We start from the raw sequence: 114220 nt of genomic DNA on the forward strand, positions 1-114220 counted from the left end.
CGACGGCGCTCAGCTTGTCACCCAGGAATAGGGGGCCGTTCGCCTTCAAGTGCCGATCGATTACATCGAGGTAGGCGCCGGCGCGCTTCTCCGCGCCGTTCCTGACGATCTCGCTCGCAGCAGCATCGGCGCCCGCGAGGCGGTCGGGGTATTGCCAGATCATAAGCTCTTCCTGTAGCGAGTTCGTCAGGAAGGTGATCCACTGGTAGAACTTCGCACGTTCCGGCGTACCGACCTTGGGCGCAAGGCCTGCCTCCGGATGTTGATCGACCAGGTGGAGAACAATCGCGGCGGCCTCGAACATCACGAGTTCGCCGTCGACCAGGGTGGGAATGCGCCCGTTCGGATTGATTTTCAGATAATGTTCCGATTTCTGGGTATTGTTGGCGCGGTCCACGAGTACGAGCTCGTACTCGTGGCCGATTTCTTCGAGCACCATATGTGGCGCTGCGTTGGCGTTGCTGGGGAAGTAGTGAAGTTGGTACATCGTATGTCTCCGGAACTGTGCGTCCATGAACGGAAAATTAGAAGTCACATCGATTGGCCACAACGAGGGAGGTCCGTCGATGTCGGCCAAAGGTCCGTCGATGTTGGCCAGCGCGGTGCTGGACGCACGAATACAGAAGAATCGGTGGCTTGCGCCGTGTTCGGCATTCGCCAACCGATCGTACGACATGTCCGCCTTACCGCTTCGGCATCACGCCTGGCGCGGTTTGGGGCCAGCTTGCGATCGTAGCTTCGTCCACGTTGAGATGCTGCGCCACGAGTTTCGGCGGCGTGTGCGCGAGCCAGTTGGAGAGAGAGACTTCCTCGTAGTGCGGCGCGCGAAAGACGCCGATGAACTGTAGATCGGTGTCGCCGACATTCTCGACATAATGGCCGAGGTTACGCCGGACATAGCCAATGTCGCCGGCATTGAAGTCCATCGTCAGCGCGTTCGGGCCGGTATCGAACACGGTCATGCGCGCCTTGCCCCTGAGATAATACTGCCACTCGTCCGCATTGGGGTGCCAATGCATTTCCCTTATGCCGCCGGGTCGAACCGTGACCAGCGCGGCGGCCACCGCGGTTGAAACCTTGAAGTTGCTGCTGTCGGCGACCTGGATGCTTCCTGTATCGGACGATTTGAACGGCAGGGATGATCCGAGCGGGAAGATGAAGGGATGCGTGGCGACGGGCGCGTCCTTCTGAATTGCGGCGCGATCGCGGGCAAGGTCGCCGGGCACGGTGCCCTGGAAAATCCAGAAATTGTGCAGCGGGATCTTTGCGAATGCGTCTGCCGGAACGCCGAAGTTCTTGGCCAGTATCTCGGGCGGCGTGTGGGCGAACCAGTCCGACACAAGCAACGTGTTGAACTCGTCGGCATGCCCGTCGTCAAAACAGATGACGAATTCGCATCCATCCGGGCCCAAGCCCTGCAGTGAATGCGGCGCGCCCGGCGGGAAGTACCAGAGGTCGCCCTCCTTGATGTCTGCGACATAGGGACGCCCGTACGCATCGAGCACCGTCACGCGGCAAATGCCGTAAGTCATGATGGCCCACTCGGCGGCCTGGTGCCAATGCAACTCGCGGATGCCGCCCGCTGTCAGGCGCATGTTGACGCCCGAGATCTCCTTGGAAATGGCAAAATCGGCAACCGTGACCTGTCGCGCCCATCCTCCATTCTGGATTCGCTTCGGAGCGTTGTTGAAGGAGGCCCACGGTGTCGGCATGCCGCCGACATCGGTCGCCGGGGGAGATTGCGCTGAAGGAAATTGATTGCCAAGAGCCTCACTCTGCGGGCCCGGGTCGCGGAGATTTCCCGGACCCTTCGCGTTGAGGGCGCCCTGGGGCGGCTCGTCCGGATTTCCGAAGGATCCGGCCTTCGCTGCGGACACCGTCATGGCTGCGCCCATGGCCGAGGCCGCCAGCACGTTTCGTCTCGAAATCATGATCGTATCTCCAAGCGGATGCACTGCAGAGCCGTCAATAGCGGTCTCTCTCCGTGGAGTTAGGAAAGCGCCGATATGAGCCAATCCAGAGAGGACGTCAGCTTTTCCAGAACGCACTGCGGCGTCTTCGTGATCGCACCTTCCGGGCAGTCGCGCTGGCACGATCCGGCATTCTCGAAAGAAAGTTCGCGGCTGGAATTGCAACTGCTCTGCATCGGTACCTGCAGAGGTTCTCGCGATGTCGGAACGAAAAGAAATTCATCCCTATCATCATCCGGCCGGTGGTTGGGGTGCGCTCAAGGCCCTTAGCGAACATCTGATCGAACAGCGGATTCCGATTAAGGGGGCGAACACGCTCCGATGCATGAACCAGCCCGAAGGGTTCGACTGTCCCGGCTGCGCCTGGCCTGATCCGAAGCACACCTCGGCATTCGAGTTCTGCGAGAACGGTGCGAAGGCTGTGGCGTGGGAAGCGACCGCCAAGCGTTGCACGCCCGAGTTCCTGGCAGAACACTCGGTGGCCGAACTCGCCACCTGGAGTGACTATGATCTTGAGATGGCCGGCCGTCTCACGCATCCGATGGCCTATGATGGAGCAACGGACCGCTATCTCCCGGTGAGCTGGAGCAAGGCGTTCTCGATCATCGGTCGGCATCTGAAGGCAATGCCCGACCCGAACATGGCGGAGTTCTACACTTCCGGCCGCACCTCGAACGAAGCCGCCTTTCTGTATCAGCTTTTCGTGCGGGAATACGGCACCAACAATTTCCCCGATTGCTCGAACATGTGTCACGAGGCGACGAGCGTCGGCTTGCCGCAATCCATCGGCGTGGGCAAGGGCACGGTCCTGCTGGAGGACTTCGACAAGGCAGACTGCATCTTCATCTTTGGTCAGAACCCCGGCACCAACAGCCCGCGCATGATGACCAACTTGCGCGACGCGGCCCGGCGCGGTGCTTCGATCATCTCGTTCAATCCGTTTCGTGAACGCGCCCTGGTACGGTTTCAGGCGCCGCAGAGCCCGATCGAGATGGCGACGTTGAGCTCGACTCAGATCAGCTCACGCCTTTACCAGCTGCGAGTCGGCGGTGACGTCGCCGTGATCAAGGGCCTCATGAAGGTTCTGGTCGATGAAGACGCAGCGGCGAGGGCTAGGGGCGAGCCAGCCGTCCTGGACTGGGATTTCATCCATGACCATACCAATGGCCTCGATCAACTGGTAAGTGACCTGAGGGCGACGCAATGGACCGATATCGAGCGTTACTCGGGGCTTAGCCGCGAGGACATCGAATATGCCGCGCAGGCCTACATGAAAGCCGAGCGCGCGATTGTTGTCTACGGGATGGGCATCACCCAGCATCGGCGCGGCGCCCAGAACGTTCAGCAATTGGCGAATCTCGCTCTTCTTCGCGGCCACATCGGCCGTGAAGGCGCAGGCATCTGCCCGGTTCGTGGCCATTCGAACGTGCAGGGAGATCGTACGGTCGGCATCACCGAGGCACCGTCCGGCGAATTTCTCGACCGGCTGGAATCCTGCTTTGGTTTCAAGGCGCCTCGTGCGCACGGTCACAACGTCGTCACGGCGCTTGAAGCGATGATACGCGGTGACGCCAAGGTGTTTATCGCGATGGGTGGCAACTTTGCCGCCGCCATTCCGGATTGGCAGCTGACGCAAGATGCGCTCAGGCGACTCGATCTCACGGTCCACATCTCGACCAAACTCAACCGCAGTCACTTGGTCCACGGGCGCGATGCCCTGATCCTGCCCTGCCTCGGCCGCACGGAGATAGACATCCAGGCGACCGGGCCGCAATCCATTACCGTGGAGGATTCCATGTCGATGGTGCACGCGTCGGCCGGCCGCAACCAGCCCGCGTCCGAGCACCTTCTCAGCGAGCCCGCGATCGTTGCCGGCATGGCCCGGGCGACCCTCGGGCGGTCCTCCGTCGTCGATTGGGACGGTTTCGTCGCCGACTACGATCGCATTCGCGAGGCTATCGAGGCCGTATTGCCGATATTCGAGGCCTACAACGCACGAATTCGCGTACCCGGCGGTTTCCATCTTGTCTCGACCGCGCGCGAGCGCGTTTGGGTGACGTCCAGCGGCAAGGCGAATTTTCTGGTCTTCGATGGCCTCGGCGAAGATCCGAACGACGACCATCCGGAGACGCTCTGGCTGAGCACGATTCGCAGCCATGATCAGTACAATACCACGCTCTATTCGCTGTCCGATCGCTACCGGGGCGTCTATGGCCAGCGCGACATCGTGTTCCTCAATCAGTTCGAGATGGAGAAGCGCGGTCTTGCAGACGGCGATCGCATTGACCTGGTGACCGCGTCGACGGACGGACTGGAACGGAGGGTGCGCAACTTCCGCGTGGTCGGATACTCGTTTCCGAACGGTTGCTGCGCGGCCTACTACCCGGAGACCAATCCGCTGGTGCCGCTCTATGCGCACGATCCCATCAGCTTCACGCCGTCGTCCAAGGGCATCCCGGTTCGGATCGAGCGCACCGGCGCCAACGTCACGGACGAGTCCTTGCATCAGGACCAGAGCGACCGGAGGAGTTGAAACAGATGAAGCCGAGCGCGGGCGTCACCATCGGCATGGCTGCGGCCGTGTCGATTGTGGTCACCCCCGACATGACGATCGGGCATTTCGTTCCGGGCATGCCGCAGGTCTATGCGACCCCGATGATGATCCTGCACATGGAAATGGCCGCTGGCCTCGCGGTCGCAGCCGCCCTGCCGCCTGGTTACGTCAGCGTCGGCATGTCGGTCGATATCCGGCATCTGGCGGCCACGCCGATCGGCGGTCGCGTACGCGCGTTTGCGTGTGTCAAAAGCGTCGACGCAAAGAGCCTGCTTTTCGAGATCGAGGCGTGGAATGACCTCGGAAGGATCGGTGCCGGCATCCATCGCCGGGGGATCGTGAATGTCCTCGAGTTCGAGAAACGGTTCGGCGTTCACAAGGCCGTTGCCTGACTCAGCGCATTGCCCGACCGCAAAGCGGCCATCCCACAGGGCAAGCAGCCTCGACATCGACGGCCTCGCTTCACGCGGCCGTCGACCAGTCCAGATCGGAAGATCGGGAAGTGCCGTCACAGGATCTCTGTGGCAGCCTGCTCGAGCTCGGATTGCGGGAGCATATGATTGCCGACGCGCCAACTCCGGGGAGTGCATCCCGTGAATCGCTTGAAGACGGTCGTAAAGTGGGCCTGGGTCTGAAAGCCAACTGTGAGCGCGATCTCCATGATCGGCGTTGTGCTGTCCTTCATCAACTCCGTGGCTCGCCGAATGCGCCGCTGCAGCAGGAATTCGTGCGGGCGCAAGCCTGTCGCCGCGCGGAACTGAGAGGCGAAGTGCATGCGGCTGAGTCCCGCGACCGCAGCCAGATCACGCGAGGTCATCTTCGACGATATGCTGGCATCGATATAGTCGACGACGCGCTTGAGCCGCCATTTCTGCAACCTCTGGATATGGCGGCCGCGAACGGAGGCCTGATCAATCCCGGTCGGTCGCTCCGCGGCAGGTCGTAGACCAAACTGCCTGACCGCGATCGCGAGCCGAAGCGCTTCCATGCACTGACGATCATTGTTGTGCGTAGCGACCTTCAGGGCCTTAAACAGCGACTGAACGACTTCATCTCCGGACTCTATCTCGGCGGGGGCTGACGGCTGGGCCGACGGGCGCCCCCTTTCAATGGAAGCCGGATGTCCATTCTCGCTCCTGCTTGGGGCAGCATGCGCGAACAATTGCCGAAGGGGGTCGTGGATCTGGACGGACATCTTGAGTCGCTCCGGGATGAAAATGCTGTCAGGTCTTCACGATGTGGCGAGATGCCGTCAATTCGGCGCGAGCTCGGCAATCTCGACGCCGGTCGACGGCGTCAAGTTGGCGGCGGCCGGCAGCACATGACGCAGGGAGAAGATTTCCTGATCCTGCCTGCTCACCGTCTTCCTTGCGAGCTGCCGAAGTTCGTCGTTGCGGCCGTACTTGATCTCCGCACGCGCCAAGTCGATCGTGCCCTGATGATGAGGGACCATCACATTGACGAAATCGCGGTCGATGTCGTCGGTCAGCGTCATGAGCATGCTGCGGTTCATGTTGCTCATCGCGAGATCGATATCGAACAGAAACTGCTGCTCGTCCCGAGCCTTCACCGTACGGGCCTCAGAGCCTTGCTTCGGATCCTGCGCGAGGGCGAATGAGGTCGCCATGACCGACAGGCTGGTTGCCAGCGAGATAGCGCGTCTGCGCACGAATCCGCGGGAGAACAAGGGCACATCGAACTCCATGGCAAGCTAATGTGATCGGTGTCACGCAGACGAGTGCGTGTTGCTGTTCTGAAGATGTCAGGGGGGATCGATCAGCTCAATTAAAAATGGTTTTAAGGTTCGGCGAGCGAGATGCGTGCCGGCTAAACCCGAATTCAGATTTCTTAAGTCCAATTTAGTGGTCGCTCCATCCACGGTCTTCCTACAGTTGAGGTGCCGGACCCAACGTAGGAGCAGTCAATGCAGGCTCAAAAGGCCACCGCCAATGTCACCGGAGTGTCAGCTCTGCAATCGGTTGGTATTCTCGCCTATTCCGCAGCTATCAAACGTTTCGATCTGCTCGAGCGCGGCCGCGAGCAGCAGCTTGCGCAGCGCTGGCAGGAGTGGCGGGACAAAAGCGCGACCGACGAACTGATTACGAGCCATCTTCGCCTCGCCGCCAAGGTGGCACGGGGCTACAAAGGATACGGTCTTCCGATCGCCGACCTGATCGCGGAAGCCAATCTTGGACTCGTGATTGCAGCCTCTCGTTTCGAACCTGGACGCGGCGCGCGGTTTTCGAGCTACGCCATGTGGTGGATCAAGGCGACCGTCCACGAATACATCTTGCGCTCATGGTCCCTGGTCAAGATCGGCACGACGGCCGCGCAGAAGAAGCTCTTCTTCAGGCTGCGCGGCGAAATGAGGAAGCTCGCGGGCGATACGGCGGTACTGACGCCGGAACTTGCGCAACTCATCGCCAACAAGCTCGATGTAGCCGCCGGCGACGTGATCGAGATGGATAGCCGGCTCAGTGGTGATCTGTCCCTGAGTAGCCGTATCGGCGACGGCGAGCGGTCGACGGAATGGGAAGCCACGCTCGTCGATGACGCCCCGGGTGCAGAAGAGATCGTCGCGGAGCACGACGAGACAACCCGCAGGTCAGCGGCGCTGCGCGCCGCGCTGGACGTCTTGACCGAGCGCGAGCGGCGCGTGTTCGAGGCGAGACGGCTCGCGGAGCCCCCGTTGACCCTGGAGCAGCTCGGTTGCGAACTGTCGATCTCGAGCGAGCGGGTGCGGCAGATCGAGACGTCCGCATTCGCGAAGGTCAAGCGCGCGACGATACAGGGCACCAGGGTGGGCAGCGACGGAATGGCTGCGTGAGGTGTACGCGCATCGAGCCTGTGCTCTGATCTGCACGGGCTCGCTGCGAAGTGAACCGGAAGCCATCTCCGATCACGGCTGCGCGAAGCCTGACCAAAAGGTGAAGCGGCGCGATGGCTTTGTCATTTCCTGTTGGAGCGACTGAATTCCAACTTGATTGCGGCGGCTGGCCGATCGTCGCGATGCCTCGCCGAGCGTACTGAAACGGCGGGTGCACAGGGGTCTCGAATGGGAATCGTTCGATTTGCACTGAGGTTTCCGCACACCTTCTACGTGGTAGCGGCTCTGATCCTGTTTTTGGGTGGTGCCGCGCTGTGGTCGATGCCGACGGATATCTTCCCGGAGATACGGATTCCCGTCGTGACTGTCATCTGGCAGTACACCGGGCTGTCGACCCCGGAGATGGAGCAGCGCGTCAGCACGTATAGCCAGTATTCCATCAGTGCCAACGTCAACGGCATCAAGAACATGGAGTCCCAGACTCTTAACGGTCTATCGGTGCAGAAGATCTATTTCCAGCCCGACGTCAATCTCGACCTGGCCATCGCGCAGATCGTTTCCGCAACCAACTCCATTCGTGCGTTGATGCCGCCTGGCATCCAGCCGCCGATCGTCGTGCAGTTCAATGCGTCGAGCGTTCCTGTGCTGCAGCTCAGCCTGAATTCGGACAATCTCAACGAGCAGCAACTCTATGACTTCGGCATCTATCGTGTCCGGCAGCAGCTTGCGCCCGTTCCCGGTGTCACCTTGCCCACGCCCGCCGGCGGAAAGTACCGCCAGATCATGGTGGATATCGATCCCGACAAGCTCCTGTCCCGAGGCCTGACGCCGCTCGATATCGTCAACGCGGTCAACACCCAGAATCTTACGCTGCCCTCCGGCACCGCGAAGATGGGAGACATGCAGTACACGGTACGCACCAACGCGACGCCGGCGACCATCGACGATCTCAACAAGATTCCGGTCAAGTTCACGAACGGCGCCACCATCATGTTGAAGGACGTCGCCCAGGTGCGCGACGGTGCGATGGTGCAGCAGAACATCGTCCGCGAGGACGATCGCCGCTCGGTCCTTCTCAGCATCATCAAGAATGGCAATGCCTCGACGCTGGCAGTCGTCAACGGCGTGAAGAAGGCGCTGACCGCCGTTCGCGCTGCCGCGCCTCCCGGACTCAAGATCACGGAACTATTCGACCAATCGGTCTTCGTGACGAGTTCGGTGAATGGCGTGCTCCGGGAAGGGGCGATCGCGGCGGGGTTGACCGCCATGATGATCCTCCTGTTCCTGGGCTCGTGGCGCTCGACCCTGGTGGTGATGATTTCGATTCCGCTAGCGATCCTGTCGTCGCTTGTCGTACTCTACTTTCTTGGGGAAACGCTGAACACGATGACGCTGGGCGGCCTCGCCCTGGCGGTCGGCATCCTGGTCGACGATTCGACCGTCACGATCGAGAACACCCATCGGCTGTGGACAGAGGAGGGGATGTCGCTCGCGGATGCGACCTTGCACGGAGCGGCCGAGATCGCGGTGCCCACACTGGTGTCCACCCTTGCCATCAGCTGTGTGTTCACGTCGGTGGTGTTCCTCGAGGGGCCAGCCAAATACCTGTTTACGCCGCTGGGACTCGCCGTCGTATTTGCGATGCTTGCGTCTTACGGATTGTCGCGAACGCTGACACCGATCACGATTGGGCTGCTGCTGAAGGGCGAGCGCCGGCATGTCCACGGCGAGGTCCCGGCCGGACTGTTCTCGCGCCTGTCCGGCGCCTTCGAACGCAGCTTCGAGCGGTTGCGTGAGAGCTATTCCCGGCTTCTCGGGGTACTGCTTCGACGCCGCGCCGTCGTGCCGATTGTTGCGATCCTGATGCTCGGCCTGGGCGCGGTGATGCTGAGCCTCGTGGGAAGGGATTTCTTCCCGTTAATTGACGGAGGCCAGATCCAGCTCCATGTCCGCGCGCCGGCGGGTACCCGGATCGAGAGCACTGAAGCCATATTCCAGAAGGTCGAGGACAAGATCCGCGAAGTCATTCCCGAGAAGGATCGCTCGCTCATCGTGGACAATATCGGGCTGCCCGCGCGGGCGTATAATTTGGCCTTCGCTGACGGCTCGACCATCGGCATCAATGATGGTGTCATCCTGGTCTCGCTCCGGGACGGCCACAAGCCGACAGCGGAGTATATCAAGAAGCTGCGTCAGGTCTTGCCGGCGTCGTTCCCGGAGGACACTTTCTATTTTCAGGCCGCCGACATCGTCACGCAGATCCTGAACTTTGGACTGCCGGCGCAGATCGACGTTCGAACCGTCGGCTATGGAGCCGACAATCTGGCGGTTGCCAAGAAGCTCCAGAAGCGGTTGGCCGCGATCCCAGGTGTCGTCGACGCCCATCTCCAGCAGGAGATCGACGGTCCGGATTTCTATGCGGATATCGACAGGACCCGTGCCGCCCAGCTCGGGTTGAACGCCAGCACGGTTGCGACCAACATCAATGTCAGCCTCAGCTCGTCGGTGCAGGTCTCGCCGAATTTCTGGACCGATCTGAGCTCCGGCATTCCCTACTATCTCGCCGTGCAGACGCCGGAATACAAGATCGGCTCGCTTAGTGCGCTGGCCAATACGCCCGTGTCCACGTCTGTGGCCGCGAGTGGCCAGACGGTGCCTGGCATGCTCAGCAACATCGCGACCTTCAAGCGCGACACGGTGCCGACCAATGCCAACCAGAGCAACGTCCAGCCGGTCTACGAGGTCTATGCGAGCGTGCAGGGCCGCGATCTTGGTGGCGTGGCAGCCGATATCGGCAAGGTCACCGCCGATCTTCAAAAGCAACTCAAGCCCGGCAATTCCATCCAGGTCCTGGGCCAGATCCAGAGCATGAACGACTCGTTCCGGGATCTCGGTATCGGCCTCGTGTTCGCGGCCGTGTTCGTCTATCTGCTGATGGTCGTCAACTACCAGAGCTTTGGCGAGCCCTTCGTGGTCATTCTGGCGTTGCCCGCAACGCTGTGCGGCATCGTGACCATGCTGTTCATCACCGGGACCACGCTCAATGTCCCGTCGCTGATGGGCGCGATCATGTCCGTCGGCGTCGCATCGGCGAACTCCATCCTGCTGGTGACGTTTGCGCGCGAGCAGCAGCTGAAGGGCCATTCCGCCCTAGAGGCGGCATTGAGCGCCGGACGCACCCGTATTCGGCCGGTGCTGATGACAGCCGCCGCGATGGTGGTCGGCATGATCCCGATGGCCATCGGCGGTGCTGGCGAGGAGCAGAACGCAGCACTCGCCCGCGCCGTGATCGGCGGACTGCTGTTTGCAACTCCGACGACCCTGCTTATCGTCCCCTATCTGTTTGCCATGCTGCGCAAGGGCAATGACGGAAAGCCGCAGCATGGCGTGTTCGAGGAAACGCAGGCATGACTGAGATAGATGTGCGGCCCGATCGGCCGTTCCACGACCTCGATCTTCCGGACGATGCGGATAGGCCTTTGCTGCGGGCCGAGGGCCGGCACAAGCGGCGGTCCGGAGCAGCCGTGTTCGGGTCAGCGGCGCTGCTCTTGCTTGCCGGAGGGCTCGCTGTGGGTGGCTGGCGCCACTATGAGGCCGATCGCGCGCTGGCCGCGACGTCCGAACAAGCGCGGATGCTTGTGCCGGAAGTCCGCGTCGCGACCGTCCGCGCCAGTGACAGCAAGATAGACGTCACCTTGCCGGCGACAACGGCAGCCTTCGAAGCTGCCAACATATTTGCCAGGACCAGCGGCTACATCGAAAAGCGCTACGTCGATATCGGCGATCGTGTGAAGGCAGGAGCGTTGCTGGCCGAGATCGTCGCGCCCGAGCTGGATCACCAGATCGCGCAGGCCCAGGCCACCCTGGCGCAGACCCAGGGAACTCTTCAGCAGACGCAGGCGAGCCGTGAACTCGCCGAGGTCACCAACGCGCGCGACAGCGGTCTCGTCAAGCAGGGATGGCTGACCGCCCAGCAGGGCGACAATGACCGTCTGACACTGCGCGCACAGCAGGCGGCCGAGGCCGTGGCGAAGTCGAACATCGCTGCTCAGCAAGCTCAGATCAAGGTTCTGGAACAGGACAAGGCCTATCAGCGCGTAGTGGCTCCATTCGACGGCGTGATCACCCAGCGCAGTATCGACAATGGCAGCCTCGTGCAGGCCGGTTCGACATTCATGTTCACGTTGATGCATGCGAATGTCATCCGCACGCAGGTGTTTGTGCCGCAGGACGAGGCGGTCGGAGTTCAGCCGGGCGTCGATGCGGTCGTCCGGATCCCGGAGCTGCCAGGCCGGGCGTTTCCGGGAAAGGTCACGCGGATCGCCACCGCGTTGCAGCCCGGGAGCCGTACGTTGCTGACGGAGATCGACGTTCCCAATCCGGATGGCGCGCTTCAGCCGGGCATCTATTGCACCATCGAGCTGTACATTCCGCGCAAGACGCCGTCGATGATCGTACCGGCCGACGCCGTTGTCTTCGATGAGAACGGCCTGCATGTTGCGGTCGTGGAAAATGGCGTCGTTCACATGCAGAAGATCTCGATCGCACGCGATCTCGGCACGCAGGTCGAGGTGCACGATGGCGTCAAGCCGGGCGATCAGGTGATCCTCAACCCGATGCTGAGCCTGACGGAGGGTAACCGGGTTTCTGCCCACCGGCCGCAGACGAGCTAACTCGCGGCCAAACCCGACGAGGCGCCGATCGACAGCACAGAGTGCTGGATCGCAGCCTCATATTCAAGTCCGCGAGGATGCTTCCGCGACCCGTCAATGTTGACCGCCGGGTGTATCGGGCGCGAGTGCCGCCGTATTCAATGTCAGCGAGGCACTGCGTGCCTTGGCTCCCCCTGGTTCGCCGGATTAAAGAATCGTAAGCGGCTCACAGCTCATTGAGCGCCTGTGAGCAAGTCTTGCATTCGCCTCCGCTGCATCGATCCGCACCTCCCTCATAGGGCAACACGTTCGTTGCATTTGAATGGAGAAGGTTGATGACGATGTTGAAGATCTTGTCGGCGGGACTGATCGCGACCGCGATGTTCACGACGGCCGCCAGTGCACGCGAGACTTACGCGAACCAACGGCACATCACGGAGCGCGCTCATCACGCGAGTGTCTTTCCGTTTGCAGAACCTTTCGGCGCCTATACCGCAGCGCCCTCGGAGCAGCCGGGCGGCATTTGCGACCACGGTGACAATCCGCAGATTTGCTGAGGGGCAGACCAAGGAGGCGCGGCGGCATAAGCCGGCTGCGCAGTCACCGGCGATGCGAGCGTCTCCTGCCCGCCTCCATATGTTTAGGTCGCGCCCGATTCTCGTCCTCGAGGATGAGATATTACCCGCCAAAATCCTGGAATGCTTGACTCACTCCGCGCGATCCGTGCCGGCGCAGCGTTCCGGACGGCGCCAGCGAGCCCCGACCACTGTGCTCCAGTCGACCGAGTAGTCGAGGATTGCAAGAATTGTGCTTAGCAGCCAGTAGGCGGGGATGCGCCCGCCGTCGCAGCAGTGCCGCTGGTGAGGGGACTAGCCGGAGCCGGATTAGCGAGGTCCATCGAGATGCTTTCCGGACACGCGCTCGTGTTCGGGGTGGGCATTACGCTCGGCGCGGGGCTGATGCTGGTGTCGGCGGTGTCGGCGTCGATCGCCGGCGGTTGAATGGTGCCGGGGGCAGGGGTCGACGGGATATCAGGCGTTGACGCCGGCAAAGCCGCAGCATTGGTCAGGGTGCTTCCAGGTGCCGACGTGCACGAGCTTCCGGGAGTGGAGCTGCCGAGTGCGGGCGCCGGCGCCACAGTGCCTGTCGTGCTGCCAGTGAACGTGCCGACGATGGTCACGGGCATGGCCGCCGGCAGGCTTGTAACGGTCATCGGCGCAGCCAGCCCCGACATGCCAGTGATGGTCCCCATTGCGCCCATCGGGCTTGTTGCACTCATCGGCACGGTGGGACTCGCAGAAACGCCGCTGCTCGTGGCGGTGACGCTCTCCACCGATGGCGAAAGCTCCACCGCGTTCGGCGCGCAATTGACGCTCGTTCCTGGAAGTGTCGGGTCTAGCGCCAGTGGGGGCGAAGCCAGCGTGGTTGCCGGCGCACCTGGAATGGTCGCGGCCGAGAAAAGGCTCGTGAACGGGCTTGGCCCTGCCAGCGGGGACGACACAATCGCGCCCGGTGTTGTCGGAATGGCCATGGCGGTCGTTCCCATGGTCGAGACTTGCGCTAGGCAGCCGTTGCCGCTCAGCAGGAGGGCGGCTGTCGCGGAGATGAGCGTACGCATTTAAATCCCAGACGTCCGATTGTCGAGATCAGACGTAAGTACTAGGGCCGGTAGATCCAATTCACGTTCGAGAGCGGAGATTGATGGCTCCAAGCAGTCGGGTGCCGACAGCGCCCGTGACGCGGGATACACGTTAAGTTCAGTAACTTCGCACGAACTCTCGATCAGAGATTTTCAATTCGCCGTCATGGTCCTTGCCGGAGCGCGTCTACCGCCTAGTCTTATCCAGGACGATCCAATCGTCGGGATGCGCTTCCGAAAGAGCTGCTGTTTGCGAAGGTGCTGCATGCAACGAATTCCATTCATACTGATCTGCATGGTGGTCTCGGTGTGGTCGGCGCCGGGTTATGCGGTGCCGGTTGTCCCCCTGATCCACCAATGAGTGCCGAGAGGATCGCTCAGCTTCCGTCCGGAATCAGGAGGATTGTTTTGTCCAGATGCGGCGCCGATGCTGAGGCTGGACACTACTTCGCGACATACGACGACAACTCAAACGTCGTTCGGCTCGACTACTCGCTCCTCCAGTGTCCGAATGCCCCTGGACATTGCGCAGGCTCCAGCTGTGTGCAGACGTTTGTTCGCCACGCTGGCCAGTATGTGCTGTCCAAGCCCAGCGGCACCACTTTCCACGACCGCGTCCGCGACGTGATCTGCGGTTGCGGCTCCCTTCGCGGGTCTACCTGACAGGGCAGTCAGGATCGGCTGCTGTCGAAAGGTAACTGTGAGGGGAATCTCAAGGCCGAGCTGGAAATCCGTCATTTGTACGGGGAGCTCGATCACCTGCTGTCCGAGAAAATTTGCGACGGCTGGCCGAGAGACAGCAAACCCAAATCGAGTGGCTACGCAGGATCGCGAATGACCCAGGATCTGATGCAGGAACTTCGAATAGCAAACAGGGTGCGCCGCAGGTTGCGGCAGCACCCCGTATGACGCTTCGCGACGCCCTGCGCTCAGCGGTATCTCGGCCCGATATGGACGTTGCGGCCTGCGAACACGGGAGCCGCGCCGCCGGCGCGCTCGAGGCCCATCCTGCCTGCCGGCGTCACGGCACCGCCGTTCAGGACGTCCCGGTTCGGATACATCGACGCATACGTCGCAGGCTCCTGGTCCGCGAAGGACCACGCCGCAAATGCGGATGGGATTGACGCCGTCGAGATCAACGCCGCAGCAATCAGTGTCTTGAACACAGTCATCATCATTCTCCATTGTCTCATTCGTGCGGAGAATTCGCGGCTCGCGATCACTGCTGCTCTCCTGCTAGTGTTTCCCGAACTGAATGTTCTTGATGTGTCTGATGTAGGCATTTCCGCTGGCGACCGTGCATCGTCGCAGATCACTCCTCCGAGAAGACGAAATACGCTTGGAGCTGTGAACACGCCGATGTCGAATCTGTATTCTTTGTCATGATCGCTCTCGCCATCGTGCTCGGCGCCACACGTGCCTGACGCCTAGTTCGAGTTCAGGTCACCTCAACGCCGGGAGTATGAATCATGAGGCTGTTGTCCCTGCTTTGCTTCGCACTTTGTCTCGTCCTCTCCACCACCACAGCATTCGCCCGTGGCGGCATGGGATCGATGGGATCGCACATGTCGATGGGTGGCGGCGCACTCGGCACGAGCGCTGCGACGCCGGGAACGAATTCCCTGGGCACTGCGCTGCCCTCATCCGGTACAGTCGGTCATGCCATGAAAGGCCCGCTGCTCGGTACGAACGCCGCCGTCGACAAGGAGGATGCGCGGGTTGAAAAGATGCTGGAGGGGTCGATCTGTCGCGGATGTTGAACCCGTGCATGTCGCCAGGCCAAATGATGATACCCGCTGGGAGCCGCATTCGCCGCGCTTGGCATCGGACTCAGCGGCGTCCTGGTTGCAATCGTCGTACCGCTCGTAGAGTAGCTTTGGAAGTCATGAAATCGATCGTTCGCGCCACCCGAACCGGTGCCGGCAAAGTGATACGCCGCGCCACTGCCTGGATTGGGATGACGAACGGCACGTCCTACCTCCAGGAGGTGAGCAATTGGAGAAAAGTTCGACGCGTTCTCTCTTGACTGCTGGCTTTCTGATTTCGCTGACCGCCTGTGCAAACGCGGCTCCCATCCATGGTACGCACACACGGCATCGGGCCGTGGCTCATCATGGGCCGGTCGTGTCACAGGGTGACTTCGTCATCCCGAGGGGAGCCTATGCAGGCCCTCGACCGCCGATCTACTACAACGATACGCCCAGCTATAACGATCCGTCCAAGTTCGGTGGCCAATCGCTCGGGATGGACCCGTAGAGCCCGGCCGTTCGCCGGTTATGCCGCGCGCGATGCTGAAGATGATTTGGAGCGATTCAATGCGCTGTCTGCTGGTGCTCGGTCTCTTGCTGGCGTCGTGTGCGACCGCGTCTGCGACGACGCACGATCCATTGCGTCCGGCTGCACGTCTGCACGTGCAGAGACATCGACTGCTAAATCCGAGTGCAGTACCGCCTGTCGGGCCGCGGTTCGCCGTCCCTGGCTGGAGCAATGAAGACACCGAGCGCTGACTGGACAACGCCAGTTCGTCCTGGTCGCAGGCCTGACGTTAGTTCGTTCCCTTTGTGCTGGCCAGATAATCGACGATCGCGGGCACGTCGCCTTCGTCGATGGGCGCTCTGTAAGCCTTGATCATCCTGTGGACCTCGGAATCCCAAGCGGACCTGGAGAGAGCAGGTTGGTTCAGCACCATGTCTGCGGAGTGACAGGCCAGACAGTTGTTGTTGATGGCGTCCGCGCTGGATCCGCCCGGAAATAGGGCATCGCCCGGTGGAAGCTCGACGTTCGTCGATGTGATCGCCGGAGCGGGCTGAACCTGGGCGGAGGCGGGCGTCAGAAGGGCAGCGAATGAGGTGCCGAGAGCAATGATGACGTGTCGCATGAAATTGCTCCTAAACGGCGGTGACATGGGCCGTCTCCACGGCATTGAGCATGAAGCCGCTGTTGTTCCAGTTCGGCGTTGCGGGCTGGACGTCGCCGCTCAGGCTCGTGCAGCGGATCGTGAGTGAATGATGGCCTTTCACCAATTGGGGAATATTCACCTGCCAGCGGCGAAAGCTGTACTTGCCGTGATCCTCGCCCAGTGTTGCGGGTTGCCAGATCTGACCGTCATCCATTGAAAGCTCGACCTTGGCGACGCTCGTGTCTCCTCCGAAGGCAATCCCGCGGATCGCCGCGCTGGCACCAGCCGGAAGCGACGCACCTTCCGTAACATTGGTGAAGAAGGATCGCGGCACCATCCGGCTGATGGGAACCATTTTCACGCCGGTCTGGCCAGGCGTGATGTTGGCGTGCGGCGTGTCCGGGATGGTGTACGCGGTCGCCATCCAGTAGTTGTCGTCCGCGCGATCGAGGACCTCGATCTCGCTGAGCATCTTGACCCAATAGGTCGAGTACCATCCCGGCACGATCAGACGCAGCGGAAAGCCGTTCAGCAGCGGCAGCTGCTCGCCGTTCATCGCGAAGGCAATCATGACTTCGCCGTCACGCGCGTGATCGATGTCGAGCGATTTCTCGAAATCGGGGGCTTCGGGCACCACGGGCTCGTCCAGTCCGTTGAAGCGGACCTGCACCGCGCCTTGCTTGACGCCCGCACGATCCAGGACATCCTTGAGCCGGACTCCCGTCCATCGCGCGTTGCCCATGGCGCCGTGCGCCCACTGCGCGCCGGGGACACGAGGCGAAAAGAACCCGCGCGAATTGCCCGAGCATTGATTGACGGCGGCGAGCTCCACGCGAGGCATCTTGAGGAGATCGCTGAGCGACAACGACAGAACTTGATTGACGTGGCCGTGCACGGCGAGCCTAAAGGCCTCCGCGTCTACCGATGTCGGGATCACAGCCCAGTGCCAGCGCACATAGAACTGGTCGTTTGGTGTGAACACGCCACGATCGAACACTTCCATCGGCGTTTCCAGCAGCGGTGGCCGGGTGCGCTGCAGGATCATGGGTCCCTTCTGCGGGAAGTCATGCGTCACGGGCCGTTTGCGTGGATCGCTGGCGATCGGCAGATCGACCGACTGGTCAGCCCAGGCCGACGAGGTGGCGAGCGCAATGCCCGCTACTCCGATGGTCCGGAGCACGGCACGGCGGGACAGGGCTTGAAAAGTTGCATCGTTGCGATGTGGCATCAGAAGCTCCTGTTGAAACGAGGCGTACGCCGGCGGCAGGTCGGATCATCCGAGGATCAAATCCGCGAAGGGGTCTTCGACCTGCTGCCGGGGTTGCGCCTGGTGGTTGCCCGGCAAATGCCGGTTCGTGAGTCGAAAGTGTTCCTGCAGGTGAATGGCATTCCTGTTGCCCGGAACATGCGTCGGGCTGCTGGCATGTGCGAATGATGCACCGGGCATCGAAGTAGTGGCCAACAAGGAAATCGCAAGAAAAGTGCGACGTGAATCGATCATCGTGAGTCTCCATCTCGATGTTTCCGGCAATCGGAGTGTCCGACGTTGCCGCTTCCTAAAGAAGTAGATCGCGACGCGGCCGCGATCCAACGAGATGATCAGATCGTTCTGATCGCTGGCCGCGATCGAATGAAGGAGTTTGCCGCGAGCCAGCAGTGGCAAGGCTAGTACCAGCCAGGCATCAGTTCAATGGTCGCGGCATGGGAATTGGGCGGGGGCGCAGGCCTGCCTACGGGGCACCGCCCGCGATGCTGGACATCAACGCGGCTTCGGCCTTGCTCACATGCCGCTCCTTGTGGCGCAAAGCGTAGAACGAACGCTTCGCCATTTCGCCTTCCAACTGGAATAGCCGCTTTGCCGCGATCGCGTTTTCGACCACCAGATCGGAGATGGCCGCGGCGCAGCGGCCCGTCTCGACGGCCGTTCGAATGGCCTCGTTCGAAGCGAGCTCGAGCTGCACCTTGAGATCGGAAAGGCGTACTCCGCGCTTCTTCAGGGCTCGTTCGAACATGGCACGCGTTCCGGAACCCGGCTCGCGAAGAATCCATGGTGTCGCCGCGATCCAGTCCTGAGGGAGCTTTCTCTGGTTCGCCAAAGGGTGTTGTGAGCCCACGACGGCGACCAGCGCATCGCCGTCGACGCGGCGGGCCGACAGAGCGGCGTCGTCGATGTCGCCTTCGATGAAGCCGAGATCCGCCATGCCTTCGCGCACGTCGGTCGCGACATGTTCGGTGTTGGCAATCTTCACGTCAAGTTCGATGCCGGGATAGGTCGCCTGGAAAGCCAATAGCCGCGCGGGCAGCCAATAGCTGCCGACCGTCTGGCTTGCGGCGATTACAAGCTTTCCGGCCTTGAGTCCGGCGAAGTCCCGCAGAACCTGCTCGGCCGCATGGGCGCGGGCCAGCACGGCGCGGGCTTCTCCGAGAAACGAGCGGCCGATATGCGTGAGCACGATGCCGCGACCGACCCGATCGAATAACTTGACGCCATAACGGCCTTCGAGCGCGGCGATCGCCGCGCTCGTGGCTGATTGGGTCAGATTCAGTTCGCGGGCGGCCTGTGTCACGTGCTGCTTGTCGGCGACCGCGGCGAAGATCCGGAGCTGTTCGAGCGTCATGGTCACCCCATGAATTTGATGAGAGCCAGGCTGAAAGTTGCAATGAACAGGAAGGCAAGCGCGCCCAATATAGCCGGACGCAGGCCCTGCGCGTAGAGTTTCGAGATATCGGTCTCAAGGCCCATGGCGGCGAGAGCTATCGTGAGCAGGAAGGTGGACAGGGTGATCGTGGCGTCCCTCATTCCCGCCGGAATGGTCACGACACTGTTGACGGCAGTCACCGCGACAAAGCCGATTGCGAACCAGGGCAGGGGTGCCCTTGCCAACCTGCCGGGCGTGCCTCGGGCCGCAAGCCGGGGCCCGACGCTCAGGGCCAGCACCACAGGCGCAAGCAGCATGACTCGCGCAAGCTTGGCGACCGTGGCAATTTCGCCCGCGCGCTGGCTGTTCTGAAAAGAAGCGGCGGCCACCTGCGCGATCTCATGGATGGATGCCCCGCTCCAGAGGCCATAGGCCGCGCCATCGAGATGCAGAAGATGCGGCAGCACAGGATAGACGAACATTGCGATCGAGCCGAAGATCGTGACGCAGGCAATCGCGTAAGCGACGTCCTCGTCGGACGCTCCGGTGACGCTGTTGGTCGCGACAACGGCCGAAGCACCGCAGATCGAGGTGCCCGCGGCGATCAGTTCGGTGAGCTTTCGGTCGACGCCCAAGGCGCGGCCGGTTGCGAGGGTAAAAGCGAAGGTGGCAACGAGCGTGCCGACGACGATCAAGAGCCCCCTTGCACCCACGGCTGCAAGCTGGGTCAGCGTGATCTGAAAGCCGAGGAGAACGATCGCGGCCCGAAGCAGACGGCGCATGCTGAAAGCAATCCCCGGGGCGGCGAAGGACGGCGTGCCGACCAGATTGCGCATGGATATCCCGATCGCGATGGCGAGGATCATGGGGCTGAACGTGGCAATCCCCGGGACGCCGTGAAGCAATTTGGCGACGAGAGCGATAGCTCCTGCCAGCGCCACCCCGGGGATGACGGCGCGGGCTGATTTCACACGCGATACGATGGTCTCGCGGATGACGGGTTTGACTGGAGAAGTGCGGAAGTCGATGGCAGCGGTCATTGGCGTTACTCCGGGTTACGCCAAAACTGGTTTGCGGTGATGAATTTATCCAACAGATTGATATTTAAGTTATGATCGATAAAATCGATCAATTATCGCTGGGGCGTATTCCTTGGGCGGGACGCTAACGCGTCTGTGATTGGGCCGAAGATCGTGCCTTAGTCATTGTTGCCATTGGCTTTTTTGAAGGCCATCTGCCCGCGGCCGAAGAACCTTTGCGGCCGTTTGGAATAGAACGCGTGCCGCTCCGTCAAACTCCCATGCGATCAACATGGGAGTTCAGGATGCACCAGCAGTCGCTCAGATTCATTGCAACACTCGCGAGCAGGTGTCGTTTCCGAAGACCAGGGCTTGCCACGATCCTGTTGGGTGGGCGGGTCCTGATTGCTTGCGCGATCCCGCCGCTCGCGTTCGCGCACGAGGCCCATCCGGCCGATCCTCCGGCAGGGTTGACCGCCGAGGAATCCGCGTTCCTGAAAGAGAACGACGCGGCGATGACCAAGATGATGAATGACATGGCGGCGAAGCCCAGCGGCGATATCGATCGCGACTTCGTTGCCATGATGAAACCGCATCATCAGGGCGCCATCGACATGGCCGTAATCGAGCTGCGCTACGGCAAGAACGAGCAGCTTCGGCGGATCGCGCAGGAAATCATCGTCGACCAGATGCAGGAGATCGCCGCGATGAAGCTCGCAATCGGCGAGCCGGCGACCGACACGACGCCCGCGCCGACGCAACCGCAGGCTCCCCCTGCCGCACACGATCACCATCATTCGGGCATGCAGATGGACATGTCCTCCGGAATGAAACACTAGGAGCGAAACATGAAAACGTGGAAAACTGTCTTCCTGGCGGCAACGATGCTCGCAACCGGGTCCACTGCGTGGGCCGGGCAAGCGCCCGGCGCGCTGTCCTCGCCTGACATTCCGATCAGCCATCACGACCGGATTTATGCGGCCGAGCAGTTCTCGAACACGGTCTCGGTGACGGATCCCGTCGACAACAAGCTGCTCGGCGTGATCCGGCTTGGCGATCCGCAGCCGCTCAATTTCAGCCCGCTCTACAAGGGGCAGGTGCTCGTCCACGGTATGGGCTATTCGCCCGATCACCACACGCTCGCGGTGGTGTCGATCGGCTCGAATTCGGTCACCTTCATCGACACCGCGACCAACGCGGTCAAGCATGTGACCTATGTCGGTCGTTCGCCGCATGAGGCATTCTATACGCCGGACGGCAAGGAGGTGTGGGTGACGGTGCGCGGCGAGAACTATATCTCCGTGATCGATGCCAAGAGCTTTGCAGAGAAGACGCGCATCACGACTCCAGGCGGCCCGGGCATGCAGATCTTCTCGCCCGATGGCAAGTACGGCTACATTTGCTCGTCGTTCAATCCGGAAACCGATGTCGTCACGGTTGCCGATTACAAGATCGTCGCCAAAGTGAAGCAGGATAGCCCGTTCTGCCCGAACATCGCCGCGACGCCCGACGGCAAGCAGGTCTGGTTCACGCTCAAGGACGTCGGCAAGACGCAAGTATTCGACGCACGTCCTCCGTTCAGCCTCGTCAGGACGATCGACACCGGTCCGATCACGAACCATGTCAACTTCGCACAAACCGCCAAGGGATCGTTCGCCTATGTCACGATCGGTGGCTTGAACGAAGTCAAGGTGTTCCGCACCGACGACTTCTCGCAGGTCGCGACCATCCCGGTCGGCAACTTGCCGCACGGCGTCTGGCCGTCGGGCGACGGATCGCGCGTCTATGTCGGCCTTGAGAACGCCGATGCGCTGGCGGCGATCGATACCGCGACCAACAAGGTGATTGCCAACATTCCGATCGGTCAGGCACCTCAGGCGATCGCCTATGTCCCCAACGCCGCGCCCAATCCCGACGACCGGGAGAACCTTCAGCCGCTCGGCGTTGCCGGCCAGGTTGCCCATCTCGCCCTGGCGCCCAAGAGGGACGCGGGCGATGGCAAGGCGCCGACCAGCGTGTCGCTGTTCGACCAGGGCCTGATCCAGATCCTCCAGGCTTCGGTAACGGGTCTCCAGCCCAAGCAGAAATATGTGCTGGCGCTTTCCGAGCATGAGGACGGAAGCGGCCCGTTGCAGCCACTCGCAGCGTTCATGACGAACCCGGCAGGATCGGCTATCGTCAACGCCGCTGGCCCGATCCGGCAGATCGTCGATCAGGGGGCAAAGGCCGACAGGCGATACCTTGTGATTGCGTCCGGCGAACCGGCCATGCCCGGCGAGGCGATCCAGATTGAGACTCGTTGACGTTCGCTGAAGCGAGAAGGAACGCAGGCGGAGGCCGAGATGAAGGATATGTTGGTTCAGGTCGAGCCGCTGATCCCCGCCCTCCGCCGCTATGCGCGCGCCCTCGTGCGCAACCGCGCGAACGCGGACGATCTTGTGCAGGACTGCCTGGAGCGCGCTGTCAGCCGCTGGCATCAGAGGCGGGACGGGAGCGTGCGCGCCTGGCTGTTCACGATCCTGCACAACCTCGCGGCGGATCAATTCCGTCAGGCGTCGTCGCGCGGCAGGCATGTGCCGATCGAGGAAGCGGGTGAAGGCGAGTTTCGCGGGGCTGCCGCGCAGGAGCATCGGCTCATGTATCAAGACGTACTAGACAAGCTTGCGAAACTGCCAGGGGAGCAGCGGGCCGTGCTGCTGCTGGTTGCAGTCGAGGATCTCTCTTATGCGGAGGCCGCGAAGGTATTGAACGTCCCGATTGGCACCGTGATGTCGCGCCTGTCGCGGGCACGCGAGAGGTTGCAGCAGGAGCTCGACGGCGTCGCCGGTGCGCCAGGGAACGTGGTGATGATGCGGAGGTTGACATGAACAACCGGCTGATCACGGAAGACGACCTCCATGCCTATGTGGATGATATGCTCGAGCCGGAGCGTCGAGTGGAAGTCGGCTCCTACCTTGCCGATCATCCGGACGTCGCCAAGCGCGTCGCCGGCTTTGCCGATCAGCGCGAGTTGTTGCGCGCGGCGCTGGCGCCGATTGCTGACGAGCCGTTGCCGCCGGAGCTGAACCTCTCACGCATCGTCGAGGGTCGGAGGCGTCGTTCTCCGCCGGCATGGTGGGCGATCGCGGCGATGCTGCTGCTGAGCGTGGGCGGGTTTGGCGGCTGGATCATGCGCAGCTCGTTGGAGGCGCCGCCTGGCGGCCTGGCCGCACTCGCGCAGGAAGCGGCTTATTCCTACAATGTCTACGCACCGGATCGGATCCGCCCCGTCGAGGTGCGAGCATCCGACACCACGCAGCTCGTCGAATGGATCTCGAGTCGGCTCAACCGGCCTGTCAAGGTGCCGGATCTGGCGGGTTCAGGCTACCGTCTGATGGGTGGGCGCCTGGTCGCGACCCAGCACGGACCAGCCGCAATGTTCATGTATGACGACGACCGCGGCAGCCGGGTTGTCGTGCTGACGCGGCCGATGACCAGCGCCGACCAGAACGCACCAATGACCGCACAGTCAAACGGCAGCGCCACCGGCTTTGCCTGGGCGGACGACGGCATTGGCTATAGCCTTGTGGGCCCGGCGGCGGCGAATTCGCTGAAGGCGATTGCGAATGAGGTTCGCAGGCAGGCGCGCGCAATCTGAATTGGCGGCCTCAAGTGCGGCGGACCGCCTCCCCACCTTCATTGAACAAGAATTTAGGATGTCGAGCCGTGTAGAATGGGCGTTGTCTCCTATCTTTCACGAAAGAGGAGCGATCATGATGACGACCAAATTTGTGACTGCTGCCTTCGTAGCTGTAGGGCTCGCGGTCGCGCCCTTCGCTGCGGAAGGGAAGAACTACACGTATTTGAGACACGATGTCTCGACGATGCAATCTGATGCCTATGGGACGTCCGGACTGTCGACACCGCGATCCGGGACCTATGGGACATCCGGAACGTCTGTCGGAACTGTGACCGCACCGTCAGTGGGGTCGTACAGCTGGCCTTCGGTAGGCGTGACAAACGCAGCGCCAACTTGGCGCAACACCAATCCTCCTGTTCGCAGGTAGCGAGAACTGCCGCCACGTCCCGAAGCTCGTTGCGGAGGCAGCGCCCCGGATCGGCGTCGAGCGATGGTCTGGTCGAGACGCGACGCCTCACATGCCGTGTCGTGTCATCGCCGCGAGCTGAGTCCTCACGCGGGTTCGGCCGCCGTGCCAGCGAATAAATTCGTATTTGATCGAAATCTGAGCGCGGACTCATACTTCCACTCTATCGACAACTTTGCGCGCGGTTCCCAAACCGCGTTGTGCGGTCCGTGATTGATTGTCGAGTACCCGCCAAGAAACAGTCGAAGGCAGTATCGCGCCGTGCTGCAGGCAGCCTAGGAGTTCTGGCAATGTGCTCTCTTCATCAATTCAGCACCTTCGCGGCATCGCGCGGCGAAGGACTTCAGCCGAAACTGCGCGCACTCCTCGAGCGGGCGGCCGCATCGCCGTTTTCGGAGGTCTCGCTGCGCCATGATGGTCTGATTCAGGCTGGGCCGGATCCGGACTCGGAAATCGTATCGTCGCGCGCCAAGGTAGTCCTGCTCTCGCGATAGTCGCCCATCAGTACGCGCGCTTAAATGTAGTTTTAGTGGTGACCGGCTGGCCGCTCCCTACTTCTAGATCGTGCGTACAATGTAGGGAGACGACCATGAACGCCACCACATCGACATCTGCGTTCGCGACCGACCACGACGAATGGATCAGTTGTTCTCACTGGGGCATGTTTGCGCTGCCCCGAAAGGCGCGCTGACTTGGCAATCGCGCTAGTTCAAAGCCGGTCCCGGCGAACTGATGATCAGCATGTCTCGACCCAAGTTCCTGCCTGAGAATTTTACCCTGGCGTTGATCGCGACCGTCGTCGCGGCAAGCGAGCTGCCATGCCGCGGCACGGCGGCGCTGGTGGTGGATCACCTCACCGACCTCGCCATTGCCCTGCTGTTCTTCCTGCATGGAGCAAAGCTGTCGCGCGAAGCCGTGATCGCGGCGGCAAGTCATTGGCGGCTGCATGCCCTGGTGCTGCTGACGACATTCGTACTGTTTCCGCTGTTCGGCCTGGCCTTCAGGCCGATCCTGTCTCCGCTTGCGACGCCGACGCTCTACGCCGGCATCCTGTTCCTCTGCACCCTGCCGTCCACGGTGCAATCCTCGATCGCGTTCACCGCCATCGCCAAGGGTAACGTTCCTGCGGCGATTTGCAGTGCCTCGGCCTCAAGTATCATCGGCATCTTCGTGACGCCTGGACATCACCATGGCGCTTCACAGTTCCGAGGACGCCCGACGCGGCCGGACGGCGCGGGCCGAGGCCATCAAGAAGGGGATCGAGCCGCCGAGGATCGTCTTCACCGGCCGATGATGGTCCGAGCCGGAGAACGAGATACCCTCGTCATCCCTGCGGAAGCTCCGCTCGGGGGAGAGAAACGGTGGCAGATGGTGCGCGATCGCAACGATCTCCAGTTCTTTGTCGCCGTTGTCGTCAATCGGGGATTCTCGGCGGCCTCTCGCGTGCTCGGCGTACCCAAATCGCGCGTCAGTCGCCGCATCGCCCTGCTGGAAGAGCGGCTCGGGGTGCGGCTGCTCGATCGGACGACGCGCGGACTTGGTCTGACCAATCCGCGTCCGTGAGCGCCTCGATACCGATGCGGACTTGCAGGTGAAGCGCATCGGTGTCAGCCGGCGCATCCTTGTCGCGAGCCCCGGCCTGCGAGCAGCGGTGCCTGGCTTCTGACGGCGGAAAACGGTGAGGCCAGAAGCGTGCCGGTCGAGCCACGCCTTGCCAGAACGCGCTTGCAAGCGGTGCGCTCGTCCGCGTGCTGCCGGCATGGAGCGGCACCGACGGCATCCTCCATCTTGTCTTTGCATCGCGACGCGGCATGCTGCCGAGCGTGCGGGTCGTGATCGACTTCGCCGCCGCCGCCCTGAGATCGTCCGCCGCCTCGTAGCGGAGGCGGACCACTGACGTTCACCAGATGGAACGATGTGTCCTGGATCTCGTGACTAATCAAGCGAGTGGTTTGGTCACATAAACATTCCCGAAACGGATGCCCATCGGGTCCTATGTCGAGGAATGATCATGTCGCAGTTTCGATCCAGAGAGACGCTCGATCACGCTGACCGTGCCTGGCTGAAGGCGCGCCACCACTTCATCGTGTCGGCCGGCGGCAATCCGGCGAACGGTCCCCTCGGCGCGCTCGTGGTATGGAACGACGACGAGATTGCGCCGGGCACGGGCTTCGGCCGCCACTCTCACGCAGACATGGAAATCGTGACCTATGTCCGCCAGGGCGCCGTCACGCACGAAGACAGCGCCGGAAACCTCGGCCGCACCGTGGCCGGTGACGTCCAGGTGATGAGTGCCGGGACCGGCATCAGTCATTCCGAGCACAACCGTGACGACGGTCCCCTCAAGCTCTTCCAGATCTGGCTGCTGCCGCGTCAGCGCGGCGGGACCCCGCGGTGGGATTCTCGCAAATTCCCGAAGGCAGATCGCGCCGGACACCTCATCGAACTCGCGAGCGGGAACCCGAAGAACGCCGAGGCGCTGATGATCCGCGCCGACGCCCGCGTCCTCGGAGCCACGCTTTTTGCCAGCACCACTCTGACCCACATGCCGTCGGCGTATTTGCGGCACACCTATCTCGCCCCTGCCCAAGGCGCGATCCTCGTCAACGGGCAACGGGTTGCGGTCGGCGACGGCCTCGCCGCCATCGACGAACCCGAACTCACCATCACGGCAATCGAGGATGCGGAGTTCATCCTCGTCGATGCCGCCTGACCTCACGCCAGCAAAGGAACCAGTCCCATGAACCGCTATCTGCCCCTCATCGGCCGTATCCTGATCGGCCTGCCCTTCGCGATGAGCGGCCTTGGCAAGCTCGCCGCCTACGGTCCGACCACCGCGATGATCGCCGCCGCCGGCCTGCCTGTGCCGCCGCTCGCCTACATCGTCGCCGTCGCTCTCGAGCTCGGTGGCGGGCTCCTGCTGATCGCCGGGTATCAGGTGCGGCCGATCTCGCTTGCCCTGGCGGTGTTCTGTGTCGCGGCGGGCGTGGCCTTCCACAGCAACTTCGCCGACCAGAACCAGATGATCCACTTCCTCAAGAACGTCATGATGGCCGGCGGCCTGCTGCAGATCGCGGCGTTCGGCGCAGGCGCCCTCAGCCTCGACAACCGCCTGTCGAGGGGCGGCGTGGCTGTCGCGAATGCTGCAGCCCGCTGACGACCGAGCCTAAGCGTCTGATTGCCGTCATGAGCTCGCGCCGCCCGGGTCCGCCGGCAGAACGCCGTCACAGGGCAGGTGCGAGTTTCTCGAAATTATACTTTACGATAGTAAAGTATAATGGCATAATCCGTTCAGTCGGGCTTGCGGCGTTTTTCGCCCTCGTCTCGACGTTCGCCGAACGTCGGCCACAACAGCCGCGAACCGCCGGAGCTGAAGCGATGATCGAGGATCGAGATATCAGCGTCGCCATGCGCGACGGCACGCGACTTGCCGTGGACGTCTACCGTCCCGATGCCGCTGGAAAATACCCGGTGCTGTACGCATCCGCGTTGCACAACAAGGATATCCAGGGGCCTGACATCGCGGACATCCTGCCGCCGCAGCCGGCGCATGCCCCATTATGGTTCGGACCCATCGAGGCAGGCGACACAAGACGATTCATCGCCAACGGCTACATCCACGTCATCGCGCAGCCGCGAGGATCGGCCAAGTCCGAAGGCCACTATGGCCACGAGGATACCGACCACTACGATTTGATCGAATGGATCACGCAGCAGTCCTGGTCAAACGGCAAGGTCGGAATGGTCGGCATCTCCGGTTTTGCCGGCGAACAATGGCGCGCCGCCGCGCAGGGACATCCGGCACTGAAAGCGATCTTCCCCTACGATGCCTGCAGCGCCTATGGCGGCATGTTCGGATTCCGCGACTTCAATCCCGGAGGGGTCCTGCACAGCTTTCCCTACCTGCTCGACGTCTTCAGCACGGTCCACGAATCGCGCAACCGGCCCGCGGAACTTTCCGCGGCCGAAGAGGATCTCTGGCGCCGGGCTATGCGGAATCCGGACTACAAGCAGTACATCAACCTCTACAACATCCTCACTCAGAAGGGGCAGCGCACGCTCATCATGTACCTCATGATGACGCATCCCTGGGAGATGGACGGAACGGTCGAGCGGTCCGAAGAGCTGTTCAAGAAAATCAAGATACCGTTCTACACAGGCTCGGGCGCCTATGCCTACACCTACAAGCTCCATTGGCTCGGCGCGCAGCACTATTTCCAGAACGTCGACGCGCCGAAGAAGCTGCTGTTCACCGGCCCCGCCCATCTCGAGCGGCCATTCCATCAATATCACGACGAGATCATCCGCTGGTATGACCATTGGCTGAAGGGCGAGGACACCGGCATCATGAATGAGCCGCCGGTGCGCTACTGGCTCATGGGCGCAAACGAGTGGCGAACCGGAACGGATTGGCCGCTGCCGGAGATCCAATGGACGAAGTACTACCTGTCCCACTGGGAGACCCTGTCGACCGAGCCGTCGCGACCTGCCTCGCAGCTTGGCGCTGCGGCGCGCGACCCCGACGTCTTCACCCAGATGCCGGTGACGCGGACGACGAAGGTCGAACGCCTGCGGTACGTGACCGATCCCTTGCCGCACGACGTCACCGTCGCGGGCCCGATTACGTTGACGCTGTATGCGTCGATCGATCAGGAGGACACCAACTGGATCGTCGTGCTCAAGGACGTGGGCCCGGACGTCTCGGTTCGGACCGCGCGCGAGGGTGAACGCGATGTCCCGTCAACGTTGCCCGAGCGCGAACTCACGCGGGGCTGGCTGAAGGCGTCCTACCGGGCGCTCGACGAGAAACGCTCGAAGCCATGGGAGCCGTTCCACAAGCTCACGCGGGATGCGATCGAGCCCGTGACGCCGGGAGAGGTCGTTGAGTACCAGATACAGATTCTCGCGACCGCAAACCAGTTCAAGGCAGGTCACCGCATCTGTCTCGACATCACCTCAATGGACGTCCCGACCGGCACGGGAGCCATGACCAACGTCGAGTACATTCCGTACCACGTCTGCAGCAGCAAGGCCGTCACCCACCGAATTTACCGGGACGCGGAGCGGCCGTCACACCTGCTGCTGCCGATCGTTCCTGAGCCCGCCGGCGGGCGCTCGGCCTGATGTCCGGCACATAGAAGGAATCGAGACCATGAAAACGATCCGATTTGAACGAGATGGCGCCGTCGGACATATCGTTCTGGCCAATCCCCCCTTCAATCGACTTGATTTGCGTTTCGCGGAAAACCTGCGAGCAGCGGTGCGTGAGGCAAGCCAAAGCGACATTCGCGTGCTCGTTGTCCGTTCGGAGGGGCCGCACTTCAGCTTCGGCGGCGAGGTGCGTGAGTGGCCGGGGAAGGACGCCAACTGGTTCAGAACGTTCGTCGCCGACGTGAACGTCGCTTATCGCGCGATCGAAATGTTGAAGGTTCCGACCGTCGCCGTGGTGCAGGGAATCGCCCTCGGCGGCGGCTTCGAGCTCGCCCTGGCGTGCGATTTTCTCGTTGTGGCCGAGAATGCAACCTTGCGGTGCGTGGAGGTGACGACCGCGATGCTGCCGATCGCCGGCGCGCTGCAGCGGATTGCCGAACGCGCCGGCCGGGCGCGCGCGTCGCGTTTTGCGATGCTCGGCGAGCCGATATCGGGGCGTGATGCCGGAACGCTCGGAATCGCCACCCATGTGGTGCCCGAAAGCGAACTTTCAGCCACTGCGGCTGACCTGGCACGACAGCTCGCGACCGGGCCGACCCGCTCTTACGCCGCGACGCGTACACTGCTCAAGGCGTGGTCGAGCGGAGGAGTGGGGGCAGCCGACCTTGTGATGCTTGACGTGGCCATGGAGCTCTATGACGGTGCCGATGCGCAACGCGGATTTGCGAACACGGCGGAAGCGTTTGACAAGGATATAGAGCCGCCGACGTTGGTGTTCGAAGGGAAGTGAGCAAGGGCAGCCTGCGCGCAGAGCATGCAGGCCGAACACTTGAGGCCGAGGAGGTCATCGTGCAGCGCGAAAGTTATGTGCATGGCAACAGCGGTGCGCCGTTGATCGGGAAGACAATAGGCGCGATCCTGGACGAGGTGGCCGCGATCGCCGGATCCCGGGAGGCGTTGGTTGTGGCGCACCAGAAAATCCGCTGGACCTATTCGGAACTCAAGGCGCGCTCTGACGCATTCGCAGCCGGGCTCCTGGCTCTTGGCCTGGAGCCGGGAGATCGGGTCGGCATTTGGTCCCCGAACTGCGCCGAATGGGCCATCGCGCAGTTCGCGACGGCGAGAGCCGGCCTGATTCTGGTCAACGTCAATCCCGCTTATCGCCTGGGCGAACTAAAACACGCCCTACGCGTCGTGGGATGTCGCGCGCTGATCACCGCCGCACGTTTCAAGACGAGCGACTATATCGCAATGATCCGCGAGCTGGCACCGGAACTGAAAAACGAAAGTAGTGAGCTGAAGAGTGCGCGGCTACCGGAGCTGCGTTACGTCATTTCGATCTCGGGCAAGCACGATGGCTGTCTCGCATTCGACTGGATTCTGGAGAAAGGCAAGCAAGTCGGCAACAGGCGGCTAGATTCGGTGTCGGCGAAGGTGCAGATGGACGATGCTGTCAATATCCAGTTCACGAGTGGCACCACGGGTTTGCCGAAGGGCGCCACGCTCTCGCATCACAATCTGATCAACAATGCCTTCTTCGTGGGAGAGGCGACCGGGATCGAGCTTGGCTCTCGCGTGTGCATCCCGGTGCCGCTGTATCACTGCTTCGGCATGGTGATGGGCAACCTCGGTTGCGTGACCCATTCCGCCACGATGGTCTATCCGTCCGAATCTTTCGATACGCTGCGGACGCTAGAGGCAGTCCAGGCGGAGCGCTGCGACGTGCTCTACGGGGTCCCCACGATGTTCATCGCGCAGCTCAATCACCCCGAATTCCCGCGTTTCGACTTGAGCTCCCTTCGCCGGGGCATCATGGCAGGAGCGCCGTGCCCCATCGAGGTCATGAAGGAAGTGGCTTCGACGATGCATATGAGCGAAATAACCATCGCTTATGGCATGACCGAAACCAGTCCCGTCAGCTTCCAGAGCAGCCGTGACGATCCGCTCGAGCTGCGCGTCTCCACGGTCGGCAGGATCCAGCCGCACCTCGAAGTCAAAATTGTCGATCGAAACGGCAGGGTCGTTCCGCGCGGTGAGACCGGAGAGCTTTGCACCAGAGGTTACTCGGTTATGCTCGGCTATTGGGACGATGAAGCGCGGACGAATGATGCTATCGATTCGGCGGGCTGGATGCATACGGGTGACCTGGCGACGATCGACCAGGATGGCTATTGCCGCATCGTTGGACGGATCAAGGACCTGATCATCCGCGGCGGCGAGAATATCTATCCGCGCGAGGTCGAAGAATATCTATATCAGCATCCTGATATCCAGGACGTCCAGGTCTTCGGCGTTCCAGACACGAAATACGGCGAAGAGGTCTGTGCGTGGATCATTGCAAAGGCCGGTGCCGCCCGCGATGAGGAGGGTGTCCGCAAGTTCTGCCAGGATCGGATCTCGCACTACAAGATCCCCCGCTACATCCGGTTCGTAGATAGCTTCCCGTCCACGGTGACTGGCAAGGTCCAGAAGTTTGCGATGCGCGAGGCGATGATCCAGGAGTTCGCGCGTGCGACCAAAAGCTGACAGGGAATCTGCTGCGAGGCAGGCTCAGTTGGATTGGGCCGATCAGTGCTCAGCGTGGCGTTCGGTTGGGAATCATGTTAGTCGACGGCAAGATGCCAAAGCCAGCTGTCCGACGAGAACGCCCGCGCAAGAGGGCCGAACAACATCGCTCGCTAGAGACACGGGCCGCGATTCTGGATGCTGCCATTGCTGAATTCGCTCAGCACGGATTTGAAGGGGCAAGCATTCGTGCAATTGCGGACCGCCTCGGCCTGCAACATCCGCTCATCACATACCACTATCGCAGCAAGGATATCCTCTGGCGGGCCGCGGCCGAGCATGCGTTCGCACAAATTAGGGCAGGATGGGATAGCTCGATCCCGGCAAATTCCGATCTGTCACCGCTCGCCCGATTGCGGGAGGAATACGCCACGCTCTTTCGCTACACAGTCGCATTTCCCGAATTTCATCGATTCATGCGCCAGGAATCCCTTTCTAGCAATCCGCGGCTGCAATGGGTTGCCGAAACGGTGTTGGTCCCGTTGCTGGGACGATTGGTACCGCAGATCGTTGCGGCTCAGAAACAGGGTCTTCTTCCCGCGGTAGACCCCATTCTTTTTCATTATATGATGGTCAGCCTCACCGCCACACTCTCGGGGTTCGGACCTGAAATGCAGGTCACGAGCGGACTGTCTGCCAGAGACACGAAGGTCGTGGACGCGTATTGGCGCCTCGTGGACGAAACGGTCTTCGGAGCGCATCGGAGCGGGGCGTCTGCTCGGGATGGGACACCGCGGAGGCGCTGAAGATGGACAGTGTAAGCGTCGACGACGTCGGCGCCCGCCAGGCGATGTAGTCTGATAGCTCCCACGGCCCGTGAGCTGCGTACGCTTCACCTCCATTTATTCCGCGTAAGCGTTCGCTGAAGGGCCGCTCAGTACGGCCGATTTTTATGTGGTCACTGTTCGGCGAAATGAGAATATAGACGAAGCCATGCGGCATACGAACGCCCCTCATACCCAGGCGAGACGTTTATCGAGATGATGCCGAGAGGTGAAATAGACAAATGGCCTGAGCCGGCTCCGCTTTGTGGCGTCCGTTGACGCGAGCGCCTGCGATGGGAAAAGCATGAAGGATTGCCCGCTCCATGACGCGTCGGGCAGAACCGCCCCTGTTTCGCCACCCCGTCAATCCCTCCTCACAAAAATATTTCACTTTACCGAAATTCGGAAATGGCGTATGTGTCGCCTATCCCGGCTCACCCAAGAGGGGCGATCTTGTGTCGTCATTTTTCGCGAGCTGGGCTTGCGGTGGACGCGGCAGCGTCGGGCGCGAGAAGTGCGGGCAGGGCGGATTGCTCTCCGTGAGCCCAAAACTTCGTGCCAGATGAGCGGCGCTGTCAGGTTCGTCTCGCCTGCATTCTCTTGGCAACGTCGACAACGCCGGGAGATCATGTGGCGAACAAGCGAACCGCGCGTACGGCAAAACCGTGTGGTCCTGGCCGTCGTTGCTACGGCCAAGCTTTCGCGGAGGTGAAGGCCGGCTCAACCGGGCGGGCCTTTGCAGATATTCGGGAGGGCGAGGGAGGCCAGAAGGAACTCGGCTCCCGGGAGAGCACGGCATAAGCCGTCAACCCACTGCGCAGGGAAGGCCGAGTGATTGGCTACACCTGTATGCTGCTGTGCGGTCTCTTTGCGCTACCATTTCGCGCAGCGGACCGCGGGTGCCAGCCGGCACCCGGCCTTCCCTGCGCCCTCTTGGATAAAGAGGGTGAAGCGACGAAGCAAAGCTCGGGCGAAGTGCGCCGCGGGAATGTGAAGGTGTGTCTGCTTTTTGAAATGCAAATCAGACGTTACGACCTGGGCTTCTGCTGCGGGGTAGAGATCTGCTGCGGGGTCGAGAGCCGACATCGGTCGGCGACCTGAGCGTCGGGCAGCAGGATTGCCCTAGATCAAGGGACTTGGAAAAAGAGGACGCGGAAAGCCGGATGCAAGAACCCAGTTATGCTTCGCTGGATCAGGCAAGGCTCGTTTCGAGCGCCGCGCTCCTGCCGCCAGACAGCCGCGACGATCTAGTCGAAGCCGCAAGCGTCAAAGCGGCGCCGCGATGCCAGCGACGATTTGCCGAACGCGAAGAAAAACCTGGTGACGAGACCGATTTTCGATCCGTCGTCGCCGTGAGGCATCTCGCTCGACAGGCGCGACCAGCTTCTCGCCTCGGCCATCCAGACAAATCGGTTGGCTGGGTCCTGGCTTGCAAGCTGCCGGCAAAGTGCGGCGCGCGAACTCAACTCGAACTGACTCACCATCGGCCCTCCCTGCCAGAAGCTCGATGTACGCAACCAGGATGTTACGCTGCGTCCCGCGCCCGGCCAATTGCCCTCGTGGTCATTGTCCCAAAGGACATGTCATCGGGACTGACCAAGCCGCGCAACGTCCCGCCGGGAAATGCTGCGAAAACTCAATTCGTTGATCTGGCTCAAGCGAAGCCGGGCGGAAACGCGATGAATATCGGCTGCTACAGTATGCGTGCGCGTGCCAGATGGACCGTCTCGCAAGCCTCAGCAAGTGCTTCACAAGGGACGCGCCGCGGCAAATGCGACGGCGGGTTCGATTTAGGCAACTACGCCCATGCAGGTCGCATTGCTTCGACCATTTTGCGGCCGTCGTCCATTGCTTGCCAGACGAAGATCTGCGGCGGCAATGGCGCCGACGATGCCGGTCGCGCGATATCTGTTCTATGTCGGTGGTGCGTTGCTCGCGCTGCTCGTCGTTGCGGATGCCTGTCTTTCGGATCGACCCGCTGGACACGCCGGACCTGGTGCCTCGGTCGCCATCCGTATCCATTCCGATCGGAAATTGCCGGAGCTGGTCGTTCTCGACACCAGCCAGCCCACGATCGCCCCGACGGAGATCGCGAAGGCCGAGCCTGGTGCTCCGCCGGGCACCGATTCCCCACAGACGCGAGCGCGCGAGGCATTTGCGCAGCTTCAACGGCCGGATGCCGACCGAATTCAATCGCGTCAGTCAGTGAAGCCTGAAGCGAAGCCACAACGCCAGAGCAAAATTGCAAGGAGGCGCATCGAGAGACGCATCCGGCTCGTGGCGCGGCCGCCGCAGTATGGCTGGTTCGGCTACCAGGTGTGGTGAGCATGTTCAATCTCCGCTCGGGTCATCTGTGCCGACCACGGCAGCGACGCCGACCGCTGATGTTGATCAACAAATGCACGTCGAGGCATCGCCTGCTGAAACGTCATCAAGACACGGAGTTGCGGACATGAGTGAAAGATCAGGGTTTGAAGGGTCGCTCGCCGCGATGCGGTGCGCAGGCCGAATCGAGCGGCGCGAGGAAAGGCATGAAGGACGCACCGAGCGACGCGAGGAGCGGCGCAACTAGGCCCGCGACATGATCTCACCGGTCATTGCTGGTCGGCAGACGTCGGCTTGACCGCGATTTGGAAGCTGGCGGATGCCGCAGACCTGGTACGTCACGTTTGAGGTGCACAAGCGCGGGACCTTGCCGAAGCGGCGAAGCCCGCGGGAGACGCGCACGTTCGAGAGCGAAGCCGACGCGAGGACTTTCGCGCGAGAGAAATTCAATGAGGGATTGATCGTCTTCGCAGGGACGCTCAATCCCTTCTTGCCGCGACGGCTGATTCCCTCGAGCGAGATCTCGTCCTGGATCGAGCAAGGCCAGGGCGAGGAGGTTGCCGGGCACGAGGCCAAGCGCGACCCTGAAAAATAGCCGACGCGATCGCCGCCGATCCTTGCCGATGACGAGAAGCGAAGCTCGGCGGGGCGGGCGGGTTTCCGCCATTCGGACACCGGGCCGAGTCATTGAGGCCAGCTCGAAATCTTTTGAGTGTTGCCATTATGGCACGAGGAGATTGCGCCCTCGCCCGTAGCATTTCAGCCGGAGGTTGGGGGATGATTGCATTGCAACAAACCCGCCGTTTCGAGGAACCAGAAGCGGTCGGTAAGGAGAAAGCGCTATGAAAAGGCTTCTGCTGACAACTGTCACTCTGGTGGCACTGGGCGCCGTGGGGCCCGCCATGGCTGCCGATATGGCCGTGAAGGCGCCGCCTCCGGCGCCGATTGTTCCGATCTACAATTGGACCGGGTTCTACATCGGCGGCAATGGCGGCTGGGCGCAGAACCACAACTGCGTGGATTTCCTTGACGCGGCTGGCGTAGCCGTCGCTTCCGGCTGCCGCGATCGGTCCGGGGGCGTCGTCGGCGGCCAGATCGGCTATCGCTGGCAAGCCAGCCAATGGGTGTTTGGTCTGGAAGCTCAGGGCGATTGGGCGGATCTCAGCAACCAGCGCGTCAGCCTGATCGATCCTACGTTCTCCACGCGGGCCAAGACCAGTGCTATCGGCCTCTTTACCGGCCAGATCGGCTACGCCTGGAATGCGTCACTGCTCTACGTGAAGGGCGGTGCGGCGGTGACAGACAACCGCTTGAGCGTCCTTGATACTGCTTCCGGCGCGGAGCTGGCCGCGCAAAGCGCAACCCGCTGGGGCGGTGTCATTGGTGTTGGATTCGAGTATGGCTTCACCCCGAATTGGTCGGTGGGCCTCGAATACGACCATTTATTCATGGGGCACCGGAATAATTCGTTCACGGTCGCCGATCCGCGACTTGCCGCCTTTGTGAACGACCGGATCACCCAGGACGTGGATATGGTCACCGTGCGCTTCAACTACCGCTTCGGCTGGGGCAACCCGGTTGTCGGAAGGTACTGAGGTCTCCCGGTCCGACTTCTCCAGGGGGCCGGCAGCAGCGCCGGCCCTCATTTTTCCTGGCGTCATCGCGGCAAGCTAGTCAGCGCCTGCCAACGCGATCGACCGGACCGCCGCGATTCATCGGAGTGCCGGGCCGCACCGCTTCGCGTGCGGCGGCGCGCGCGACGGGCCGGGGCCGCAGCACGACGCCCGCCCGCGCGACGCAGCTGGGCGGATAGTCGACATATTGGCAGTACACCACGGCATTGGCGCTTTCAGAGCTCGCGAAGACGAACCCGAGCATCACCAACGCAACGGCTAATCCTGTGGCTGGCTTCATTGTGGGCCTCCTCTGTTTGGAGCCGTAGTCCATGCCAGCGCTCCACGCGCGAGTTGATCCAGATCAACGACGACACCATCGGCAATCCGATGCTTCAGGCGGGTATTGACGCATATCAATGCCTCGCCCTGCGGCGGAATATGATGGGCGCCCGCGAGATGTCTCGCTGCGAGAGCTGAACGGATATCCCGATGATCACAGTTCCCGAATTGGTGTCGCAGGCGTTGGGCGCGTTTCTGACCGCGGAAACGCGAGACCGGTTTGGCGCTTCGCATGCCGGTCTGACCGAGTTGCTTCCGTTCGCGGCGAAACTCACATTGGAGTGCATCGGCAACAGCGACGCACTTTACCACAATATCGAGCACACGCTGCTCGTGACGCTTGCCGGGCACGACATCCTGACCGGACGCGCACTGTTACGGCCCACCACGGCGAACGACTATGCGAACTTCATCCTGGCCTGCCTCGCCCACGACATCGGATATGTGCGCGGCGTCGTCCAGGGCGACGAGGACGAGGAGTTCATTGCAGACGTGAATGGCGGCACCGTTCGCCTGCCAAGGGGATCGTCCGATGCCGCGCTGGCTCCCTACCATGTCGATCGTTCGAAACTGTTCGTCCTCGAGCGGCTGGATTCCGTCGAGGATCTGGATGCGGATCGGGTGGCCCGGGCCATCGAATATACCCGGTTTCCCTATGCGATGTCCTCGAATGACAGCCTGATCGAAGAGGAGGGGCTGTTGCTGCGGGCTGCCGATTTGATCGGCCAGCTCGGCGACCCCAATTATCTGAGAAAGGCGAATGCGTTGTTCTACGAATTCGAGGAGATCGGACTCAACAAGACGCTGGGCTATGCGACGCCGGCGGACATTGTCTACAAATATCCGCAGTTCTATTGGAGCAACGTCGCCCCCCAGATCCAGGCGGCGATACGCTATCTCAACGTGACGTCACGTGGCCGTCAATGGATCGCGAGCCTCTATAGTAACGTATTCCGGGCCGAGCGTGAGATGAATCTGTCGGGACCGCAGCTCTAGCAGGCGCCGATCGCGCCGATCGCTTGATCTGGATCAAGATCGCCCCGCGCGAGCGGGGACTTGGCTCGCTTGCAACACGCGTGGCCGTGGCTGAAGGCGCATCTGTGAGAACACTCCGCCAGATCATCTCCGGAGACGAGATCATCCAGCTTGTGATCCGGCTGGGGCTGCTCGCAGTCCTGATCGTCTGGACGCTGCTCCTGATCCGTCCGTTTGTGCCGATCCTGGCCTGGAGTGTGGTGCTCGCCGTTGCGCTCAATCCGGTGTTTCAGCGCCTCGCCAAAATTCTTGGCGGCCGGCCGAAGCTTGCGGCGGGGATCCTCACCCTTATGAGCCTCGCCATTGTCATCGGACCCGCGACCTGGCTCGGTATGGGCGCAGTCGATGGGATCAGGGATATTGCCGGGCAGATGACAGCGGGTGAGGTGCTGGTTCCATCGCCACCTCAATCGATCAAGGATTGGCCCCTCATCGGGCCTCAGCTCTTTGATCTCTGGGATCAGGCTTCGACCAATCTTCGTTCGCTGCTGCGCGAGGTTGTGCCGTATCTCAAGCCCTTCGCGACGACGTTGCTCGGATTTGCCGGCAATGCCGGTGTGGGGACGGTAAAATTCCTGCTGTCCATTGTCGTGGCCGGTGTCCTGTTTCCGTATGGCCCGCAGCTTGTCGCCGCGAGTCGCGACTTTCTATCGCGGATCGTGCCCGAACAGAGCGAGCACTTTCTCGACCTCGCCGGTACCACCATCCGTGCGGTAGCCCAGGGTGTGATCGGCGTCGCAATCCTCCAGTCCTTGCTGGCCGGTATTGGATTCAAGCTGGCCGGCATCGCCAGCGCGGGCTTGCTGGCGTTCGTGGTGCTGTTGCTGTCGATCGTGCAGATCGGCGGAACGCTCGTCATTCTGCCGGTCATCATCTGGATATGGACTGACAAGGAATTTCCGGTCGCGCTTCTGCTGACGGTGTTTCTCGTGATCGTATCGGTGCTCGACAACATCCTGAAACCGCTCGTCATGGGGCGCGGCTTGACCACGCCGGCACTCGTCATCCTGATCGGGGTGATCGGGGGAACCCTCGTCCATGGCATTATCGGCCTGTTCATCGGACCGATCATTCTGTCGGTGGCCTGGGAGCTGACGGTCGCCTGGATCCGCACCGAACGTGTTCCGCCCGTGCAGCCGGCGGTCGAGCGTTGACCTAAATCAACGTAGGCGGTTGCGAAGGCCCTTGAATGAAATCGACACGACGATGAGGTCGGACCATGGCGGAGGAAATGCCTTCGTTGCCCGGTGATGCCATGTCCGGTCCTGCTGCTCCGGCGGTCGAATACACGTTCGATGCCGGGCGCCGGCGTGCTCCAACGATTGCGGCGTGAGCGCGATGGATACTATCCTTGTCGTCAATGCCGACCCCTCCAGCATCAAATTTCAGATCTATTCGGTCGAAGGAGACGGAAGGCTGCGGCAGCAGCTCAAAGGACGGATGGATGGCATCGGCAACCGTCCGCGATTGCGGGCGAACGGCGCCGGTGGCTATCCGCTTGCCGACCGCGCCTATCCGATCGAGGCGGTGCCGGACGTTGCGGCCGCGATGGACATCGCCAACGCATGGTTGCGGGATGAACTTCGCATCCATCCCATCGCTATCGGGCATCGCGTCGTTCATGGCGGACCGGACCATGACAGCCCGGTCCTGATCGATCATGGTGTCGTGGCGCGCCTGGAACGGTTCATCGCGCTGGCGCCGTTGCATCAGCCGCACAATCTCGCGCCGATCCGTTCAATTCTCGCCAATTTCCCGACGCTCCCGCAGGTCGCCTGCTTCGACACTGCATTTCACCGCACGCATGCCGCGGTCGCCGACCATTATGCGATCCCGCGCAGGCTTTATGTCGAGGGTGTGCGCCGCTACGGGTTTCACGGCCTGTCTTACGAATACATCGCGAAGAACTTGCCGAGGATTGCGCCGAAGATCGCGACGGGACGGGTGATTGTTGCGCATCTCGGGAGCTCGGCGTCGATGTGTGCGCTCAGTGGAGGACGGAGCATCGAGAGCACCATGGGCTTCTCCGCGCTTGACGGGCTTCCGATGGGATCGCGCCCGGGCCAGATCGACCCGGGCGTCGTGCTTTATCTCATCTCGGAAAAAGGAATGTCGGCGTCGAAAGTGCAGGACCTCCTCTATGGAGAGTGCGGATTGAAGGGCCTTTCCGGCGTCAGCAGTGACATGCGTGAGCTCGAGGCAAGTGAGGACACCAACGCGAAGCTTGCAATCGACTATTTCGCTTACCGGATCGGTCTCAACGCCGGCATGCTTGCGGCTGCGTTGCAGGGCCTGGACGCATTCGTCTTCACGGCTGGAATCGGTGAGAACTCCGCGTCGATCCGTGCGCGCGTGGCGGAGCAGCTTGCATGGCTCGGCGTCAAGCTCGATGTCGCCGAGAATGCGCGGCATTCGCAGCTGATATCGTCTTCCACGAGCCTCATTCCGGTCTACGTCGTGTCCTCCGATGAGGGGCTGATGATCGCCCGCCACACGCTGGCGCTGCTGATGAACGGCAGTGCGACAAGCTCCGTCCATCCCAGGGTGTCCTGATCCCTCGGGTACGGATGCAAGGTTGCGCTGAAGCGGAGAAAGGCATCGACGATGTCTCCAAGTCAGATCTTCATTTCCGGGACATTGTCGGGAACGGCGAGCTCGGCTTCGGTGACGGCGATGACCTCGCCGATGCTGATGCCCGGTGCTGTCTCCAGCAGAATTGGCCAGCCGTCAGAGAAGCTGATCACCGCCATGTCGGTGACGACCATGTTCACGGGCCGGGTCGATGTCAGCGGCAGCGTACATCTCGCGACGATCTTGGACTTGCCCTTGGCTGCGTGCTGCATGGCGACGATGACCCGCTTGGCGCCGCTGACGAGATCCATCGCGCCACCCATGCCCGGCACCATCTCGCCGGGGATCATCCAGTTGGCAAGAAGGCCGCGGGCGTCGACCTGAAGACCGCCAAGCACGCTGACATCGACATGACCGCCGCGGATCAATCCGAATGACATCGCGCTGTCGAAGGTGCTGGCGCCCGGCAGCGTTCTAATCGGGAGTCGGCCGGTGTCTGTCAGCGGCGGATACGCCAGCCCTTGCTCGGCGATGGGCCCGGTGCCGATCAGTCCGTTCTCGGATTGAAAGAACACTTTGAGATCGGATGGAATGTAGTTGGCCACCAGCGCTGGAATGCCGATCCCGAGATTCACGAGGTCGCCGCTATGGAACTCCTTCGCAACGCGCCGGGCGATGATCATCTCTGCATCCACGGGTCACCCGTTCGCAATGAGGTAATCGACGAGCGGCGCCGGTGTCACGACATGGTCGGGCGCGATGACGCCGACAGGCACGATGTTCTCCGCGGTCACGATGACGGTGTCCGCCGCCATCGCCATGATGGGATTGAAGTTGCGCGCGGTCAGCGCGTAGGCAAGGTTGCCGAGATGGTCGGCGAAAAAGGCGTGAATCAGCGCGAATTGTGCCCGTAGCGCCGTTTCGATCAGGAACTGTATGCCGTCGACCTCGATCTGGCGCTTGCCCTCTGCGACCAGTGTGCCGACCCCGGTCGGGGTCAGCACGCCGCCGAGGCCGCAGCCGCCAGCGCGGATTCGTTCGGCCAGGGTGCCTTGCGGGTCGAGATCGACCGCGACCTGGTTCGCCAGCATTTGCTGTTGGGTATTCGGATTGTGGCCGATATGGGTCGCGATCAGGCGCGAAACCAGAGCCGCATCGAACAGTTTGCCAACGCCTCTGCCGGGGACACCCGCGTCGTTGCAGATGATCGAGAGACCCTGCTTTTGCTGGCGAACAACTTCGTTCAGCAATCGCTCCGGCGCGCCGACGCCCATGAACCCACCGACCATGATGCTCGCGCCTGCCGGGATCATTGCAACGGCTTCTTCGACGGAGATGATCTTCATGATTGAAGTTCCGATCGGCGAGCAATCCACAAAAGGGCGGCAGCGGAGAGATGTTGGCGATGAGCCGCCAAGCTCTCTTGATTTGCATCAAGGCGTCTCATCATCCTCTTCGCTGGATGAGAGGCGCTGACCGACCAAGCCAGGAGCATGGACGAGTCCGCGGCGGGAGTGCGCGATGGTGGTTCAATTCTTGCTCGGCACTCTCATCAGCGTGATCAACATCATGATTCACGCGCTGGTGACCGTTGCGGCGATCGACGTCGCCCGCACCGCCGGACTGAGGCACACGTCACGGCCTCGATCGCATCTCATGGCTGTGATGGTCACGATTGCTGTCATTCTGATGGTCGCGCACACGGTCGAGGTCCTCGTATGGGCTCTGGCCTATGCCGTGGTCGGCGCGGCGCCCGCGGGAAGCGATCTCCTGTATTTCACCTTTGTGAACTACACCACGCTCGGCTACGGCGATATCACTCCCTTGGAGGGATGGCGGCTGACGGGACCGATGACCGCGATGAACGGCATCCTGATGTTCGGCTGGTCGACCGCCGTGCTGTTCGAGGTGCTGCGCAAGACGCTCGAACGCCTCGCCTGGATCGTGTCGCCCGGAACTAGTTCTGGAGATCGAGGCTAGCGAGTTGCGGCCGGTCCAGCAGTACGATCTGGCGCTGGTTGGTGCCGATGAAGCCGAGGATGCCGAGCTCATGCAGCCGCGACAGCGCGCGGGACACGGTCTCCAGGGTCAGTCCTAGATAATCGGCGATATCGCGCCGCGACATCGGCAAGGCCATGATGCCCGCGGCCGTCAGCCGCTTGTCCATCTCGATCAGGAAGGCCGCGACCCGCTCCAGCGACGTCTTGCGGCCGAGCAGTAGCATGTGGTCTTCAGCGTGTTGAAGATTGCTGGTGGTCATGCTGAGCAGGTTTCGAGCGACTATGGCATCGCCTTCCGCGACGAGCTCGAGGCTCTGCCGCCGGACAAGGCGAACCGTGGTGTCGACGACCGCCTCCGCCGTGAATCTGTGTTCGTTACCATTCTCCAGACCGAAGATGTCGCCAGCCAGGTGAAACGCGCCGATCTGGCGACGGCCGTCGGACAGCAGTTTGTAGCTTCGCACCGCACCCAGCTTGACCTGGTAGACGTAGTCCGCCGGCTCTTTCTCGCCGTAGATCTCGGTACCTTTTTTGTACGCAAATTCGTTTAAACTGATGATCGGATTTGAAACGCTGGACATCCCGAGTTCACGAAGCGAATTGGGGCGCGGGGACGCATCGGCGGCGTTGCGAACGAACATGGCCAACTCCCGAACGGATAATGACGTGATAGCCCCCAGGAGATTTTTTCATCGTTGAGGGAAGGAGCCGCCGATTTCCCCAGTTCCCGCAAGGGTTGTTTACGACCAAAACCGCATATGCAACCATTGTCTCTAGGTTCATTGTACCAAAGGACATGGCAGCGATACGGTGCGCGGAATGAGATGCCCGTCATGAGGGCTGTCCGATCTTCGGTGACTATGGTGCGATCGGGATATTTCGGCATAATGACGCTATCTGTCCGCAGTTGAGTGTCGCGAGAGGGGACATTGCCGAGCCTCGTTTACGTCGTGGACGACGACGAATCGTTTCGAACAGCAATCGAACGCCGGCTCAAGCTTGCCGGCTATGAGGTCGTGACGTACTCATCGGCGCAGGAATTGCTGGATGATCTGCCGGACGCGGAAAAGCCGGGATGCATCCTGCTCGACGTGCAGATCCCCGGACTGAGCGGACCCGAGCTGCAAGCCCGGCTCGTCGAACTCGGATCGATGCTGCCGATCGTCTTTCTCACCGGCCATGCCGATACCGCGACAACCGTGCGCGCTATCAAGGCCGGCGCCGAAGACTTTCTGACCAAACCGGTGTCGTCGGAACAACTGATCGACGCCATCGAACGCGCATTGGCTCGTCGAGAGGTTCTGCGCAGCCAACAGGGCAAGCTCGATTCGCTGCGTGCCCTCGTGACGTCACTGACACCACGCGAACGGCAGGTCTTCGATCTGATCGTGCGCGGCAAGATCAACAAGCAAATCGCCTATGAGCTCGGAACCACCGAACGGACCATCAAAGCGCATCGCCATCAGGTGATGGAGAAGATGCAGGTACCTTCGTTCGCTGAATTGGTTTCGATTGCCGAGCGCCTTGGCCTGCTCGATTCCAGAAAGACGTGAGCAACGGGTTGGCATTTGTGTCCGTCGAGAGGTTCCCGTCGCGCGACCTGTACGATGGGACAATATGAAAGTTTATTGACAGAATCTGGCAGAAGCTGCCTACATAGCTGCTTCTATCTGCCGCGATAGCGGACGGAGTTGTTCAAGGGCCGCAGAATTCGCGTTGCCCTCGCAAAACCCGAGAATGAGAAAGCCAGCCTGTTGTCCGCACGCAAATCCATTTACGTCGTGGATGATGATTCATCCATGCGCCGAAGCATGGAGCGATTGCTTCGCGAGCACGGCTTTGATGCGGTGCCGTTCGAGTCGGCCGGGGCATTGCTGCGTCATGGCCATTTCGACGAGGCCTCCTGCATCGTCCTGGATATCAACCTGAACGGCGAATCCGGCATCGTTCTCCGCCGCAGGCTCGCGAAGGCGGGCGCCACCGTGCCGGTCATCTACATCACCGGCAACGACAGTCAGGCGAACCAGTCGGCCGCGATCGCGTCGGGATGCGTTGCTTATTTGACGAAGCCGTTTGCCGCAGATGCATTCATTGAATCGGTTGAGCGCGCCTGCACCGGGGTCGTCTAGCTAGCCCGATCGCGCTTGACGTCATTCGGCGATGTCTACTCGAGCGTCTTTGCCGGCGACGCCACCAGGGAGCGATCCACACGCGGGATCTATGAAACCCGGCGATGCTTGATCCAGATCAATTCTCGCAAGTGGCAAGCCGTCTTGGTATCCGCGTGATCGCCATCCAGATAGTGATACTGTGCTGCGAAGCCCGCAGCGACGAGGCCCGCATATGATTTCCGGGCGGGTATCGCGCTGGACGCGGTTGTTTCCGCCCGCAACTTGGCTTGCAGACTATCGCAGCACTTGGCTGCGTCCTGATATCGTCGCCGGCATCACGCTCGCGGCCTATGCCGTTCCGGTGTCGCTCGCCTACGCGACGCTGGCGGGTCTGCCGCCGCAGATCGGCATCTACGGCTACATGCTCGGCGGCGTCGGCTACGCGCTGTTTGGGTCGTCGCGCCAGCTTGCGGTCGGTCCGACCTCCGCGATCTCGCTGATGATCGCGGCCACGGTCGGGGCGCTGGCCGGCGGAGACGCGGCGAAATACACCGAGATCGCGAGCCTGGCCGCATGCGCGGTGGCACTGTTGTGCCTGATCTCCTGGCTGTTCAAACTCAGCGTTCTCGTCCGCCTCGTCAGCGACAGCATATTGGTCGGTTTCAAGGCCGGTGCCGGGCTCACCATCATCATGAGCCAGTTGCCAAGTCTGTTCGGCGTCGCCGGAGGCGGCCATAATTTCTTCGATCGAGCCATCAAGCTCAGCGGCCAACTCGGCGACATCAATTGGCTGGTTCTGGCGATCGGCGCCATTGCGCTCCTCCTGCTGCTGCTCGGCGAACGCCGTTTGCCGGGAAAGCCGATCGGACTCACGGTCATGGCATTGTCGATCGTGCTGGCGGCCCTGCTTGGCTTTCCCGCTCTCGGCGTCCCCGTCACTGGCAGAATTCCGGAAGGATTGCCGACGATCGGATTGCCCAGGTTTGGCCTGCTTGAGCCCGACGAACTGTTCCCGTTGGCCGCGGGATGCGTGCTGCTGGCCTATATTGAAGGTGTGTCTGCAGCTCGCAGCTTTGCCGCCAAGCATGGCTATGCCCTGGATGTCCGCCAGGAGTTCTTGGGGCTGGGGGCGGCGAACCTCGTCACCGCATTCGGCCACGGCTATCCCGTCGCCGGTGGTCTGTCGCAATCCGCCGTCAACGACAATGCGGGCGCGCGCACGCCGCTGGCGCTGGTGATCTGCTCGGCGACGCTTGCGCTGTGCCTGCTGTTTTTCACGGGGCTGTTGACGAATCTGCCCAAGGCGGTGCTGGCGGCCATCGTCTTTGCCGCGGTCTACAGACTGGTCGACATCCGTGCACTGCTGCGGATGTGGCACGTCAGCCGGATCGATTTTTATGCTGCGGCGATTGCGCTCGTATCGGTGTTGCTCCTGGGGATCCTGCAAGGCGTCCTGCTGGCGGCAATCGCGTCGATCGTGCTGCTGCTGGCGCGCGCCTCACGTCCGAATGTGGCGTTCCTTGGCCGCCTCCCGGGAAGCGGCCGCTATTCCGACAATGCGAGGCATGAGGGTGTCGAGCCGCTCGTCGGCGTCATCGCGTTCCGGCCCGAAGCATCGCTGCTCTACATCAATGCCGAAACGGTCCTGGAGGCGGTTTTGGACGCCTTGCTGAGATCGGTCGATATCAGGTTGGTGATCTGCGACCTCTCTGCGTCCCCCTACATCGATCTGGCTGGCGCGGGCATGTTGCGCGACCTCAACGACGAGCTCGCTTCACGACATGTCGCGTTCTGCATCGTCGGCGCGCATGCGCAGCTGCGCGATCTCTTGCGGGCGGAGGGACTGGCCGAAAAGACCGACAGCGGGGCGTGGCTTCGGTCGCTCGACAGCGTGCTCGGCGACGGCAACGTCGGGCAACCGTCTGATCCCGAGCAAGAGCATCCGTCGGCATCGTCAGCTGGTCAGCTCTGATGTGATCTTGAGGCATCGTCTGCTCGACCGCTGCCTCGGAAAAGATTACGTCGCCAAGTGTGCTGGGATAGCTCTAAGGACGGCGACCGTTGACTTGAATCAATGGAGCGCGGCGGCCGGGCATCACGATCCCGGCCGGGAGGCAAGGTCGGGTGAGGGACGTGGCCAAGGGCGCCATGTTCGTAATCCGTCTCCGGAACCCCGCTAATCTTATTCGGCTATCAAGCAATGATCCCAGCTCAATAGCTCGGCGTCACAACCAAGAGGAACGGAAATCATGAGAAGGGTTGCCATCTACGTCGCCTTGGCTCTTACAAGCGCCGTCGGTCTGAGCACGCCGTCGCGCGCGGAGACTGGTCAGGTTGCGGTCGTCTTCACCAAGGGCGGATTTATCGTCGGCGTCGGTGGCGGCGAGGGCGTTCTGGTGTATCGCGGCAAGAGATATCCGTTCACCGTCTCCGGGATGAGCGTCGGCTTCACGATCGGCGCCTCGACCACCAAGCTTGTCGGCCGTGCCCTCAATCTGAGGGGACCGCAGTCTATCGAAGGCTCCTACGCGGCAGGCGGCGCCGGCGGCGCCGTTGCCGCGGGCGCCGGAGCCGTTCAGCTGCAGAACGGCAACGGCGTGATCCTCCAGCTCAGCGGGCCGAAGATCGGCGCGGAGGTGTCGGCTGCCGTCGGCGGCGTGACGATACGTCTAGAGTAGACCCAACAGACGGGCCACGCCGGAGGTGTGGTCCGATGTCTTCGTCAATATCGTTCAGTGACGAAGTTCATACCGCGCAGGCTGGCCTGGTCGTTGTAGCGTCCCTTGTGGGAACGCTTCGGCAGCCTGACCTTGTCTTTCTTGATCCGCTTGTAGGAGATCGCCTTCAGGAGATGCGCGATGCAGTTCAGCCGCGCCCGCCGCTTGTCGTCGGAGCGGATGATGGACCAGGGCGCATATTTGGTGCTCGTCTTGCTGAGCATCACGTCGCGGGCCCGGGAATAGGCGTACCAGCGCTTGAAGGATTCCAGGTCCATCGGGCTGAGCTTCCATTGCCGCATCGGATCGTCGATGCGGGCCTTGAAGCGGCGCTCCTGCTCCTCCATTCCGACCTCGAGCCAGACCTTGATCAGAATGATGCCGCCGTCGATGACATATTTTTCCAACTGCGGGCAGAGCGTGAGGAAACGATCATGCTCCGCGGGCGAGCAGAAGCCCATGACGTATTCGACGCCGGCGCGATTGTACCAGCTGCGGTCGAAGATCACGATTTCACCGCCGGCTGGAAACTGCTCCATGTAGCGCTGGAAGAACAGCTGGGTCTTTTCGCGATCCGACGGCGCCGGGAGCGCCACCACGCGGAAGACGCGCGGGCTGACCTTCTCGGTGATCGCCTTGATCGTACCGCCCTTGCCGGCGGCATCCCGGCCTTCGAACAGGACGATGACCCGGAGCTTGTTTTCCTTGACATAATCCTGGAGATGGCAAAGCTCGATCTGGAGCTTCTCGAGCTCCTTCTCGTAGTTCTTGCGCTTCATCCGCGCCGTGGGCTCGTTCTTTGCCATGCTCCGCCTTTCGCTGCTTCAGCCCCCATCCGGCCGAGCGGGTCTCAATCTTCCCAGGAAATGGTCACGCCGATGTCGCCGGGCATGCCATCCGGGAAGTCGATGATCTGGTAGCCGATGCGGTAGCCGCGCGGCTTGAGATGATCGGTCCAGAGCTGGAAGATCTCCTTGGGAATTCCCGTCAGCGTCGTTTCCCAACCGGCTTCCTGCTGGTTGATGGCGCGTCCCTTGTCGGTGCAGAGCGTGTTGGGAAAGCGATAGACCTGTACTTCGGTCAGGCCGTTTCGCACCGCACGCTGGATGATGGTCGAGGCGAGCTTGATCTTCTCCTCCTCGCTCTTGCCGGACGGCTTGGTCAGGCGCTCGATCAGGGCTCGCTTCTCGGCCTCGGCGGCGGCGGCGAGGCGTGCATATTCTTCGGCCTTTTCGGCCTCCTTGAGCGCCGCTTCCTTGCGGATTTGCGCTGCATTGGGGATGAGATCATCGATGCCGGGCATGACTGACAAAGCTCCTGGCTTGCTGTTGGGTCAGAGTCAGGGTTACGCTAGGTTCGCCACCGTCCGGACCTTTGACCCATATCAAGTAATTTCTCACTTGCACGACCACGATGGCCGTCTGAAGCGCAAACCGCCTTGATCCCTTCCGTGGAGGAGACCGTTGAGCGAGCAACTTCATCCGATGGCCCCTCATCATCTGCCGTTCTATCTCGCGCCCGGAAGCGGGGTCGACACACTGATGGTCGTGATGGGGATATTCCTGATCGGCACCGTGCTGTGGGTGGGTACGCTCTATTGGAAGCTGCACAGTCTGCCCGAGCGGATGGCTCACAAGTCGCAGAAGCTGCAGTTCGAGTTCGTGGCCGTACTTGGCCTGATCTCGCTGTTCACGCACATGCATATTTTCTGGGTGGCGGGTCTCTTGCTCGCAATGATCGACCTGCCCGATTTTGGTACGCCGCTGCGCAGCATCGCCGGCTCCGTCGAGAAGATCGCGGACGCGACCCCTAGCGACCAGGACGAGGTTGCCCAACCCGGCCCGCCGGCGCCGGAAAAGCCCGGCGCGGCGAAGGAGAAGGAGCGCAGCCATGTTTGAGCTGATGTTCTGTTCCGTCCTGACCATCGTGCCGGACTATCTCTACCGCCACTACGTCCAAGGTAAGCGCTTCGGCAAGGAGATCACGTTCTTTTCGATCTGGTACGAGCTGCGATGGGGCATCACCGGCTGCCTGATGCTCACGGTGTCGCTGATCACCATGATCTTTTACTTTCATCCGACGACCGACTCGGCAACGCTGTATTACCGTACGGTGCCGATCCTGCCCGAGGGCTCGGGACGGGTCGCGGAAGTCAATGTCGGCTACAGCCAGGCCGTGAAGAAGGGCGACGTGCTCTTCAGCCTGGACAGCTCGAAGCAACGCGCGGCTCTGGAAACCGCCAAGCGCAAGGTTACCGAGGTTGATGCGTCCCTGACGTCTGCGGAATCCGACGTCGTCAAGGCCGACGCGCAGATCCAGGAAGCCAAGGCCAACTATCAGCAGGCCAAAGACGAGCTCGATACCAAGACCGAGCTCCAACGCCGCAATCCCGGCGTCGTCGCGCAACGGGACATCGAGAAGCTCCAGGTGTTGGCCGATCAGCGGCAGGCGGGAATCGATGCGGCCACCGCGTCCAGGCAGTCGGCCGCCTTGCGGGTTTCGACGCTGCTTCCGGCCGAGAAGGCAAGTGCCGAGGCCGTTTTGGCGGAAGCGCAGGTGGATCTGGACAAGACGTTTATCCGCGCCGGTGTTGACGGGCGCGTGGAGCAATTCCTGGTCCGCGTCGGCGACGTGGTCAATCAGCTGTTGCGGCCGGCGGGCGTGCTCGTTCCGGACGGCGCCGGCCGGCGGGGTCTGCAGGCGGGCTTTGGCCAGATCGAGGCTCAGGTCTTGCAAGTCGGCATGGTGGCGGAAGCGACCTGCATATCGAAGCCGTGGGTCATCATTCCGATGGTCATCACAAGTGTCCAGGACTACATCGCGGCCGGACAGTTCCGAAGCGGGGAGCAGCTCATCGAGGCGCAGAATGTCGCGCGACCCGGCACGATCCTGGCTTTCATGGAGCCGCTCTACCAAGGCGGGCTGGAAGGTGTGACGCCAGGCAGCAGCTGTATCGTCAACGCCTACACCAGCAATCACGAGGAGATCTCGGCGAAGGAGACCAGTACCGGGCGGGCCATAGCCTTGCATGTCGTCGACGGCGTTGGCCTCGTGCATGCGCTGCTGCTGCGCATCCAGGCGCTGCTGCTGCCGATCAAGACGCTGGTGCTCAGCGGGCACTGATGGAAGGAATGCAACGCATGACCAACTCACGACGCCGGACGGCGGCCCTTTGATCCCGACGGAAGCGGCGCGGCCGAATGGCGATAGACCGCAGTGCGCTGGTGCACAAGTTGTGCTGTAATGACCGCCGTTCGGACGTCTGAGACTGCCAGGGAATAGAATGAACGGGCGCATTCTCATCGCTGCGGTCAACATGGCCTGGCCCGGTGTGGCTGCGCGTGTCCTTGTCTGCGCGTTGATCTGGGCCATGTTGCCGGGTCCGGCGCGCAGCGAGCCGCGTGGCGAGCTCAAGCGCGTGCTCATGCTCTATTCGTTCGGACGAGAATTCCGTCCCTGGAGCCAGTATGCACGAAGCATCAAGGGGGAGCTGGAGCGACAAACGCCATGGTCGCTGGATATCCAGGAGCACACCCTGCTGACGGCACGGTTCAACGATCCGGGTCCGGAAGAACCGTTCGTCGACTATCTCCGCTCGCTCTATTCCAGGGTCCCGCCCGACATCGTGATAAGCATCGGGGCGCCGGCGGCGCGGTTCGTGCAGAAATATCGCGAGCAGCTCTTCCCCGGTGTACCTATGGTCCTGACGGTGGTCGAAGAGCGGTTGGTCAACCGCGCAGGCCTGACCGACAACGACACCGTGATTTCGGTACAGAACAATTTCAAGGCTGTCTTTGGCAGCATTCTTCAAGTCCTGCCGGACACGAAGATGATCGCTATCGTGATCGGCGTCTCTCGCCTCGAGAAATTCTGGCTGGATGAGATCAAACGGGAGTTGAGGCCCTTCGAAAGCCGCGTCGCCTTCGTCTGGTACAATGATTTGTCGTTCGACGAAATCCTGAAGAAGGCGTCGGCTCTTCCGCCGCACACGATCCTGTTCTGGGGGCTGATGTCGGTCGACGCCGCCGGCATCGCCCATGAAGGCGATCTTGCCTTGCGCAACCTTCGTACCGTCGCAAACGCTCCGATCTTTTCGTACCAGGAGGCATTTTTCGGTGGCGATACGGTCGGGGGCCCGATGCACTCGATTGCCGAATCCAGCAAAAGGACGGTCGATGCGGTCATCCGCATTCTCGGTGGTACGAGGCCCGGTGCCATCAAGTTTGAGCCGATCCAGTTTGGTCCTCCGAAATATGACTGGCGCGAGATGCAGCGCTGGGGAATCAGCGAGAGCAACCTGCCGCAGGGCAGCGAAGTCCTGTTTCGCGAGTCCACCGTTTGGGACAAATATCGCTGGCAATTGGCGCTGCTTGCCAGCGTGATCCTGATCCAGGGTGCCTTGATCAGCGGATTGCTCCATGAGCATCGCCGCCGCCGCCTGGCCGAAGGCGAGGCGCGCCAACGGATGGTGGAGCTCGCCCATGTCAGCCGCTACGCGGCCGCCGGCGAACTGACGACCTCGGTCGCGCACGAGCTCAATCAGCCGTTGGGCGCGATCCTCACCAATGCAGAGACTGCGGAGCTCATGCTGGGTAGCTCCGCGCCGAACCTCCAGGAAATCGCCGATATCCTCGCCGACATCAAGCGCGACGATCAGCGCGCCAGTGAAGTGATCCGCCGGCTTCGCAGCGTGCTGAAGAAGACGCCGTTCGAGATCAGGGACATCGACCTCAATCAGACGGTGCGTGAGGCGATGGGGTTTGTTGGCGATCTGGCGCGGGGGCGGGGGGTGGTGTTGAATTATGTTCCCGCGTCGAGCGAGCTGCACGTCAAGGGAGATCCCGTTCAGCTGCAACAGGTCGTGCTTAATCTCATCATGAACGCGATCGATGCCGTATCCGACGCTGACGTGAGACACGGCGAAATCAGCGTGACGACCGTCCGCACCGGTGCTCGCGCGGAAGTCCGGGTTGCCGACACCGGGCCGGGCATTGCGTCCGGCGATCTCAAGACCATCTTTGACCCGTTTTTCTCCACCAAGCCGCAAGGCATGGGCATGGGACTTGCGATCGTCCGCACCATCGTCGAAGCGCATCAAGGGCGGATCTCCGCGGAAAATCAGCCATCGGGGGGCGCGCTCTTCATTGTCGGGCTGCCGATCGCCCGCGGCAGCGCAAGAGCAGCTTGATCCGTCACGCCGTACTGCGTTGCATTGCAGCTGGGCCGATGCGCCGCCTCCCGGGCTTTGCGTTGCGTTCCTTTGATCTTGATCAATAAAGGCTGCTGACCCTTCGGGGAGCTTGCTCAGGTGAGGCCTCGAGGGAGGACATGATGTTTCGTTGCGGCAAAGCCCTGATCGCGATGGCGCTGCTCTTGGCGAACCCGATCGCCGCGGCCGCCCAAACGGCTGACACGCCGGCCGCCCCGGTCAGCCAGGCGCAACCGCCGACCCAGCCGCCGCCGAACTTCGAGCTGCTCAAGCCCGCGCAGCTCGAAGCGCTGGTGGCGCCGATCGCGCTCTATCCCGACGAGCTGCTCGCCAATATGCTGGCGGCATCCACCTATCCTCTGGAAGTCGTGCAGGCCGATCGCTGGCTGAAAGAGCGCACGACCCTGAAAGGCGATGCGCTGAAGACCGAGGTCGAGAAGCAGTCCTGGGACGACAGCGTCAAGGCGTTGGCCTCGACCGCCGAGGTCCTTACGATGATGAGCGACAAGCTCGACTGGACCAAGGCGCTGGGTGACGCCGTGCTCGCGCAACAGCCGGACGTGATGGATGCGGTCCAGCGGCTGCGTACCAAGGCCTATGACAACAAGAAGCTGGTCACCACCAAGCAGCAGAAGGTCAGCGTCCAAACCCAGGAAAGCAAGCAGGCGATCGTGATCGAGCCGGCCGTATCAGATACGATATACGTGCCGTATTATGAGCCCGCAACGGTCTACGGAGCGTGGCCCTACACCGACTATCCGCCCTACTATTTCGGTTACCCGTCCTACATCGGCGCAGGCGTCGTTGCGGCGGGTCTCGCCTTCGGCTCCGCCTGGGCCATCGGCCGCTGGGGCAATTATTGGGGCGGCGGCTGCAACTGGGGCAACCGCAACGTCTATATCAATCACCGAACCACCAACATCGGAAATGGCTGGCAGCACAATCCGGCCCATCGCCAGGGCGTGCGCTACAACAACGCGAATGTTCAGCAGCGCTTCGGCAACAGCAATTTGAAGGCTGGTGCCGCCGACCGGATGGATTTCCGCGGCCGCGACGGACAGCAGGTGCTGAAGCCGGGACAGGACCGGCCAGGCGCTGGAGATCGTGCCGGAGATCGCGCTGGCGACCGTGCGGGAGACCGTGCAGGAGACCGGGCAGGCGATCGAGGTGGTGACCGTCAGGGTGCGGGAGATCGCGCCAAGGCTGGTGGCGATCGCGCCAAGGGCGGAGGCGATCGTGCCGCCAAGGGTGGCGGTGCCAAGAATGCCGGCACCAAGGCGGGCGGCGCCAAGGGCGGCGGTGGTGCCAAGGCCGCGAACCGTGGTGGCGGCGGCGCGTTGAACGTGTCGTCGGGCCGATCGGCGGCAGCAGCTTCGGCCCGAGGTCGCGCCAGCATGGCGAGCGCGGGGCCGCGCGGCGGCGGCGGTGGCGCGAGCTTCGCCGGTCGTGGTGGCGGCGGTGGTGGCTTCCATGGTGGTGGCGGTGGAGGCGGCCGCGGCGGCGGCGGTGGACGGCGTTCCGACATCGGGCTGAAGCACGATGTCGTTCTGCTCGGCCACCTCGCAAACGGCCTTGGTTACTACCGCTTCAGTTATATCGGCAGCGACGAGGCCTATGTCGGCGTCATCGCGCAGGAGGTCGAGGACGTGATGCCGAAAGCCGTCACCCGCGGAGCGGATGGTTATCTCCGGGTCTATTATGAAAGGCTTGGTCTGAAATTCCGCACCTACCGCGATTGGCTCACCGGCGGCGCGCGGATCCCAGCGGAGGTGACGCCATGATGGGCTTGAAATCGCTTCCTCGTGCGGCCTTGCCGGCCGTCATGGCGCTGGCGCTCATGACTGCGCCGTCGCTCGCGCAGCAGTCCTATCCGACACCGGAGGATGCGGCGGCAGCGCTCGCCGCCGCCGTCAAGAGCGGCCCGGACAGGGCCATCCTGAAAGTGCTCGGCAGCGCCGCCCAGGACATCGTCTCGTCCGGCGATGAGGTCGCCGACGTCGACATCCGGCAACGCTTCACCTCGATGTATGATGCCAAGCATTCGATCAAGTCGGAGGGCAACAAGAAGGCGACGCTGATCCTGGGCCCGGATGACTTCCCGTTCCCGATCCCACTCGTCAACACCAAGACCGGCTGGGAATTCGATACCGCCGAAGGCCGCATCGAAGTGCTGTATCGCCGTATCGGGCGCAATGAGCTCGATGCGATCCAGACCAGCCTCGCCTTCGTCGATGCCGAGAACGAATATGCCGACAAGGATCGCGGCGAGGGGGCTGGCGTGTACGCACAGCGCATCGTCAGCAGTGCGGGCAAGAAGGACGGGTTGTTCTGGCGCGACGACAGCGACCCAAGCCCGCTCGGCGCGTTGGCGGCACAGGCATCAAGCGAAGGCTACAAGGCCGAGGAAGGGCCGGCGCCCTATCACGGTTACTATTTCCGTATCCTGACGGGGCAGGGATCGAATGCGCCAGGCGGCGCGCTCGACTATGTCGTCAAGAGCAAGATGATAGGCGGCTTTGCGCTGATCGCGTGGCCCGCCGAGTACGGCAATTCCGGCGTCATGACCTTCCTGGTGAACCATGCCGGCACCGTCTACCAGAAGGATTTGGGAGAGCGGACCGGGATCATCGCTCCGCGCACGACGCTGTTCGATCCGGACCAGACCTGGAAGAAGGTTGATGTTGCGAAACCGTAGAGGCGGCAAAGCCCTGTTTCGTTCACTCGCGACGGGCCTCTTGGCGCTCGCGCTGTTGGTATTCGCCGTCCCGGCGACGCCGTCCTTCGCGCAGGCCTCCGGCGATGTCCGGGTCAGGATCGTAAAGGCCGGTTTGCTGGTGGGCGGCGCCACCGGCAGCGGCATCCTGACGTATCGTGGCCGCAACTACCCGTTCCGGGTGTCTGGCTTGAGCTTCGGCATCACCGCCGGCGCGACGGTCGGCCGTTTCGAGGGCCGGGCTTCGGGCATCCGCGAAGTCGGCGACTTCGCCGGCAGCTATAGTTCCGTGGGCGGAGGCGGCGCATTTGTTGGCGGATTGGGCGGCGTCCATTTGCGAAATGACAAGGGCGTCGTGATCGTGCTGCAAGGACCAAAGGCGGGAATGGAGTTTGCCGCCAATCTGAGCGAGATCACGATATCGCTGAAGTAAGTTTGCGAGAGCCCGTTCTCGTCCATCGCGGAGTGAATCTTTTCACCATCAAGGCAGCTCCGTCATTGCGGGTGCCGCGAAGCAATCCAGCGTTTTTCCGCGGAGGGATTCTGGATGCTTCGCTCCGCTCGCAGTGACGATGTGGAGAAAGCGTTCGCGACAATCCTGCGTCCGCCATCAACTCCGATACCAGCTCGCCAGATTCCACGTCGTGACGTCCCACCCTGAGATGTCGGCCATCAGGCTATTGACGGCGCCGCCGACGATGTTGCGCGAGAGCAGCGGCACCAGCACGTTGGCCTCGCAGAAGATCTCGTTGACCTTGATCAGCAGCGCGGCGCGCTTGACTGGATCGAGCTCCTTCTGCGCGGCCTTGTAGGCCTTGTCGGCCTGCGGATCGGACCAGCGCGAAACGTTTCGGCCGAGCCACTTGTTGTCTTTGGTCGAGATTTCCCAGGAGACGCACTGATTCAGGAACCGCTCCGGATCGGGCTGCGGTTGCGTTGTGTTGTACATCTCCATGTCGCAATAGAATTTCGAGTAGGTGTCGGGGTTGCCAACGTCAGACGAGAAGAACACCGAGGCGGTAACCGCTTTGATCTCGATCTCGATTCCGGCGCGCTGGCAGGCCTGCTTGATGATGGCCTGCGTCTTCTGGCGCGGGGCGTTGATCGATGTCTGGAAGACATATTTGAGCCGCTTGCCGTCCTTCTCGCGGACGCCGTCCGCGCCCATCTTCCAGCCTGCCTCGTCGAGGATCCTGTTCGCCTTGTCGACGTCGAACTCGTATTTAAGCTTGCTCGACTTGAACTGCGAGGGCTGGTTGACGAAGCTCGCCGTTGCGATGCCGCCGCGGCCGTAGATGAATTTCTGGATCGCCTCGCGATCGATCACGAGGTTGATCGCCTTGCGAACTGCGGGATCGGACAGCGTCGGGTGCTTCGTCTTGACGCTGGAGCGCTCGCCGTCGACCTCGGTCCACGGGTCCGTCGTGTTGAGGATCATGAACTCGACGCCCCCGGAGAGCGTGAATTCCACCTTGCCTTTGCCGCTGGCCTCCATGCGCTTGAGGACCTCATCCTCCACCAGCAGGTTCCAGGCATAGTCGTATTCGCCGGTTTGCAGCACGGCACGCGCGGCGGACACCGCGTCGCCGCCACCCTTGATCTCGAGCGTGTCGAAATGCGGTTGGTTCTTGACGTGATAGTCGGGGTTGCGTTCGGCCCTGAGCATGTCGCCCGGCTTGAACTCGACGAACCGGTACGGGCCGGTGCCGACCGGCTTCAGATTGCCCGGCGCGTCGCGCGACTTTGCGCCGGCATAGTCGCCAAAGAGATGTTTTGGCAGGATCTGGCCGACCGAGCCGACGAAGGGGTCGGCCCAGAACGGGGTTGGCGCCTTGAAGATCACCTTGACGGTGTGGTCGTCGATCTTCTCGACATTGATGTCCTTGTAGGACCCCGTGGTGTACGCGGCCGTCGCGAGATCCGCAGCGTAGGTCCAGGTAAAGACGACGTCGTCGGCGGTGAAGGGCTTGCCGTCATGCCATGTCACGCCCTGCTTCAGCTTCCAGGTCACGCTCATGCCGTCCGCCGAGAGGCCGCCGTTCGCCCTGGTCGGTACCTCGGCGGCGAGGCAGGGAATGAGATTGCCTTCCTTGTCCCAGCCGGCGAGCGGCTCGAAGAAGATGCGCGAGGCGACCTGGTCCTTGGTGCCGATCGCGAAATGCGGATTGAGCAGGGTGGGTGCCTGCCAGATCAGGATCTTGAGCGGGCCGCCGCCGCCGGCCTTGGTCGGCTTGTAGGCAAGCGTGGCGTCCGCCATCGCCACGTCGTTCCAGAGCAGGATCTGGCTCGCGACCGGCGCTGCGATCCCAACCGCAGCCATTGTCTGAATGAACGAGCGTCGCGACAGCGTGCCTTGCTTCACCTCCGCGATCGCCTTGCGGATTTCGTTTTCGTTCATCAGATGGTCTCCACCCTTCAAAGAAAAGTCGTCACCGGCCGCAACTGCACTCTAACTCAGGATTTCGGGCCTCGTGGAGTCAAAGATGAGGGCACTGATTTGAATCGTGGGCTTGCGATGAAACGCCGCATGTCGGTGTGACGGCGCAGGTTGGTAGTCCGGATGGAGCGGAGCGCAATCCGGGACAGATCTTTCGCCACGGCATCTGCCCCGGATTGCGCTCCGCTTCATCCGGGCTTCTACGAGAGCCTGTCGGGCCTGTTTCGCTCGCCCGTCAACCCCTCGCCACAAAAATATTCCACTTTACCGAAATTCGGTTTTCGCGTATGTGTCGTGCATCCCGGCTCGACCTTGAGGGGCGATCTTGTGTCGTCATGTTTCGCGAGCCGGGCTTGCGGTGGACGCGGCAGCGTCGGGCGCGAGAGGTTAAGGGCAGGGCGGATTGCTCTCCGTGAGCCCAAAACTTCGTGCTAGATGAGCGGCGCTGTCAGGTTCGTCTCGCCAGCATTCTTCCGGCAACGTCGACAACGTCGGGAGATAATGCGGCGAGCAAGCGAGCCGTGCGTACGGCAAAACCGTGTGGTCCTGGCCGTCGTCGCTACGGTCAAGCTCTTGCGGAGGCGGAAGCGAGCTCAACCGGGCAAGCGTCCGCCGTCAATTCGCGAGGGCGAGGGAGGCCAGAACGAACTCGGCTCCCGGGAGAGCACGGCATAAGCCGTCAACCCACTGCGCAGGGAAGGCCGAGTGATTGGCTACACCTGTATGCTGCTGTGCGGTCTCTTTGCGCACCCTTTCGCGCAGCGGACCGCGGGTGCCAGCCGGCACCCGGCCTTCCCTGCGCCCTCTTGGCTAACGAGGGTGGAGCGACGAAGCAAAGCTCGGGCGAAATCAGCCGCGGGGACGACTTGGCGCGCCTGCGATCAAGACAAATGCGAGAATGGAATTCACTCTCGCGCCCCAAGCGCAGCGCTCCTTCAGCGGTGCGCTGCAGAGCCGGGGCCCATCTCTCCAAGAGTACAGTTCATGCGGCATGGGTCCCGGCTCTGCGCAGCAACGCGGCGCGTCCCGGACACGAGAGGGGTGAACCGGGTCCATGCTTGGTGACGACTGCAATCTGCGCGATGCCGCTATGCTCTGGGTTCCCTGCACCGGTAATCCGTTGCCCTTCGACAGAGCGCCTCATTATACTGCCGCGATGAGTTGCTCCGGCCGCGAGCCCGAGCGGCACTCCGCGATGAGGACCGTGCGATGGATGATACGATTGGCTTCCCCGATCCCGGCCTAGATTTGTCGGACGGTTTCAAGCCGCACACCTCGCATTGGGGCGTGTTTTCCGCGCGTCACAGCGAAGCCGGGCTCGAGGTTCGAGCGTATGCGGGCGACCCCGATCCGAACGGCATCATCGATAATTTTCCGGGTGCCTTGCGCCACCAGGCGCGCATTGCCCAGCCGGCGATCCGCCGCGGCTGGCTCGAACGCGGGCCCGGTCCCGATGATCGGCGCGGCCGCGACGAGTTCGTCTCCGTGAGCTGGGAGAAGGCGCTCGACCTGTTGGGGGACGAGCTGGCGCGCATCCGCGACACGCGCGGCCCCGGCGCTGTGTTCGGCGGCTCCTATGGCTGGTCGAGCGCGGGGCGCCTCCACCACGCCCAGAGCCAGGTTCACCGCTTCCTCAACATCGCGATGGGCGGCTATGTGCGATCGGTGAATTCCTATTCCTCGGGTGCGTCCTCGGTGCTGTTGCCGCAGATCATGGCGGGCTACGAAGACATCACCAAGCGCAACGTCACCTGGGAGCAGATCGCGACTGATACCGACATCGTGCTGGCGTTCGGCGGCATGGCGCTGAAGAACTCCATGGTGGCGGGCGGCTCGATCAGCAAGCATGTCGAGCGCGGCGCCATGGAAGCGGCGCGCCGGCGCGGCTGCGAGTTCATCCTGATCAGCCCGCTACGCGACGATCTGCCTGTCGAGGCCGGCGCCGAATGGATGACATGCACGCCCGGCACCGATACCGCGCTGATGCTTGGCATCGTCCACACGCTTGTGCGCGAGGGCCTGCACGACAAGGCCTTCCTCGATCGCTACACCGAAGGCTGGCCGGTGTTTTTGCGCTATCTCACCGGCGAGAGCGATGGCCAACCCAAGCACGCCGAATGGGCCGCCGCGATCTGCGGTGTCGACGCAAACACGATCAGGCAACTGGCGCGTCGCCTCGCCGGAAAGCGCGCGCTGATCACCGTCTCGCATTCGCTCCAGCGCGCCGAGCATGGCGAGCAGCCGGTGTGGATGGGCATGGTGCTGGCCGCAGCACTTGGCCAGATCGGCCTTGCCGGCGGCGGCTACGCCTATTCGCTCGGTGCGATCGGCTATTACGGCCGCCGCGTCAACGACGTGCCGGGGCCGACGCTGGGGCAGGGCCGCAATGGCGTGCGGGATTTCATTCCGGTGGCGCGCATCGCCGACATGCTGCTCAATCCCGGCAGCACCTATCGCTACAATGGCGAGACGCGCATCTATCCGGACATCCGCCTCGTCTACTGGGCCGGCGGCAATCCCTTCCATCACCACCAGGACATCAACCGCCTGCGCAAGGCGTTCGCGCAAGTCGACACGCTGGTCGTGCACGAGCTGGCCTGGACCGCGACGGCCCGGCACGCCGACATCGTGCTGCCCTCGACCATGACGCTCGAGCGCGAGGACATCGGCTATTCCACCAATGATCCGCTGATGGTCGCCATGCATCGCATCGCCGAGCCGTTTGGCCTGGCGCGCGACGACTACGAGATCTTTGCCGATCTCGCCGATCGCCTCGGCGCGCGCGAGCCCTTCACCGAAGGCCGCACGTCAAGGGAATGGCTCGAACATCTCTACGAGCCGACCCGCGCCTCGCTCGAAGCGCGCGGCCTGGAGGCCCCGAGTTTCGAGGAATTCTGGCAGCGCGGCAGCCTGATCGTGCCGCAACAGCCCGACGATGGCGGCCGGCTGCGCCGCTTTCGAGAGGATCCGGTCGCGCACGCCCTGCCGACGCCGAGCGGACGCATCGAGATCTTCTCGCAGAAGATCGCGGGCCATGGCGATGCGGATTGCCCGGGCCATCCGGTCTGGCTTGACAAGACCGACATGCCCAAACCCGGCTCGCCGTGCTTCCTCGTCGCCAACCAGCCGGTGACGCGTCTGCACAGCCAGCTCGATTTCGGCGGACATTCGCTGGCTGCAAAACATCGCGGCCGCGAGGTCGCGCGCATGAATCCGCGCGACGCTGATGTTCGCGGTATCAAGGATGGCGACATCATCCGCCTGTTCAACGACCGCGGGGCCTGCCTTGCCGCGGTGAACGTCACCGACGGCATCGCGCCCGGCGTCGTCCAGCTGCCGACCGGCGCCTGGTACGACCCGATGGATCCCGAGGACGACGCGCCGCTCTGCGTTCACGGCAATCCGAATGTGCTGACCCGCGACATCGGCACCTCGTCCTTCGCGCAAGGCTGCACCGGCCAGCTAACCACGGTCGAGGTCGAGAAGTTCGCCGGCAATCTGCCGCCGATCCGCGCGTTCGATCCGGTGTAGCTAAGCGCGCGAGATCCTCGCCATCTCCGCGCGATACCAGTCTCCGATCTCGCTCGCGGTCATCAAGGCGACTCCGTCGTGTCCGATGACGTAGTCGAGCAGCTGTTCGAGGTACTTGATCCGGTGCGGCACGCCGGTGATGTAGGGATGGATCGAGATCGCCATCACGCGCGCATTGTCGGCGCCTTCGAGATAAAGCCGGTCGAACTGATCGATGCCGCGCTTCAAAAACTGGTCGGACGGCAAATGCTGGAGCGCGTGGACGACGATGTCGTTAGTCTCGACCGTATAGGGGATCGTCGTGATGGTGCCGTGCGGCGTCGCGATGTCCTGCGGCAGGTCGTCGATCACCCAGTCCGCGACGTACTCGATGCCGTTGAGGCGCAACAGGTCGAGCGTCTCCTCGGTCTCGGTCAACCCTGGACTCTCCCACGAACGCGGTGCGCGCCCGGTGAAGCTTGCGATGGTCTCGACCGACCGCTTGATCGCGTCGGCTTGGTCGGGAAGCCTGTGCATCGGGCCTTGCATGAAGCCGTGGCCCATGAATTCGAACCCGGCTTCGCGCGCGGCGGATGCAACACGCGGATAGGCGTTGCAGACATCGGCATTGGCAGCCAGCGTGACCGGCATGTTGCGATCCGTCAGCGCCTTGAACTGCCGCCAGAAGCCGGCGCGCATTCCGTATTCGTGCCACGACCAGTTCGGGATATCGGGCAAAAGCGGCTGTCCCATCGGCGGGCTCAGGACGACGCGCGGCATCGCGTTCTCGATCCGCCATTCCTCGACATTGAGGATCACCCACACCGCGAGGCGCTTGCCGTTCGGCAGCGTCAGCTTCGGCCGGTCGATCAGGGCCTGATAGGGAATTCGGTCACTGAGGGCCATCGCGAGCCTCCTGTCGTGAGAGGATTGAAACTATCTCGTGCCGGCGGCGACGCGCGGCATCACCTGCTCGGCCATCAGGATCATCGAGCGGCGTCCGAGCTCGCGGTCGCTCCAGTCCTTGCCGGCGTAGAGCAGCGTGCCGAATTGGCCGACCTCGTCCTGAAGCGCCAGGATCTGGTCGGCGACGCTGTCGGGCGTGCCCCAGATGATCAGTCTGTCGCACACCGACTCCAGCGTGACCTCGTCATCCGGCTGATCGCGCCGCGTCTTGAACAGCTCGATGCGCCCGTTGCGCTTCAGCTTGGTGAAGAGGGAGCGATAGTAATACACGTAAGGACTATCCGGATCGGTGGCGTAGGCCTTCGCGGTTGCCATGTCTTGCGCTACGAACACGCTCTTGGCCACGCGCCAGTTGGCGAAGTCAACGGTCCTGCCGACGCGCTCGCAGCCCTCGACATATTTCGGCCAGTGGCTCTTCACCCACATCGGCATCAGGAAGTTGGCCGAGATCGGGTCCCAACCGCGCGCGGCGGCCTCAGTGACGCCCTTCGAGAACGGCGCGACGGCGGTGACGACGATCGGGGGATGCGGCCGCTGCAAGGGGCGGCCGATGAAGCCCTGGCCAATATCGGCCATCAGCGTCTTCTGCGTCGTGATGTTCCAGAACTTGCCCTCGATATTGTAGGGCGGCTCGCTCGCCCAGATCTGCAGCACCTGGTTGATCGCCTCGAGGAACATCGCGTTGCGATCGCGCTCGAGCGTGCCGAACAGCTCGGCGTCCGAAAGCAGGCCGCCCGGGCTGATGCCGAAGATCAACCGCCCGTCGAGCATGTGGTCCAGCATCGCGATGGTGGCGGCGACGGTGGCCGGATGCACGTTGGGCATGTTCACCGTGCCGGTGCCGAGCTTGATCTGCTTGGTGGCGGCGGCGATCCAGGCGAGGAAGGCGACGCAGGACGTGATGTTCTCGGCCCGGTCGGTGACGTGCTCGCCGACGTAGGCCTCGGAAAAGCCGAGCTCGTCGGCCAGCAGGAACGCCTCGCGATCCTCCCGCAAGGACAGCCGCCAATCCTTGTCCAGTGGATGGATCGGCATCGTGAAGAAACCCAGCTTCATGTCCGGTACCCTATCAGTTGCGCGTGGAGCTCAAGCCTGCGTCCCCATCAGCTTGTCCACGGTGGTCCTCAAATGCCGGCGCATCGCCTCCATTGCCCTGATGCGATCGCGCTGCTCGATCGCATCGATGAGGGCGTCGTGCTCGGCGAAGGACGAATAATCCTCGGGCGGACGCGCCGGCCTGGTGTCGAGCCATCGCCAGACCACGGCGCGCCGCACGTCGTCGACGGTTTGATGGATCGCCGACAGCAGTGGATTTCCGGTCGCCTCCGCAATCAGCCGATGCAGCCGCCCGTCCAGCGTCTCGTAATCCTTCCATGTCTCGGCTTCGCGCATCTGCCGCGCCAAGACGCGCATGCCCTCGATCTGCTTGAAGGTGGCGTTGACCGCGGCGAGGCTTGCGATCTCCGGCTCGAGCACGAGCCGAGCCTCCATCGCGTTGCGCGGACTGGTGCTGTCGCGCAGCGCATCGAGATCGGAGGAGCCGGCGTCCGCAGGCGCGCGGATGAACGTGCCGCGACCGACCTCGCGCGAGAGGCGGCCATCCAATTCAAGCCGCGCCAGCGCCTTGCGGATCTCGTTGCGCGAAACGCCGAACTGCGCCGCGAGTTGTCGCTCCGGAGGAAGGCGCGTGCCGGGACCGCCTTCAGTCAATCGAGCCAACAAATCGAACACTGGTCCAGTCCTCTTCGCAACCAATATCAACCAATCTGTATTTCACGCGCATTGTCTTCACAAATGCAAGACCAAAACGACGGTGCTGAAACTTAGGCGTTGACAGCAGCAGGTTCGAAGGCGACGCTTCAACCAATCAAAAGGCCAATTGCGAAAATTGGTTGACCAATAGGTGAGGATCGTTGCGATGGTCGAGGCCGCTGGCGTTCACACGTCAACCGACATGCCCGTTCCCGACACCATGAAGGCCTGGGTGTTGGGCGACCCAGGGCAGCTCCGCCTGACTGAGAAGCCGGTGCCGATGCCGAAGCGGGCGGAGGTGCTCGTGCGCATCGATGCAGTCGCGATCTGTGCAACCGATCTGGAGATCATCGAGCATGGAACGCCGGCGCTGATCCAGGGTGGTCCGCCCTTCAACAAGAATTTCACGCCGGGCCACGAGTACATGGGAACGGTCGCAGCACTCGGCCCCGGCGTCGATGAATACAAAGTTGGCGAGCGCGTCACGGTCGAGATCCATGCCGGCTGCGGCCAGTGCAAGCGGTGCCGGCAGGGCATGTACACCTCGTGCCACAACTACGGCCTGAACTACGGCAATGTCGACAAGGGCCATCGCGCCAACGGTTTTACGACGGATGGCGGCTTCGCCGAATACGCCATCAACCACATCAATACGCTGTCGCGTGTCCCCGACGACATGACCGACGAAGAGGCGACGCTGGTCGTCACCGCCGGCACGTCCATGTACGGCCTCACCGAACTCGGCGGCCTCGTTGCCGGCGAAAGCGTGGTCGTCACCGGGCCGGGCCCCATCGGCCTTCTCGCCGTGGCCGTTGCGAAAGCGCTCGGCGCCAGTCCGGTGATCCTGTCAGGTACCCGCGATGCCCGGCTCGCCATCGGCGCCAAGCTTGGGGCCGATCGCATCGTCAATGTGCACAACGAGGACCTCGTCGCGGTCGTCAAGCAGATGACGGGCCGCGGCGCCGACTATGTCGTCGAATGTGCCGGTACCGATACGGCGATCAACGAAGCCGCGAAGATGGTCAATCGCGGCGGAAAGATCTGCCTCGCTGCCTTCCCGCACGAGCCGGTGCTCGCCGACATCGGCGCGCTGGTGAAGAACAATATCTACGTTTACGGCATTCGCGGCGAAGGCAAAAGCGCGACACACCGCGCCATGGCGCTGATGGCGGCCAAGCGTTTCGATGCCACGCTCATTCATACCCATACATTCCCCCTCACCGACCTGCCGATGGCGCTGCATTACGCGCGCAATCGCATCGACGATGCCATCAAGGTCGTCGTCAAGACCCGCGGCGTGGTCACCCAGACCAAGAAAGAAGTGGCGTGATGACGTCGCCTGATCGGCGTCGCCTGAATCATGCCTGCGACAACGGCTAGCATCTGGAAGGAAACGAGCTCATGTCAGACTCAAATCCACGCGCACATTGGCCCATCGAATTGCAGCGCGAATTCGAGGAGGGGCGCAACAGCGGTTGTGTCGGCAGCGTGCTGGTGTCCGAGACCGACCGCGTGCGCGTGTGGCATCTGTCGATTGCTCCGGGCAAGCGCTGCGGCTTCCATCGCCACGTGCTGACCTATTTCTGGACGGCGCACAATCCGGGCAAGGCGCGCGGCTATTTCGAGGACGGCCGCATCGTCGATGTCGAGCACTATAGGGGCGAGACCAGGCATCTCGCCTTCGGCGCGGGTGAGTACATGGTGCATGCGGTCGAGAACATCGGCAACACGGACCTGCTCTTCACCACGGTCGAATTCCTCGACAGTGCCAACAAGCCTTTGACGGTCCCCGACAGCGTGCGGTTGAGGATTCCGGAAGGCGCTGACATCAGAATGGCATCGTAACCGGGCAGGATTGCCACGCAGGAATTTTGGGGATGGGTATGAAAGCCAAGGCAATTCGCATGGCCGCGCAGGGCGGGCCAGACGTCCTGAAACTGGGGACGGTCGAATTGGCCGCGCCCGGAAAGGGCGAGGTGTTGATGCGGCAGACCGCGATCGGACTTAACTTCATCGACGTCTATTTCCGCGACGGCTCTTATGCGCTGGATCTGCCGGCTGGCCTCGGCGCGGAAGCCACGGGCGTGGTCGAAGCCGTTGGCGAAGGCGTTAGCGAATTCAAGGTCGGCGACCGCGTCGCCTATGGTGGCTCGGCGCCCGGCGCCTATGCGACCCACCGGCTGATGCCGGCCGCACGCCTCGTCCCCATTCCGCAGTCCGTGAGCGACGAAGCTGCTGCGGCCGTGCTGATGAAGGGCATGACGGCGGAGTACCTCTTGAATCGATGTGTTCCGGTCAAGCCGGGACAGCAGGTGCTGTTCTATGCCGCCTCGGGCGGCGTCGGTCTGATCGCCGGTCAATGGGGCAAGCATCTCGGCGCCCGCATGATCGGTGTGACCAGCGGCGGGGAGAAGGGGGCTCTGGCGCTCTCGCACGGCTATGATGCCGTGATCGACCGCAAGACCGAACGCATCCCCGAGCGGGTGAAGGCACTGACGGGCGGCAAGGGCGTCGCGGTCGCCTATGATTCCGTCGGCAAGGACAGCTTTGAGGCGACGCTGGCCTCGCTCGCCCCGCGCGGTTTCTTCGTCACCTTCGGCGCCACCACCGGCGCGCCGCCGCCGCTCGAGGCGGCATTGCTCCAGAAGAACGGATCACTCTATTATACAAGGCCGACGCTTGCGACCTACATCGCCGCGCGCGACGATCTGCTAGCTTCGGCAGCCGCCGTGTTCGATCTGGTCGGCAAGGGCGTGATCAAGCCGATGATCGGGCACCGTTATGCCCTGTCCGAGGCGGCCGCCGCCCACCGTGATCTCGAGGCCGGATCAACCCGAGGGTCGTCGCTGCTGATACCCTGAATTTGTCGATGGAGGCGGAAAAGTACCGCCTCCATGACACCGCCGAAACAAGAACAACAACGTCCATTGCGTGCGCAAACAGGAGGAGGCCGGGAACGGATGGGACAAGTCGCAGGGCTATTGCTCGATTCCATCGTGTCCGGCATTCTCGTCGGCGGCTTCTACGCCGCCATGGCGGTCGGCATCTCGATCGCGTTCGGCATGCTCGGAATCAGCAACATTGCGCATCCGGCGCTCATCCTGCTCGGATCGTTCATTGTTTACGTGCTGAATTCCAAGTTCGGCTGGGATCCGATCCTGGTCGGCGTGCTCGCGACGGTTCCGTTCTACTTCCTCGGGACGCTGCTCTATAGCGCCTACGAAATCGCCTTCGAGCGGCGTGGAACGCAGTTGATCCGCGGCCTTGCGTTCTTCTTCGGCCTGCTGTTCATCACCGAGGTCGGCCTTCAGCTGATCTTCGGCGTCGATTATCGCCTGGTCGAAGCGCCCTATATCGGCCCGTCCTACAACTTCGGGCCGGTCTCGCTGCCGGTCAGGATGCTGATTCCGTTCCTGGCCTCCGTCATTCTGCTGATCGGCCTGCAACTGTTCTTCACGCGCACCTTCACCGGGCGTGCCATCATGGCGGTGGCGCAGGACAAGTTCGCGCTTCAGCTCATGGGCGCAGCACCCGTTCGCATCAAGCGTATCGCCTTCGGCCTCTCCACGGCGACTGCGGCGATGGCCGGCGCCTTCCTCATCATTCTCCAGCCGGTCGAGCCGTCCATGGGGCGCGACTATATCGGCCGGATTTTTGCGATCTGCGTCCTCGGCGGTATCGGCTCGCTGCCGGGCACCTTCATCGCGGCCGTGATCGTGGGCGTCGCGGAGAGCATCACCGCGACCTTCTATGGTCCGTCATGGTCGCCGGCGATCGCATTCGGCTTCCTGCTGATCGCCCTCGTGGTCAGGCCGGCCGGCCTGTTCGGGAGAGCTTGATGTCGAACGGACGCTTCATCGCTCTCGCCTGCCTCGTCGGCATCGCGCTGGTCGCTGGCTGTATGTTCGTGACCAATGAATACTACGTGTTCGCGGCCTATTTCGTGCTGCAATACGTTGTGCTGGCAACGGCGTGGAACATCCTCGGTGGCTATGTCGGCTACGTCAATTTCGGCACCACGGCATTCCTCGCGATCGGTCTCTACAGTGCTGCCGCTCTGAACAAATGGCTCGATCTTCCGATTCCGGTGCTCATTCCCATCGCCGGTGTGCTGTGCGGCGCCGTCGGCGTTGCCATGGGCTATTTGACGATCCGCCTGCGCGGTGTCTACTTCACCATCGCGACGCTGGCGCTGTCCGTCGTCGTCCAGACCTTCATCACCAACTGGGACTACGTCGGCGGATCGCGCGGCATCTATATCATGCGGCCGAGTGAGGTGCCGGTGTTCGGCAGCTATGTCGCCTATCTCTTCTTCCTCATGACGGTGCTTGCGGTCGCCGCGGTCGTGACGGCGCGGGTCATCGAGCGCTCGACCTTCGGCTTTGGCCTTGCCGCGATCCGCGACGATGAAACGGCGGCGGCCGCATCCGGTGTTCCCGTGCTGCGGCTCAAGCTGATCGCCGCCGCCATCAGCGGCGCTCTGATGGGAATGGCCGGCGCGCCGCTGCCCTTCTATCTGACCTATGTCGAGCCGACCTCGTCCTTCAGCCTGGCCTACACCGTGAACAGCGTTGCCATGCCACTGGTCGGGGGGACCACGAGTTGGCTCGGGCCGGTGATCGGCGCGGTCCTGCTCGGCACCATGCAGCAGGCCATGACGGTGTTGATCTCGTCATCAGTCAATCTGCTCATGGTCGGCGTGCTCCTCGTGATCTTCGTGATCGCCGCGCCGAACGGAATTCTGGGATTGATCCGTTCCATCGGCGGCAAGAGGGCGGATCCCGAAACCAATCCGCTCGCCGCGATGCTCGTGACCGAAAAGCGGAGCGGCCAATGACGATCGGGGCGAGCGCCGCAGCGGCGAGCGAGCTGATTCTCGATGCGCGGGGCATCACCAAACGCTTCGGCGGATTCGTCGCGCTGAACAATGTCGACCTCGCCGTGCGGCCCGGCGAAAGACTTGGGCTGATCGGCCCTAATGGCTCCGGTAAGAGCACGCTGACCAACTGCCTGTGCGGAGCGCTCAGGACCGATGGTGGCTCGATCGCGTTTGCGGGCAGGGCGATCGACAATCTGTCCTCCCATCAGCGCGCGCGGCTCGGGCTTGGCCGCAGCTTCCAGCTTCCGCGTCCGTTCCACAGCCTGTCGCTGCTGGACAATTTAAGGATCCCGCTGGTCTACGCCGTCAATGCGCGCGGCGGCACGCACCTGACCGAGCCGCAGATCCGGGCCCGCAGCACGGAATTGCTCGGCGAGTTCGGTCTCGGCGGCAAGCTGCATCGTCTGCCCGGCGATCTGACCCAGGTCGAGATGCGCAAGCTGGAGCTCGCGCGCGCCATGGCGACGGATCCCACGCTGCTGGTGTCGGACGAAGCGCTGGCAGGCTTGTCGCATTCGGAGGTGAACGAGATTTTGGCGCTGCTGCTCGCGCTCAACAAACGCGGCGTCGCCGTGATCTTCATCGAGCACATCATGCGAGCGGTGATGGCGTTCTCCGAACGGCTCGTGGTGCTCGTCGCCGGCGAGAAGATCGCGGACGGTGCGCCGAAAGACGTGATTGCCGATGAACGGGTGATAGGGGCATATCTTGGCCAGTAGCATTCGCATCGACAATATCCATGCCGGCTACGGATCGGTCCGCGTTCTCCACAACGTGTCGATGAACGTGGCCGCCCGCGAGACGGTGACGCTGCTCGGAACCAACGGCAACGGCAAGAGCACGCTGATCAAGACCATCATGGGCGTGGTACGGCCGACCTCGGGACGCATCGTCGCAACCATCGACGGCAAGGACCATGATCTGATCGGCAAGGAGACCGAGGAGATCATCGACCTCGGCGTGGCGCTGGTCCCGGAGGGCCGGCGGTTGTTTCCGCGCCTGACAGTCGAGGAGAATCTTCTGCTCGGCGCCTATCGGCCCACGGCGCGCGCGCGGCTGAAGGACAACATGGCTTATTGCTATGAGGCGTTCCCGCGGCTTGCGGAACGCCGCGCGCAGCTAGCAGGCACGATGAGCGGCGGCGAGCAGCAGATGCTGGCGCTGGGGCGGGCGCTAATGTCGGCGCCGAGCATCCTGATCGTCGACGAGCCTTCGGTCGGGCTCGCGCCGCTGTTCGTCAGCCGCACCATCGACATGATCGCGCAGCTCAAGGAGCGCTATCACCTCACCGTGCTGATGGCGGAGCAGAATTTCACGCAGGCGATGCGGATCGCCGACAAGGGCTATGTGATCGTCCACGGGGAAATCGCGTTCCGCGGCGAAAGTCCCGAAGAAATGCAGCAAAGCGATCTGATTCGACAGCACTACCTCGGAACGTAGAACTCGACACAATAAACCAGGGAGGAAGACGTGAGGATGTTTCGGCTGAATGGTTTGAGGGGCGTCACGCTGGCGCTCTCGACGATGATTGCCGCGCTGCATGTGCCCACCGGCGCAGCGCGCGCGGCGGATCCGATCAAGATCGGATTCGGCATGCAATTGACGGGGCCGCTCGCCGGCAACGGCAAGGCGGCGCTGCTCGGCGCGCAGATCTGGGCCGACGAGGTCAACAAGGCCGGTGGCCTGCTCGGCCGTCAGGTCGAGCTCGTGGCCTACGACGACCAGAGCAATCCCGGTCTCGTGCCCGGCATTTATTCGAAGCTGCTGGATGTCGACAAGGTCGATCTCCTGCTGTCGAACAATACCAACCAGACCGCGCCGGCAATGCCGACGATCATCCAGCACAAGCGGCTGATCATGGGAATGTTCGCGCTCGCGATCAACGAGCAGTTCAAATATCCCGGCTACTTCCAGATCCAGCCCTATGGCCCGAACGGCAAGGACTCGCTGACCCGCGGCTTCTTCGAGAACGCGATGGCGATGAACCCGAAGCCAACCACGGTGGCGCTGGTCGGGGCGGACGCGGAATTCTCCAAGAACGCGCTTGAAGGCGCCCGCATGCATGCCAAGCGGCTCGGCCTCACCGTCGTCTATGACAAGGTCTATCCGCCGACGACGGTGAACTTCACGCCGGTGCTGAAGGCCTTGCAGGCCACGTCGCCGGACCTGGTGTTCGTCGCATCCTATCCGTCCGATACGGTCGGCATCATCCGGACCGCGCACGAGATCAATCTCGAGCCAAAGGTGTTTGGCGGCGCCATGGTCGGCACCCAATATGCCGCGATCAAGCAGCAGCTTGGCGAGGCTCTCAACGGCGTCGTCAGCTTCGAGCAATATATCCCGGAGCCGACCGTCAAGTTCCCCGGCATCGAGGACATGCTGAAGAAGTACCAGGCCAAGGCGGCGGAGGTTGGCGTCGACGCGCTGGGGTACTACGTGCCGGCGTTCGTCTACTCGGCGCTTCAGATCCTCGGCGAAGCCGTGACCAAGACCGGCAGCGTCGATCAGCAGAAGCTGATCAGCTACATCCACGGCAACACGTTCCAGACCGTGGTCGGCGATATCACCTTCGGTCCCGACGGCGAATGGGTCGAGCCTCGCATGTTCGCGGTCCAGTTCCGCAACATCAAGGGCAATGACATCCAGCAATTCACCCAACCCGGCAAAGAGGTGATCATCTTCCCGCCGAAGTACAAGTCCGGTGACCTGGTCTATCCCTTCCTGAATGCGCAGAAGAACGCGCAGAACTGACGCGTCACCGGAATGGCGCGGGCATGCGCTATTCCGGGCACCGTTCAGAAGAAGAAACGAGACGTCATGACTGAAACGATCGGCATGCTGGGTATCGGGATCATGGGATCCGCCATGGCGCGGAACCTGATCAAGGCAGGCTTTGCCGTGGTCGGTTACGATCCCGTGCCGCTGGCACGGGATCGTCTTGTCGATATCGGCGGCAAAGCACTGTCGTCGCCGAAAGATGTCGTGGAAGCTGCCGCGATCAGTTTTGCGTCGCTGCCAAGCGCCTCCGCTCTCGCCGAGGTCGTCGAGGGGGCCGCGGGTGTTATTCGCGCAGGCGGCTCCGGGCAGATTCTGATCGAGTGTTCGACGCTGCCTCTCTCCGCAAAGCGCGCGGCACTGGACGCGATGGAGGGCGCGGGAAAGGTCCTGCTGGATTGCCCGGTGAGCGGCACCGGGGCGCAGGCGGCAACCGGCGATCTGGTGATCCTCGGAAGCGGCGACGAGCAGGCGTTCACGCGTTGCGGGCCAGCGTTCGCCGGGATGTCGCGGCGACAGGTCTATCTCGGCCGGTTCGGCACCGGCAGCATCATGAAATACATCGCCAATCACCTCGTGACGATTCACAACGCGGCCGCGGCCGAAGCGATGCTGCTTGGCATGAAGGCGGGGATCGATCCGGGCCTGGTCTACGACACACTCACGGATAGCGCGGCAACGTCGCGCATGTTCCAGATGCGCGGGCCGCTGATGCGGGACGACAGCTACGACACCCCGACCGCGACCATTCGAACCCATCTCAAGGATCTCTCCATCATTTCGAGCTTCGCTGCCGAACTCGGATGCGCGTTGCCGGTGTACGCGGCCGCGGAACAGCTCTATCGCGCGGGCGACGGGCTGGGCTTTGCGGCGCGCGATACGGCTTCGATCTGCGCCGTGCTGGAGCGCCTGAACGGCTTCGAGCGTCACCGTGGCGCTGGTGCGCCCACAGCTTCGTCCTCCCAATCGTAAAGGAAGAGCCATGCCGGCCTATTGGTGCGCACGCGTTCACGTGACCGACGCCGAGACTTACGCGAAGTACGCCGCTCTCGCGGGACCTGCGATCGAGAGACATGGCGGCGTGTTTCTCGCGCGCGGTGGAAAGCAGGTGATCCTCGAGGGAGGCAATTACGAGCGCAGCATCGTCGCGCGCTTCCCGAGCCTCGACGCCGCGGTGAAATGCTACAACTCGCCAGAATATAGCGAGGCGCTCAAATACACGATCGGGACCTCGGAGCGCCACATGGTGGCTGTCGAGGGAATTGAATAGCTCGGCGAAGAAAATTGTTTCGGGTCGTTTCCCATCCTACGGTGGGAAACGTCGCGTTGCGAAAGCGAGCGACCAATCAGCCGATCGGCCGGTTCTAGACCTGGCAGTCGCTGCTTCAGAGGAATCCATTGAATGCGCCGACGGAGGATTCGAGCTACACCTATACCAAGGCGATCATCCTGCTGTCGGACGGCTTGAACACCAAGGACCGCTGGTATGGCGACGGCAGCACTCATTCGACCCAGGTCGATGCCCGCCAGGCGTTGCTGTGCAACAACATCAAGGGCGCCGGCATCATCGTCTACACCATCCAGGTCAACACCGACAATGAGGCGACGTCCTCGATCCTGAAGAGCTGCGCCAGCTCGACATCGCAGTTCTTTCTCCTGACGTCCGCCAGCGAGGTCATCTCGACCTTCAGCTCGATCGGGACGGCCCTTTCCAAGTTGAGGGTATCGAAATGACGGAAATTACGCAGCGTTCAAGGGCCGTCCAGAGGCGAGCGAAACGCGCCGCGAGAAGGCGAAGCTGCCTGACCTGAGGAAGATGTAACTGGACCGCCGCCTGACAGCAGGTTCAGGCGACGATCCAGTGCGAGCTAGACGAACTTGGGGAAGTTCAAGGTCGCGCGCAACGCTAACCCGGTCGATGCAAACACATCAAGTTTCGCTGTGTTGCTCCGCCAAGAGATTCATTGCCGTTGCCGCGAAGCGTTCACGAAAAGATGCCTAAGATGCAAGTGCTTCCACGCGCTGCTGCGAACGATGAGGTCAACAAAACCTGACAAATTGTTACCTTGCTGGAATGCCGCATTGGCCTGCGATGCGGCAGACGTGGATACGCGATACCCCACGTTCGTGCCTGTTCCCGAAAAAGTGAACTAGCTCCTTCTGCATGGTCCGCGCTCGCGCGCACCCCCACGGACTATTGCGTCCCCGCCGAGGGTTTGCGACCATGTGTCCCGGTTCGGACCCGCGCAGGGGCCGGCGTCACTTGCAAGACGGTGGGCTCGAGGAAGTGAGCGTGCTGAAGATGACGATCAACTGGACTGCCGGTGCCATCGTGGTTGGAATGGTTTCGCTCGGTGCGTTCAGCCCGGCGAAGGCGCAGACGGGTCAGGCCGGACCGCCGGCGGTCGGCGTGATGGAGACGGTCAAGCGGCCCATTACCGAGTCGAACGAGTTTTTGGGACGCATCGAATCTCCCAATCGCGTCAGCGTGGTCGCTCGCGTGACAGCTTTCCTGGAAAAGCGCAATTTCGTCGAAGGCGCCGAGGTGAAGACCGGCGATTTGCTCTATGAGCTCGAGCGCGGCCCCTTCGAAGCCGACCTTGCGGCAAAGAAGGCCCAGGTCGCCCAGTTGCAGGCGACGCTCGTCAACGCCAAGCTGACGACCGACCGCGCAAGGACGTTGTTGAGCGGCCCGGCCGGCCAGCAGTCGACCTACGATGCGGCCGTCGCCAATCAGCAAAGCCTCGAAGCCCAGGTGCAGGGCGCGCAGGCGCAGGTCGACCAGTCGCAAATCAACCTCGACTACACCCAGATCCGTTCGCCGGTCGACGGCATGATCGGCCGCACGGCGGTGACGCAGGGCAACGTCGTTTCGCCGAGTTCCGGCGTCCTGACCACAATCGTCAGCCAGGACCCGATGTACGTCGTCTTCCCCGTGTCCGTGCGCGAGGCCCTGATCCTGCGCGAGCGCTATGTCACGCGCGGCGGCTTCAAAGCGGTCGTGATCCGGATCCGACTGTCGGACGGCCGGCTTTACGGGCAGACCGGTCAGCTCAACTTCGTCAACAACACCATCGCCCAGAATACCGACACAATCACGCTGCGCGGCACGATCCCGAATCCGCCGCTCTATGAGCGGTCTGCGACCCAGGGCGAGGTACGCGAGCTGACTGACAGCGAGTTTGTCACAGTGCTTCTGGAGGGCGTCGAGCCGGTCGAGGTTTTGGCGATCCCCCGCGCGGCGGTGCTGTCGGACCAACAGGGTGAATACGTCTATGTGGTCGGTGACGACAACAAGGCCGAGCAGCGGCGCATCCAGCTCGGGCAGTCCACATCGACCATCGCCTCGATTACGAGTGGTCTCAAGCTTGGCGAAAAGGTCGTCGTCGAAGGTCTCCAGCGGGTGCGGCCGGGGCAGCCCGTATCGCCTGGCCCGGCGAGCGCATTGTTGCAATCCAGCATGAAGACGACGGCGGACGATAGCGGCGCCCAAAAGGGCCGCGACGGCATCGGACCGAAGCCGGCGGGTGCGTCTCCATGATCTCGTCCGTCTTCGTCGACCGCCCGCGGCTCGCGATCGTCATCGCGTTCGTCATCACGATCGCGGGTGCGCTTGCGCTGTTGCAGATTCCGGTGGCGCAGTTCCCCGATATCGTGCCGCCGCAGGTGACGGTTAGCGCCAATTTCCCCGGAGCGTCGGCCGAGGTCGTGGAGTCCAGCGTCGCGCAGCCGCTGGAGGCGCAGGTCGTCGGCGTCGACAAGATGCTCTATATGAAGTCGACCAGCGGCAACGACGGCAGCTATACCCTGACCGTGTCGTTTGCGCTCGGCAGCGATCCCGACATCAATACGGTCAACGTCAACAACCGCGTGCAGAGCGCGCTCGCGCAGCTCCCGACGGAGGTGCAGGCCCAGGGCCTGACCGTGCAGAAGAAATCTTCCGCGGTGCTGCAGTTCATCGTGCTCTACAGCAAGAGCGGCGCGCAGGATCCGCTGTTCATCACCAACTATGCCATTATCAACGTGCTGGACGCGATTTCCCGCACACCGGGCGTCGGCCAGGCGACGCTGTTCGCCAAGCTGAATTATTCGATGCGGATCTGGTTCGACACCCAGCGGCTGACCAGCCTCAATCTGGCACCGTCGGACGTGATCGCGGCGATCCGCGCGCAGAGTGTTCAGGCTCCGGTCGGCCGCATCGGCGCGCGCCCGATCAGTGATGAGCAGCAGTTCCAGTTCAACGTGCAGACGCAGGGGCGCCTGACGACCTCCACCCAGTTCGGCAACATCGTGTTGCGCGCCAATACGGACGGATCGGTCCTGCGCATCAAGGACGTCGCCCGCGTCGAAATCGGTGCCCAGAACATGGACAGCGAGTCGCGCATCGACGGCAATCCCGGTGTGCCGATCGGCATTTATCTGGCGCCAGGAGCCAATGCGGTCACGACTGCGAAGGCGGTGCAGGATACACTGACCAAGGCGTCGGCGCGCTTTCCGCCGGGCCTTAGCTATCTCGTCCAGTATGATTCCACGACCTTCGTGTCCGACACGATCAAGGAAGTGCTGAAGACGCTCGGCGAAGCCTTCATTCTCGTCGTGATCGTCGTATTCCTGTTTCTCGGCAATCTGCGCGCCACGATCATTCCGGCGGTCGCGGTGCCGGTCAGCCTGATCGGCGCCTTCGCCGTGCTTCTTGCGCTCGGCTACTCCGCCAATACCGTGTCGCTGCTCGCCATGGTGCTCGCGATCGGCATCGTGGTGGACGACGCCATCGTCGTGGTCGAGAACGTCGAACGGGTAATGGAGGAAGAGCCCGATCTCTCGCCCGCGGATGCAACCAAGAAGGCGATGACCCAGATCACGGCGCCGATCATCGCGATCTCGCTGGTGCTGCTGTCGGTGTTCGTCCCGATCGCCTTCATCCCGGGCATTTCTGGAACGCTGTTCCGGCAGTTTGCCGTGACGATCAGCGCGGCGATGGTGATTTCCGCCCTGAACGCATTGACCTTGTCCCCGGCACTTTGTGCGGTGTTCCTGCGGCATACCGGCCCGCGGCGCGGCATCATGGGGCGCGTGCTGGGCGGCATCGACTGGATTCGCGACCGCTATGCCGGTGGTGTGCGTCGGCTGTTGCGGATGGCTGTGCTGTCGCTCGTTGCGGTGCTGGTGTTCGCCGGCGGCATCTTCGGCGTATCGAAGATCACGCCGACGGGATTCCTGCCCGAGGAGGATCAGGGCGCATTCTTCATCGCCGTGCAATTGCCAGACGGCGCCTCGGTGGCACGCACCAGCCAGGTCACCAAGCAGGTCGAGGCTATCCTGAAGAAGATGCCCCAAATTGACCACGTGCTTGCGATCATCGGTTTTTCACTGCTCGACGGTGGAAACGAGCCGAATGCCGCCTTTATCGTCGCACGTATGAAGCCGTTTGGGGATCGTCAGGCGGCAGCAGAGTCGGTGCAGGCGACGATCCGGCGGACGTTCGGCGAGGGCGCGCAGATTCGCCAGGCCAACGTCCTGCCATTCAACCTGCCTCCGATCATCGGCCTGTCGACGTCGGGCGGATTTGAGTATCAGCTCGATGCGTTGGAAGGTCAGGATCCGGCCGCGCTTGGCAGCGTGATGGGCGGGCTGATCGGCGCGGCCAACCGCGATCCCCGGCTGGCCCGTGTGTTCTCGACCTTCACCGCGACCAATCCGTCGATCTATCTCGACATCGATCGGGCAAAGGCCCAGGCGCTCGGCCTCAACATGAGCGATGTCTTCACGGCGCTTCAGGCGACGCTCGGTGGCATCTACGTCAACAACTTCAATTTGTTCGGCCGGACCTGGCAGGTCAATGTGCAGGGCGAGGCCGCCAATCGTGGCGACATCCCCGACATCTGGCAGATCTATGTGCGCAACGCGACCGGAGACATGGTGCCGATCCGCTCGATCGCGAGCCTGCGGATCGTGACCGGACCGCAAGTCATCACCCGCTACAACAACTTCCGCTCGGTGACGATCAACGGCGGACCCGCGCCCGGCGTGTCGTCGGGAACGGCCATTGCGGCCATGGAGGAGTTGTCGAAGTCGACACTCCCGGCCGGCTACTCCTTTGAATGGACCGGGACGGCTTACCAGGAGCAGGCGGCCTCCGGGCAGACCGGAATCATCCTCGGCCTCGCGGTGCTGTTTGCCTATCTCTTCCTGGTGGCGCTCTACGAGAGCTGGACCATTCCGGTGCCGGTGCTGCTGGCGGTCACGGTCGGTGTGCTCGGCTCCTATCTCGCCATCAAGATTGCCGGCCTCAATCTCGACCTCTATGGCCAGATCGGCCTCGTGGTGCTGATTGCACTGGCGGCCAAGAACGGCATCCTGATCGTCGAATTCGCCAAGGAGCAGCGCGAAGCCGGCCGTTCGGTGGTGGACGCGGCGGTCTTGGGATCGCAGATGCGTTTTCGTGCCGTGATGATGACCTCCATTGCCTTCATCCTCGGTCTGGTGCCGCTGGTGGTTGCCACTGGCGCAGCCGAGATCAGCCGCAGGGCCGTCGGCACGGCGGTGTTCGGAGGTATGCTCGCGGCGAGCTCGATCGGTATTTTCCTGGTGCCGATGCTCTACGTGACGTTCCAGAACTGGCGCGAAGCGGCAAAACGGCTATCGCGTAAGAAGCAGAGGCCAGAACAAGCTTAGCAATCTGCTCTGCGTCTGAAGCGGTCACCCGTTGGCGAGGGCGACGGCCGCCTCCACCGCATTCTCCAATATCTCCTCGGACAATTGCCTGTCGTTGACCGCGCGCGACAATTGCAACGCGCCGACCATGGTCGCGTAGATCGTGATCGACTTGCGCCGCCGTTCCTCCGCGGAGCCCTGCCGAATCTGCTTCGCCATCAGCGCAACGATGTCAGAGACCTTGCCGGTGAAGGCGTCGCGCGTCGCCTTCGGGTGCCGCGCGATCTCGGCGACGAGCGCGGCGGTTGGGCAGCCCGTGCCCGCGCGGTCGCGGTGGCGCGTCGAGAGGTAATCACGGATCGTGGTCTCAAGAGCGACGCCGGTCTCGAGATTAGCCTTGTGCCGCTCTTCGCGCCGGGTGAGCGCATCCATGAGCACCTCCCGCACCAGTTCCTCCTTCGAGGCGAAGTGCGTGTAGAAGGCGCCGTTGGTTAGGCCGGCCTCCGACATGATGCCGGCGAGGCCGACCGCGGCGATGCCGCTCTCGCGGAACTGTGCCGAGGCGACATCGAGAATGTGCCGGCGCGTCTCGTCCTTGTGTCCTTTTTCGTAGCGCATGGTCCTGGACTCCTTCCCGCCGCCTAGCCTGAGGGCCTGGCACAGAATCGCAAGCAATTTGTCTATTGCATTACGATCATAATAATGGATTATAAGCGTAATGCAACGGCCGCCTGATGGGCGCCGGCCTCCAGGGAACAGCAGGACCAGAACGAATGTCAGTCGAGGAAGTCGCCGCATCGCCCATGTCCGCCCCGCAAGCGCCGATGCGTACCGCGGCCCCGCTTCATCCCGCGACGATGGTCGCCCAGGGCGCAAGCGAGCAGCGCCGCGCCGCGCTGCTGACGGCGCCGATCCTGCCGACCCTGCTCAAGCTCGCGGCCCCGACAGTGACCGTCCTGGTGGCGCAGACTGCGGTCAACATCGCGGAAGCCTATTATGTCGGCTATCTCGGCACGGATGCGCTGGCCGGCGCCGCGCTGGTGTTCCCGATCTTCATGCTGATGACCATGATGTCGAATGGCGGGTTCGGCAGCGGCGTCGCCTCGTCAGTTGCGCGTGCGGTCGGCGCCGGCCGTCGCGACGATGCCGATGCGGCATTGTTCCATGCCATCATCCTCGCGATCGTCGCGGGCGCGCTGTTCACGCTGGGTGCGGTCCTCGGCGGTCCGGCGCTGTTCCGCACGCTCGGCGGCCGCGACGGAGCGCTGACCGCCGCCATCGCCTATTCCGACAATCTCTTCGCCGGCGCGATTCCCGCCTGGATCGTGAATCTCCAGGCGGCGGCGCTGCGCGGCTCCGGCAACGTCAAGGTGCCCGCACTGGTGACGCTGATCGGCGCGATCGTGACCATCCCGGTTTCGCCGTTGCTGATCTTCGGCTTCGGGCCGGTCCCGGGGCTCGGCATCGGCGGTGCCGGCATTGCCTTCGGCCTCTATTATGGGACGGCGATGCTGTTCCTGCTGCGCTACATGTCTTCGGGCGCGGCCGGCCTGACGCTGCGCATCGTGCCGTTGCGCGCAAAGATCTTCGCCGACATGCTGAAGGTCGGCATCCCAACCGCATTCAACGCGGTGCTGACCAACCTCACCGTCATCCTCGTCACCGGCGCGGTCGGCCTGTTCGGCACCTCGGCGCTTGCCGGCTACGGCATCGCCTCGCGACTCGACTACATCATGATCCCGCTGCTGTTCGGCATCAGCACGGCGACCCTGACCATGGTCGGCGTCAATATGGGCGCAGGCCAGACCGCGCGTGCGCAAAGGATCGGCTGGATCAGCGGCGTCGCCGGCATGATCATGACGGGGACGATCGGCGCGGTGGTCGCGATCTTCCCGACCGCCTGGCTGCATCTCTTCAGCCACGACGCTGAGGTCGTGAACGAGGGCATGACTTACCTGCGCATCGTGGCGCCGGCCTATGCTGCGCTCGGTTTCGGTTTCGTCACGTCCTTCGCCGCCCAGGGCACCGGCCGTGCGATGGGACCGCTCGCCGGCTCGCTCGCGCGGATCCTGATCGCGGCCGGCGGCGGCTGGATTGCGGTCGCGAGTTTTGGCGCGGGAATGACGGGGCTCGCCACCATGGTCACGGTGTCGCTCGCTGCCTACGCCGCGATCTCCGTGCTGATCATGGTGTCGCCGTCGACCTGGCGCGCCGAGCAACGCGGGTAACGAAGCGCGCGAACCCGCGTTCGTTCCCATTTTGAAGGCGGATGGAGAAACGTTGCCCGCCAGGGCCGGCAAATTTGAATTTTCATTTCATTGATTTCGCCGGCCGGGCGGGGGAAGACGGTTCCAGTTGTTGTTGCAGCCTCCACGGAGACCAAAGATGTCGTTTCGTTCCGCCCTGATCCTCTCAATCGTGCTTGCCGCATGGTCGGCCGCAGCTCGGGCCGAGACCATCAAGATCGGCGTGACGCCGGGGCCGCATGCGCAGATCTTCGAGGCCGTGAAGCCGGTCGCCGCCAAGCAGGGCCTCGATATCCAGCTGATCGAGTTCTCCGACTATGTCGTGCCGAACGCCGCGCTCGATGCCGGCGACATCCAGGCCAATTCCTTCCAGAACCAGCCCTATCTCGACAACCAGAAGGCCGACCGCGGCTACAAGATCGAGTCCGTGGGCCTGACCGTGAACTTTCCGATCGGCGTCTATTCGAAGAAGCACAAGAGCTGGGCCGATATTCCCGACGGCGGCAAGGTCTCGATTCCCAACGATCCGACCAATGGCGGACGTGTGCTGCTGCTCCTGCGCGACAAGGGCGTGATCAAGCTGAAGGACGGCGTCGGCTTCAAGCCGACGGTGTTGGATGTCGCCGAGAATCCCAAGAAGCTGAAATTCATCGAGGTCGACGCCGCGCAGGCGCCGCGCGCGCTTGACGACGTCGACGCTGCCGCGATCAATACCAACTACGCGACGCAGGCCGGGCTCGATCCCGTCAAGGATCCGATCCTGCGCGAGGATCCGAAGGGGCCTTACGTCAACCTGATCGCGGTTCGCACTGCCGACAAGGACAAGCCCTGGGTCAAGATTTTGGTGGACAGCTATCACACGCCCGAGGTGAAGGAATTCATCCTGACCAAGTTCAAGGGCGCGGTGTTGCCGAGCTGGTAAAGTCGGAAGGCGGGCATTGTCGTAGGGCGAAGCCTATGACCGGACGCGATCCTCGCCTTGCCCAGCCGTCGTGCGGCGGCGGCCGGAACGGCCCGTGGTGCTGCGCTCGGGCGCGGCATCGGGAGCCTGCGTGCCCGGCTGGTAGCCGAGCCGGATCGACAACAGCTCGGCATGCGTCATCACCGCCCGCGCGAGCTCGGGCACCCGCTCCGTCGTGACGCGACGGCTCGGGCCGCTTGCGCTGATCGCGGCGAAGACTCTGCCGGCGCTGTTGCGGATCGGTGCGCCGACGCAGCGCAGCTCCGGCTCGTGCTCGGCATCGTCGATCGAATAGCCGCGCGCTCTGATCGCGGCGAGCTCGGCCTTGAGCCGCTTCGGCTCGACGATCGTATTCGGCGTAAAGCGTGCGAGGCCGGCGCGGATCACGCGCTCGATCACGGCCTCGCTCTGGAAGGCGAGCGCCGCCTTGCCGACGCCGGTCGAGTGGCAGGGCGAGGCCTCCATCGTGATGACGGTGTTGTGCGGCCGCGCCACCTGGTTGCGGCGGTTGACGAAGACCATCTGCGCGCCGTCGAAGATGCACAGATGCACGTCCTCGCCGCTGAGCTTGGCGAGCGTGTCGACGAAGGGCGACGCTTCCCGATAGAGCGGCAGGTTCATCAGCGCGCTGCCGCCGAGCTCGAACAGCTTGAGCCCGAGTCGATAGCGGTCGCGGCTGGCGTCCTGTTCCAGGAACCCGACGCTGCGCAGGCTGTCGACGATGCGATGGACGGTGGTGCGGGGCAGGCTGGTGCGCCGCGCGATCTCGACGACGCTCAGCTCCGGGTCGCTCGAGGAGAAGGCCTCAAGCACCTCGAGCATTTTGAAGAGCGACTTCACGCTTTGTCGACTGCCGTCGGCGCTCGTCATGTCGGGACCTTCCGGGTGACGCGGCCTTGCAAAGCGCAAGCCGCGATCCAGCCCCGGCTTAGACGGAATCGGGCGCGGCGGCAATGCGGCCGCGCCCATTGTCGAATGCTCACTCGGCCGCGGCGAGCCTCACGCCGCCTTCGATCTCCATCAGCGGCTTGAGGGCTGCTGCGATCGCCTCCTTCTGCCGGCTGGTCGGCGCCGGCATCGGCTGCCGCGGCAGGCCGCTCGGCGAACCCTGGAGGGTAAGGGCATGCTTCACGCAGGCTGGTAGGTTGTCACCGACGATCGTGTTCCAGAACCGCAGCAGGCGCTTGTGGATCTCGAGCGCAGTGGTGTGGTCGCCGCGCTGGACCGCATTCCACAGCGCAACGCAGGCGCCGGGCACTGCGGCGGGATTGGCCGCGATCGTGCCGTGCGCGCCGAGCGCGAACGACGGATAGAGCAGCGCGTCGACCGCGGTCAGCACCACCTTGCCGGCGGGCACGTCGAGCAGCAGGTCGGCCATCAGCTTAAGGTCGCCGGCGCTCTGCTTGACGCCGATCACGCCCGGCAGCTCGTTCATGATGCGCAGGAGCAGCGCGGGGCTCAGATAGTTCCAGGGCACGACGTTGTAGATGATGACCGGCTGCTTGACCGATTCCGACAACGTCTTGAAGTGGCCGACGGTCGCATCCTCGTCCGGCTTGAAGAGATAGTGCACCGGTGTGATCTGGAGCGCCGCGACGTTGACCTGCTCGATCGCGCGGGCGCGGGCGATGGCTTCGCGGGTCGAGTTGGCGATGATGCCGGCGACAAGCGGTACCTTGCCGTTCAGCTCTTCCGCGCAGGCCTCGATCAGGCGGCGGAATTCATCGGCGGTGAGCGTGTGGCCCTCACCGGTGCTGCCCCCGACGCAAACGCCATGCACGCCTTTCTCGAGCAGGAACTTCACCTGGCGGCGAAACGCCTTCTCGTCGATGTCCCCGTTCTGATCGAACGGCGTGGTGAGGGGCGGAATGATTCCGGTGATCTTTGTTGGCACGTTTTCCTCCTTTAATTGTTCGGAATGTGGACAATACCATACGACAATTGATCGCAAGACGTCAAGTATCGTCAGCTAATCAATGGATTTATGGCGAAATCGTCGAAATCGGATAGCAATTGGGCCAAAAATCCTCTTGACATGTGGGATCAGTCGCTGCTCATGTTGTCCGCAATACGGACAAAAGTCCGCGCAGGGTGTTTCCCTGCCGAAGCCGGAGGTAACGTCATGAGCGAAATGGTTGGGTCGATCGGGTCCGGCCGGGTTGCGGATCAGCAATCCTCCGCCGCGATTAAGGTGCGGGAGTCCAGCGACATCCGCAAGGTTGCGGTGGCGAGCGCCGTCGGCAACATGATCGAGTATTACGACTTCACGCTCTACGCGACCGCGACCGCGCTCGTCTTCAACAAGATCTTCTTCCCGAGCACCGATCCGCTGGTCGGCTCGCTGCTCGCTTTTGCGACCTTCTTCGTCGGCTATTGCGCGCGGCCGCTGGGCGGCGTGCTGTTCGGCCATTTCGGCGATCGCGTCGGCCGCAAGACCGCGCTGCTTCTCACCATCCTGATCATGGGGTTGGGTACGTTCCTGATCGGGTTCATGCCGACCTATGAGCAGGTCGGCGTGCTCGCGCCGATCTGCCTGATCGGACTGCGTCTGCTTCAGGGCATTGGCATCGGTGGCGAGTACGGCGGCGGCATGACCATGACGGTCGAGCATGCGCCCGCAGATCGCCGCGGCTTCTTCAGCTCGCTCGTCCATGTCGGCGTGCCCGCCGGCTTCCTGATCCCGATCGCGCTGCTCGGAATCCTGTCGACCTCGATGAGCGAGACCGACTTCCTGGCCTGGGGCTGGCGGATTCCATTCCTGTTCTCGATCGTCCTCGTCGGCATCGGCGTCTTCATCCGTTTCCGCATCTCCGAGACGCCCGCGTTCAAGCGCGTGCTGAACGAGGAGGGCGCAGCCAGCGTCCCGGTGGTCGAGGCGGTGCGCAATCATCCGGGGAACATCCTGTTCGGCATCGGGGCCAAGATCGCCGAGAGCGGGCTGTTCAACATCTACGCCGTGTTCGTGATCACCTATTGCAAGACCAAGCTCGGCCTTCCCAGCCAGACCATCCTCAACGGCGTCCTCGTCGGTTGCGCGCTGGAGTGCCTGACGCTGCCTTTCTTCGGCGCACTGTCGGACCGGATCGGGCGGCGCGCCGTCTATGTCGGCGGCATGCTGTTCCAGGTCGCGCTCGCGTTCGTGTTTTTCCAGATGCTGAACACCGGACACACCGGCATGATCTGGCTCGCGATCGCGCTCGGTCTCGCGCTCGGCCATGGCTCGGTCTATGGCGCGCAAGGCGCCTATTTCTCGGAGTTGTTCCCGGCGCGCATCCGCTACAGCGGCCTGTCGTTGGTGCAGCAGCTCGGCCCGATCCTGGGCGGCGGCCTGTCCCCGCTGATCGCGACCGCGCTGCTTGCCGCATACGGCTCGCCCTCCTGGGTTGCCGGCTACATGGCCGCGATGGCGCTGTTCTCGGCCGCCTGCACCTTCGGTCTCCGCCCGCTTCGCGCGGGCGGTTGAGCCCGCTTCCACCTTTCGAAATCACCCGCCCGATCGAGGCGGGCTCTGCGAAAACATCGGAGGAAATCCCATGGTGCATGTCTCTCGACGAAGTCTGATCAAGGCCATTGCGCTTGCGCCGCTCGCCACGCCGGCCATCGTCGGCCGCGCGCATGCGGCCGATCCCATCCGCATCGGCATTTCGGGCCCGATGACAGGCCAGTTCGCCCAGAACGGGCAATGGATGAGGAACGGCGTCGCGATCGCGGTGAAGCAGGTCAACGACAAGGGCGGCATCAAGGGCCGCATGATCGAGCTGCGGATCGCCGACGACCTCGGCCCGAACCCGACCGCGGCGGCCAATGCCGTCACCAAGCTTGCGACGCAGGACGAGGTGGTAGCGCTGGTCGGGCCGCATTATACGCCGGGCATTCTCCCGAACGTGCCGTTGCTGGCGAAATACAAGATCCCGGCCCTGACCGGCGCGACCGGTCCGGTCGTCACCCAGCAGGGCAGCCCCTGGGTGTTTCGCGTGCGCCTCAACGACGCGATCGGCGCCGACCTCCTGGTCAAATACGTCACCGAAGATCTGCAATGGAAGAAGATCGGGCTCGGCTACGTCAACACCGCGTTCGGCCAGTCCGGCATTGCTGTGGTCAAGGCGTCGCTCGCCAAGCGCAATGTCGAGCCCGCGCTGGTGCAGGCTCATACCGATGCGACCAAGGATTTCACCTCGCAGATTCTCGCCTTCCAGCAGGCCGGCGTCGACGGCGTCATCGTCTGGACCGACGATCAGCCGGCCGGGCTGATCGCCAAGCAGAGCAAGACGCTCGGCGTCAAATTCGGCATCGCCGGCAACACCGCGTTCTCGCAGCCGATCTTCCTCGGCCTCGCAGGCGAAGGTGCTGACGGCTGCATGGCGATCGGCGAATTCGTCAAGGACAATCCCGACGAGCGCGTGCAGAGCTGGAAAAAGCTCTATGCGGCCGCCTATCCCGGCGACGAGCCGGAGCTCTACGCCACCGTCTATCACGACGCAGCAAAGCTGATCATCGCGGCGATGGAACGCTCCGAGACCATCTCGGGCGAAGCGATCCAGCAGGCGCTCACCGGAATCCGCGATTTCCAGGGCATCGTCACCCGCTACGGCTGGACCGACAACGGCGACATGACCCATTCCGGCATCATCACCAAGGTTGCCGGCGGCAAGCCGGAGATCGTCAAGGTCATCACCAGCTGACGCAAGCATCGGGCCGCCGGACATCCGGCGGCCGTCGCCCGCGATGGGATCATGCGATGTTGCAGACTTTCATTCAAATCGTGCTGGTGGGATTGGCGGTCGGCGCGGCCTATGCGCTGGTGGCGCTCGGCTACACGCTGATCTGGAACGCGGTCTCCCTGGTCAATTTCGCGCAAGGAGATCTCGTGATGCTCGGCGCCTTCGTGTCGGTTGGCTGGCTCGCCAACCGTCTCGGCATGCCGCTGTGGCTCAATCTCGTGACCATGCTGGTGATCCTCGGCCTGTTCGGCGCCGGGCTGGCCTGGGGCATCTATCACCCCTTGCGCAACGCGCCGCAATTGTCGGCGATCGTGGCGACGCTCGGCCTCTCCATGGCGTTGCAGAACATCGCCGTGATCGTCTGGGGGCCGCAGCCGCTCAATTTTGCGGGTCCCCTGGGTACGACCTCGGTGCACCTGTTCGGCTCGACGATCTACGCACAGTATCTCGTCATCCTGGCGGCGCTCGCGGCGATGATGGCGATCCAGCATGTGCTGTTCCAGCACACGGCGCTCGGACGCGCCATGCGCGCCACCGCGCAGGACGCCGAAGCCGCGCGCCTGATGGGCATCCCCACCGCGCGCATCATCGCTTTCATCTTCGCCTATGCCACGATGCTCGCGGCGCTGGCAGGCTGGCTGATTGCGCCGCTCTCCTATGTATCGGCCGACATGGGCGTCAATCTCTCGCTCCGCGCCTTCGCGGCGACCATTCTCGGCGGCTTCGGCTCGATCCCCGGCGCGCTCGTCGGCGGTCTCGCCTTCGGCGTGATCGAGTCGGCCGGGTCCTTCTACATTTCCTCGGAATATATCGACGTCATCGCGTTTGGCGTGCTGATCGCGGTGCTGATGTTCCGCCCGCAGGGTATCTTTGGCGAACTCGAACTGGAGCGTCCCTGATGGCTGCCGAGTCAAACTCCTTGACGATGCGCACGCTCGCCATCCTGGTGATCGCAGCCTCCATCCTCTGCGGCGTGCTGCTGCCGCGGTTCCTGTCACTGTACTATCTCCAGGTCGCCGACGTCACCCTGATCAACATCCTGCTGGTGCTCGGGCTCAACTTCATTCTCGGCTTCGGCGGCCAGATGTCGCTGGCGCAATGCGCGTTCTTCGGCATCGGCGCTTACGCCTTCACGCTGCTCCAGGCCGCCGGCATGCCCGTGCCAATTGCCGCGATCGGCGCGATCGCGCTCTCCGCCGCGGTCGGAATGGCGCTGGGCTGGCCGACCTTGCGCCTGAAGGGCCACTATCTCGCGCTGTGCACGCTCGCCTTCGCGCTGATCGTCGAGCGGCTGCTGGTGAACTGGGAAGGCCTCACCAACGGCGCCAACGGTATCACTGCGATCCCGGGCATCGGGCTTGCCGGCGAGAACGACAAGATGCTGTGGGTGCTGCTCGCGGTCGTCGCCTGCGCCTATCTGCTCCAGGTCTGGATCGCCAACGGCCCGCTCGGCCTGCGCATCCGTGCGCTCCGCGACGATCCGCTCGCGGCGCAAGCCGTCGGCGTCGACATCTCGCGGCTGAAGATCATGCTGTTCGTGATCTCGGCGGCCTATGGCGGGCTCGCCGGCATCTGCTACGTGCTGCTTCGCGGCTACATCAGCCCCGACGTCTTCTCCTGGCAGTCGACCTTCTCCTACCTTGCCATGGCCGTGGTTGGGGGCCTCGGCAGTCCGCTTGGCGCCGTGCTCGGTGCGATCCTCTACACCTTCGTGCCGGAGCTGCTGCGTTTCATGCAGGAATATTACTTCGCCGTGTTCGGCGTCATGGTGATCCTCGTCATCACCTTCTTCCCCGCGGGCCTCTCGGGGATGGTCCTTTCCACCTTCCGCAGCCTGCGCCGGCGCGAGAAATCCTTTGCACGATCGGATGTGACGCATCATGAACGCGCTGCTTGAACTGACTGACGTCACAAAACGCTTCGGTGGCCTGACCGCGCTCGAAGGCGTTTCGCTCTCGGTCGCGCAAGGAACGATCCATGCCGTGATCGGACCCAATGGTTCCGGCAAGACCACGCTGTTCAACATCATCAGCGGCATTTACACCCCGACCGAAGGCGAGGTCCGCTTCGCGGGTGCGGCGGTGACGTCAAAACCGCTGCATCAGCTGGCGGCGATGGGGCTTGCGCGCACGTTCCAGAACACCCGCCTGTTCGCCTCGATGTCCGTGCGCCAGAACGTGCTCGCCGCGCGCCACGGGCGGTCGCATCCGTGGCACTTCGACCAGGAGAATGCGCGCCGGGTCGAGGAGATCATCCAGTTCGTGGGCCTGGCTGACGTCGCCGACACCAATGCCGCGTCATTGCCGCAGGGGCAGCGGCGCCTGCTCGAAATCGCCAAGGCGCTGGCGCTGGAGCCGCGGCTCGTGCTGCTCGACGAGCCGCACGGCGGTCTCAATCACGCCGAGACCGCGCGCCTGATCGAGGTGATCCGCCAGATGCACGCGCGGGGAATGACGATCCTCCTGATCGAGCACGAGATGGAAGTGGTGATGACGCTCGCTGACCACATCACCGTGCTCAATTTCGGCAAGGTTTTGGCCGAGGGATCGCCAGCGGAGATCCAGCGCAATGAGGCCGTCATCGAAGCCTATCTCGGCCGCGCTGACCGCGAGGCGGAGCTTCACGTGCAGGTCGGCCACGCCGCCGAGGGCACCGGCGTGCCGCTGCTCGAAGTCGCCGATCTCAGCGTTCGCTACGGTGACATCGAGGCTGTGCGCAAACTCAGTCTCAAGGTCGGCACCGGTGAGTTCGTGGCACTGCTCGGCAACAACGGGGCCGGCAAGTCCTCGACGCTGAAGGCGATCGCGCGTCTCGCGCGGGCGTCTGGATCGGTGCGTTTCGCCGGCCATGAACTGACGCGGGAGCCGACCGAGCGTCTGGTCGGCATGGGCCTGGCGCTCGTGCCCGAACGCCGTCGTCTGTTCGGCGGCTTGACCGTGATCGAAAATCTCAAGATCGGCGCCTATGGCCGGCGGCATTCCGAATTGGCTCGGCTCATCGAGGAAATGCTCGAGCTGTTTCCCAACCTCAAGCGACTATCGGCCTCGCTCGCCTTCTCGCTCTCCGGCGGCGAGCAGCAGATGCTGGCGATCGCGCGTGCCTTGATGAGTCGGCCGCGCCTGTTGCTGCTCGACGAGCCGTCGCTGGGACTGGCGCCGCTGCTGGTCGAGCAGGTCTTCAGCAAGCTCGTCGAGGTCAACCGCCAAGGGACAGCGATCCTGCTGGTGGAGCAGAACGCGCGCATGGCGCTGTCGGTTGCGCATCGCGGCTATGTGCTGAGCTCGGGCCGCATCGTTGCGGAGGGCAGCGCAGCCGAAGTCGCGCGCGATCCCCGCCTGATGGGCGCCTATCTCGGCCACGGCGAGGCCGCCGAATAAGCGGGTCGAATTCAGTGCTCACGATCGCAAGCGACGTCGCGGGCAGGCACGGCACGGCTGTGCCGATTGTAGTCGCGGGAGTTGCACAATGAAGAAACTGATGAATTCGCCCGATGCCTTCGTCGATGAGATGCTCGCGGGCCTCGTCGCTGCCCATCCGTCGCTGGTGCAGGAGGGACGCGTCATCCGCCGTGCCGGCGGTGTGAAGAAGGGCAAGGTCGGCATCGTCTCCGGCGGCGGCTCCGGCCATTTGCCGCTGTTCACCGGCTATGTCGGCGACGGCCTGCTCGACACCTGCGCCATCGGCGACGTGTTTGCCGGACCTTCCGTCGATTCTTGCATCCAGGCGATCCGCGCCGCCGATGGCGGCTCTGGCGTGCTGCGGCTCTACGGCAATTACGGCGGCGACCGCATGAATTTCGACCTTGCCGGCGAAATGGTTGAGATGGACGGTATCGAGACCACGACCGTGCTCGGCACCGACGACATCGCCTCGGCCGCGCCGGAGGATAGCGTCAAGCGTCGCGGCGTCGCGGGCATCATCTATGCCTACAAGATCGCAGGCGCGAAGGCCGACACCGGCGCGAGTCTCGCGGATGTGACAGCCACGGCGCGGGCGGCGGTCGATGCCTGCCGCACGATCGGGGTTGCGCTCTCGCCCTGCCAGATTCCCGGCGCGGCGAAGCCGACCTTCGAATTGGGAGCCGACGAGATCGAGATGGGCATGGGCATCCATGGCGAGCCCGGCATCTGGCGCGACCGGCTGCGGCCGGCGGACGAGATCGCCGACGAGATGGTGCGGCGTCTGCTTGCGGACCCGGTGGCGCACAAGTCGGAGCGCGTGTCCGTGCTGGTCAACAGTCTTGGTGCGACCCCGCTGGAGGAGTTGTTCATCGTCTATCGCCGTGTTGCGGCGCTTCTGAAGAAGGAAGGTTTGACCATCATGCGCCCGCTGGTCGGGCATTACGTGACCTCGATGGAGATGGCGGGGCTCTCGATCAGCATGATCCACCTCGACGCCGAGCGCGAAGAGCTCCTGGCCGCACCCTGCGCCTGCCCGTTCTGGAGGGCGTGACGTGGCAATCGCCGCAAATACGCTGCGCTACGCCGCGGCCCGCGCAAAGCTGGCGGCAGCGCTGGCGCAGGACGACCTCAATGCCGCCGACGGAAAGATCGGCGACGGCGACACCGGCGTCATGCTGCGCCGCCTGTTCGAGGCCGTTGCCGCCGCCATTCCCGATCAGGAGCCTGATATCGGCAACGTCTTTCAGGCCTGCGCGAAGGCCTGTGCCAGCGGCACCGGGTCCAGTCTGGGAACACTGGTGACGGTCGCGATGATGACGCTCGCCAAGGCGACCAAGGGACGCAGCGAGATCGGCTGGGACGAGTTGGCTGGGCTGCTGGCCTCGGTCCGCGATCAGATGATGGCGCGCGGCGGCGCCAAGCTTGGCGACAAGACCGTCGTCGACATGATCGACGCGGTCGCCGTTGCACTCGCTCAGGCGAGGACGCGCGAAGAGGCCTCCGAAGCCGCACGCGGAGCCGCGCGCGCAACGCTCGAAACGTTCCGCGACCGGCCGAACAAGCTCGGCCGCGCCCGCATGTTCGGCGAGCGCACCATCGGGCTCGACGATCCCGGCATGCTCGCCTTTTCACGGCTGCTGATCGCCGTCGCGGCTTGAAAGGCAGGTCGCCGTCGTGCAGATGGAGGTCAGGGAGACAAAGGAGGCCGACATGAACGCCCATGCCCTGCCGCGCCCGGCGCCCGGGATCATCGCCGATGTCAAAACCCGGCTCGCCGAGCGCTTCGGCGCGCGGGTCACAGCGGTGCAAGCGGTGCTCGACCAGCACAGCCATGGCGAAGGCCTGCCGGCCGTCGGCGTGCCCGACCTCGTGGTCTTTCCCGAGACCAATGAAGAAGTCGCGTTCATCCTCGCCCTCTGCAACGAACGTCGCGTCCCGGTGACGCCGTTTGGCGCGGGGTCCTCGCTCGAGGGCCAGCTCGCCGCGCTCGCCGGCGGCGTGTCTTTGGACATGAGCCGCTTCGACAAAATCCTCGACGTCTCGCCCGACTCCCTCGACTGCCGTGTCCAGGCCGGCGTCACGCGCGAAGCCCTGAACGCGGAGATCCGCGACACCGGCCTGTTCTTTCCGGTCGATCCCGGCGCCAACGCCTCGATCGGCGGCATGGCCTCGACGCGCGCCTCCGGCACCAATGCGGTGCGCTACGGCACCATGCGCGAGAACATTCTCGGCCTCACTGTCGTCACGCCCGACGGCCGTATCGTGCGCACCGGCAGCCGGGCGCGAAAATCCTCCGCCGGTCTCGATCTCACTCATCTCTATGTCGGCAGCGAGGGCACGCTCGGCGTCATCACCGAAATCCAGCTCAAGCTCTATGGCCTACCGGAGACGATCGTCGCCGCCGTCTGCCAGTTTACCTCGCTCGAGGGCGCGATCGCCGCCGTCGTCGCGGCGCTTCAGTCCAACCTGAAGATGGCGCGGATCGAGCTGCTCGACGAGGTGCAGATGCGCGCCGCGATCCGCTATTCGAAGCTCGACTATGTCGAGACGCCGACGCTGTTCCTCGAATTCCACGGCACGCCGGCCGGCGTGCGGGAGGAGGTCGAGATGATGCAGGCGATCACCGCGGATCACGGCGGCGGCGAATTCCAGTTCGCGGAGCGTCCCGAGGACCGCAATCGCCTCTGGAAGGCGCGCCACAATTCCTATCAGGCGGTGATGGCGCTCAGCCCCGGCAAGAACAACATGGGCACCGACGCCTGCGTGCCGATCTCGGCCTTGCCCGCCTGCCTCTTGGAGACCAAGGCTGATATCGTTGCCTCCGGGCTGACCGCACCCATCGTCGGCCATGTCGGCGACGGCAATTTCCATCTCGGCATTCTGTTCGATCCCAAGGACTCTGACGAGACCGCGCGGGCCGAGGCACTCGCCTTCCGCACCGCGCGGCGGGCAATCAGCATGGGTGGCACCTGCTCGGGCGAGCACGGTGTCGGGGTCCACAAGATCGTGCACATGGAGACCGAGCACGGTGAGGGCGTCGCGCTGATGAAGGCGATCAAGCGGGCGCTCGATCCGAACGGTATCATGAATCCCGGCAAGCTCTATCCGTAAGCCGGGCGCCGTCCGAAGAACCAGATTGCCACATGTGAGCCTTCGGGCCGGGCCTTCGTTTCACGTTTGGCCGCGGATGGAGAAACGCTGTCCGCCGTGGGCTGCAAATTTGAATTTTCATTTCATTGATTTCGTCGGCCGGGCGGGGGAAGACCGTCCTGGCACCGGGGATCGAGATTGCAGTGGTCGACCGTCACACGCCGAAGATGAAAGAGTTCGTTCTGGCTAATCTCAAGGCGCGAAGCCGCCGCGTTGGTAGGCAGACTGCCTGCCGTCCTCCGGCGGTGGGGTCCCGGCGAATTGGCAGCCTTGCGCATTGCCCGCTTGTCTCAGGCGGCGCCAACCGACATCATCAGGGCCGTGGCAATCCTCGCCCGACAGGGGTCGTATGAAACGGTTCGCAAACCTGAAGAGACTCGGATTCTTCACGCGGCTGCTCGACGAGGCGCCGCCGGCGGAGCGATATCGCTTCGCGGCCGAGCAGATCGTGCGCGCCGAGAAGGCCGGTCTCGACTCCGCGTGGATCGCGCAGCATCATTTTCATGAGCGCGAGGGCGGACTGCCTTCGCCCTTCACCTTCCTCGGCTACGTCGCAGCCCAAACCTCGCGTATTCGCCTCGGCACCGGCATCGTCACGCTGCCGCTGGAGAGCGCGGTGCGGGTGGCCGAGGACGCCGCGGTGCTCGACCTCCTCTGCGATGGCCGCTTCGAGCTCGGCGTCGGCACCGGCGGCAACCCGTCGGCCTTTGCCGCCTTCGGCCTCGACAGCGCCCAGCGCAACGAGATTTTCGCGCGCAATCTGGAGGTGGTCCGGACGGCGCTCGCCGGAAAGCCGCTCACCGGCGGCGACACGCTCTATCCGCAGCGGCCGCAATTGGACGGCCGGATCTGGCAGGCTACGTTCTCAGTGACCGGGGGCGCCCGCGCCGGCAAGGCCGGCGACGGCCTGCTGCTGTCGCGCACCCAGCCGCGAACCAAGGACGCGCCGAAGACCACGCTCGCCGAGATTCAGAACCCGGTCATCGACGCCTATCTGGAAGCGCTGCCGCCGGGATGCGAGCCCCGCATCATGGCGTCGCGCAGCGTCTTCGTTGCCGACGACCGCCGCGAGGCGATGCGCCTTGCCGACATTGGGCTACGTCGCGCACTCCCACAGTTCATGAAGGGCGGTCACGCCGCGCCGGGCGAGACGCTGGAGGAAATGATCAAGGCGTTCGACACCCATGTCGGCGCGGCCGACGATGTCATCGCCTCGCTGCGCGCCGACGCTACGCTGGAGCGGGTGACTGATCTGGTCTTCCAGGCGCATTCGGTCGACCCCCCGCATCCCTATATCCTGCGCTCGATCGAATTGGTCGCGGACAAGGTCGCGCCGGCGCTGGGCTGGACCCGGACGGCGCCCGATGTGGCCCTGGCGGGCTAGTCGGGATTTCACGGAATTGGATGAGGCTGAATGATGAGTACGGAAACGAGAGACATCATCGATACTCTCGCCGGAATCGAGCCGGGATCGACACTGGACGGCATCCGAGCGAAACGCGTGCAGGCGCGCGACAATGCGCAGAAGAGCTATCTCTCACTGTTCGAACCGATTGACGCCAGCGCCTTCTCGCTTCCGGAGCGCGCGGCGGTTGCGCTCTTCGTCACCGGCCTTCATGGCGAATCCCCGGTGTCCACCTTCTATCGGGCGAAGCTTGCAGCGGGCGCGGATGGCGCGCGCCTGGTCGAGGCGATCGACGCCGAAATCGCGCGGGGCGAGACCTCGGGTCCGTATGGCTCCTTTCCGGCCGGCCCGCTGTCGGTCGAGAACACGGCCGGATTGATTTATCGCGTGAGTGCGGATCGCAAGTCCGCGCTCGGCGCCCGGATCGTCGCGGCTCTCGAACATGCGCATCTGCTGGTTTTCCGCCCGCGCGATGCGGCGTCGGCCGATATGAAGGCGCTGCTTGCCGCCGGCTGGTCGGACACTGGCATCGTCACTTTATCCCAGCTCGTCGCATTCCTGTCGTTCCAGGTACGGGTCGTAAGCGGTTTGCGCACGCTCAGTGCGGCAAGCGCGTAGGAGGCAGCATCATGAGCACAGTCAATCCGCCCGTCGTCTTCACCCAGGATGAGCTAGGCTGGGTGTCATGGATCGACCCGCTGCCCGAGGCCGAGCTGACCGAGCGGCATTTCGCAGGGCTGGTCGACCGGTCTCGCGCCAAGTCGGAATATTTCCGCCTGCTGGTGCGCGATCCCGAGGTGCTGGAAGCCCGCACCAAGACCGACAAGGACATCTTCTATAACGTTGCCGACGGCCTGCCGCGCGCCGAACGCGAGCTCGCGGCCGCTGCGACCTCGCGCTACAATGGCTGCATCTATTGCGCGTCGGTGCATGCGCGCTTTGCCAGCACCTATTCCAGGCGCCGCGACGACGTGCAGCGGTTGCTCGACGAAGGCGTCAAGGCCGATCTCGGCGAGCGCTGGAATGCCATCGTCAAGGCGTCGGTCGCGCTGGCCTCGACGCCGATCGCGTTCGGGCCGGACAATATCGCGGAGCTGCGCCGCGCTGGTCTTGACGATGCCGAGATCGTCGATGTCATCAATGGCGCGTCGTTCTTCAACTGGGCGAACCGGCTGATGCTGTCGCTCGGTGAGCCCTCGAAATAGGCATCTTCACTGGCATAGAAATTGCCATTTGTTTGTAACGTCTGACTGGATGGAGCCGTACATGAGCAACATCGATCGCCGAACCCTGGTCAAGGGCTCGCTTGCCGCCGTGATGGCGGGAACGGCCCTGTCGCGTGCCGCCTTCGCTGATACGTCCGAGCCGATCCTGCTCGGCGTCAGCGGCCCCCTGACCGGGCCGAATGCGCAATATGGCACGCAGTGGAAGCAGGGCTTCGATCTCGCACTGGACGAGATCCTTGCAACCGGCGGCGTCAACGGCCGCAAGCTCGCCTACAGTTTTGAGGACAGTCAGAGCGACCCGCGCCAGTCGGTGGCGATCGCCCAGAAATTCGTGTCCGATCCCAGGATCGTCATGGAGCTCGGCGACTTCTCCAGCCCGGCGTCGATGGCGGCGTCTCCGATCTATCAGCGAGCGGGGCTGGTGCAGTTCGGCTTCACCAACTCCCATCCCGATTTCACCAAGGGCGGCGACTTCATGTGGAGCACCTCGGTGAGCCAGGCCGACGAGCAGCCGCTGCTGGCGGCCTACGCCGTGAAGAAGCTTGGCCTGAAGAAGCTAGCAGTGCTTCATCTCAACACCGATTGGGGCCGTACCAGCCGCGACTATTTCGTCAACGCTGCGAAGGAGTATGGCGCGGAGATCGCCGTCACCGAAGGCTACATCGCCGAAGAGCGCGATTTCCGCTCCACGCTGGTCCGTGTCCGCGACGCCAATCCTGACGGGCTGATCCTGATCTCCTACTATTCGGACGGCGCGCTGATCGCGCGGCAGGCGCGCCAGGTCGGGCTGAAGCAGACGATCTGCGCCGCGAGCTCGGTCTACTCGCCGAAATTCCTGGAGCTTGGCGGCGAGGCGGTCGAGGACGTCCATGTCGGCACGCGCTACTTCCCGGAAGACCCGCGGCCCGAGGTGCAGAAATTCATCGCCGGCTTCAAGAAGAAGTACAACGGGCTGGAGCCTGACGCCTTTAACGCCTATGCCTATGACGCGATGAACATGGCGGCCGCCGTCGTCAAGATCGGCGGCACCGACCGGCGCGCCATCCGCGATGCCTTCACCAAGGTGCGCGATGTCTCGAGCGTCATCTTTGGGACGGCGACGTTCGACGTCGAGAGCCGCCGCGTCAAGGGCGCCATGAATGCCGAGCTCGTCGTGCGCAAGGGCCAGTTCGCGCTCTGGGACGGCAAGCCGACTTGACATGATGGCCGGAGCGGGCGCTCCGGCCCCTTTCCTTTTTACGCGGGGGCTATCGGTTGTCTTCCTGGCTCGACTACACGATCAACGGGCTGATCGTCGGTAATGTGTACGCCCTCGTTGCGGTCGGGCTCGCGCTGATCTTCGGCGTCAGTCGGCTGATCAACTTTGCGCAAGGGTCGATCTACCTCGTCGGGGCCTATATCGGCTGGGTCGCGGTGGTGCAGCTGCATACGCCGCTTCCGCTTACGATCATTTTCGTCGCGGTGGTGGCCGCGCTGGTCGGGCTGATCATCGAGCGGTTCGGACTGCGACCGCTCCAGAACTCGGTGCGGATCGCGCCGCTGCTGGCCACGATCGGCATCAGCTTCGTGCTCGATCAACTGGTGATGCTGACCTTCTCGCCCAATCCGCGCGCGCTGCCGAGCCAGTTGCCGGACGTCCGCTTCCAGGTCGGTGGCGGCACCATCGGACCGCTTGACCTGCTGATCGCTGGCGTCGGCATCACCAGCGCGCTGCTGCTGTTCCTGTTCCTGCGCTACAGCAAGCTCGGCTGGGCCGTGCGCGCCACCGCACAGGACCGGGACGCGGCGATGCAGATGGGCGTCGACGTCAATCGCGTCAATCAGGCGGTGTTCGGAATCGCCGCCGCGCTCGGCGGCGTCTCCGGCCTGCTGGTCGGCATGTACTACAACCAGATCGACACCGCGATGAGCCTTCAGGCGACGCTCAAGGGCGTCGTTGCCGAAGTGGTCGGTGGCGCTGGCAATGTGCCCGGTGCGGTCATCGGCAGCCTGCTGCTGGGACTCGTTGAAAGCTACGGCGTTGCCGTGTTCGGCACCAGCTACCGCAATCTGTTCGCGTTCCTGCTGTTGGTCGTCGTGCTCGTGCTGCGGCCGAACGGCCTGTTCGCGAGCGCACGGCAGGCGCCGCCCGAGCCGCTCACCGGCACTTTTATTGCACCGAGCCGTCCGGTGCGCATTCCGCGCTGGGCGTTGCTTGTCGCGGTCGGCGGCTTCGCGATCCTGCCGCTGTTGCCGGTGTCCTTCTATGTGCTTCAGACCCTGATCAACGCCTGGCTGCTTGGTATGCTTGCACTGAGCCTCACTCTGGTCGCCGGCACGATCGGCCAGGTTTCGCTCGGACATGCCGCGCTGCTCGCGATCGGTGCCTACACCTCCGCGCTGCTGTCGCTGACCTTTTCCGTTCCCGTCGGCCTCGCCATCATCGCCGGAGGCCTGATGAGCGCGGCGCTTGGTACGGCCCTGATCTCGCCGTCCTTCCGCCTGCGCGGGCATTACGTGTCGATCGCGACGCTCGCCATCGGCGAGATCGTGTCGCTGGTGATCCTGAACTGGGAAAGCGTCACGCGGGGCCCGATCGGTATCTCCGGCATCCCGCCGCTGTCGCTGTTCGGCTTCGACCTGATCAGCGCATCGTCGGTCTACTGGTTCGGCTTTGCCGTGATGGTCGTGTTGGCGCTGCTCCAGGCGCGATTGCTCGGCTCACATCTCGGCCGCAGCTTTCGCGCCATACGCGACGACGACATCGCCGCGCGCGCCTATGGCCTCAGCCTGAACCGCTACAAGTCACTGGCCTTCATCTTCGGCGGGTTCGCCGCCGGCGTCAGCGGCGGCATCGCCGCGCATCTCTATTCCTACATCAACCACGAAACCTTCAACACGCAGCAATCCATTCTGGCGCTGACCGTCGTGATCCTCGGCGGTCTCGGCAATGTCGTCGGTGCAATCGTCGGATCGGTGGCGCTGGTCGGTCTGCCGGAAGTGTTCCGGGTCGCGGCAGAGTATCGCATCTTGATCTACGGCATCGTGCTCTTGCTGCTGGTGCGGTTCAGGCCGCAAGGCCTGCTGGGGACGATCTGATGACGGAGGCGCACGCCGCACCGCTGTTGTCCCTGCGCGGGCTGACGCGCCGCTTCGGCGGCCTGACCGCCGTCGACGGCATCGATCTCGACCTCGCCAAGGGCGCTCTCATCAGCATCATCGGCCCGAACGGCGCCGGCAAGACGACGCTGTTCAATCTCGTGACCGGGCTCGACAGGCCCGATGCGGGCGAGGTCCGCTTCGAAGGCCAGGATATCACCGGCCTGTCGCCGGAACGGCTGGCGGCCCGGGGCATCGCGCGCACGTTCCAGCTGGGCCGCGTCTTCGGCAATCTCAGCGTGATGGACAACGTCCTGATCGGCGCGCATACGCGGCTGCGCGCGGTGAAGCCGGCGGTGCCGATTATCGGCCCGCTGCTGGAATTGGGACTGGCGCTGCTGCGTCCCGCCAGCGTCAAGGCCGAGGAAGAGCGGTTGCGCGAGGAAGTGAAAGTCATCCTCGCGCGCTTCGGCGAGCGGCTGCTGCCGCGGATCGACCAGCCGGCCTACAGCCTGTCCTATGCCAACCGCCGCCGCGTCGAGATCGCGCGTGCGCTGGCGCTGAAGCCGCGCCTGCTGCTGCTCGACGAGCCGACCGCCGGCATGAACCCGAGCGAGACTGCGGAGATGCAGGGCCTCGTCGCCGAGCTGAAGGCGGAGGGCCTGACCATCCTGTTGATCGAGCACAAGCTCGAAATGGTGATGCGCCTCTCCGATCGCGTCATCGTCATGGACGAGGGCAAGAAGATCGCGGAAGGCGCCGGTGAAGCGGTGCGCAACGATCCCAAGGTGATCGAGGCCTATCTCGGCCACGGCCTGTCGGGGACGGCTGAGCAGGAGAGCGCGGCATGACGACCTCATCTCCCGATCCGCTGCTCGTGCTGTCGAACGTCAACACCTTCTACGGCCAGGCCCAGGTGCATTTCGACCTGTCGATCACGGTTGCGCGCGGCCACATCGTTTGCCTGCTCGGCGGCAATGCCAGCGGCAAGTCGACGACCATGAAGATCATCCTTGGTCTGGTGAAGCCACGCTCGGGCGAGGTCGCCTTTGACGGCGCCTCACTCATCGGGCTCACCACGCCGCAGATCGTTCGCCGCGGCATCGCCTCGGTGCCGGAGGCGCGAAGACTGTTCGCGGACATGAGCGTTCGCGAAAACATCCTGATGGGTGCTTTCGTCCGCAACGACCGCGATGCAGTGGCGCAGGACCTCGACAAGATGCTCACGCTGTTCCCAAAACTCGGGCAGCGGCTGTCGCAGCGTGCCGGCTCGTTGTCCGGTGGCGAGCAGCAGATGGTCGCGATGGCGCGCGCGCTGATGAGCCGGCCGCGGATGATCGTGATGGACGAGCCGACCATGGGCCTGTCGCCGCTCTATGTCGACCGCGTGCTGGAACTGATCAGGACCATCAACCAGGAAGGCGTGTCGGTGTTCATGGTCGAGCAGAATGCCAGCCTCGCGCTCGAGATCGCGCACGAGGCCTATGTGCTCCAGACCGGCAAGATCGTGCTATCCGGCTCGGCCCGGACGCTGAAGGACGATCCCCGCGTTCGCGACGCCTATCTCGGTGGTTCTGAAGCCGCCTAGCTGGGCGCGCTGTTTCCACATCGTCATGGCCGGGCTTGACCCGGCCATCCACGCCTCAAACTGCGGCACGAAGAACGTCATGCCCGGGACAAGCCCGGGCATGACGACCTCCTCCGGGACTAGCCAGTGTGATCATTCTATGAAAAGATCATACCGATGACCCGATGGGGCGTGCAGTGGACGGAATGAATGTCGTGACGAAGTGGTCTTTGCGCGCGGTTGAACCGGGAACGGTGCTGCTGTTCGGCGGGCTCATCGCCGCCAACGTGGCCGCATGGGCCTGGGCCTTCGCACTGTTCGCCAACCGGCCCGCGGTGATGGCGACCGCGCTGTTGGCCTGGGTGTTCGGCCTGCGCCACGCCGTCGATGCCGACCACATCGCCGCGATCGACAACGTCGTGCGCAAGCTGATGCAGGCGGGCAGTGCACCGAAAAGCGTTGGCCTCTACTTCGCGCTCGGTCATTCCACGGTCGTCGTGGTCGCGACCATGCTGCTCGCGCTGGGCGTGGTGAGCCTTGGCGGCGACAGCCTGCTCAGGGATATCGGCGCCCTGATCGGCACGTCGGTGTCGGCGCTGTTCCTGCTCGTGATCGCTGTCATCAATCTCGCCATCTTCACCGGCCTGTGGCGGACGTTTCGTCTCGCGCGGGAGCAGGGCGTTCACGATGCAGCCCAGCTCGATGCGCTGCTCGCCAGCCGTGGCCTCCTGGCACACCTGCTCGGCCCGATGTTCCGCATGGTGACAAAACCCTGGCACATGTTTCCGCTCGGTCTTCTGTTCGGGCTCGGCTTCGACACCGCAACCGAGATCGGACTGCTCGGAATCTCCGCCACCGAGGCCGCGCATGGCGCCGCGCTCGCCGATGTTCTGGTCTTCCCCGCTCTGTTCGCCGCCGGCATGGCGCTGGTCGACACCGCCGACTCGGCGTTGATGGTTAGCGCCTATCGCTGGGCGTTCGTCGATCCCTTAAGAAAGCTCTGGTACAACCTCACCATGACCGGTGCCTCCGTCGCGGTCGCGCTGTTCATCGGCGGCATCGAGGCGCTCAGCCTGATCGGCGATCGGCTCGGCCTGTCCGGCGGTGTGTGGGCGCTGGTCGATGGCCTCAACGGGTCGCTTGCGAATGTCGGCTTCGCCGTGATCGCGCTGTTCGCGACCGCATCGCTCGTCTCGGTCGTGCTCTACCGCCGCATGTTTGCGGATGGCCGCGGTGCCGCGTCCAAAGTGCTGGAATGCGCCGATGCGACTGAGGCGGCGTGAACTCGGCCGGCGCTACGGCACGCTGACGGCACTCACGGCCTTCGTTTTCCTCGCGGATGGCGGTGACGCATTCGCGCAGGACAATGGTGCCACGCACGAGTTACCGCCGATCCAGATCACCGGGGGCGAGACGCCGCGTCGCAATAAGCCACCCGCACCACGGCGGGTGAGCAGACCGGCGGCGGTTAGCAGCCCTGTCGTGGCTCAGCCCGCGCCAGCCCCAGCAGCGGACGCCGTCAGCGTTGCCTCCGGCGCAAAAGGCCCGCCAAGCATGGCGAGCGAGCTCACCGTCTCCGGCGAAGCGCTCAATGCGCGTCCCATCGCGCGGCCTGGCGAGGTTCTCGAAGCCGTGCCGGGCCTGATCGTGACCCAGCATTCCGGCGAGGGCAAAGCCAACCAGTATTTTTTGCGTGGCTATAATCTCGATCATGGCACCGATCTTGCGATCACTGTCGACGACGTCCCGGTCAACATGCGCACCCACGCGCACGGCCAGGGTTATGCCGATCTCAACTGGCTGATCCCGGAAACCATCAGTGCAATGGACGTACGCAAGGGACCATACTTCGCCGACGAAGGCGATTTCGCGTCAGTCGGCAGCATCCATATCGGCCTGATCGATCGCACCGAAAAGGGGCTCGCGCAGGTGACCGCCGGAAGTTTCGGCTATCGCCGCCTGCTCGGCATGGACTCAGCGAAAGTCGGCGACGGGGCGCTGCTCGTCGCCGGCGAGATCGGCACCTATAATGGTCCCTGGGATAATCCGGACAATGTGCGCAAGCTCAACGGGCTCGTGCGCTACAGCCAGGGCACCGCGACCGACGGCGTCTCCGTCACCGGCATGGCCTATACGAATAAATGGAATTCGACCGACCAGGTGCCGCAGCGCGCCATCACGACCGGCCTGCTCGACCGCTTCGGCTCGGAGGATCCAAGCGACGACGGCAACACCAATCGCTTCGCGCTCTCGGGCCGGGTCGCGCAGAGCGACGATCTCGGTGCCTGGAAGGCCAACGCCTATGTCGTGAAGAGCCAGCTCGATCTCTTCAACAACTTTACCTACTACCTCGGCGATCCCGTGCTCGGCGACCAGTTCCACCAGCACGACGACCGCCTGATGGCCGGCGCCAACATCTCGCGTACGCTGAACGGCTCGTTCGCTGGGCTGCCGATGCAGACCACCGTCGGCCTGCAATCGCGCTACGACACGATCGATCTGGCGCTGAGCAACACGTTCCAGCGCAGCTTCCTCTCCAGCGTCCGCAGCGACAAGGTCGGCGAGGGCAGCGTCGGCGTTTATGCCGAAAACACCGTGCGCTGGACCGACTGGCTCGGGACCACGATCGGCTGGCGCGGCGATTATTATGCCGCCGACGTCACTTCACTGTTCAACGCGAGCAATTCCGGTCACGTTGATGCGTCGCTCGGCAGCCCGAAATTCAGGATGGTGCTCGGTCCCTTCAACCAGACCGAGTTTTTCCTCGGCGCTGGCTACGGCATGCACTCGAACGACGCGCGCGGCGCCACCACGACGGAAGACCCGAGCGATCCCATGACAAAGCTGTCGCCGTCTCCGCTGCTGGTGCGTACGCGTGGCGCCGAGGTCGGCATCCGCAGCAGGATCATTCCCGGCCTCGACACCTCGTTCAGCGTCTTCATCCTCGACCAGGATTCCGAGATCCTGTTCTCCGGCGACGCCGGCGATACCGAGGCGACCCGCGCCAGTCGTCGTTATGGTTTCGAGTGGACCAACCACTACCGGCCCAGATCCTGGATCGACATCGACGCCGATCTCGCGATGACACATGCGCGCTTTCGCGGTTACGACAGCGACCAGGCGGAGGTCTACGCCTCGCTGGCCGGATATCCCGCGGCGCAGATCGGCAATGCGCCCGGCAATTACATTCCGAACGCGCCGCCGATGGTGGCTTCCGCCGGCGTCACGCTTGGCGGGAAGACCGGCTGGTTCGGTGGCCTGCGCTGGCGCTATCTCGCCTCCAGCCCGCTGACGGAAGACAATGCGTTCCGCTCATCCGCGACCAGCGTCTTCAACGGACGCCTTGGCTACCGCACCGACAATGGCTGGCGCATCCAGCTCGACGTGCTCAATCTCTTCAATACCAGGGCGAACCAGATCACTTATGCCTACGGCTCGCTGCTCAAGACCGATACGCTCTACAATCTCTGCACATCGGGTACCGCACCATCAGCGGTCTGCCAGAACGGCCTGATGGATTACGTGCTGCACCCGCTCGAGCTGCTGACGTTCCGCGTGACGATGGCCGGGACGTTCTAAAGCAACCTCAAGCCGACGCCGCGCTCGGAGCCGGCTCCACGGGCAGGTCATCGGCATTGGGATCGCCCGGCGCCGTCGCCCAGGCCAGTTCGACCAGCGTCACAAATCTGCGGCCGGCGCCGTCGAGCTGGCAGACGATGAGACCCTGCTCCTCCATGTAGCCGAGCAGGCGCTGCGCCCGGCGCAGCGAATGCGAGCCATAGGCGCGGGCGATCGCGGCATCGCCGGGGCAGGGCCAGCCTTCCTTGGCCGCGCGCGCGACCATCATGAACACGCCCTGCATGTCGTCGGGCAGGATCGAGGCGCGCAGTGACACCTCCTGCCAGGCGTCGTCTTCGGCGAGCTCTGCGCCGAGCCCGGCCCGCGCGTGCGTCAACATGCGGCGGAAGTCGTTGAGGTCAGGCACGGCCGCGCCGAGGCCCTCGATGCGGCAGCGAACCAGGAACTCCTGATAGAGCACGCCGATGGCGCGGAAGCCGGCATCGGGTTCGGCGAGCACGGCGCGCAAGGTCCGGGCGACGCGCTCGCGCCGCTCCGCGAGCTCTTCGGCGCTGACCGGCAGCTCGATCGGCTCTGGGCGCGTTTCCGGCGCGGCCGCTTTCGCCGCCCTGAGCTGTTCGAGCAGATCCGGCGCCGGCCGGCGCTGTGCCCGGCTCGCCTCCGGCGGCGGCGCGGCGAGGATCACCGCGCGCGCATCTTCCAGCATCGCCTCCGGCAGCGGCATGAGCCGCGGCGTTGAATTACGCGGCTTTGTGTCCGTCGCGCCGATGTGCAGGCGCAGCGGGCGGCGCGACAGCGCGGGGCCCAGCGCCATGAACTGCCCGCGCTCGAGATCGCGAAACGTCTCAGCCTGCCGCCGCTCCATGCCGAGCAGATCGGCGGCGCGCGCCATGTCGATGTCGAGGAAGGTCCGGCCCATCAGGAAGTTTGAGGCTTCCGCCGCGACGTTCTTGGCGAGCTTTGCCAGCCGCTGGGTCGCGATGATACCCGCGAGCCCGCGCTTGCGGCCGCGGCACATCAGATTGGTCATCGCGCCGAGCGAAAGCTTGCGCGCCTCGTCCGAGACTTCGCCGGCAACGGCCGGCGCAAACAGCTGCGCTTCGTCCACCACCACCAGCATCGGATACCAATGGTCGCGCTCGACGTCGAACAGCCCGCCGAGGAAGGCCGCGGCGCGCCGCATCTGGTTCTCGGCGTCCAACCCTTCGAGATTGAGCACGGTTGAGACGCGATGCAGCCGCGCGCGCTCGCCGGCGACCTGAAGGCCGCGCTCGGTGTGGTCCTCGGCCTCGATCACGAGATGGCCGAAATGCTCGGCCAGCGTCACGAAATCGCCTTCGGGGTCGATGATGGCCTGCTGCACCCAGGGTGCGCTCTGTTCCAGCAGCCGCCGCAACAGATGCGACTTGCCAGAGCCCGAATTGCCCTGCACCAGAAGGCGGGTCGCCAGCAGTTCCTCGAGGTCCATGGCCGCCGCGGCGCCCGCAATGGTCTGCCCCATCTCGATCGCAACCGTCATGTCCCGACTCAGACCCCTTCATTCGCGGACAGGGACTTAACAACCCGGCCGGGGCGCGTCGAGCGGCATGCGGCGAATCACGCCGCGTTGCCCACGGCGGAGTTCAGGCGTGATTCGACAAGCGGAGAAGAGCGGGCCGATAGGGCGCGTAGGGATTGTCATCCGCGTCGTCGGGAATCGCGCAGGAGCCGAATTCCTGCCTGATCCGCTCGATCTCGGCGATGCGCTCGTGCAGCCGCTGCAAATGCTCCGGCGACTTCGCCTTCCAGAACCGGAACGTGTCGGCCGTGAGCGGCAGGAATGCCGTTCCAAACAGCGTCGGTTCGGGAACGATGGTTCGACCGAGCAGCAGGAATTTATTGGCGCCGGAGACGACGAGGGTTGCATAACCCCGGTTTCCGATCCGCCTGATGCCGTTCAGCGACCATTCGGCGAGCTTGCTGAAATACGATTCCTCGCGCCAGCGGTCGGGGCAATGGTCGTCGACGGTGACGTTGACCGCGTCCTGGCTGAAATGCACGATGATGCCCGATTTCGCGGGAAACCAGTCGTCGTCGAGATGGCCTTGCAGCCAGGCGCAGACGAAGGACCGGCACATCTGGGGACGGCGGTCGTAGATGGTGCACCCCGTACCCGTCTGCCAATGCCTGCACAGCTGGTTCACCGGCTTGTCGACGGCGGCCACTTCGAGAATATCGCAGCAGGCGTTGCACGATCCGCATTGCCGGGTCAGCGGCGCTGCCTTCGGCAGACCGGTCGGCCTAAACCCCTGGCCATCGCGAACCAGGAGCTTCTGCTTCTCCAGCGCGATCAACGCACGTTCGATTTTGAGGCGGGATAGTCCGGTGGCGTCGATCACGCCCTTCATCGTCGTCGCGCCTGCCTCTACCGCGCGGACGACGCTCAACATTGCCTGGTCCATTTCCTACTGGTCTTGTTCTTCTCTTATTGTTTTTGTCGGGCTGTCGGACGCCAGCCTTGGAACCCATTGCCGAAAATCGATATCCAAACCGTGACGCGGCCGAAGGAAATATTCGGCAACGCATGTTGCGCGCGTGCATTTGGCAGACAAGACAACGAGCCCGACGCGCGCGCATGCAGCGTTTGCAGAAATGAAGGATCAGGTATGAAGGGGCGAGAGCCTGTTCGCATCGCCGCAAGCAGGAGGCTCGCGCGCTTTGGCTCAATTCGCGCGAAAATGGGCACATTAGCGCCGTGCCGCGTCGAGATACGATGCCCAGCATGCATTGACGTCACGCAGTTGTGATACGCGCACACGCGCGTAGAGACGATGCGTCGACGACACGATCGCGTGATCGATGAGATGCGATCGCTCTTGTCAGCAGCAGGCGCGCTCGTTGATGCGCGTAGTGGCTATCGAAAATCGGTAGAGTTCACGTCGCGTCGGATTCAGGTCACACTAGCAACTGCGTGCGCCGACATGCTCGCGTGAGACTCGGTGATTGCACCGCGCGCGCAACATGCGCCTCCGCCATGCGACCAAAGTCGAGTACGCGACGTCGGGACTGAGATCGAGCAATGAGATCGCGGCGCGCGCTTTTACTGCGCGCCCGATCCGCCCTGCACGATCTTCTCGTTCAGCTTCTGGTCCACGGTCTCGACCGTGCGGTCGATCTCGGCATTGGGCGCGCCGATTTGATGCGAGATCAGCTTCACCAGGAGGTCGACGCGCTCGATGAAGGGCGCGCCGCCCGCCACTGCGCGCGCCGCCGATGACGGCTTGAGCAGGCTTTCCGCAGCCTTGGCGTATTTAGCGAAGGGCACCTGGTCCTGCGGATCGGCGCCGAGGCGGCGCGCGATGGCATCGACATGGTCGTAGATCGTCTGCGAGCGCGCGAGATCGCCATGCACGGCGTCGCGGATCGATTGCGGCTCATGCGGCGTGATGCAGCGGTAGTTGCCGGTCAGCAGCATCGACCATTTCGCCAGCGGCACGAACAGGGAAGAGAACACTTTCAGCTTCACCGGGACGTCGTGGCCATCGAGCGTCACCGCGTCGATGTCGGCTTCGAGCTCACGCAGCACCTTGTTGTGCTTGTCGTCGGCGAAGACCGATGCCTTGAAGTTCGTGGGCAGGCCGACATGAAGCACGTTCGCCGCCTCTTCCGGCGGACGGAAAGCCTGCGGATCGGGCGAGCACAGCGTCACCAGTCCCGGCTCGAACCGCTCCCACACCTGCGCGTTGGTGTAGGCCTCCTCGAGATCCATGTCCGTCAGCGCCGGGATCCGCTTCAGATAGGGCAACGGTGGCATGTTCATGATCGACAGGCACGGCAGCTTCGCTGCGGCGATCTTGACCATAAGGACGCGGACGGTGTGGTTGGTGTATTGCGGCTCCTGCATCGCAAGACCGACCAAATCGTAGCGGGAGACGTCGACGTCGGCGGGCGTTACCGCATCCAGCTTTCCGGGCAGGTCGCGCGAAAAGATCGCCCGATGCACCGCTTCGTCGCGCAGCTTGATGCGCACCTCGGTACCGTCGCGATTGATCAGTTCTGCGGTCTTGGCGCGGCAGACCAGGGTCACGTTGTGCCCCGCCATCAGGAGCTTCGTGCCCAGCAGGGAGCCGTAGGAAGCTCCGAGAATCAAAATGTTGCGCGCCATGCTCTCCCTTTCGCGAAGCCAATTTCCGGATTTCTTGTCTTTGCGCTCCCTGGCCGACGACGAGGTCGGCCCGACGCTGTAAATCTGACCCACTATCGCAACTGGGATACTGAATACAAGCCCGCCCGGTCGCGGAAGGTTTTCGCTTCGTTTCGCCTCGCGGAATGTTGGAGCGGCCGTGACCTGTAGAAGCCCGGATGGAGCGAAGCGTAATCCGGGGCTGCACTTTCGGCGCGGCACCTGTCCCGGATTGCGCTGCGCTCCATCCGGCTACGGGAGCCTGTCGGGCCTGTTTCGCTCGCCCGTCAACCCCTCCCCACAAAAATATTCCAGTTTACCGAAATTCGGAAATGGCGTATGTATCGTTCATCCCGGCTTGACCTTGAGGGGCGATCTTGTGTCGTCATTTTTCGCGAGCTGGGCTTGCGGTGGACGCGGCAGCGTCGGGCGCGAGAAGTGCGGGCAGGGCGGATTGCTCTCCGTGAGCCCGAGGCTTCGCGCTAGATGAGCGGCGCTGTCAGGTTCGTCTCGCCAGCATTCTCTTGGCAATGTCGACAACGCCGGGAGATGATGCGGCGAACAAGCGAGCCGTGCGTACGGCAAAACCGTGTGGTCCTGATCGTCGTCGCTACGGTCAAGCTTTCGCGGAGGTGAAGGCCGGCTCAACCGGGCGGGCCTTTGCAGATATTCGCTAGGGTGAGGGAGGCCAGAAGGAATTCGGCTCCCGGGAGAGCGCGGCATAAGCCGTCAACCCACTGCGCAGGGAAGGCCGAGTGATTGGCTACACCTGTATGCTGCTGTGCGGTTCTTTTGCGCTACATCTTCGCGCAGCGGACCGCGGGTGCCAGCCGGCACCCGGCCTTCCCTGCGCCCTCTTGGATAAAGAGGGTGGAGCGACGAAGCAAAGCTCGGGCGAAATGCGCCGCGAGGATGCGAAGGTGTGTCTGCCGTGAAAATGATCCAGATGTTGCAGCAAGCTAACGCCGATGTCTTTCGAAGAGCGACATCGCCGCGAAATTTCCCGCAAGCTCTGCCCGCACCATTCGCCCGGAAATTGCGCGCGCACCGTCGGCCGGTATACGCCGTTACATCACCCCTGGCTCGCCACACGCGCGCGGTCGAGGTGCTCCTCGATCTTCGGGCGGTCGCGGGTGCGCTCGAAACTTGTGCAGAGGAGCTCGGTTTCCTCGAGCGAGACCGGCGCGCGATACAGCCGGCACATGAATTCGGCCGTGGCGCGCCCCTTGCCGGTCGCGGGGCTGCGCTCGGCCAGGAACATGCAGTCGCGGCAGATGCTGGCATCGAGCCGCTGATGGGCCGCATCGAGGTGATTGAGGATCTCGCGGAGCGAGTCGCGCAGCTTGACGCATTTCTCGGTGCCGAGCGCTGTGACCGCGTTCACCACATGATTGATCGGATCATGCTGGTTCAGGCATTTCTCACCCTGTGGGGTGACGTGCAGCACGACGGAGCGCTTGTCCTCATGCGACGGCTTTCGGATCAGGAAGGACTTGCCCTCCAGCGTCTTCACGATCTGCGAGGCGGTCGCTCTCGTCGCGCCGATAAAGCCGGCGAGTGCGGACGGCGTCCGCGAGAACCTGTTGGCGCGCCCGAGAAAGCGCAGCGCCATCCATTCCCGATCGCGCAATCCGTGTTGATTGCCTTCGAAATACCAGGCTCTGGCCGCCTGAACCAGCAGCTCGACTGCTTCGCGTGCCAACGGCATGAATTCCTACCTCGCCCCGGGAATCAGGTCTGCGGCGCCCCGAAGCCGCTCTCCGCCATGGCGCACGAATTTTTCGCAAGATGCTGGGCGCTCGTCGATGTCCGATGAGCGTGTCGTGCCCGGTTGTCGCGCGAAGGCACGGACTGCAAGGCACCCGATTTGGACTGACGAGCGCTGCGGGATACTGCGCGCGAAACGGTGCCACGGATGGTATGCCAACCGCGGCGTCGTCGAATGAAAGCCCGAGCTGCCGTCACTGCCGGACGATGGATCGGAATTGTTCAACCGAAGCCCCTGAGTTCAAGTCACACGCAGACGTTTCTTATGTTCCGCCGAAACGATGAATGAGCTTCTCAACAAAATCAAGTAGAGACACTCTCGGCGGCTGGATGTCGTTGCAGACGAATGTAACGTTCAAGACAATCGCACTCTTCGGGACAGATGATGGTGAACGCAATGCGCGATCTAGCAGGCTAGATGTGCGCAACTCTATGACGGTTTGATTGCACACAAATTGCTGTCTGCTGTTGATGCAAGTTGATCGAAGCTTGTGCACGACAGGCGATGTCATCGCGTTAAGTCATCCACAACTTGCGCGATCTGCTTCGGGAATCGCCAAGGAAACTTCAAGGGAACTTCAGGGGAACTTGGAAGGATTACACGCGGCGGTTGTTGTGGCGTTGTATTCGGAGTATGCTCCACGCATCGTTGTCCACGACCATGCCGACCTGCTTATCCGAACGGTCGAGATTCGCGCGGCGAACATCGATGGCAATCAAACGCATCCGCAGTCCGTGCATCGTGACCAGATGCGTTGCGCGAGACTCCGGGCGAGGCGGCACGCGCGGGTCGCGTGCCGCCTCGCCCCGCTAGTCGCCCTTGAGCATGTCTCTCAGCTCGCGGAACGGATCGGCGCTCGGCGGAGCTGAGGCGTCTTGTCGCATTGCGTTGTAGATTCTCGGCACCATGTCGACCGCCTGGTCGAGGCCCGAATCACGCCCCGACTGATATCCCCCCATCAGGCGGAGGTCGCGCGTGTCCTCGTATTTGGCGATCAGGGAGCGCAGTTTGCTCACGAGCTCGCGCTCTTCGGGATCCCAGACGTTATGCGCGAGGCGGGAGACCGAGGCCAGCACGTCCACGGCCGGATAGCGCGCCTGGTCGGTAATGTGCCGGCTGAGCACGATGTGACCGTCGAGCGTGCTGCGGATGGTGTCGGCGATTGGCTCGTTGTGGTCGTCGCCATCGACCAGCACGGAGAAGATCCCGGTGATCGTTCCGGATCCCTCCTCGCCGGGCCCGGCTCGCTCCAGAAGGCGCGGCAGGTCGGTGAAGACTGTCGGTGCATAGCCGCGCGCGACCGCGGGCTCGCCGGCGGCGAGCGCGACCTCGCGGGCGGCGTGGGCGAAACGGGTGATCGAATCGACCACGAGCAGGACCGACTCGCCCCGGTCGCGAAAATATTCGGCGACCGCCATTGCCGTCTTCGGCGCCAGTCGCCGCATCATCGGGCTTTCGTCTCCCGTCGATACGATAGTGACGGAGCGGTGGCGGTCGTTGCCCAGCACGTCCTCGATGAACTCGCGTACCTCGCGACCGCGCTCGCCGACGAGCGCCAGCACGACGGTGTCAAAACCCTGGCTGCGGGCGAGCATCGCGAGCAGCGTCGATTTGCCGACACCGGAGCCGGCAAAGATGCCGACGCGCTGGCCGGCGCAGATCGGCGCGAACAGGTCAATGACGCGGACGCCGGTGCGCAGCGGCTTGTGGACGCGTGCCCGCTTCATCGCCGGCGGCGCCTCCGTATCCGCCGAGACCGGCCGCGATCCCGGGGTGAGCGGGCCCTGTCCGTCCAGCGGTGCGCCGAGCGCGTTGATGACGCGGCCCTTCCAGCTCGGATCCGGCGCGAAGGACAAGGGCGGCATCCGGTAAGCGACCGAGCCGAGACCACCGGCGAATTGCCGGTCGAACGGTTTTGCGACGATGCCCTCGCTGTCGATCCGGACCACCTCGCCGATCTGGGGCCTGCCGGCCGTATTGACGCCGATCAGCTCGCCGAGCCTGACGAAACGCGACAGGCCGGAGACACGGAAATGCGTCGGCGCGATCTCGGAGATCGCGCCGCTGACGCTTGCAAGGGGCGTGCTCTGCTGAAGCTCCAGCAGTGCCCACTCAATTTGCCGAAGAGCGTTCAAGGAAACCGTCCACCCAAAATTACGCGCGACGCGCGGTCTACTTGCTGGGATCGCCCAGCGTCCGGATTGCGTTCGAGAGAGTGCTCTCGGTGCCTTCGACGAGCGAATTCGTGCTGTCGAAGGCGCGCGAGGCCGACATCAGCTTGGTCAACTCCATCATCGGATTGGCGCCGGAGCCCTCGACATAGCCTTGCTTGAAGCCGTCCCGGGTGAAATCGGCGATGGCGGTCGCAGGCCGGTCGGGCGTGACGCCGGAATTGCCGTAGCGGTCGAGATTGGCATCGGCGGGAATGTTGAACAGGCCGATGGTGCCGATCTCGTTGTTGTCCTGGGTGATCGCGCCGCCGCGCGAGATCGAAACCGGTCCACCGTTCGGGTCGAGCGTGATCTGCGCACCGCCGGAATCGATGACGGGAAAACCCGACACCGTCTGAAGGTCGCCGTTGGGAGCAATCTGGAGGCGGCCGTCGCGGGTATAGACCGTGCCGTTCGGGCCGGCGAAGGCGATCCAGCCCTGTCCGACCACGGCGACGTCGAGCGGGTTGCCGCTCTCGGTGATGTTGCCGGGCTCGCGCGAGATGATGTTGTCGCCGGGCGAGGAGAACGCGACCGGGTTCGCGCCCGCCTTGGACAGCACGGTCTCGAACTTCACCACGTCGGTGCGGAACGCCGCCGTGTTGACGTTGGCGACGTTGTTGGCGATCGTCTGGAGGCGCTTTTCGAGGGCGACCTGCGCCGACAATCCCACATAGAGAGCCGATTGCATGACTTACCTGTTGAACCGGATGGACTGAAGTTTCGTGAGGATGTCGGTATCCATGCCGGCCGTGCTCGACGCGCCGCCGATCAGGATCAGGGCGGGGTTGGTCGAGTTACCGTTGCTGTCGGTCTGGGCCTGGGTCGCGTCCCACATCGCCGCGAAGCGCTGCACGAATTTGGTGACCTTGGCCGGATCCTGGAAATCGGAGATCTTGATCATCTTCGTCAGCATCGCGGCCTGGGCGTCGATGTCGCCCGAGCTGACGGTCGGCGACAGGCCGAGCGCGGTCTGCGCCACCTGCGTCAGCGCCTTGTCGGCGAGAATCTGGAAGGAATTCGTGATCGAGGAGGCCTTGCGCGTGAAATAAAGCGCCAGCCGCAGGCCCTCGTTCTGGTCGCCGGCGTTCTGCTCCATCGTCTGCGTGACATATTGGGTGGCCGTGCCGGTCGTGGCCTGGGTGGTCTGGGTCGCGTTGGCGCCGAGCGCGGCGAAATTGAAGGCGGAGGCGAACTCGCGGTAGCGCGTATCGGAAAGCTTGTTGGCGAAGGCATCCTTGGTCGCGATGCCCTCGGTCAGAACCTTCCGCATGAACGCCCTGGCGTAGGTCATGTCGCTGAGGCCGTAGGCCTTCATCGCATAGGAGTAGAGCCGATAGTCCTTCAGGAAGTCGTCGATGGTCTTCACGTTGCCGATGTGGCTGAGGAAATAATCGGTGTCGCGGCTGACATCCGGCTGCTGAGCGACCTGCGTCAGCGACTTGCCCATGTCCTTCGTCAGTCTGGTGTAGTCCGCGATCGTGGATAGCATGACACGCGCCCCTTTGGCCGCCGTTGCGACATCGTCCCAAGTTGCCGCGAATTGCTTGCGCGGGGCTGGCGACGCCGAAGCCAGCCTCGCGCAAGCGTCGCCGACTAGATATTCCCGATGGGATCGGTGATGGAGCGGCGCGTTGGGCAGTTTCGTGGGGATCGTCATCACGGTAGCAGCACTGCTTGGCGGATTTGCCGCCATGGGCGGGCATCTGGGCGTCCTGATGCAGCCGTGGGAGTTCGTGATCATCATGGGCACCGCGGCCGGCACCTTCATCATGGCCAATCCATGGAAGGTGGTCGTGGATACCGGGCTTGCGTGCGTGCAGGCCGTTACGGGTGCGGTGCCCGGTGAGCGCTACTACCTCGATCTGCTCGGCGCCCTCCACGCCCTGATGCGCGAGCTGCGGGGCAAGGGGCGCAACGAGGTGGAGGCGCATATCGACGACCCCTCGTCCTCCGAGATCTTCAAGGCGTTCCCGAGCGTGCTCGGGGATGCGGCGCTGCTCCAGTTCATCTGCGACTATGTCCGCCTCATCATCATGGGCAATGCCCGCACGCATGAGATCGAGGCACTGATGGACGAGGAAATCCACACCATCGTGAAGAGCAAGCTGACGCCCTACAATGCGCTGGTGGTGGTATCCGAGGCGTTGCCGGCGCTCGGCATCGTCGCCGCTGTGCTCGGCGTCATCAAGGCGATGGGCGCGCTCGACCAGTCGCCGAAGTTGCTGGGCGGCTTCATCGGGGCGGCGCTGGTCGGCACCTTCGCAGGTATCTTCCTGTCCTACGGCATCATTTCGCCCTTCGCGCTGAAGATCAAGATGACGCGCGAGAAGCGCTGCCGGCCCTACATCATCGTCAAGCAGACGCTGCTGG

The 114220-nt window shown here is 63.2% G+C and carries 103 protein-coding genes and 1 pseudogene (2 of these 104 only partly in view); 72 read left to right on the plus strand and 32 right to left on the minus strand.

All coding sequences use genetic code 11. The annotated features are described in order from the left end of the window. Together ABIB73_RS08780 and ABIB73_RS08785 are read right to left on the minus strand one after the other, a co-directional pair. Window positions 1–676, minus strand: the 5' portion of a protein-coding gene (locus ABIB73_RS08780; RefSeq protein WP_354223084.1) for a glutathione S-transferase family protein. The gene continues 155 nt to the left of window position 1, outside the view; the window shows 676 of its 831 coding nt (coding positions 1–676); its start codon is at window positions 674–676; the stop codon falls past the left edge of the window. Window positions 677–683: 7 nt separating this feature from the next. Next, window positions 684–1931, minus strand: coding sequence for a cupin domain-containing protein (locus ABIB73_RS08785; protein ID WP_354223086.1), 1248 nt, complete (start codon window positions 1929–1931; stop codon window positions 684–686). Window positions 1932–2169: 238 nt separating this feature from the next. Here ABIB73_RS08785 and ABIB73_RS08790 point away from each other — a divergent pair, with 238 nt between their 5' ends. Together ABIB73_RS08790 and ABIB73_RS08795 are read left to right on the plus strand one after the other, a co-directional pair. Then, the gene (locus ABIB73_RS08790; RefSeq protein WP_354223088.1) at window positions 2170–4503 is read left to right on the plus strand and encodes an FdhF/YdeP family oxidoreductase; all 2334 of its coding nucleotides are present in this window, start codon (window positions 2170–2172) and stop codon (window positions 4501–4503) included. A gap of 5 nt (window positions 4504–4508) precedes the next feature. Then, complete coding sequence (locus ABIB73_RS08795; RefSeq protein ID WP_354223090.1) at window positions 4509–4916, plus strand: thioesterase family protein; 408 nt, start codon at window positions 4509–4511, stop codon at window positions 4914–4916. Window positions 4917–5032: 116 nt separating this feature from the next. On the opposite strand, the gene ABIB73_RS08800 is transcribed toward ABIB73_RS08795, so the two are convergent. Both ABIB73_RS08800 and ABIB73_RS08805 read right to left on the minus strand, forming a co-directional pair. Beyond that, a complete protein-coding gene (locus ABIB73_RS08800; RefSeq protein ID WP_354223092.1) occupies window positions 5033–5719 on the minus strand; it encodes a helix-turn-helix domain-containing protein in 687 nt (228 codons plus the stop codon). Window positions 5720–5776: 57 nt separating this feature from the next. Next, window positions 5777–6229: a DUF305 domain-containing protein gene (locus ABIB73_RS08805; RefSeq protein WP_354223093.1), complete on the minus strand. Its 453-nt coding sequence runs from the start codon at window positions 6227–6229 to the stop codon at window positions 5777–5779. Between the two features lie 219 nt (window positions 6230–6448). On the opposite strand from ABIB73_RS08805, the gene rpoH reads away from it, so the two are divergent. The 5 genes from rpoH (at window position 6449) to ABIB73_RS08830 (ending at window position 13625) form a co-directional block, all read left to right on the plus strand. After that, window positions 6449–7351 carry an RNA polymerase sigma factor RpoH gene (gene rpoH, locus ABIB73_RS08810; protein ID WP_354223095.1) on the plus strand — a complete coding sequence of 301 codons (903 nt, stop codon included), beginning with the start codon at window positions 6449–6451 and terminating at the stop codon, window positions 7349–7351. Window positions 7352–7579: 228 nt separating this feature from the next. Continuing rightward, a complete protein-coding gene (locus ABIB73_RS08815) occupies window positions 7580–10762 on the plus strand; it encodes an efflux RND transporter permease subunit (protein ID WP_354223097.1) in 3183 nt (1060 codons plus the stop codon). Further along, the gene (locus ABIB73_RS08820) at window positions 10759–12024 is read left to right on the plus strand and encodes an efflux RND transporter periplasmic adaptor subunit (RefSeq protein ID WP_354223099.1); all 1266 of its coding nucleotides are present in this window, start codon (window positions 10759–10761) and stop codon (window positions 12022–12024) included. The genes ABIB73_RS08815 and ABIB73_RS08820 overlap by 4 nt, the downstream gene beginning before the upstream one ends. A gap of 314 nt (window positions 12025–12338) precedes the next feature. Then, window positions 12339–12560: a hypothetical protein gene (locus tag ABIB73_RS08825; protein WP_354223101.1), complete on the plus strand. Its 222-nt coding sequence runs from the start codon at window positions 12339–12341 to the stop codon at window positions 12558–12560. Between the two features lie 444 nt (window positions 12561–13004). Next, the gene (locus ABIB73_RS08830) at window positions 13005–13625 is read left to right on the plus strand and encodes a hypothetical protein (protein WP_354223103.1); all 621 of its coding nucleotides are present in this window, start codon (window positions 13005–13007) and stop codon (window positions 13623–13625) included. Between the two features lie 946 nt (window positions 13626–14571). Here the strand turns inward: ABIB73_RS08830 and ABIB73_RS08835 are convergent. Beyond that, a complete protein-coding gene (locus ABIB73_RS08835; RefSeq protein ID WP_354223105.1) occupies window positions 14572–14814 on the minus strand; it encodes a hypothetical protein in 243 nt (80 codons plus the stop codon). A 297-nt stretch (window positions 14815–15111) separates the two neighbouring features. Here ABIB73_RS08835 and ABIB73_RS08840 point away from each other — a divergent pair, with 297 nt between their 5' ends. Further along, window positions 15112–15402, plus strand: a complete 291-nt coding sequence (locus ABIB73_RS08840; protein WP_354223107.1) for a hypothetical protein — start codon at window positions 15112–15114, stop codon at window positions 15400–15402. A gap of 785 nt (window positions 15403–16187) precedes the next feature. Here the strand turns inward: ABIB73_RS08840 and ABIB73_RS08845 are convergent. Beyond that, the gene (locus ABIB73_RS08845) at window positions 16188–16520 is read right to left on the minus strand and encodes a cytochrome c (RefSeq protein WP_354223108.1); all 333 of its coding nucleotides are present in this window, start codon (window positions 16518–16520) and stop codon (window positions 16188–16190) included. A gap of 10 nt (window positions 16521–16530) precedes the next feature. Next, a complete protein-coding gene (locus ABIB73_RS08850; protein ID WP_354223110.1) occupies window positions 16531–17586 on the minus strand; it encodes a molybdopterin-dependent oxidoreductase in 1056 nt (351 codons plus the stop codon). A gap of 21 nt (window positions 17587–17607) precedes the next feature. On the opposite strand from ABIB73_RS08850, the gene ABIB73_RS08855 reads away from it, so the two are divergent. Then, the gene (locus ABIB73_RS08855; protein ID WP_354223112.1) at window positions 17608–17976 is read left to right on the plus strand and encodes a hypothetical protein; all 369 of its coding nucleotides are present in this window, start codon (window positions 17608–17610) and stop codon (window positions 17974–17976) included. Between the two features lie 295 nt (window positions 17977–18271). On the opposite strand, the gene ABIB73_RS08860 is transcribed toward ABIB73_RS08855, so the two are convergent. Together ABIB73_RS08860 and ABIB73_RS08865 are read right to left on the minus strand one after the other, a co-directional pair. Next, window positions 18272–19159, minus strand: coding sequence for a LysR family transcriptional regulator (locus ABIB73_RS08860; protein ID WP_354223114.1), 888 nt, complete (start codon window positions 19157–19159; stop codon window positions 18272–18274). A gap of 2 nt (window positions 19160–19161) precedes the next feature. After that, window positions 19162–20220, minus strand: a complete 1059-nt coding sequence (locus tag ABIB73_RS08865; protein WP_354223116.1) for a YeiH family protein — start codon at window positions 20218–20220, stop codon at window positions 19162–19164. 284 nt (window positions 20221–20504) lie between these two features. On the opposite strand from ABIB73_RS08865, the gene ABIB73_RS08870 reads away from it, so the two are divergent. From ABIB73_RS08870 to ABIB73_RS08920, 12 genes are all read left to right on the plus strand, one after another. Next, window positions 20505–21038 (plus strand): DUF305 domain-containing protein, encoded by a 534-nt coding sequence (locus tag ABIB73_RS08870; RefSeq protein ID WP_502918407.1) that lies wholly within the window; start codon window positions 20505–20507, stop codon window positions 21036–21038. 9 nt (window positions 21039–21047) lie between these two features. Further along, window positions 21048–22502, plus strand: coding sequence for a YncE family protein (locus ABIB73_RS08875; RefSeq protein ID WP_354223120.1), 1455 nt, complete (start codon window positions 21048–21050; stop codon window positions 22500–22502). A gap of 39 nt (window positions 22503–22541) precedes the next feature. Beyond that, the gene (locus ABIB73_RS08880) at window positions 22542–23066 is read left to right on the plus strand and encodes a sigma-70 family RNA polymerase sigma factor (RefSeq protein ID WP_354223122.1); all 525 of its coding nucleotides are present in this window, start codon (window positions 22542–22544) and stop codon (window positions 23064–23066) included. Next, complete coding sequence (locus ABIB73_RS08885; protein WP_354223124.1) at window positions 23063–23836, plus strand: anti-sigma factor family protein; 774 nt, start codon at window positions 23063–23065, stop codon at window positions 23834–23836. The genes ABIB73_RS08880 and ABIB73_RS08885 overlap by 4 nt, the downstream gene beginning before the upstream one ends. 115 nt (window positions 23837–23951) lie before the next feature. Continuing rightward, entirely contained in the window at window positions 23952–24245 is a 294-nt protein-coding gene (locus tag ABIB73_RS37580) for a hypothetical protein (RefSeq protein ID WP_502918408.1), read from the plus strand. A gap of 780 nt (window positions 24246–25025) precedes the next feature. Beyond that, window positions 25026–25847 (plus strand): bile acid:sodium symporter, encoded by an 822-nt coding sequence (locus ABIB73_RS08890; protein ID WP_354223126.1) that lies wholly within the window; start codon window positions 25026–25028, stop codon window positions 25845–25847. A 448-nt stretch (window positions 25848–26295) separates the two neighbouring features. Beyond that, entirely contained in the window at window positions 26296–26997 is a 702-nt protein-coding gene (locus ABIB73_RS08895) for a pirin family protein (RefSeq protein WP_354223128.1), read from the plus strand. Between the two features lie 27 nt (window positions 26998–27024). After that, the gene (locus ABIB73_RS08900) at window positions 27025–27441 is read left to right on the plus strand and encodes a DoxX family protein (RefSeq protein WP_354223130.1); all 417 of its coding nucleotides are present in this window, start codon (window positions 27025–27027) and stop codon (window positions 27439–27441) included. A gap of 221 nt (window positions 27442–27662) precedes the next feature. Then, complete coding sequence (locus ABIB73_RS08905) at window positions 27663–29408, plus strand: CocE/NonD family hydrolase (RefSeq protein WP_354223132.1); 1746 nt, start codon at window positions 27663–27665, stop codon at window positions 29406–29408. 28 nt (window positions 29409–29436) lie between these two features. Further along, window positions 29437–30225, plus strand: coding sequence for an enoyl-CoA hydratase/isomerase family protein (locus ABIB73_RS08910; protein ID WP_354223134.1), 789 nt, complete (start codon window positions 29437–29439; stop codon window positions 30223–30225). 59 nt (window positions 30226–30284) lie between these two features. Then, complete coding sequence (locus ABIB73_RS08915; protein WP_354224243.1) at window positions 30285–31961, plus strand: AMP-binding protein; 1677 nt, start codon at window positions 30285–30287, stop codon at window positions 31959–31961. A gap of 74 nt (window positions 31962–32035) precedes the next feature. Next, window positions 32036–32746 carry a TetR/AcrR family transcriptional regulator gene (locus ABIB73_RS08920; protein WP_354223136.1) on the plus strand — a complete coding sequence of 237 codons (711 nt, stop codon included), beginning with the start codon at window positions 32036–32038 and terminating at the stop codon, window positions 32744–32746. 64 nt (window positions 32747–32810) lie between these two features. Here ABIB73_RS08920 and ABIB73_RS08925 read toward each other — a convergent pair. Beyond that, window positions 32811–32957 (minus strand): annotated as a pseudogene (locus tag ABIB73_RS08925) (GIY-YIG nuclease family protein); the annotation flags it as partial. Between the two features lie 1054 nt (window positions 32958–34011). Continuing rightward, entirely contained in the window at window positions 34012–34248 is a 237-nt protein-coding gene (locus ABIB73_RS08930) for a hypothetical protein (RefSeq protein WP_354223138.1), read from the minus strand. Window positions 34249–34654: 406 nt separating this feature from the next. On the opposite strand from ABIB73_RS08930, the gene ABIB73_RS08935 reads away from it, so the two are divergent. The 3 genes from ABIB73_RS08935 to ABIB73_RS08945 all read left to right on the plus strand — a co-directional run bounded on the left by ABIB73_RS08935 (window position 34655) and on the right by ABIB73_RS08945 (window position 36684). Then, on the plus strand, window positions 34655–35089 hold the full coding sequence (locus ABIB73_RS08935; protein WP_354223140.1) for a hypothetical protein: 435 nt from the start codon (window positions 34655–34657) through the stop codon (window positions 35087–35089). A 319-nt stretch (window positions 35090–35408) separates the two neighbouring features. Beyond that, window positions 35409–35684, plus strand: a complete 276-nt coding sequence (locus ABIB73_RS08940) for a hypothetical protein (RefSeq protein ID WP_354223141.1) — start codon at window positions 35409–35411, stop codon at window positions 35682–35684. A 247-nt stretch (window positions 35685–35931) separates the two neighbouring features. Continuing rightward, the gene (locus tag ABIB73_RS08945; protein ID WP_354223143.1) at window positions 35932–36684 is read left to right on the plus strand and encodes an outer membrane protein; all 753 of its coding nucleotides are present in this window, start codon (window positions 35932–35934) and stop codon (window positions 36682–36684) included. Between the two features lie 79 nt (window positions 36685–36763). On the opposite strand, the gene ABIB73_RS08950 is transcribed toward ABIB73_RS08945, so the two are convergent. Then, on the minus strand, window positions 36764–37003 hold the full coding sequence (locus tag ABIB73_RS08950) for a hypothetical protein (protein ID WP_354223145.1): 240 nt from the start codon (window positions 37001–37003) through the stop codon (window positions 36764–36766). Between the two features lie 191 nt (window positions 37004–37194). On the opposite strand from ABIB73_RS08950, the gene ABIB73_RS08955 reads away from it, so the two are divergent. The 3 genes from ABIB73_RS08955 to ABIB73_RS08965 all read left to right on the plus strand — a co-directional run bounded on the left by ABIB73_RS08955 (window position 37195) and on the right by ABIB73_RS08965 (window position 40632). Beyond that, entirely contained in the window at window positions 37195–38040 is an 846-nt protein-coding gene (locus ABIB73_RS08955) for a metal-dependent phosphohydrolase (protein WP_354223147.1), read from the plus strand. A 104-nt stretch (window positions 38041–38144) separates the two neighbouring features. Then, entirely contained in the window at window positions 38145–39233 is a 1089-nt protein-coding gene (locus ABIB73_RS08960) for an AI-2E family transporter (RefSeq protein WP_354223149.1), read from the plus strand. Between the two features lie 184 nt (window positions 39234–39417). Then, window positions 39418–40632 carry an acetate/propionate family kinase gene (locus ABIB73_RS08965; RefSeq protein WP_354223151.1) on the plus strand — a complete coding sequence of 405 codons (1215 nt, stop codon included), beginning with the start codon at window positions 39418–39420 and terminating at the stop codon, window positions 40630–40632. Window positions 40633–40694: 62 nt separating this feature from the next. On the opposite strand, the gene ABIB73_RS08970 is transcribed toward ABIB73_RS08965, so the two are convergent. After that, window positions 40695–41345 (minus strand): 3-oxoacid CoA-transferase subunit B, encoded by a 651-nt coding sequence (locus ABIB73_RS08970; protein WP_354223153.1) that lies wholly within the window; start codon window positions 41343–41345, stop codon window positions 40695–40697. A gap of 3 nt (window positions 41346–41348) precedes the next feature. Further along, window positions 41349–41996, minus strand: a complete 648-nt coding sequence (locus ABIB73_RS08975) for a CoA transferase subunit A (protein ID WP_354223155.1) — start codon at window positions 41994–41996, stop codon at window positions 41349–41351. Between the two features lie 175 nt (window positions 41997–42171). Between ABIB73_RS08975 and ABIB73_RS08980 the strand changes: the two genes are divergently transcribed. After that, window positions 42172–42630: a potassium channel family protein gene (locus ABIB73_RS08980; protein ID WP_354223157.1), complete on the plus strand. Its 459-nt coding sequence runs from the start codon at window positions 42172–42174 to the stop codon at window positions 42628–42630. On the opposite strand, the gene ABIB73_RS08985 is transcribed toward ABIB73_RS08980, so the two are convergent. Continuing rightward, window positions 42608–43291: a helix-turn-helix domain-containing protein gene (locus ABIB73_RS08985; RefSeq protein ID WP_354223159.1), complete on the minus strand. Its 684-nt coding sequence runs from the start codon at window positions 43289–43291 to the stop codon at window positions 42608–42610. The two genes, ABIB73_RS08980 and ABIB73_RS08985, sit on opposite strands and share 23 nt — an antisense overlap. Before the next feature lie 288 nt (window positions 43292–43579). Here ABIB73_RS08985 and ABIB73_RS08990 point away from each other — a divergent pair, with 288 nt between their 5' ends. The 4 genes from ABIB73_RS08990 to ABIB73_RS09005 all read left to right on the plus strand — a co-directional run bounded on the left by ABIB73_RS08990 (window position 43580) and on the right by ABIB73_RS09005 (window position 47439). Continuing rightward, window positions 43580–44203 (plus strand): response regulator transcription factor, encoded by a 624-nt coding sequence (locus ABIB73_RS08990; RefSeq protein WP_354223161.1) that lies wholly within the window; start codon window positions 43580–43582, stop codon window positions 44201–44203. A 138-nt stretch (window positions 44204–44341) separates the two neighbouring features. Beyond that, window positions 44342–44779 (plus strand): response regulator transcription factor, encoded by a 438-nt coding sequence (locus tag ABIB73_RS08995; RefSeq protein ID WP_502918409.1) that lies wholly within the window; start codon window positions 44342–44344, stop codon window positions 44777–44779. Window positions 44780–44993: 214 nt separating this feature from the next. Beyond that, window positions 44994–46733: a SulP family inorganic anion transporter gene (locus ABIB73_RS09000; protein ID WP_354223163.1), complete on the plus strand. Its 1740-nt coding sequence runs from the start codon at window positions 44994–44996 to the stop codon at window positions 46731–46733. 277 nt (window positions 46734–47010) lie between these two features. Next, entirely contained in the window at window positions 47011–47439 is a 429-nt protein-coding gene (locus ABIB73_RS09005; protein WP_354223165.1) for a hypothetical protein, read from the plus strand. Window positions 47440–47483: 44 nt separating this feature from the next. Here ABIB73_RS09005 and ppk2 read toward each other — a convergent pair whose 3' ends face one another. After that, on the minus strand, window positions 47484–48284 hold the full coding sequence (ppk2, locus tag ABIB73_RS09010) for a polyphosphate kinase 2 (RefSeq protein WP_354223167.1): 801 nt from the start codon (window positions 48282–48284) through the stop codon (window positions 47484–47486). Window positions 48285–48328: 44 nt separating this feature from the next. Beyond that, on the minus strand, window positions 48329–48781 hold the full coding sequence (locus ABIB73_RS09015; RefSeq protein ID WP_354223169.1) for a hypothetical protein: 453 nt from the start codon (window positions 48779–48781) through the stop codon (window positions 48329–48331). A gap of 181 nt (window positions 48782–48962) precedes the next feature. Here ABIB73_RS09015 and ABIB73_RS09020 point away from each other — a divergent pair, with 181 nt between their 5' ends. From ABIB73_RS09020 to ABIB73_RS09045, 6 genes are all read left to right on the plus strand, one after another. Beyond that, a complete protein-coding gene (locus ABIB73_RS09020; RefSeq protein ID WP_354224247.1) occupies window positions 48963–49376 on the plus strand; it encodes a hypothetical protein in 414 nt (137 codons plus the stop codon). Continuing rightward, window positions 49369–50601: an HlyD family secretion protein gene (locus ABIB73_RS09025; protein ID WP_354224249.1), complete on the plus strand. Its 1233-nt coding sequence runs from the start codon at window positions 49369–49371 to the stop codon at window positions 50599–50601. Before ABIB73_RS09020 ends, ABIB73_RS09025 begins: the two co-directional genes overlap by 8 nt. A gap of 160 nt (window positions 50602–50761) precedes the next feature. Next, the gene (locus ABIB73_RS09030) at window positions 50762–52666 is read left to right on the plus strand and encodes an ATP-binding protein (RefSeq protein WP_354223171.1); all 1905 of its coding nucleotides are present in this window, start codon (window positions 50762–50764) and stop codon (window positions 52664–52666) included. A gap of 143 nt (window positions 52667–52809) precedes the next feature. Then, window positions 52810–54468, plus strand: coding sequence for a DUF3300 domain-containing protein (locus ABIB73_RS09035; protein ID WP_354224251.1), 1659 nt, complete (start codon window positions 52810–52812; stop codon window positions 54466–54468). Continuing rightward, window positions 54465–55382, plus strand: a complete 918-nt coding sequence (locus ABIB73_RS09040; protein WP_354223173.1) for a DUF2950 domain-containing protein — start codon at window positions 54465–54467, stop codon at window positions 55380–55382. Before ABIB73_RS09035 ends, ABIB73_RS09040 begins: the two co-directional genes overlap by 4 nt. Before the next feature lie 40 nt (window positions 55383–55422). Further along, window positions 55423–55833 (plus strand): lipid-binding SYLF domain-containing protein, encoded by a 411-nt coding sequence (locus ABIB73_RS09045; RefSeq protein ID WP_354223175.1) that lies wholly within the window; start codon window positions 55423–55425, stop codon window positions 55831–55833. Between the two features lie 177 nt (window positions 55834–56010). Here the strand turns inward: ABIB73_RS09045 and ABIB73_RS09050 are convergent, their stop codons facing one another. Then, window positions 56011–57798, minus strand: a complete 1788-nt coding sequence (locus tag ABIB73_RS09050; protein ID WP_354223177.1) for a peptide ABC transporter substrate-binding protein — start codon at window positions 57796–57798, stop codon at window positions 56011–56013. 1248 nt (window positions 57799–59046) lie between these two features. On the opposite strand from ABIB73_RS09050, the gene ABIB73_RS09055 reads away from it, so the two are divergent. Continuing rightward, the gene (locus ABIB73_RS09055) at window positions 59047–61368 is read left to right on the plus strand and encodes a molybdopterin guanine dinucleotide-containing S/N-oxide reductase (protein WP_354223179.1); all 2322 of its coding nucleotides are present in this window, start codon (window positions 59047–59049) and stop codon (window positions 61366–61368) included. On the opposite strand, the gene ABIB73_RS09060 is transcribed toward ABIB73_RS09055, so the two are convergent. Genes ABIB73_RS09060 through ABIB73_RS09070 form a run of 3 tightly spaced genes read right to left on the minus strand, consistent with a single transcriptional unit; the run spans window position 61369 to window position 64044 of the window. Beyond that, window positions 61369–62253 (minus strand): polysaccharide deacetylase family protein, encoded by an 885-nt coding sequence (locus ABIB73_RS09060; protein ID WP_354223181.1) that lies wholly within the window; start codon window positions 62251–62253, stop codon window positions 61369–61371. Between the two features lie 30 nt (window positions 62254–62283). Then, window positions 62284–63369, minus strand: coding sequence for an LLM class flavin-dependent oxidoreductase (locus ABIB73_RS09065; protein WP_354223183.1), 1086 nt, complete (start codon window positions 63367–63369; stop codon window positions 62284–62286). A gap of 30 nt (window positions 63370–63399) precedes the next feature. Further along, on the minus strand, window positions 63400–64044 hold the full coding sequence (locus ABIB73_RS09070; RefSeq protein WP_354223185.1) for a FadR/GntR family transcriptional regulator: 645 nt from the start codon (window positions 64042–64044) through the stop codon (window positions 63400–63402). A 187-nt stretch (window positions 64045–64231) separates the two neighbouring features. Here ABIB73_RS09070 and ABIB73_RS09075 point away from each other — a divergent pair, with 187 nt between their 5' ends. The 13 genes from ABIB73_RS09075 to ABIB73_RS09135 all read left to right on the plus strand — a co-directional run bounded on the left by ABIB73_RS09075 (window position 64232) and on the right by ABIB73_RS09135 (window position 78394). Continuing rightward, window positions 64232–65395 carry a zinc-dependent alcohol dehydrogenase gene (locus ABIB73_RS09075; protein ID WP_354223187.1) on the plus strand — a complete coding sequence of 388 codons (1164 nt, stop codon included), beginning with the start codon at window positions 64232–64234 and terminating at the stop codon, window positions 65393–65395. Window positions 65396–65466: 71 nt separating this feature from the next. Further along, window positions 65467–65910: a cupin domain-containing protein gene (locus ABIB73_RS09080; protein WP_354223189.1), complete on the plus strand. Its 444-nt coding sequence runs from the start codon at window positions 65467–65469 to the stop codon at window positions 65908–65910. A gap of 38 nt (window positions 65911–65948) precedes the next feature. Next, entirely contained in the window at window positions 65949–66926 is a 978-nt protein-coding gene (locus ABIB73_RS09085; protein ID WP_354224253.1) for a quinone oxidoreductase family protein, read from the plus strand. Window positions 66927–67025: 99 nt separating this feature from the next. Continuing rightward, a complete protein-coding gene (locus ABIB73_RS09090; RefSeq protein ID WP_354223190.1) occupies window positions 67026–67904 on the plus strand; it encodes a branched-chain amino acid ABC transporter permease in 879 nt (292 codons plus the stop codon). Continuing rightward, window positions 67904–68902, plus strand: coding sequence for a branched-chain amino acid ABC transporter permease (locus tag ABIB73_RS09095; RefSeq protein ID WP_354223191.1), 999 nt, complete (start codon window positions 67904–67906; stop codon window positions 68900–68902). Before ABIB73_RS09090 ends, ABIB73_RS09095 begins: the two co-directional genes overlap by 1 nt. Then, on the plus strand, window positions 68899–69663 hold the full coding sequence (locus ABIB73_RS09100) for an ABC transporter ATP-binding protein (protein WP_354223192.1): 765 nt from the start codon (window positions 68899–68901) through the stop codon (window positions 69661–69663). The genes ABIB73_RS09095 and ABIB73_RS09100 overlap by 4 nt, the downstream gene beginning before the upstream one ends. Then, complete coding sequence (locus tag ABIB73_RS09105; RefSeq protein WP_354223193.1) at window positions 69653–70384, plus strand: ABC transporter ATP-binding protein; 732 nt, start codon at window positions 69653–69655, stop codon at window positions 70382–70384. Before ABIB73_RS09100 ends, ABIB73_RS09105 begins: the two co-directional genes overlap by 11 nt. A gap of 36 nt (window positions 70385–70420) precedes the next feature. Next, complete coding sequence (locus ABIB73_RS09110; protein WP_354223195.1) at window positions 70421–71695, plus strand: amino acid ABC transporter substrate-binding protein; 1275 nt, start codon at window positions 70421–70423, stop codon at window positions 71693–71695. A 66-nt stretch (window positions 71696–71761) separates the two neighbouring features. Beyond that, window positions 71762–72691 carry an NAD(P)-dependent oxidoreductase gene (locus ABIB73_RS09115; RefSeq protein WP_354223197.1) on the plus strand — a complete coding sequence of 310 codons (930 nt, stop codon included), beginning with the start codon at window positions 71762–71764 and terminating at the stop codon, window positions 72689–72691. 10 nt (window positions 72692–72701) lie between these two features. Further along, window positions 72702–72989: a DUF1330 domain-containing protein gene (locus tag ABIB73_RS09120; protein WP_354223199.1), complete on the plus strand. Its 288-nt coding sequence runs from the start codon at window positions 72702–72704 to the stop codon at window positions 72987–72989. 128 nt (window positions 72990–73117) lie between these two features. Continuing rightward, a complete protein-coding gene (locus ABIB73_RS09125; RefSeq protein WP_354223201.1) occupies window positions 73118–73453 on the plus strand; it encodes a vWA domain-containing protein in 336 nt (111 codons plus the stop codon). Window positions 73454–74021: 568 nt separating this feature from the next. Further along, the gene (locus ABIB73_RS09130) at window positions 74022–75260 is read left to right on the plus strand and encodes an efflux RND transporter periplasmic adaptor subunit (protein WP_502918418.1); all 1239 of its coding nucleotides are present in this window, start codon (window positions 74022–74024) and stop codon (window positions 75258–75260) included. Then, the gene (locus ABIB73_RS09135) at window positions 75257–78394 is read left to right on the plus strand and encodes an efflux RND transporter permease subunit (protein ID WP_354223203.1); all 3138 of its coding nucleotides are present in this window, start codon (window positions 75257–75259) and stop codon (window positions 78392–78394) included. Before ABIB73_RS09130 ends, ABIB73_RS09135 begins: the two co-directional genes overlap by 4 nt. 24 nt (window positions 78395–78418) lie before the next feature. On the opposite strand, the gene ABIB73_RS09140 is transcribed toward ABIB73_RS09135, so the two are convergent. Further along, on the minus strand, window positions 78419–78991 hold the full coding sequence (locus tag ABIB73_RS09140; RefSeq protein WP_354223205.1) for a TetR family transcriptional regulator: 573 nt from the start codon (window positions 78989–78991) through the stop codon (window positions 78419–78421). Between the two features lie 155 nt (window positions 78992–79146). Between ABIB73_RS09140 and ABIB73_RS09145 the strand changes: the two genes are divergently transcribed. Both ABIB73_RS09145 and ABIB73_RS09150 read left to right on the plus strand, forming a co-directional pair. After that, window positions 79147–80601 carry an MATE family efflux transporter gene (locus tag ABIB73_RS09145; protein WP_354223207.1) on the plus strand — a complete coding sequence of 485 codons (1455 nt, stop codon included), beginning with the start codon at window positions 79147–79149 and terminating at the stop codon, window positions 80599–80601. A gap of 157 nt (window positions 80602–80758) precedes the next feature. Continuing rightward, window positions 80759–81541 (plus strand): MetQ/NlpA family ABC transporter substrate-binding protein, encoded by a 783-nt coding sequence (locus ABIB73_RS09150; RefSeq protein WP_354223209.1) that lies wholly within the window; start codon window positions 80759–80761, stop codon window positions 81539–81541. Between the two features lie 33 nt (window positions 81542–81574). On the opposite strand, the gene ABIB73_RS09155 is transcribed toward ABIB73_RS09150, so the two are convergent. Both ABIB73_RS09155 and ABIB73_RS09160 read right to left on the minus strand, forming a co-directional pair. Further along, window positions 81575–82450, minus strand: coding sequence for an IclR family transcriptional regulator (locus ABIB73_RS09155; protein WP_354223211.1), 876 nt, complete (start codon window positions 82448–82450; stop codon window positions 81575–81577). Between the two features lie 109 nt (window positions 82451–82559). Beyond that, complete coding sequence (locus ABIB73_RS09160) at window positions 82560–83474, minus strand: dihydrodipicolinate synthase family protein (RefSeq protein ID WP_354223213.1); 915 nt, start codon at window positions 83472–83474, stop codon at window positions 82560–82562. Window positions 83475–83702: 228 nt separating this feature from the next. Here ABIB73_RS09160 and ABIB73_RS09165 point away from each other — a divergent pair, with 228 nt between their 5' ends. The 17 genes from ABIB73_RS09165 to ABIB73_RS09245 all read left to right on the plus strand — a co-directional run bounded on the left by ABIB73_RS09165 (window position 83703) and on the right by ABIB73_RS09245 (window position 103707). Next, a complete protein-coding gene (locus ABIB73_RS09165) occupies window positions 83703–85043 on the plus strand; it encodes an MFS transporter (protein WP_354223215.1) in 1341 nt (446 codons plus the stop codon). Window positions 85044–85113: 70 nt separating this feature from the next. Next, entirely contained in the window at window positions 85114–86262 is a 1149-nt protein-coding gene (locus tag ABIB73_RS09170) for an ABC transporter substrate-binding protein (protein WP_354223217.1), read from the plus strand. Between the two features lie 56 nt (window positions 86263–86318). Continuing rightward, a complete protein-coding gene (locus ABIB73_RS09175) occupies window positions 86319–87200 on the plus strand; it encodes a branched-chain amino acid ABC transporter permease (RefSeq protein ID WP_354223219.1) in 882 nt (293 codons plus the stop codon). Further along, on the plus strand, window positions 87200–88198 hold the full coding sequence (locus ABIB73_RS09180) for a branched-chain amino acid ABC transporter permease (protein ID WP_354223221.1): 999 nt from the start codon (window positions 87200–87202) through the stop codon (window positions 88196–88198). Before ABIB73_RS09175 ends, ABIB73_RS09180 begins: the two co-directional genes overlap by 1 nt. Next, the gene (locus ABIB73_RS09185; protein ID WP_354223223.1) at window positions 88182–89678 is read left to right on the plus strand and encodes an ATP-binding cassette domain-containing protein; all 1497 of its coding nucleotides are present in this window, start codon (window positions 88182–88184) and stop codon (window positions 89676–89678) included. Before ABIB73_RS09180 ends, ABIB73_RS09185 begins: the two co-directional genes overlap by 17 nt. An 88-nt stretch (window positions 89679–89766) precedes the next feature. Then, window positions 89767–90753: a dihydroxyacetone kinase subunit DhaK gene (locus ABIB73_RS09190; RefSeq protein ID WP_354223225.1), complete on the plus strand. Its 987-nt coding sequence runs from the start codon at window positions 89767–89769 to the stop codon at window positions 90751–90753. A 1-nt stretch (window position 90754) separates the two neighbouring features. Then, window positions 90755–91360 (plus strand): dihydroxyacetone kinase subunit L, encoded by a 606-nt coding sequence (locus tag ABIB73_RS09195; RefSeq protein WP_354223226.1) that lies wholly within the window; start codon window positions 90755–90757, stop codon window positions 91358–91360. A gap of 52 nt (window positions 91361–91412) precedes the next feature. Continuing rightward, the gene (locus tag ABIB73_RS09200) at window positions 91413–92813 is read left to right on the plus strand and encodes an FAD-binding oxidoreductase (protein WP_354223228.1); all 1401 of its coding nucleotides are present in this window, start codon (window positions 91413–91415) and stop codon (window positions 92811–92813) included. A gap of 388 nt (window positions 92814–93201) precedes the next feature. After that, window positions 93202–94236, plus strand: a complete 1035-nt coding sequence (locus tag ABIB73_RS09205) for a putative FMN-dependent luciferase-like monooxygenase (protein WP_354223230.1) — start codon at window positions 93202–93204, stop codon at window positions 94234–94236. Between the two features lie 30 nt (window positions 94237–94266). Further along, window positions 94267–94875: a CMD domain protein gene (locus ABIB73_RS09210; RefSeq protein ID WP_354223232.1), complete on the plus strand. Its 609-nt coding sequence runs from the start codon at window positions 94267–94269 to the stop codon at window positions 94873–94875. Window positions 94876–94886: 11 nt separating this feature from the next. Next, complete coding sequence (locus ABIB73_RS09215) at window positions 94887–95462, plus strand: alkylhydroperoxidase domain protein (RefSeq protein WP_354223234.1); 576 nt, start codon at window positions 94887–94889, stop codon at window positions 95460–95462. A 61-nt stretch (window positions 95463–95523) separates the two neighbouring features. Then, the gene (locus tag ABIB73_RS09220; RefSeq protein WP_354223236.1) at window positions 95524–96681 is read left to right on the plus strand and encodes an ABC transporter substrate-binding protein; all 1158 of its coding nucleotides are present in this window, start codon (window positions 95524–95526) and stop codon (window positions 96679–96681) included. A gap of 56 nt (window positions 96682–96737) precedes the next feature. Then, the gene (locus ABIB73_RS09225; RefSeq protein ID WP_354223238.1) at window positions 96738–98561 is read left to right on the plus strand and encodes an ABC transporter permease; all 1824 of its coding nucleotides are present in this window, start codon (window positions 96738–96740) and stop codon (window positions 98559–98561) included. Beyond that, window positions 98561–99412: an ABC transporter ATP-binding protein gene (locus ABIB73_RS09230; RefSeq protein ID WP_354223240.1), complete on the plus strand. Its 852-nt coding sequence runs from the start codon at window positions 98561–98563 to the stop codon at window positions 99410–99412. The genes ABIB73_RS09225 and ABIB73_RS09230 overlap by 1 nt, the downstream gene beginning before the upstream one ends. Then, window positions 99409–100149: an ABC transporter ATP-binding protein gene (locus ABIB73_RS09235; protein WP_354223242.1), complete on the plus strand. Its 741-nt coding sequence runs from the start codon at window positions 99409–99411 to the stop codon at window positions 100147–100149. The genes ABIB73_RS09230 and ABIB73_RS09235 overlap by 4 nt, the downstream gene beginning before the upstream one ends. A gap of 185 nt (window positions 100150–100334) precedes the next feature. Further along, complete coding sequence (locus ABIB73_RS09240; protein WP_354224257.1) at window positions 100335–101411, plus strand: HoxN/HupN/NixA family nickel/cobalt transporter; 1077 nt, start codon at window positions 100335–100337, stop codon at window positions 101409–101411. After that, a complete protein-coding gene (locus ABIB73_RS09245) occupies window positions 101392–103707 on the plus strand; it encodes a TonB-dependent receptor (protein WP_354223243.1) in 2316 nt (771 codons plus the stop codon). The genes ABIB73_RS09240 and ABIB73_RS09245 overlap by 20 nt, the downstream gene beginning before the upstream one ends. 7 nt (window positions 103708–103714) lie before the next feature. Here the strand turns inward: ABIB73_RS09245 and ABIB73_RS09250 are convergent, their stop codons facing one another. The 8 genes from ABIB73_RS09250 to ABIB73_RS09285 all read right to left on the minus strand — a co-directional run bounded on the left by ABIB73_RS09250 (window position 103715) and on the right by ABIB73_RS09285 (window position 113339). After that, on the minus strand, window positions 103715–105226 hold the full coding sequence (locus ABIB73_RS09250; protein ID WP_354223245.1) for a helicase HerA domain-containing protein: 1512 nt from the start codon (window positions 105224–105226) through the stop codon (window positions 103715–103717). A gap of 103 nt (window positions 105227–105329) precedes the next feature. After that, entirely contained in the window at window positions 105330–106148 is an 819-nt protein-coding gene (locus ABIB73_RS09255) for a YkgJ family cysteine cluster protein (RefSeq protein ID WP_354223247.1), read from the minus strand. Window positions 106149–106786: 638 nt separating this feature from the next. Then, window positions 106787–107851: a ketopantoate reductase family protein gene (locus ABIB73_RS09260; protein WP_354223249.1), complete on the minus strand. Its 1065-nt coding sequence runs from the start codon at window positions 107849–107851 to the stop codon at window positions 106787–106789. Window positions 107852–108941: 1090 nt separating this feature from the next. Beyond that, window positions 108942–109577, minus strand: a complete 636-nt coding sequence (locus ABIB73_RS09265; RefSeq protein ID WP_354223250.1) for a MarR family winged helix-turn-helix transcriptional regulator — start codon at window positions 109575–109577, stop codon at window positions 108942–108944. A gap of 656 nt (window positions 109578–110233) precedes the next feature. After that, window positions 110234–110362: a hypothetical protein gene (locus ABIB73_RS09270; RefSeq protein WP_354223252.1), complete on the minus strand. Its 129-nt coding sequence runs from the start codon at window positions 110360–110362 to the stop codon at window positions 110234–110236. Window positions 110363–110446: 84 nt separating this feature from the next. Beyond that, window positions 110447–111772, minus strand: a complete 1326-nt coding sequence (gene fliI / locus ABIB73_RS09275) for a flagellar protein export ATPase FliI (RefSeq protein WP_354223254.1) — start codon at window positions 111770–111772, stop codon at window positions 110447–110449. A 37-nt stretch (window positions 111773–111809) separates the two neighbouring features. Further along, the gene (flgF, locus tag ABIB73_RS09280; protein ID WP_354223256.1) at window positions 111810–112538 is read right to left on the minus strand and encodes a flagellar basal-body rod protein FlgF; all 729 of its coding nucleotides are present in this window, start codon (window positions 112536–112538) and stop codon (window positions 111810–111812) included. A 3-nt stretch (window positions 112539–112541) separates the two neighbouring features. Continuing rightward, window positions 112542–113339 carry a DUF1217 domain-containing protein gene (locus ABIB73_RS09285; protein ID WP_354223258.1) on the minus strand — a complete coding sequence of 266 codons (798 nt, stop codon included), beginning with the start codon at window positions 113337–113339 and terminating at the stop codon, window positions 112542–112544. A 142-nt stretch (window positions 113340–113481) separates the two neighbouring features. Between ABIB73_RS09285 and motA the strand changes: the two genes are divergently transcribed. Then, window positions 113482–114220, plus strand: partial view of a flagellar motor stator protein MotA gene (motA, locus tag ABIB73_RS09290; RefSeq protein ID WP_354223259.1) — the 5' portion only. The gene runs 158 nt beyond the window's last position; 739 of the gene's 897 nt are visible here — the first part of the coding sequence; the start codon lies at window positions 113482–113484; the stop codon falls past the right edge of the window.

The organism is Bradyrhizobium sp. F1.4.3, assembly GCF_040548375.1.
Taxonomy (GTDB): domain Bacteria; phylum Pseudomonadota; class Alphaproteobacteria; order Rhizobiales; family Xanthobacteraceae; genus Bradyrhizobium.

Excerpts from the sequence above, each read along its gene's own strand:
- ABIB73_RS09135 (WP_354223203.1), top strand. The coding sequence starts at position 75,257 with ATGATCTCGTCCGTCTTCGTCGACCGCCCGCGGCTCGCGATCGTCATC.
- ABIB73_RS09100 (WP_354223192.1), top strand. The coding sequence starts at position 68,899 with ATGACGATCGGGGCGAGCGCCGCAGCGGCGAGCGAGCTGATTCTCGAT.
- ABIB73_RS08835 (WP_354223105.1), bottom strand. The coding sequence starts at position 14,814 with ATGACTGTGTTCAAGACACTGATTGCTGCGGCGTTGATCTCGACGGCG.
- ABIB73_RS08795 (WP_354223090.1), top strand. The coding sequence starts at position 4,509 with ATGAAGCCGAGCGCGGGCGTCACCATCGGCATGGCTGCGGCCGTGTCG.
- ABIB73_RS09110 (WP_354223195.1), top strand. The coding sequence starts at position 70,421 with ATGTTTCGGCTGAATGGTTTGAGGGGCGTCACGCTGGCGCTCTCGACG.
- ABIB73_RS08950 (WP_354223145.1), bottom strand. The coding sequence starts at position 37,003 with ATGAAGCCAGCCACAGGATTAGCCGTTGCGTTGGTGATGCTCGGGTTC.
- ABIB73_RS09255 (WP_354223247.1), bottom strand. The coding sequence starts at position 106,148 with ATGGACCAGGCAATGTTGAGCGTCGTCCGCGCGGTAGAGGCAGGCGCG.
- ABIB73_RS08800 (WP_354223092.1), bottom strand. The coding sequence starts at position 5,719 with ATGTCCGTCCAGATCCACGACCCCCTTCGGCAATTGTTCGCGCATGCT.
- ABIB73_RS08910 (WP_354223134.1), top strand. The coding sequence starts at position 29,437 with ATGAAAACGATCCGATTTGAACGAGATGGCGCCGTCGGACATATCGTT.
- ABIB73_RS09245 (WP_354223243.1), top strand. The coding sequence starts at position 101,392 with ATGCGACTGAGGCGGCGTGAACTCGGCCGGCGCTACGGCACGCTGACG.
- ABIB73_RS08885 (WP_354223124.1), top strand. The coding sequence starts at position 23,063 with ATGAACAACCGGCTGATCACGGAAGACGACCTCCATGCCTATGTGGAT.
- ABIB73_RS09285 (WP_354223258.1), bottom strand. The coding sequence starts at position 113,339 with ATGCTATCCACGATCGCGGACTACACCAGACTGACGAAGGACATGGGC.
- ABIB73_RS08930 (WP_354223138.1), bottom strand. The coding sequence starts at position 34,248 with ATGGTGAGTCAGTTCGAGTTGAGTTCGCGCGCCGCACTTTGCCGGCAG.
- ABIB73_RS09260 (WP_354223249.1), bottom strand. The coding sequence starts at position 107,851 with ATGGCGCGCAACATTTTGATTCTCGGAGCTTCCTACGGCTCCCTGCTG.
- ABIB73_RS09115 (WP_354223197.1), top strand. The coding sequence starts at position 71,762 with ATGACTGAAACGATCGGCATGCTGGGTATCGGGATCATGGGATCCGCC.
- ABIB73_RS09075 (WP_354223187.1), top strand. The coding sequence starts at position 64,232 with ATGGTCGAGGCCGCTGGCGTTCACACGTCAACCGACATGCCCGTTCCC.
- ABIB73_RS08870 (WP_502918407.1), top strand. The coding sequence starts at position 20,505 with ATGCACCAGCAGTCGCTCAGATTCATTGCAACACTCGCGAGCAGGTGT.
- ABIB73_RS08955 (WP_354223147.1), top strand. The coding sequence starts at position 37,195 with ATGATCACAGTTCCCGAATTGGTGTCGCAGGCGTTGGGCGCGTTTCTG.
- flgF (WP_354223256.1), bottom strand. The coding sequence starts at position 112,538 with ATGCAATCGGCTCTCTATGTGGGATTGTCGGCGCAGGTCGCCCTCGAA.
- ABIB73_RS09085 (WP_354224253.1), top strand. The coding sequence starts at position 65,949 with ATGAAAGCCAAGGCAATTCGCATGGCCGCGCAGGGCGGGCCAGACGTC.
- ABIB73_RS09150 (WP_354223209.1), top strand. The coding sequence starts at position 80,759 with ATGTCGTTTCGTTCCGCCCTGATCCTCTCAATCGTGCTTGCCGCATGG.
- ABIB73_RS08980 (WP_354223157.1), top strand. The coding sequence starts at position 42,172 with ATGGTGGTTCAATTCTTGCTCGGCACTCTCATCAGCGTGATCAACATC.
- ABIB73_RS09120 (WP_354223199.1), top strand. The coding sequence starts at position 72,702 with ATGCCGGCCTATTGGTGCGCACGCGTTCACGTGACCGACGCCGAGACT.
- ppk2 (WP_354223167.1), bottom strand. The coding sequence starts at position 48,284 with ATGGCAAAGAACGAGCCCACGGCGCGGATGAAGCGCAAGAACTACGAG.
- ABIB73_RS09170 (WP_354223217.1), top strand. The coding sequence starts at position 85,114 with ATGGTGCATGTCTCTCGACGAAGTCTGATCAAGGCCATTGCGCTTGCG.
- ABIB73_RS08965 (WP_354223151.1), top strand. The coding sequence starts at position 39,418 with ATGGATACTATCCTTGTCGTCAATGCCGACCCCTCCAGCATCAAATTT.
- ABIB73_RS08875 (WP_354223120.1), top strand. The coding sequence starts at position 21,048 with ATGAAAACGTGGAAAACTGTCTTCCTGGCGGCAACGATGCTCGCAACC.
- ABIB73_RS09095 (WP_354223191.1), top strand. The coding sequence starts at position 67,904 with ATGTCGAACGGACGCTTCATCGCTCTCGCCTGCCTCGTCGGCATCGCG.
- ABIB73_RS09180 (WP_354223221.1), top strand. The coding sequence starts at position 87,200 with ATGGCTGCCGAGTCAAACTCCTTGACGATGCGCACGCTCGCCATCCTG.
- ABIB73_RS09175 (WP_354223219.1), top strand. The coding sequence starts at position 86,319 with ATGTTGCAGACTTTCATTCAAATCGTGCTGGTGGGATTGGCGGTCGGC.
- rpoH (WP_354223095.1), top strand. The coding sequence starts at position 6,449 with ATGCAGGCTCAAAAGGCCACCGCCAATGTCACCGGAGTGTCAGCTCTG.
- ABIB73_RS08900 (WP_354223130.1), top strand. The coding sequence starts at position 27,025 with ATGAACCGCTATCTGCCCCTCATCGGCCGTATCCTGATCGGCCTGCCC.
- ABIB73_RS08820 (WP_354223099.1), top strand. The coding sequence starts at position 10,759 with ATGACTGAGATAGATGTGCGGCCCGATCGGCCGTTCCACGACCTCGAT.
- ABIB73_RS09270 (WP_354223252.1), bottom strand. The coding sequence starts at position 110,362 with ATGCGTTTGATTGCCATCGATGTTCGCCGCGCGAATCTCGACCGTTCG.
- ABIB73_RS09215 (WP_354223234.1), top strand. The coding sequence starts at position 94,887 with ATGAGCACAGTCAATCCGCCCGTCGTCTTCACCCAGGATGAGCTAGGC.
- ABIB73_RS08805 (WP_354223093.1), bottom strand. The coding sequence starts at position 6,229 with ATGGAGTTCGATGTGCCCTTGTTCTCCCGCGGATTCGTGCGCAGACGC.
- ABIB73_RS08815 (WP_354223097.1), top strand. The coding sequence starts at position 7,580 with ATGGGAATCGTTCGATTTGCACTGAGGTTTCCGCACACCTTCTACGTG.
- ABIB73_RS08850 (WP_354223110.1), bottom strand. The coding sequence starts at position 17,586 with ATGATCCTGCAGCGCACCCGGCCACCGCTGCTGGAAACGCCGATGGAA.
- ABIB73_RS09130 (WP_502918418.1), top strand. The coding sequence starts at position 74,022 with ATGACGATCAACTGGACTGCCGGTGCCATCGTGGTTGGAATGGTTTCG.
- ABIB73_RS09025 (WP_354224249.1), top strand. The coding sequence starts at position 49,369 with ATGTTTGAGCTGATGTTCTGTTCCGTCCTGACCATCGTGCCGGACTAT.
- ABIB73_RS09200 (WP_354223228.1), top strand. The coding sequence starts at position 91,413 with ATGAACGCCCATGCCCTGCCGCGCCCGGCGCCCGGGATCATCGCCGAT.
- ABIB73_RS09205 (WP_354223230.1), top strand. The coding sequence starts at position 93,202 with ATGAAACGGTTCGCAAACCTGAAGAGACTCGGATTCTTCACGCGGCTG.
- ABIB73_RS08880 (WP_354223122.1), top strand. The coding sequence starts at position 22,542 with ATGAAGGATATGTTGGTTCAGGTCGAGCCGCTGATCCCCGCCCTCCGC.
- ABIB73_RS08935 (WP_354223140.1), top strand. The coding sequence starts at position 34,655 with ATGCCGGTCGCGCGATATCTGTTCTATGTCGGTGGTGCGTTGCTCGCG.
- ABIB73_RS09040 (WP_354223173.1), top strand. The coding sequence starts at position 54,465 with ATGATGGGCTTGAAATCGCTTCCTCGTGCGGCCTTGCCGGCCGTCATG.
- ABIB73_RS09240 (WP_354224257.1), top strand. The coding sequence starts at position 100,335 with ATGAATGTCGTGACGAAGTGGTCTTTGCGCGCGGTTGAACCGGGAACG.
- ABIB73_RS09250 (WP_354223245.1), bottom strand. The coding sequence starts at position 105,226 with ATGACGGTTGCGATCGAGATGGGGCAGACCATTGCGGGCGCCGCGGCG.
- ABIB73_RS09090 (WP_354223190.1), top strand. The coding sequence starts at position 67,026 with ATGGGACAAGTCGCAGGGCTATTGCTCGATTCCATCGTGTCCGGCATT.
- ABIB73_RS37580 (WP_502918408.1), top strand. The coding sequence starts at position 23,952 with ATGATGACGACCAAATTTGTGACTGCTGCCTTCGTAGCTGTAGGGCTC.
- ABIB73_RS09220 (WP_354223236.1), top strand. The coding sequence starts at position 95,524 with ATGAGCAACATCGATCGCCGAACCCTGGTCAAGGGCTCGCTTGCCGCC.
- ABIB73_RS09000 (WP_354223163.1), top strand. The coding sequence starts at position 44,994 with ATGATTTCCGGGCGGGTATCGCGCTGGACGCGGTTGTTTCCGCCCGCA.
- ABIB73_RS09210 (WP_354223232.1), top strand. The coding sequence starts at position 94,267 with ATGATGAGTACGGAAACGAGAGACATCATCGATACTCTCGCCGGAATC.
- ABIB73_RS08940 (WP_354223141.1), top strand. The coding sequence starts at position 35,409 with ATGCCGCAGACCTGGTACGTCACGTTTGAGGTGCACAAGCGCGGGACC.
- ABIB73_RS08905 (WP_354223132.1), top strand. The coding sequence starts at position 27,663 with ATGATCGAGGATCGAGATATCAGCGTCGCCATGCGCGACGGCACGCGA.
- ABIB73_RS09235 (WP_354223242.1), top strand. The coding sequence starts at position 99,409 with ATGACGACCTCATCTCCCGATCCGCTGCTCGTGCTGTCGAACGTCAAC.
- ABIB73_RS09165 (WP_354223215.1), top strand. The coding sequence starts at position 83,703 with ATGAGCGAAATGGTTGGGTCGATCGGGTCCGGCCGGGTTGCGGATCAG.
- ABIB73_RS09015 (WP_354223169.1), bottom strand. The coding sequence starts at position 48,781 with ATGCCCGGCATCGATGATCTCATCCCCAATGCAGCGCAAATCCGCAAG.
- ABIB73_RS09055 (WP_354223179.1), top strand. The coding sequence starts at position 59,047 with ATGGATGATACGATTGGCTTCCCCGATCCCGGCCTAGATTTGTCGGAC.
- ABIB73_RS08975 (WP_354223155.1), bottom strand. The coding sequence starts at position 41,996 with ATGAAGATCATCTCCGTCGAAGAAGCCGTTGCAATGATCCCGGCAGGC.
- ABIB73_RS09230 (WP_354223240.1), top strand. The coding sequence starts at position 98,561 with ATGACGGAGGCGCACGCCGCACCGCTGTTGTCCCTGCGCGGGCTGACG.
- ABIB73_RS08860 (WP_354223114.1), bottom strand. The coding sequence starts at position 19,159 with ATGACGCTCGAACAGCTCCGGATCTTCGCCGCGGTCGCCGACAAGCAG.
- ABIB73_RS08785 (WP_354223086.1), bottom strand. The coding sequence starts at position 1,931 with ATGATTTCGAGACGAAACGTGCTGGCGGCCTCGGCCATGGGCGCAGCC.
- ABIB73_RS08865 (WP_354223116.1), bottom strand. The coding sequence starts at position 20,220 with ATGACCGCTGCCATCGACTTCCGCACTTCTCCAGTCAAACCCGTCATC.
- ABIB73_RS08890 (WP_354223126.1), top strand. The coding sequence starts at position 25,026 with ATGTCTCGACCCAAGTTCCTGCCTGAGAATTTTACCCTGGCGTTGATC.
- ABIB73_RS09265 (WP_354223250.1), bottom strand. The coding sequence starts at position 109,577 with ATGCCGTTGGCACGCGAAGCAGTCGAGCTGCTGGTTCAGGCGGCCAGA.
- ABIB73_RS09020 (WP_354224247.1), top strand. The coding sequence starts at position 48,963 with ATGGCCCCTCATCATCTGCCGTTCTATCTCGCGCCCGGAAGCGGGGTC.
- ABIB73_RS09030 (WP_354223171.1), top strand. The coding sequence starts at position 50,762 with ATGAACGGGCGCATTCTCATCGCTGCGGTCAACATGGCCTGGCCCGGT.
- ABIB73_RS08945 (WP_354223143.1), top strand. The coding sequence starts at position 35,932 with ATGAAAAGGCTTCTGCTGACAACTGTCACTCTGGTGGCACTGGGCGCC.
- ABIB73_RS08840 (WP_354223107.1), top strand. The coding sequence starts at position 15,112 with ATGAGGCTGTTGTCCCTGCTTTGCTTCGCACTTTGTCTCGTCCTCTCC.
- ABIB73_RS08985 (WP_354223159.1), bottom strand. The coding sequence starts at position 43,291 with ATGTTCGTTCGCAACGCCGCCGATGCGTCCCCGCGCCCCAATTCGCTT.
- ABIB73_RS09185 (WP_354223223.1), top strand. The coding sequence starts at position 88,182 with ATGAACGCGCTGCTTGAACTGACTGACGTCACAAAACGCTTCGGTGGC.
- ABIB73_RS08845 (WP_354223108.1), bottom strand. The coding sequence starts at position 16,520 with ATGCGACACGTCATCATTGCTCTCGGCACCTCATTCGCTGCCCTTCTG.
- ABIB73_RS08790 (WP_354223088.1), top strand. The coding sequence starts at position 2,170 with ATGTCGGAACGAAAAGAAATTCATCCCTATCATCATCCGGCCGGTGGT.
- ABIB73_RS08855 (WP_354223112.1), top strand. The coding sequence starts at position 17,608 with ATGCGTCACGGGCCGTTTGCGTGGATCGCTGGCGATCGGCAGATCGAC.
- ABIB73_RS09190 (WP_354223225.1), top strand. The coding sequence starts at position 89,767 with ATGAAGAAACTGATGAATTCGCCCGATGCCTTCGTCGATGAGATGCTC.
- ABIB73_RS09050 (WP_354223177.1), bottom strand. The coding sequence starts at position 57,798 with ATGAACGAAAACGAAATCCGCAAGGCGATCGCGGAGGTGAAGCAAGGC.
- ABIB73_RS08895 (WP_354223128.1), top strand. The coding sequence starts at position 26,296 with ATGTCGCAGTTTCGATCCAGAGAGACGCTCGATCACGCTGACCGTGCC.
- ABIB73_RS09145 (WP_354223207.1), top strand. The coding sequence starts at position 79,147 with ATGTCAGTCGAGGAAGTCGCCGCATCGCCCATGTCCGCCCCGCAAGCG.
- ABIB73_RS09155 (WP_354223211.1), bottom strand. The coding sequence starts at position 82,450 with ATGACGAGCGCCGACGGCAGTCGACAAAGCGTGAAGTCGCTCTTCAAA.
- ABIB73_RS09060 (WP_354223181.1), bottom strand. The coding sequence starts at position 62,253 with ATGGCCCTCAGTGACCGAATTCCCTATCAGGCCCTGATCGACCGGCCG.
- ABIB73_RS09140 (WP_354223205.1), bottom strand. The coding sequence starts at position 78,991 with ATGCGCTACGAAAAAGGACACAAGGACGAGACGCGCCGGCACATTCTC.
- ABIB73_RS08830 (WP_354223103.1), top strand. The coding sequence starts at position 13,005 with ATGGTGCCGGGGGCAGGGGTCGACGGGATATCAGGCGTTGACGCCGGC.
- ABIB73_RS08920 (WP_354223136.1), top strand. The coding sequence starts at position 32,036 with ATGTTAGTCGACGGCAAGATGCCAAAGCCAGCTGTCCGACGAGAACGC.
- ABIB73_RS09065 (WP_354223183.1), bottom strand. The coding sequence starts at position 63,369 with ATGAAGCTGGGTTTCTTCACGATGCCGATCCATCCACTGGACAAGGAT.
- ABIB73_RS09005 (WP_354223165.1), top strand. The coding sequence starts at position 47,011 with ATGAGAAGGGTTGCCATCTACGTCGCCTTGGCTCTTACAAGCGCCGTC.
- ABIB73_RS09035 (WP_354224251.1), top strand. The coding sequence starts at position 52,810 with ATGTTTCGTTGCGGCAAAGCCCTGATCGCGATGGCGCTGCTCTTGGCG.
- ABIB73_RS08825 (WP_354223101.1), top strand. The coding sequence starts at position 12,339 with ATGACGATGTTGAAGATCTTGTCGGCGGGACTGATCGCGACCGCGATG.
- ABIB73_RS09080 (WP_354223189.1), top strand. The coding sequence starts at position 65,467 with ATGTCAGACTCAAATCCACGCGCACATTGGCCCATCGAATTGCAGCGC.